80 protein-coding genes, 1 tRNA gene and 1 pseudogene (2 of these 82 running past the window's edge) are annotated in these 115,343 nt (G+C 72.3%); 41 read left to right on the forward strand and 41 right to left on the reverse strand.

What is annotated here, in order from left to right; translation table 11 throughout:
• Nucleotides 1-858, forward strand: the 3' portion of a protein-coding gene (locus CLV68_RS08425) for a serine/threonine-protein kinase (protein WP_246009726.1). It extends 591 nt beyond the left edge of the window; 858 of the gene's 1,449 nt are visible here — the last part of the coding sequence; the start codon falls outside the window, past its left edge; the stop codon is at nucleotides 856-858.
• A 92-nt stretch (nucleotides 859-950) separates the two neighbouring features.
• On the forward strand, nucleotides 951-2,291 hold the full coding sequence (locus CLV68_RS08430; protein WP_121389888.1) for a WS/DGAT/MGAT family O-acyltransferase: 1,341 nt from the start codon (nucleotides 951-953) through the stop codon (nucleotides 2,289-2,291).
• A 37-nt stretch (nucleotides 2,292-2,328) separates the two neighbouring features.
• Here the strand turns inward: CLV68_RS08430 and CLV68_RS08435 are convergent, their stop codons facing one another.
• Nucleotides 2,329-2,526, reverse strand: coding sequence for a DUF5302 domain-containing protein (locus CLV68_RS08435; protein WP_092775976.1), 198 nt, complete (start codon nucleotides 2,524-2,526; stop codon nucleotides 2,329-2,331).
• An 83-nt stretch (nucleotides 2,527-2,609) separates the two neighbouring features.
• Nucleotides 2,610-3,032, reverse strand: a complete 423-nt coding sequence (locus CLV68_RS08440; protein ID WP_121389889.1) for an SRPBCC family protein — start codon at nucleotides 3,030-3,032, stop codon at nucleotides 2,610-2,612.
• Nucleotides 3,033-3,115: 83 nt separating this feature from the next.
• On the opposite strand from CLV68_RS08440, the gene CLV68_RS08445 reads away from it, so the two are divergent.
• From CLV68_RS08445 to CLV68_RS08460, 4 genes are all read left to right on the forward strand, one after another.
• On the forward strand, nucleotides 3,116-3,625 hold the full coding sequence (locus CLV68_RS08445; protein WP_121389890.1) for a hypothetical protein: 510 nt from the start codon (nucleotides 3,116-3,118) through the stop codon (nucleotides 3,623-3,625).
• 77 nt (nucleotides 3,626-3,702) lie between these two features.
• A complete protein-coding gene (locus tag CLV68_RS08450; RefSeq protein ID WP_121389891.1) occupies nucleotides 3,703-4,176 on the forward strand; it encodes a cupin domain-containing protein in 474 nt (157 codons plus the stop codon).
• Between the two features lie 57 nt (nucleotides 4,177-4,233).
• Complete coding sequence (locus CLV68_RS08455) at nucleotides 4,234-4,584, forward strand: hypothetical protein (protein ID WP_121389892.1); 351 nt, start codon at nucleotides 4,234-4,236, stop codon at nucleotides 4,582-4,584.
• Nucleotides 4,585-4,866: 282 nt separating this feature from the next.
• Complete coding sequence (locus CLV68_RS08460; RefSeq protein WP_170224156.1) at nucleotides 4,867-5,832, forward strand: LysR family transcriptional regulator; 966 nt, start codon at nucleotides 4,867-4,869, stop codon at nucleotides 5,830-5,832.
• 1,279 nt (nucleotides 5,833-7,111) lie between these two features.
• Here CLV68_RS08460 and CLV68_RS08465 read toward each other — a convergent pair.
• The 5 genes from CLV68_RS08465 to CLV68_RS08485 form a co-directional block, all read right to left on the reverse strand.
• Nucleotides 7,112-8,086 (reverse strand): hypothetical protein, encoded by a 975-nt coding sequence (locus tag CLV68_RS08465; protein ID WP_147459918.1) that lies wholly within the window; start codon nucleotides 8,084-8,086, stop codon nucleotides 7,112-7,114.
• 103 nt (nucleotides 8,087-8,189) lie between these two features.
• Nucleotides 8,190-9,161, reverse strand: a complete 972-nt coding sequence (locus CLV68_RS08470; protein WP_121389895.1) for an SMP-30/gluconolactonase/LRE family protein — start codon at nucleotides 9,159-9,161, stop codon at nucleotides 8,190-8,192.
• A gap of 152 nt (nucleotides 9,162-9,313) precedes the next feature.
• Nucleotides 9,314-10,261, reverse strand: a complete 948-nt coding sequence (locus CLV68_RS08475; RefSeq protein WP_147459919.1) for a M78 family metallopeptidase domain-containing protein — start codon at nucleotides 10,259-10,261, stop codon at nucleotides 9,314-9,316.
• 89 nt (nucleotides 10,262-10,350) lie between these two features.
• Nucleotides 10,351-10,980: a hypothetical protein gene (locus CLV68_RS08480; protein WP_121389897.1), complete on the reverse strand. Its 630-nt coding sequence runs from the start codon at nucleotides 10,978-10,980 to the stop codon at nucleotides 10,351-10,353.
• 23 nt (nucleotides 10,981-11,003) lie between these two features.
• On the reverse strand, nucleotides 11,004-11,432 hold the full coding sequence (locus CLV68_RS08485) for an HIT family protein (RefSeq protein ID WP_121389898.1): 429 nt from the start codon (nucleotides 11,430-11,432) through the stop codon (nucleotides 11,004-11,006).
• Nucleotides 11,433-11,484: 52 nt separating this feature from the next.
• Between CLV68_RS08485 and CLV68_RS08490 the strand changes: the two genes are divergently transcribed.
• The 3 genes from CLV68_RS08490 to CLV68_RS08500 all read left to right on the forward strand — a co-directional run bounded on the left by CLV68_RS08490 (nucleotide 11,485) and on the right by CLV68_RS08500 (nucleotide 14,575).
• A complete protein-coding gene (locus CLV68_RS08490; RefSeq protein WP_170224157.1) occupies nucleotides 11,485-12,111 on the forward strand; it encodes a TetR/AcrR family transcriptional regulator in 627 nt (208 codons plus the stop codon).
• 794 nt (nucleotides 12,112-12,905) lie between these two features.
• Nucleotides 12,906-14,054, forward strand: a complete 1,149-nt coding sequence (locus CLV68_RS08495) for a trans-sulfuration enzyme family protein (RefSeq protein WP_121389900.1) — start codon at nucleotides 12,906-12,908, stop codon at nucleotides 14,052-14,054.
• 47 nt (nucleotides 14,055-14,101) lie between these two features.
• Nucleotides 14,102-14,575, forward strand: coding sequence for an Lrp/AsnC family transcriptional regulator (locus tag CLV68_RS08500; RefSeq protein WP_121389901.1), 474 nt, complete (start codon nucleotides 14,102-14,104; stop codon nucleotides 14,573-14,575).
• A gap of 52 nt (nucleotides 14,576-14,627) precedes the next feature.
• Here the strand turns inward: CLV68_RS08500 and CLV68_RS08505 are convergent, their stop codons facing one another.
• Nucleotides 14,628-15,269: an LPXTG cell wall anchor domain-containing protein gene (locus tag CLV68_RS08505; protein WP_121389902.1), complete on the reverse strand. Its 642-nt coding sequence runs from the start codon at nucleotides 15,267-15,269 to the stop codon at nucleotides 14,628-14,630.
• A 332-nt stretch (nucleotides 15,270-15,601) separates the two neighbouring features.
• Here CLV68_RS08505 and CLV68_RS08510 point away from each other — a divergent pair, with 332 nt between their 5' ends.
• The gene (locus tag CLV68_RS08510) at nucleotides 15,602-16,063 is read left to right on the forward strand and encodes a hypothetical protein (RefSeq protein WP_147459920.1); all 462 of its coding nucleotides are present in this window, start codon (nucleotides 15,602-15,604) and stop codon (nucleotides 16,061-16,063) included.
• A gap of 74 nt (nucleotides 16,064-16,137) precedes the next feature.
• A complete protein-coding gene (locus CLV68_RS08515) occupies nucleotides 16,138-17,214 on the forward strand; it encodes an MBL fold metallo-hydrolase (protein ID WP_121389904.1) in 1,077 nt (358 codons plus the stop codon).
• Here CLV68_RS08515 and CLV68_RS08520 read toward each other — a convergent pair.
• Complete coding sequence (locus tag CLV68_RS08520) at nucleotides 17,211-18,218, reverse strand: hypothetical protein (RefSeq protein WP_121389905.1); 1,008 nt, start codon at nucleotides 18,216-18,218, stop codon at nucleotides 17,211-17,213. The genes CLV68_RS08515 and CLV68_RS08520 overlap by 4 nt on opposite strands.
• 43 nt (nucleotides 18,219-18,261) lie before the next feature.
• Between CLV68_RS08520 and CLV68_RS08525 the strand changes: the two genes are divergently transcribed.
• The 4 genes from CLV68_RS08525 (at nucleotide 18,262) to CLV68_RS08540 (ending at nucleotide 21,934) form a co-directional block, all read left to right on the forward strand.
• Complete coding sequence (locus CLV68_RS08525) at nucleotides 18,262-18,783, forward strand: GNAT family N-acetyltransferase (protein WP_121389906.1); 522 nt, start codon at nucleotides 18,262-18,264, stop codon at nucleotides 18,781-18,783.
• A 134-nt stretch (nucleotides 18,784-18,917) separates the two neighbouring features.
• Entirely contained in the window at nucleotides 18,918-20,402 is a 1,485-nt protein-coding gene (locus CLV68_RS08530) for a hypothetical protein (RefSeq protein ID WP_121389907.1), read from the forward strand.
• 588 nt (nucleotides 20,403-20,990) lie between these two features.
• Nucleotides 20,991-21,434, forward strand: a complete 444-nt coding sequence (locus CLV68_RS08535; RefSeq protein ID WP_121389908.1) for an SRPBCC family protein — start codon at nucleotides 20,991-20,993, stop codon at nucleotides 21,432-21,434.
• 41 nt (nucleotides 21,435-21,475) lie between these two features.
• Nucleotides 21,476-21,934: a hypothetical protein gene (locus tag CLV68_RS08540; protein ID WP_147459921.1), complete on the forward strand. Its 459-nt coding sequence runs from the start codon at nucleotides 21,476-21,478 to the stop codon at nucleotides 21,932-21,934.
• Between the two features lie 226 nt (nucleotides 21,935-22,160).
• Here the strand turns inward: CLV68_RS08540 and treZ are convergent, their stop codons facing one another.
• The 4 genes from treZ to CLV68_RS08560 form a co-directional block, all read right to left on the reverse strand.
• Nucleotides 22,161-23,876 (reverse strand): malto-oligosyltrehalose trehalohydrolase, encoded by a 1,716-nt coding sequence (gene treZ, locus CLV68_RS08545; RefSeq protein WP_121389910.1) that lies wholly within the window; start codon nucleotides 23,874-23,876, stop codon nucleotides 22,161-22,163.
• Nucleotides 23,876-26,113: a malto-oligosyltrehalose synthase gene (gene treY / locus CLV68_RS08550; RefSeq protein ID WP_121389911.1), complete on the reverse strand. Its 2,238-nt coding sequence runs from the start codon at nucleotides 26,111-26,113 to the stop codon at nucleotides 23,876-23,878. The genes treZ and treY overlap by 1 nt, the downstream gene beginning before the upstream one ends.
• Complete coding sequence (gene glgX / locus CLV68_RS08555; protein ID WP_121389912.1) at nucleotides 26,113-28,233, reverse strand: glycogen debranching protein GlgX; 2,121 nt, start codon at nucleotides 28,231-28,233, stop codon at nucleotides 26,113-26,115. Before glgX ends, treY begins: the two co-directional genes overlap by 1 nt.
• Before the next feature lie 173 nt (nucleotides 28,234-28,406).
• Nucleotides 28,407-29,600 (reverse strand): serine/threonine-protein kinase, encoded by a 1,194-nt coding sequence (locus CLV68_RS08560; protein ID WP_170224160.1) that lies wholly within the window; start codon nucleotides 29,598-29,600, stop codon nucleotides 28,407-28,409.
• Nucleotides 29,601-29,757: 157 nt separating this feature from the next.
• On the opposite strand from CLV68_RS08560, the gene CLV68_RS08565 reads away from it, so the two are divergent.
• The 3 genes from CLV68_RS08565 to CLV68_RS08575 are packed head-to-tail and all read left to right on the forward strand — an operon-like array spanning nucleotide 29,758 to nucleotide 32,172.
• Entirely contained in the window at nucleotides 29,758-30,051 is a 294-nt protein-coding gene (locus CLV68_RS08565; RefSeq protein ID WP_121391056.1) for a BatC protein, read from the forward strand.
• Nucleotides 30,048-31,301, forward strand: coding sequence for a cupin domain-containing protein (locus CLV68_RS08570; RefSeq protein ID WP_121389914.1), 1,254 nt, complete (start codon nucleotides 30,048-30,050; stop codon nucleotides 31,299-31,301). Before CLV68_RS08565 ends, CLV68_RS08570 begins: the two co-directional genes overlap by 4 nt.
• Nucleotides 31,291-32,172, forward strand: a complete 882-nt coding sequence (locus tag CLV68_RS08575; protein WP_170224162.1) for a ferredoxin family protein — start codon at nucleotides 31,291-31,293, stop codon at nucleotides 32,170-32,172. The genes CLV68_RS08570 and CLV68_RS08575 overlap by 11 nt, the downstream gene beginning before the upstream one ends.
• A gap of 749 nt (nucleotides 32,173-32,921) precedes the next feature.
• Here CLV68_RS08575 and CLV68_RS08580 read toward each other — a convergent pair.
• The 5 genes from CLV68_RS08580 to CLV68_RS08600 all read right to left on the reverse strand — a co-directional run bounded on the left by CLV68_RS08580 (nucleotide 32,922) and on the right by CLV68_RS08600 (nucleotide 38,854).
• Nucleotides 32,922-34,301: a DUF2867 domain-containing protein gene (locus CLV68_RS08580; protein ID WP_121389916.1), complete on the reverse strand. Its 1,380-nt coding sequence runs from the start codon at nucleotides 34,299-34,301 to the stop codon at nucleotides 32,922-32,924.
• Nucleotides 34,298-34,627, reverse strand: coding sequence for a hypothetical protein (locus CLV68_RS08585; protein WP_121389917.1), 330 nt, complete (start codon nucleotides 34,625-34,627; stop codon nucleotides 34,298-34,300). Before CLV68_RS08585 ends, CLV68_RS08580 begins: the two co-directional genes overlap by 4 nt.
• Before the next feature lie 63 nt (nucleotides 34,628-34,690).
• Nucleotides 34,691-35,719, reverse strand: coding sequence for a hypothetical protein (locus tag CLV68_RS08590; RefSeq protein ID WP_121389918.1), 1,029 nt, complete (start codon nucleotides 35,717-35,719; stop codon nucleotides 34,691-34,693).
• Nucleotides 35,720-35,726: 7 nt separating this feature from the next.
• Nucleotides 35,727-37,415, reverse strand: a complete 1,689-nt coding sequence (locus CLV68_RS08595; RefSeq protein ID WP_121389919.1) for a GTPase — start codon at nucleotides 37,413-37,415, stop codon at nucleotides 35,727-35,729.
• 89 nt (nucleotides 37,416-37,504) lie between these two features.
• Complete coding sequence (locus CLV68_RS08600; protein ID WP_121389920.1) at nucleotides 37,505-38,854, reverse strand: IniB N-terminal domain-containing protein; 1,350 nt, start codon at nucleotides 38,852-38,854, stop codon at nucleotides 37,505-37,507.
• Nucleotides 38,855-39,131: 277 nt separating this feature from the next.
• Here CLV68_RS08600 and CLV68_RS08605 point away from each other — a divergent pair, with 277 nt between their 5' ends.
• Both CLV68_RS08605 and CLV68_RS08610 read left to right on the forward strand, forming a co-directional pair.
• Nucleotides 39,132-40,394, forward strand: a complete 1,263-nt coding sequence (locus tag CLV68_RS08605; protein ID WP_121389921.1) for an Hsp70 family protein — start codon at nucleotides 39,132-39,134, stop codon at nucleotides 40,392-40,394.
• A gap of 28 nt (nucleotides 40,395-40,422) precedes the next feature.
• Nucleotides 40,423-42,780, forward strand: coding sequence for a helix-turn-helix domain-containing protein (locus tag CLV68_RS08610; protein WP_121389922.1), 2,358 nt, complete (start codon nucleotides 40,423-40,425; stop codon nucleotides 42,778-42,780).
• A gap of 118 nt (nucleotides 42,781-42,898) precedes the next feature.
• On the opposite strand, the gene CLV68_RS08615 is transcribed toward CLV68_RS08610, so the two are convergent.
• From CLV68_RS08615 to CLV68_RS08625, 3 genes are all read right to left on the reverse strand, one after another.
• Nucleotides 42,899-43,297 (reverse strand): DUF1707 SHOCT-like domain-containing protein, encoded by a 399-nt coding sequence (locus tag CLV68_RS08615; protein ID WP_121389923.1) that lies wholly within the window; start codon nucleotides 43,295-43,297, stop codon nucleotides 42,899-42,901.
• Between the two features lie 20 nt (nucleotides 43,298-43,317).
• A complete protein-coding gene (locus CLV68_RS08620; RefSeq protein WP_121389924.1) occupies nucleotides 43,318-43,878 on the reverse strand; it encodes a YceI family protein in 561 nt (186 codons plus the stop codon).
• Between the two features lie 50 nt (nucleotides 43,879-43,928).
• Nucleotides 43,929-44,000 (reverse strand) — tRNA-Cys (locus CLV68_RS08625).
• Between the two features lie 116 nt (nucleotides 44,001-44,116).
• Here CLV68_RS08625 and CLV68_RS08630 point away from each other — a divergent pair.
• Nucleotides 44,117-45,328, forward strand: a complete 1,212-nt coding sequence (locus CLV68_RS08630) for a cysteine desulfurase-like protein (RefSeq protein ID WP_121389925.1) — start codon at nucleotides 44,117-44,119, stop codon at nucleotides 45,326-45,328.
• Nucleotides 45,329-45,389: 61 nt separating this feature from the next.
• Here CLV68_RS08630 and CLV68_RS08635 read toward each other — a convergent pair whose 3' ends face one another.
• A complete protein-coding gene (locus CLV68_RS08635; RefSeq protein ID WP_121389926.1) occupies nucleotides 45,390-46,520 on the reverse strand; it encodes a S1 family peptidase in 1,131 nt (376 codons plus the stop codon).
• Between the two features lie 277 nt (nucleotides 46,521-46,797).
• Between CLV68_RS08635 and CLV68_RS08640 the strand changes: the two genes are divergently transcribed.
• Genes CLV68_RS08640 through CLV68_RS08650 form a run of 3 tightly spaced genes read left to right on the forward strand, consistent with a single transcriptional unit; the run spans nucleotide 46,798 to nucleotide 49,605 of the window.
• Nucleotides 46,798-47,058 (forward strand): hypothetical protein, encoded by a 261-nt coding sequence (locus CLV68_RS08640; RefSeq protein WP_121389927.1) that lies wholly within the window; start codon nucleotides 46,798-46,800, stop codon nucleotides 47,056-47,058.
• Nucleotides 47,059-47,083: 25 nt separating this feature from the next.
• Nucleotides 47,084-47,977 (forward strand): alpha/beta hydrolase, encoded by an 894-nt coding sequence (locus CLV68_RS08645; RefSeq protein ID WP_170224164.1) that lies wholly within the window; start codon nucleotides 47,084-47,086, stop codon nucleotides 47,975-47,977.
• Nucleotides 47,974-49,605 (forward strand): ABC-F family ATP-binding cassette domain-containing protein, encoded by a 1,632-nt coding sequence (locus tag CLV68_RS08650; RefSeq protein WP_121389929.1) that lies wholly within the window; start codon nucleotides 47,974-47,976, stop codon nucleotides 49,603-49,605. Before CLV68_RS08645 ends, CLV68_RS08650 begins: the two co-directional genes overlap by 4 nt.
• A 49-nt stretch (nucleotides 49,606-49,654) precedes the next feature.
• Here CLV68_RS08650 and CLV68_RS08655 read toward each other — a convergent pair whose 3' ends face one another.
• Nucleotides 49,655-49,852: an antitoxin gene (locus CLV68_RS08655; RefSeq protein WP_121389930.1), complete on the reverse strand. Its 198-nt coding sequence runs from the start codon at nucleotides 49,850-49,852 to the stop codon at nucleotides 49,655-49,657.
• 101 nt (nucleotides 49,853-49,953) lie between these two features.
• On the opposite strand from CLV68_RS08655, the gene CLV68_RS08660 reads away from it, so the two are divergent.
• Entirely contained in the window at nucleotides 49,954-50,679 is a 726-nt protein-coding gene (locus CLV68_RS08660) for a TetR/AcrR family transcriptional regulator (RefSeq protein ID WP_170224166.1), read from the forward strand.
• On the opposite strand, the gene CLV68_RS08665 is transcribed toward CLV68_RS08660, so the two are convergent.
• A complete protein-coding gene (locus CLV68_RS08665; protein ID WP_121389932.1) occupies nucleotides 50,619-51,446 on the reverse strand; it encodes an isocitrate lyase/PEP mutase family protein in 828 nt (275 codons plus the stop codon). The two genes, CLV68_RS08660 and CLV68_RS08665, sit on opposite strands and share 61 nt — an antisense overlap.
• Nucleotides 51,447-51,566: 120 nt before the next feature.
• On the opposite strand from CLV68_RS08665, the gene CLV68_RS08670 reads away from it, so the two are divergent.
• Nucleotides 51,567-53,015 carry an AlkA N-terminal domain-containing protein gene (locus tag CLV68_RS08670; RefSeq protein ID WP_121389933.1) on the forward strand — a complete coding sequence of 483 codons (1,449 nt, stop codon included), beginning with the start codon at nucleotides 51,567-51,569 and terminating at the stop codon, nucleotides 53,013-53,015.
• Between the two features lie 559 nt (nucleotides 53,016-53,574).
• Here CLV68_RS08670 and CLV68_RS08675 read toward each other — a convergent pair.
• Both CLV68_RS08675 and CLV68_RS08680 read right to left on the reverse strand, forming a co-directional pair.
• Entirely contained in the window at nucleotides 53,575-54,111 is a 537-nt protein-coding gene (locus CLV68_RS08675; RefSeq protein WP_121389934.1) for an EF-hand domain-containing protein, read from the reverse strand.
• Nucleotides 54,112-54,279: 168 nt separating this feature from the next.
• On the reverse strand, nucleotides 54,280-55,062 hold the full coding sequence (locus CLV68_RS08680; protein ID WP_121389935.1) for a DUF3050 domain-containing protein: 783 nt from the start codon (nucleotides 55,060-55,062) through the stop codon (nucleotides 54,280-54,282).
• A gap of 124 nt (nucleotides 55,063-55,186) precedes the next feature.
• Here CLV68_RS08680 and CLV68_RS08685 point away from each other — a divergent pair, with 124 nt between their 5' ends.
• On the forward strand, nucleotides 55,187-55,564 hold the full coding sequence (locus CLV68_RS08685; protein WP_246009727.1) for a hypothetical protein: 378 nt from the start codon (nucleotides 55,187-55,189) through the stop codon (nucleotides 55,562-55,564).
• Between the two features lie 36 nt (nucleotides 55,565-55,600).
• Nucleotides 55,601-56,845, forward strand: a complete 1,245-nt coding sequence (locus tag CLV68_RS08690; RefSeq protein ID WP_121389936.1) for a nucleotide sugar dehydrogenase — start codon at nucleotides 55,601-55,603, stop codon at nucleotides 56,843-56,845.
• A 53-nt stretch (nucleotides 56,846-56,898) separates the two neighbouring features.
• Here the strand turns inward: CLV68_RS08690 and CLV68_RS35580 are convergent, their stop codons facing one another.
• Genes CLV68_RS35580 through CLV68_RS08725 form a run of 7 tightly spaced genes read right to left on the reverse strand, consistent with a single transcriptional unit; the run spans nucleotide 56,899 to nucleotide 63,758 of the window.
• Entirely contained in the window at nucleotides 56,899-58,185 is a 1,287-nt protein-coding gene (locus tag CLV68_RS35580; protein ID WP_121389937.1) for an FAD-dependent oxidoreductase, read from the reverse strand.
• On the reverse strand, nucleotides 58,182-58,580 hold the full coding sequence (locus CLV68_RS08700) for a DUF6917 domain-containing protein (protein ID WP_121389938.1): 399 nt from the start codon (nucleotides 58,578-58,580) through the stop codon (nucleotides 58,182-58,184). The genes CLV68_RS35580 and CLV68_RS08700 overlap by 4 nt, the downstream gene beginning before the upstream one ends.
• Nucleotides 58,577-59,503 carry a Gfo/Idh/MocA family protein gene (locus tag CLV68_RS08705; protein ID WP_121391058.1) on the reverse strand — a complete coding sequence of 309 codons (927 nt, stop codon included), beginning with the start codon at nucleotides 59,501-59,503 and terminating at the stop codon, nucleotides 58,577-58,579. The genes CLV68_RS08700 and CLV68_RS08705 overlap by 4 nt, the downstream gene beginning before the upstream one ends.
• The gene (locus CLV68_RS08710) at nucleotides 59,503-60,630 is read right to left on the reverse strand and encodes an Ldh family oxidoreductase (protein WP_342772761.1); all 1,128 of its coding nucleotides are present in this window, start codon (nucleotides 60,628-60,630) and stop codon (nucleotides 59,503-59,505) included. The genes CLV68_RS08705 and CLV68_RS08710 overlap by 1 nt, the downstream gene beginning before the upstream one ends.
• Nucleotides 60,621-61,922: a M20/M25/M40 family metallo-hydrolase gene (locus CLV68_RS08715; protein ID WP_246009728.1), complete on the reverse strand. Its 1,302-nt coding sequence runs from the start codon at nucleotides 61,920-61,922 to the stop codon at nucleotides 60,621-60,623. Before CLV68_RS08715 ends, CLV68_RS08710 begins: the two co-directional genes overlap by 10 nt.
• 1 nt (nucleotide 61,923) lies before the next feature.
• The gene (locus CLV68_RS08720; RefSeq protein ID WP_121389939.1) at nucleotides 61,924-62,754 is read right to left on the reverse strand and encodes a sugar phosphate isomerase/epimerase family protein; all 831 of its coding nucleotides are present in this window, start codon (nucleotides 62,752-62,754) and stop codon (nucleotides 61,924-61,926) included.
• On the reverse strand, nucleotides 62,751-63,758 hold the full coding sequence (locus CLV68_RS08725; RefSeq protein ID WP_121389940.1) for a Gfo/Idh/MocA family oxidoreductase: 1,008 nt from the start codon (nucleotides 63,756-63,758) through the stop codon (nucleotides 62,751-62,753). Before CLV68_RS08725 ends, CLV68_RS08720 begins: the two co-directional genes overlap by 4 nt.
• A 229-nt stretch (nucleotides 63,759-63,987) precedes the next feature.
• Between CLV68_RS08725 and CLV68_RS08730 the strand changes: the two genes are divergently transcribed.
• From CLV68_RS08730 to CLV68_RS08760, 7 genes are read left to right on the forward strand one after another with little or no spacing between them, the layout of a single operon-like run.
• A complete protein-coding gene (locus CLV68_RS08730) occupies nucleotides 63,988-65,181 on the forward strand; it encodes a DegT/DnrJ/EryC1/StrS family aminotransferase (RefSeq protein ID WP_121389941.1) in 1,194 nt (397 codons plus the stop codon).
• On the forward strand, nucleotides 65,178-66,302 hold the full coding sequence (locus CLV68_RS08735; protein ID WP_121389942.1) for a DegT/DnrJ/EryC1/StrS family aminotransferase: 1,125 nt from the start codon (nucleotides 65,178-65,180) through the stop codon (nucleotides 66,300-66,302). Before CLV68_RS08730 ends, CLV68_RS08735 begins: the two co-directional genes overlap by 4 nt.
• Nucleotides 66,299-67,255 (forward strand): UbiA family prenyltransferase, encoded by a 957-nt coding sequence (locus CLV68_RS08740; RefSeq protein ID WP_121389943.1) that lies wholly within the window; start codon nucleotides 66,299-66,301, stop codon nucleotides 67,253-67,255. The genes CLV68_RS08735 and CLV68_RS08740 overlap by 4 nt, the downstream gene beginning before the upstream one ends.
• Nucleotides 67,252-68,562, forward strand: a complete 1,311-nt coding sequence (locus CLV68_RS08745) for a protoporphyrinogen/coproporphyrinogen oxidase (protein WP_121389944.1) — start codon at nucleotides 67,252-67,254, stop codon at nucleotides 68,560-68,562. The genes CLV68_RS08740 and CLV68_RS08745 overlap by 4 nt, the downstream gene beginning before the upstream one ends.
• A complete protein-coding gene (locus tag CLV68_RS08750; protein WP_121389945.1) occupies nucleotides 68,555-69,352 on the forward strand; it encodes a class I SAM-dependent methyltransferase in 798 nt (265 codons plus the stop codon). The genes CLV68_RS08745 and CLV68_RS08750 overlap by 8 nt, the downstream gene beginning before the upstream one ends.
• Nucleotides 69,336-70,925 (forward strand): class I adenylate-forming enzyme family protein, encoded by a 1,590-nt coding sequence (locus CLV68_RS08755; RefSeq protein ID WP_121389946.1) that lies wholly within the window; start codon nucleotides 69,336-69,338, stop codon nucleotides 70,923-70,925. The genes CLV68_RS08750 and CLV68_RS08755 overlap by 17 nt, the downstream gene beginning before the upstream one ends.
• A 21-nt stretch (nucleotides 70,926-70,946) precedes the next feature.
• Nucleotides 70,947-71,606, forward strand: coding sequence for a DUF1990 family protein (locus CLV68_RS08760; RefSeq protein ID WP_170224168.1), 660 nt, complete (start codon nucleotides 70,947-70,949; stop codon nucleotides 71,604-71,606).
• Between the two features lie 1,234 nt (nucleotides 71,607-72,840).
• Here CLV68_RS08760 and CLV68_RS08770 read toward each other — a convergent pair.
• From CLV68_RS08770 to CLV68_RS08780, 3 genes are all read right to left on the reverse strand, one after another.
• Nucleotides 72,841-73,833 carry a family 2 encapsulin nanocompartment cargo protein polyprenyl transferase gene (locus CLV68_RS08770; protein ID WP_425454843.1) on the reverse strand — a complete coding sequence of 331 codons (993 nt, stop codon included), beginning with the start codon at nucleotides 73,831-73,833 and terminating at the stop codon, nucleotides 72,841-72,843.
• 205 nt (nucleotides 73,834-74,038) lie between these two features.
• Entirely contained in the window at nucleotides 74,039-75,448 is a 1,410-nt protein-coding gene (locus CLV68_RS08775) for a family 2B encapsulin nanocompartment shell protein (protein WP_121389948.1), read from the reverse strand.
• A 64-nt stretch (nucleotides 75,449-75,512) separates the two neighbouring features.
• Nucleotides 75,513-76,940 carry a family 2B encapsulin nanocompartment shell protein gene (locus CLV68_RS08780; protein ID WP_121389949.1) on the reverse strand — a complete coding sequence of 476 codons (1,428 nt, stop codon included), beginning with the start codon at nucleotides 76,938-76,940 and terminating at the stop codon, nucleotides 75,513-75,515.
• Nucleotides 76,941-77,354: 414 nt separating this feature from the next.
• Between CLV68_RS08780 and dprE2 the strand changes: the two genes are divergently transcribed.
• A complete protein-coding gene (dprE2, locus tag CLV68_RS08785) occupies nucleotides 77,355-78,110 on the forward strand; it encodes a decaprenylphospho-beta-D-erythro-pentofuranosid-2-ulose 2-reductase (RefSeq protein ID WP_121389950.1) in 756 nt (251 codons plus the stop codon).
• A 1-nt stretch (nucleotide 78,111) separates the two neighbouring features.
• Here dprE2 and CLV68_RS08790 read toward each other — a convergent pair whose 3' ends face one another.
• The 4 genes from CLV68_RS08790 to CLV68_RS08805 all read right to left on the reverse strand — a co-directional run bounded on the left by CLV68_RS08790 (nucleotide 78,112) and on the right by CLV68_RS08805 (nucleotide 83,176).
• Entirely contained in the window at nucleotides 78,112-80,976 is a 2,865-nt protein-coding gene (locus CLV68_RS08790; protein WP_121389951.1) for a helix-turn-helix transcriptional regulator, read from the reverse strand.
• 551 nt (nucleotides 80,977-81,527) lie between these two features.
• Entirely contained in the window at nucleotides 81,528-81,926 is a 399-nt protein-coding gene (locus CLV68_RS08795; RefSeq protein ID WP_121389952.1) for a hypothetical protein, read from the reverse strand.
• Complete coding sequence (locus CLV68_RS08800) at nucleotides 81,919-82,296, reverse strand: hypothetical protein (protein ID WP_121389953.1); 378 nt, start codon at nucleotides 82,294-82,296, stop codon at nucleotides 81,919-81,921. The genes CLV68_RS08795 and CLV68_RS08800 overlap by 8 nt, the downstream gene beginning before the upstream one ends.
• A gap of 130 nt (nucleotides 82,297-82,426) precedes the next feature.
• Complete coding sequence (locus CLV68_RS08805; protein ID WP_121389954.1) at nucleotides 82,427-83,176, reverse strand: thioesterase II family protein; 750 nt, start codon at nucleotides 83,174-83,176, stop codon at nucleotides 82,427-82,429.
• 432 nt (nucleotides 83,177-83,608) lie between these two features.
• On the opposite strand from CLV68_RS08805, the gene CLV68_RS08810 reads away from it, so the two are divergent.
• The gene (locus tag CLV68_RS08810) at nucleotides 83,609-86,086 is read left to right on the forward strand and encodes a LuxR C-terminal-related transcriptional regulator (RefSeq protein WP_121389955.1); all 2,478 of its coding nucleotides are present in this window, start codon (nucleotides 83,609-83,611) and stop codon (nucleotides 86,084-86,086) included.
• 21 nt (nucleotides 86,087-86,107) lie between these two features.
• Here CLV68_RS08810 and CLV68_RS08815 read toward each other — a convergent pair whose 3' ends face one another.
• On the reverse strand, nucleotides 86,108-86,815 hold the full coding sequence (locus CLV68_RS08815) for a thioesterase II family protein (RefSeq protein ID WP_121389956.1): 708 nt from the start codon (nucleotides 86,813-86,815) through the stop codon (nucleotides 86,108-86,110).
• Between the two features lie 199 nt (nucleotides 86,816-87,014).
• On the opposite strand from CLV68_RS08815, the gene CLV68_RS08820 reads away from it, so the two are divergent.
• From CLV68_RS08820 to CLV68_RS34975, 4 genes and pseudogenes are all read left to right on the forward strand, one after another.
• On the forward strand, nucleotides 87,015-88,256 hold the full coding sequence (locus CLV68_RS08820) for a cytochrome P450 (protein ID WP_121389957.1): 1,242 nt from the start codon (nucleotides 87,015-87,017) through the stop codon (nucleotides 88,254-88,256).
• A 133-nt stretch (nucleotides 88,257-88,389) separates the two neighbouring features.
• Entirely contained in the window at nucleotides 88,390-103,584 is a 15,195-nt protein-coding gene (locus CLV68_RS34495; protein WP_211346447.1) for a type I polyketide synthase, read from the forward strand.
• A 19-nt stretch (nucleotides 103,585-103,603) separates the two neighbouring features.
• Nucleotides 103,604-107,824 (forward strand): annotated as a pseudogene (locus CLV68_RS08895) (type I polyketide synthase); the annotation flags it as partial.
• Between the two features lie 35 nt (nucleotides 107,825-107,859).
• On the forward strand, nucleotides 107,860-115,343 hold the 5' portion of the coding sequence (locus CLV68_RS34975) for a type I polyketide synthase (protein ID WP_425454844.1). 2,713 nt of this gene lie beyond the right edge of the window; the window shows 7,484 of its 10,197 coding nt (coding positions 1-7,484); its start codon is at nucleotides 107,860-107,862; its stop codon lies beyond the right edge, outside the window.

Below are 115,343 nucleotides of genomic sequence, written 5' to 3' on the forward strand. Positions count from 1 at the left end.
ACGCTCTACCACGCCGTGGAGGGCGGCCCCCCGTTCGGCCTGAACCCCAACCCGCTGGCGCTGCTGCACGCGGTGGCCTCCGGCGAGGTCACCCCGCCGCGCGGCGCTGGCGCCTTCACCCCGACCCTGATGACGCTGCTGCGAGCCGACCCGACCGACCGGCCGACCATGGAGGAGGCGGCGACCATGTTGGCGCTGCCGACCGCGCCCCTGCAGGTCCCCGCCTTCGAGCAGCGCACCGTGCCCGCGGGCCCCAACCCGATGCGCGCCCAGCCCCGCCAGGCCCCGCCGCCCAGGCGCCTGCCGCCGGTCGAGCACGGGCAGCAGCACCAGCCCGCGCAGCAGGGACCCAAGCGGGGCGTGCTGATCGCGCTGCTGCTCGGGGTCGTCGTGCTCGCCGCCGCGGTCACCCTGGTGCTCACCAGCACCAAGGAGCCCCTGGGCACCAACACCGTCACCACCACCATCGTCACGGTCAGCCAGGACCCGCCGAGCACCCAGGCACCGACCACCTCCGCCCAGCCGGTGCAGTCGCAGAAGATCGGCGACTACCCGGCGGCCGGGCGCGCGGTGATCGCCTACTACGGCAGCGACAGCGCGCCCCAGCAGCGCTGGGAGATGCTCGGCCCCAACGGCAAGGCCGTCTTCGGCGACTACGCCGGGTTCGAGCGGTACTGGGGCCAGTTCCAGTACATCGCCTCCCGCAACGCCAACGGCGTCACGTCCAACCAGGACGGTTCGGTGAACGTGCCGGTCGACGTCACGGTCAAGGGCGCGGCGGGGGAGGTCGCAGGCAAGAAGACGGTCAAGGTCGTCCTGCTCGACGGCCGCTACCTCATCGACTCCGATTCGCGGTAGCCGATCGCGGGTACCTGCGGGGTTTGCGCGACGATGACCGCGGTGGCAGCGTTCGCCGGGTCCGCGCCCACCGAGTGCGAAGGAGGCCGACCGTGCCGCTGATGCCCGTCACGGAGTCGATGTTCCTGCTCGGTGAGTCCCGCGAGCACCCGCTGCACGTCGGCGGTCTGCAGCTGTTCGAACTGCCCGACGGCGCCGGACCGGACTACGTCGGCGAACTGCACCGCGCCCTGCTCGACACCGACGACATCCACCCGCTGCTGCGGCGCAGGCCCCGCGACCCGGTCGGCAGCCTCGGGCAGTGGATGTGGACCGACGACGACCGGCTCGACCTGGAGTACCACGTCCGGCTCTCCGCGCTGCCCACCCCCGGCCGGGTCCGCGAACTGCTCGAACTGGTCTCCCGGCTGCACGGCTCGCTGCTCGACCGGCACCGCCCGCTGTGGGAGGCGCACCTGGTGGAAGGTCTGCGGGACAACCGGTTCGCGCTCTACACCAAGGTCCACCACGCCCTGCTCGACGGCGTCTCCGCGCTGCGGCTGCTGCAACGCTCGCTGACCACCGACCCGACCGTGCGCGACACCCGACCGCCGTGGGCGGCCCGCGAGGACGAGCCGCGCGGCCCCAGGTCCCGCACCGGGGTCGGCGCGGTGCTGCGCGACATCGCCGGGCTCGGTCCCGCCCTCGCCAAGTACGCCAACGAGGTCTTCCGGGCGCAGACCGCCACGCTGCCCTTCGCCGCGCCCCGCTCGATCCTCAACGTGCCGATCACCGGTGCCCGCCGGTTCGCCGCCCAGGGCTGGCCGCTGGCGCGGGTCCGCGCGGTCGGCGACGCGGCGGGGGCGACGGTCAACGACGTCATGCTGGCGATGTGCGCGGGCGCCCTGCGGCGGTACCTGCTGGAGCTCGACGCGCTGCCGGAGAAGCCACTGGTCGCCGCGGTCCCCATGTCGCTGCGCACCGGCGACGACAGCGCGGGCGGCAACGCGCTCGGCATGATCCTGTGCACCCTGGCCACCGACCGGCCGGACCCCGCCGACCGGCTCGCCGCCATCACCGAGTCCACCCGCAGCGACAAGGACGTCTACCGCGGCATGTCGCAGCTGCAGGTGACCGCGCTCAGCGCCATCCCGTTCGCCCCGCTCGCGCTCGGCCTGCTGCCCGGTGCCGTCCGGCTCACCCCGCCCGGCTTCAACCTGATGATCAGCAACGTTCCCGGGCCCACCGAACCGCTGTACTGGAACGGCGCCAGGATGCTCGGGGTGTACCCGGTGTCCATCCCGTACGAGGGCCAGGCCCTCAACATCACGGTGACCAGCTACAACGGCTCACTGGAGTTCGGCCTCACCGGCTGCCGCCGCACCGTGCCGCACCTGCAGCGGCTGCTCACCCACCTGGACACGGAACTGGCCGACCTCGAGCGCGCGATCTGAGCGCTCGGGCAGGCCAGTTTCTCGGTGCGTGCTGGGATCAGCCGCTCTTGCGGCGGAACTGGCGCTTGGCGCCCGCGCGACCGTGCGCGTCGTGCACCTTGGACGCCGAGTCGGCGTGGCCCTGGCCGTTCTTGGACTGGGCCTGCTTGCGGGCCAGCGCCTCGCGGAAGCGGGCCTTCACGTCCTCGGTGTCCGTGCCAGGGGTTTCCTCGGTCTGGCCGGGCTGTTCGGACATGGTGGCGACCTCCAGGCGAGACGGGTGGTGGTCCCAGCCTCGCACGTGCGCGCGCTGAGGTCGAACCGATTTCGCCGAGGGCGTCACCGCGAACCCTCGGACCGCGCTTTCACCCCCTCCGCCTCCAGCGCGAGGTACCGGTCGGTGAGCCCCGCGGTGAGCTTGGCGACGAGCACCCCGAGCGGGCCGGTCATCTCCAGCGACAGTGCCGCCCGCGCGCCGTCGCCGAGCGGCTCGACGGTGTGCGTGGCAACCGTTCGCGCACCGGGGCCGCCCGCGACCCACGTCCACGACCGGCCGTCGTCGAACTCGGTAATGGTCCAGACCGTGGTGGGCAGCCTGGGCTGGCGGATCCGGGCCCTGGTCCCGATCCGCAGCGGGCCGTCGTCGAGCACGGTGATCGAGGTCACCGACGCCGTCCACTCCGGCCACCGCTGGACATCGCGGTAGACCGCCCACACGTGTGCCGCCGGTGCGGCGATGTCAACCCGGGTACCGAACCGCATCGGCCAAGGGTAGCGCCGATGATCAGCGGCGCGCGGCACCCGACTATCCTCGGCGGTGGATCTTTCTCGGCGGAGGACGACTGGTGAACCTGCTGGACCACATCGCGGCGGTGGCGGAACTGGCGGAGTGCACCGGGTGCGACCACCGCGCCCTCGGCGCCGACCCGGCGCGCAGGCTCGCCTGGTACCGCGCCGCCGACCCCGCCGACGAGGCCGAGTTCCTCGCCGCCGTGCTGCGCGACCCGGACCCCGCCACCGGCAACGCCGCCGCCATCGCCCGCATCGACGACCGGGCCCAGCGCGGCCCCGGGTTCGGCAGGTGGGCGGCCAGGGTGCGACCCGCTGTGGCCGCCGCGGAACCGGTCGCCGCGCGGCTGGCCGAGTGGTGCCTGCTGCACGACGCCTTCGCTGGCAAGCCGGTCTCGCCCGGTGCCGTGCTCGCCGCGTCCGACTGGGCGCAGCGCAGGCTCGCCGCCGCGGTCGACGGTGAACTGCTCGCGTTCCTGGCCGTGCACGGGCGAACCCGCCGGGTCCGGGCGCTCACCAGGGTTCCCCGCCCGGTCCGTTCCCGGCGCCTCGCTTGTGATGACTAGCGCCTTCTAGTCCTCTCTGGAGGGTGCGGGGTGCCCGCGGTTGGTGCAAGAGTGGACTACCTGGCGAGAGGAGAACCATGTCGTACCTGGGGACCACCGGTGAGCACAGCGCCCGCTTCCGGCCGGTGGACGAGATCACGGTGCTCGACCGGCCGACCACCTCGGCGCACTTCGTCGCGCCGGGAACGGCCACCAACGGCCAATTCGGGCTTTTCCGGTGGGACATGGCGCCGCACGCCGGTGGGCCCAAGCCGCATTTCCACCGCAAGATCTCCGAATCGTTCTACATCGTCGAAGGCGCCGTCCGGCTGTTCGACGGACAGCGCTGGGTCACCGCGACACCGGGCGATTTCCTCTACGTCCCCGAAGGCGGTGTGCACGCGTTCACCAACGAGTCCGACGAGCCCGCGTCGATGCTGATCCTGTTCTCGCCTGGGGAGCCGCGGGAGGACTACTTCGTCGAACTCGCCGAGATCGCCGAATCGGGCCGCGAGCTCACCGAGGCGGAGTGGACCGAGTTCTACGCCCGCCACGACCAGTTCCCCGTCTGATGGGCCAGCCGGGTGAGGGCCTGTAGCGGGCCCGCGCCCGGTGTCGATGCGCAACACATGGTGCGCAGATCGCTGCTGCGGTGCGGCGCGGTCGCCTCGGCGCTCGTGGTGGGCGCCGGGGTCGCCGCGTGCGGGTCGGAGGACGAGACCTGGCGGTGCGCGGCCGCCCGGTGCGAGCTGACCGTCTCCGGGGCGCCGACGCTGGAGGTGTTCGACGCCCGGCTCAAGGCCGACGTGGGCCAGGACCGGGTGCGCGTGGCCGGTGGCGGGGTCGACATCACGCTCAACCCGGGGGACGCCGCCGTGGTCGACGGGCTGGTGGTCGAGCTGCGCGGGGTCGACGCGGGTGTCGCGCGCCTCGTGCTGTCCCCGGTCGATGACCGTTTCGCCCGGCTCGACGGCGGGTAAACCACAAGCGGGAGCACCCCCACAGACCCGACCGCCGGACGCGCCCACCGCCCTCCCCCCGGGCACGGGCAGCGCGGCGGTCGGCCGGGCAGGCCCCGGCACACCCCCCCAAGCCGGGGCCTGCCGCTCCCCCCTCGCCGAACTCCACCCCGGCGAAACCGCAGGGTGCGCGTCCGGGACCGATCCCGTGGACGAGCACCGCGATGGGCCAGTGGTGTGGTGCTGGTTCTCACGCCCGTTCCCCATGTCGGCCGCATAATCCGGGGCCATAACATGTCGACCATGGAACTGGAGTTCCGACACCTGCGGATTGTCATCGCGGTGGCCGACGAGGGCAGTATCACCAAGGCCGCCGCGGCTCTCGGATTGTCCCAACCTTCGTTGACTTCTCAACTTCAACGGATTGAACGGGCCATGGGCGCGCCCCTGTTCGAACGGGCCAGAACCGGCGTGGTGCCCACGTCCTTCGGCCGCACGGTGCTGGCCAGGGCCAGGTCGGTGGTCAACGAGATGGCCGACCTGCGCGGCGAGTCCAACTCCCTGTCCACCCCGCGCGGCCCGGTCGAACTCAAGATCGGCGGCAGGCCCAGCCCGCTGCTGTCCGTCGTCGTCCCCCGGCTCGGCGCCGCCTACGCCGCCCTGCACGGCCCCGACGCGCCCCCGCTGTCCGTCCAGGTGCACACCGACCCCTCCGCGGCCGCCCTGCAGGGCCGGGTCCGCGCCGGGCGGCTGGACGCCGCGGTGCTGTGCGACGTCATCGGCTTCGAGATCGGCACGGCCGAGGGGGTGCGGCGCGAACTGGTGCTGGCGCGCGAGCCGGAGTTCGTCGCGCTCTCCGAGCGCCACCCGCTCGCCCACCACGACGTCATCGACCTGGCCGACCTCGCCGGGGAGAACTGGATGATCGACCCGCAGGAGGACCACGGCGGCATCGGCCCGCTGCGCGCCGCCTGCCGGGCAGCCGGGTTCGAACCCAGGATCACCCACGAGATCAGCGACTCGAACTCCGCCCGCGAGTTCAACAGCGGCCAGTGCGTCAGCCTCGCCCAGCCCACCTCCAGCGAGGGCCGCGGCATCGTCGTGCGCCCGCTGATCGGCGACCCGATCTGCAACCGGCTCGACCTCGCCTGGAAGGACCTCGGTCCGCTCGACCCCGCGCTGCTGCACCAGGCGGTCACCGAGGCGTACGAGAGCCTCGTCGACCGCAACCCCAGCTACCCCAGGTGGCGCGCCGAGCACCACCGGTGACCGCCGGATGGTCGGGGCACGGTGACGTCGCCCGATCGGGCCTTAACGCAGCAAAGGCTTGTTTGTGGGATGCGCGACTGCCCTGACCGCCCGCAGTGCCCCGGTTGCGCCCGGTACGTCCGGTTCGACCGCGCCGGGTGGCTCCCCCGCTGAGCCAAAAGAGTGTAGTCGATCGCTCGCACCCGGTGAGTTAAGAATTTTGATGACCGCTAAGTGATGGACGTCGTTGCCGCGAACCCCAGAACCGGGGACCATTGCCGTCGGAACGGTGGACCGCGCCGTGCAGGGTCGGCAGCGGATCACCGTCCGTCCGCATCGCCTCTGCGGTCGCCGCGGCCGGGACACCGCGCACCGCGCCCTCGCGCGATGGGGACGGCGGGCCCCGGAGGTCGGGTGGAGCCGACACCGGGGCCTGTCACGCATCTCGGCCCTCTTCGGGCCCGGACCGGACAGGCCACTTGGCCGCGCCCCTCTTCTCCGCCCCCGGCCGTTCGGGCCCTCCACGCAACGTCTCAAGCCCGCGTTGGCCCCTTGCTCTGAATTGGCCTCCACCCCGTCACTGGCCTCGATGCTGGCTGCTCACCCTGACGCTGGCTGCTCACCCTGCCACTGGCCTCGACGCTGGCTGCTCACCCCGACGCTGGTCTTGCCCCGCCGCTGCCCGCTCACCTCGCTGCCGGCCTCTGACCCCACACGCCAGCCTCTACCCAACACGCCAGCCTCTACCCCGACACCGGCCTCTTGCCTCAACGCGGGCTGTATGCCTCGCCGCTGACCGCATGCCCTGCCACTGGCCCTTACCCCGCCACTGACATCTGGCCTGACCGCACGCCGACGTCGCCGCCACTGGCCTCGTGCCCGCCACTGGCGCCCATCTAGCCGCCAGCTTCTTGCCCGCGTTGGCCGCTGAGCCCGCCGCGGGCCTCCTGCCTCACCACTGGCCGCTCACCTCGACGCCAGCCTCTACACCGACGCCAGCCTCTGACCCCGCACGAGCCTCTTGCCCCGCCGCTGGCCTCTTACCCCACCCCAGCCGCCTCGCGCGCACGCGGTCCCGACCCTGCCCAGCCCCCACCCACACCGGGGGGCGTCCCAGTGCCAGTCTATCGGCACCCACCGACAAAAGATCTTCACACAAGCCGCCCAAGATCCAGATGTGGATAACTTCTGTCGCTGAACCGGGTGAATATCCTGGCCGCGAAACCCCAAGATCCCCAGCTCAAGCGCACAACCCCCCACAGCCCGACCCGCCGCACACCCAAGTCGGCCAAAGCCAAGATCACCGAGCCGAAGAGCTGCTGCTCCCGCCGTCCTCCGGCTCGTCGAAATCGCCGTGGTCGCGGCTCCCGCGCGGCCAGAGCGGCTGTTCCGGCGCGTCCGACACCGGGAGCGCTCGTCTGTCCTCTTCGGACGTGCCGCTCAGGCGGGGCCAGCCGACGGCGCTCAGGGTGGGGCGTTCGTCGAGGCGTTCGGCGTACTGGGGGGCGATTTCGGTCTTGGTGACGGCCGCGGTGATCTTGGCGAAGGTGGGGATGAGGTCGGCGGCTTCCTTGACCTGTTCCGGGTGGCGGGCCAGCCACCAGACGACGGCGGTGCCGGGGTCGGTGAGGATCTCGTCGGCCAGGTACGCGCGGGTGCGCTGCTCGAGTTCCTGCTCGTGGTGGCGGACCTGCTTCTCCTTGCGCAGTTCCGCCAGCCGGTCCAGCCGCCGCGCGTCCTCCTCCGGCACGGCGAGTCCGACGTTCTCCGCCCACGCGATGATCTGGCCCGACCGGTCCGGCGCCATCGCCCCCAACTCCGCCGCCAGCCGGGTCTGGACCACCTCGGTCTCGGTCGGCGACCCGGTCACCGTGACCGACCGCGCGCGCTCCAGGATCGAGTGCACCGCCAGGCCGCGCAGGTTCCCGTGCTGGGGCAGGCTCGCGTTCGGCTGCCAGCACACCGTGCACGTGAGGACGAACCGGTAGTACGGCTCCGCGCTGTCCACCGGGATCGCGGGCACGTGGTGCTCGGCGTGCGGTGTCGGCTCCGGCGCGGGCTTGACGCGTTCCCTGACCGCCGCCGCGCGCAGTTCGCGTTGCTCCCGGTAGAACAGCACCTGCTTGACGACCAGTCCGGCGATGCCGAGCGCGACCAGCATGACCGGCACCGTCACCCAGTTCGCCCAGCCGAGCACGAGACCTGCCGCGAGGGGAGCGAGCGCGGCCACCCCGAGGATGATGGCGGGCGCGCGCCAACGCGCTGCAGTGTCCACACCTAGGTGGGTACCTGTTGGCGCCGTCGAGTTGTAGACCGATCAAGCGGATTCGCTCGAACATACGAACCGGCCGCAGCGGTCGGTGATCACCCTGGTCTGGTCAGGGGAACGCGGGCGCGTCCGTCCTGCCCCGTCCGGGCAGGCCCATCCAGCGCACCGAGGGCGCCCCGGTCGTGCCCGGTGCGCAGGCGTGCACGGTGCCGTCCGCCGTGGTGATCAACAGGGTCGACCCGGCGAAGCAGCAGCCGACCGCCACCGCGTCCGTCAGCCGGACGATCGTGTACGCGACACCGGTGTGGTCCACCCGGCGCACGGTGTTCCCGCCCGCCACCCAGGCGAACCCGTCGACATCGGTGGTGACCCCGCGCGCGGACGACACCAGCCGCCGCGCCGCACCGGTCGTGCCGTTGGCGAGGTCGAACTCGTGGGCGACCAACCCGCCGTCGCACACCCGGTACAGGGTGCGGGTGTCGGGGCTCCAGGCCAGCGCGTCGGTCGGGCCGTCGAGCACGGTGCACACCCGGCCGCCGAGGTCGACCCTGGCCAGCGCGTGCCCGGTGTCGAGCCACAGCCGCCCGGCCGGGTCGCACCAGATCCCGTCGCAGCTCGGCAGGTCCAGCGGGACGACCCGGCCATCGCGGCGCAGGAACGCGGGGTCACCGCCGACCACCCAACCGCCCTCGGCCGGTACGGCACCGGTGACGCGGCCGTCGAGCACCAGGGTCGCCACGTGCCGGGGGCCGAGCGGGGTCATCCGGCCCAGTTGCACGCTGCCGCCCAGTTGCGCACCACTACCCATTCGCGTGCCGCTACCCGGCCGCGCGCTGCCATCTGGTTGCATGCCGCCGCCTGGTTGCGCGCTGCCATCTGGCTGCACGCCGCCGCCTGGGTGCGTGTTCCCGCCCAGTTGTCCGCCGCTCCCCGGTTGTGCGCTGTCGCCCGGGTGTCCCGCGGCGGCTCGGGTGTCCACCCAGGACAGTTGGCGACCGGTCCAGTGCGGTCCGGCGACGCGTCTGCCGAGCAGCCCGACGCACATCCCGGCGGTCAGCTCGGTCGGCCTGATCATCGCCATCTCGCCCCCTGGTGGTCTGAACCATTAAGTGGTCTGAACCAATGTGTCCGGTGCGGGGGCGGAAAGCAAGTACCCGGACGTCCGCATTTCCAGCACCGCCCCCCACGGAAGGTAGCCGAGCGGGAACGGTGCGTGCCGGTCTTCGCGGCGAATTAGCGCACGGCGGTGAGGTGGCGTCCCACCGTCGCTGGGACAACGCCGAGCAATCCGGCGATCGCCCGGGGTCGCACGCGCAACGCGGCCGCCAACTCGGGCACCGGGTCGGTGAAGGCCATCCGCGTTGCCTCAAGGAGTGCTGAGGGCGCATCGGCAGTGCCATCGTCCGCAACGCCACTGTCCCCAGCAACGCCCCCATCGCCCGCAACGGTGCGCAGCCGTATCCCCAGTGCCCGCGCACGCCTGGTCAGGCGGTCAACGGGCACGCCGAACCGGGCCGCCACCTCAACGGGATCACGACCAGCGCAAGCCAACGCGTCGGCGGGCATCAAGAGCTCCGCGGCGAACGCCGTTGCCGACGCATGGCCCGTGCCCGACAACAGGTGCCCGAACTGCTCTGCGACTGCCCACCGCCGCTCCACCAGCGACATCGTTGCGACCACGCCGATCACGGTGTTGCCGGGCAGTTCCGCGGCGCACGGGGTGCGCGGGACCAGGGCGACCAGCACGCCCTGGTCCTCCAGGTGACCGATGAGGTTCGGCAGCGGCCCGGTGTCCACGCCCCACGCCGCCCGGACCCGGCGCGCCAGCGCGGTCGGGAACGTCGGCGGCCCGAACCGGGCGACCGGCAGGTCGACGTGCTGCCGGACCTCGCACAGCACCTCCCACAACAACTCCACCGCCGCGGCCGCCTGCTCGGCGCCGCGCGGCAAGGAGGTGCGGGCGAGGTCGAGGTGCAGCCGCGGCCTGCCCGGCTGGAAGAACGCCACCGGCACGTCGAGCGCCCTGGCCAACTCCCGCTGGACGTCGGCACCGGGGTGCGCCTGTCCGAGTTCGAACGCCTCGACATCGGCCCCGACCCGCTCGGACAGCTCGCCGACCCCGGCACCGGCCAGCCGCCGCGCCATGGTCAACCGGGGCGGGTCGAAAGGCTCACGCGGCACCGACCGGACTCCCACCTACGACGACAGCGACCGCGCCATCCTCGCCTACCGCCCGCGATCGCGCCCCCGCAGGCCGTGGGTGCGGCGGGTCAGGCCAGGTCGCGGCGGGCGTGCGGTTTCGGGCGGCGCGGTGCGGTGGGGAACAGGGTGGCCTGGCCCTCGCCCGCGGTCAGGTCCAGTTCGACCAGCCAGTCCCAGTTGACCCGGGTGCCGTCGCCCTTGCGGGTGACGCCCATGCCCGCCCAGAGACCCACCAGGCCGGCGTCCTCGTTGCCCTGCCAGGGGAGCAGGACCAGGTCGCGGCCGTCCACCCACAGCTCGCGCCTGCTCAGCAGGGCCAGTTCCTGCGGCTCGCCCTCGCCGAGCAGCTCCCGGCGCAGGTCGCTCGCGGTGCCCATCGGGCCATGCGGTCCGGACGGGGCGCTGAGCGGGTAGAGCGCCGCGTGCGGGAGCTTGAGCAGCAGCGACTGGAAGCCGCGGTCGGGCTCGATGCCGTCGACCTCGGTGCGCAGCGAGTCGGCCGTGTTCACCAGGTACTGGTAGCGGTCGGTGCCGTAGCTGACCGGGTTCGCCCAGGTGCCGCGCTCGTCGTCCTCGCGCAGGTGCTGCAGGTCGGCGGCGGCCTGGTGGCCGTCCCAGAGCCAGCGGGCGAGCACCTCGGTCAGGCGCGGGACCGGGACGGGCGAGATGAGGTGGGTGAGCCGCTCGGCCGGGTCCATCGCCGCTCCCTGGGGTCGACGCGCTACTGACCGTTATACCCCAGGTGATCGCGGATCCTGGCCGCGTACGCCTCGGCCGGGTGCTCGGCGTCGTAGGGGTGGCGCGGGCCGAGCCAGAACCGCAGGCCGTCCTTGCGGTGCCGCGGGATCACGTGCAGGTGCAGGTGCGGCACCGATTGGCTGACGATGTTGTTGATCAGCACCAGCGACCCGTCCGCGCCCAGGCCGTCCTCGACCGCCCGCTCCAGCCGCTGCGCCACGCCGAAGAACGGCACGAGCTGCTCGGCGGGCAGGTCGCTCAGGACGGTCACGTGCGTGCGCGGGACGAGCAGGACGTGCCCGCGGAAGAGCGGCCGGTGGTCGAGGAAGGCGACGACGTCAGTGTCCTCGTAGACCATGACGGCCTCGAGTTCGCCCGCGATGATTCGGCAGAACACGCATGTTTCCGACAAGGATTCCTCCACCTGGGCCGAACGTCCGAATCCATCTGGGCACAATGGCCGCGTGACCGTTCCAGACTCCCCCTACCGGGTCCGGCGCACGCCCACCCAGTATCGGGCCAGCCGCCAGATCGAGCGGATCCTCGACGCCGCGGCCAGGGTCGTCGCGGGCAAGGGTTACGCCGCCACCACCACAGCGGACATCGCCAAGGCCGCCACCGTCTCGATCGGATCCGTCTACCGCTACTTCCCCGACAAGACCGCCGTCATGCGCGCGGTCGTCGACCGCAACACCCGCCGCTTCCGCGACCGCGTCCTCGCCGACCCCACGCCCGTCCGCACGTGGCGCGCCGCGCTGGACCGGGCCTACGCGGTCTATGTGGACATGTGCCGCACCGAGGAAGGCTTCCGCGCCATCAGCGGCGCGGGCCTGGCCGCAGGCGAACTCGAACCCGCCGACGACACCAGGGACCCCCTGTCCGAAGCCTTCGCCACCCTCCTGATCCGCCACTTCGCCTTCCCCGACACCCCCGCCCTCCGCACCACCCTCCTCCAATGCACCACGCTCGCCGACGTCCTCACCCGCCTCGCGTTCCGCCTCTCGCACACCGGACACCAGGACACCCTCGACCAAACGCGAACAATCATCGAAAACCTGGTAGCCACCCACGAGCCCCCACGACCGTCCTAACCAGAACCCCCTTCACCACCCCACTCCACCCCTAGGCGCCGCCCACCCAGTGCCGCCCCACACGCCCCGGCCCTGTTGCGTCCCCTCTCGACCGCTCGTCTCAGGCCGACCAGCTGCCCTACGCCAGCCCGCCCCCAACGCCCACTCGACGCGGCTCCGCCCCGCACACCCTCGACCTGCGCACTGGCCACCCACGCTTGTCCCTTACGCCAACGCCAGCTTCCGGCCCGAAGTCGGCTGACGCTGGCCACGCGCCCCGACCGGGCCTAAGCCCTGCCCTGCCCGCTAGCCCCGTGTCTTGACTGTCGCCTCAGGCCCGCTCTTGCCCCGTGCGAGCGAGCCTCGCGCCCCGACTGTGGCTTCAGCCCCACGCTGGCCGCTAGCCCCGTGCAAGCCTCTTACCCCGCCGCCAGCCTCTTACCCCGCCCAGCCGCCTCGCGCGCACGCGGTCCCGACCCTGCCCAGCCCCCACCCACACCGGGGGGCGTCCCAGTGCCAGTCTATCGGCACCCCCCGACAAAAGATCTTCACACAAGCCGCCCAAGATCCACATGTGGATAACTTCTGTCGCTGAACCGGGTGAAGTTCGGAAGGTCAGCGAGCGGCAGGAATCGGCGGATCGGCAGGTCGGGGGATCGGGGGCAGGCGAATCGGATTCGGTTTGGGTGGGGTGGGGGGAGTGGGTGCCGAACCGGGGGGAGGGGTGGGGGCGGGAATCGGGGGTGGGGTTCGGCGGGTGGGTCGGAAGGGGTGGGGGACGGCTCATTCTGGGTGGGAGCTGAGGAGAGTGCGGGATGAACAGTCTGGCCACCATGGCGGTGCACGCGGGGCGCGAAGACCTCGCGAAGCTCGGCGTGCATGTCCCCCCGATAGACCTGTCGACCACCAACCCGATCCCCGACATCGACTCCGGTGGCGCTGCCTACGAGGCCCTCGCTACCGGCGGCCTACCGCCTGCCGAGGGTGGGCTGGTCTACCAGCGGCTGTGGAACCCCACCGTCGCGCGGTTTGAGGCGGCGTTAGCGCAGTTAGAGGGGGCCGAGCAGGCCGTAGCGTTCGGTTCCGGGATGGCGGCGTTGACTGCGTGTCTTACTGCCACCGTCGCCGCAGGGAAGCCTCATGTTGTGGCGGTGAGGCCGCTCTATGGCGGTTCGGACCACGTGCTCGCTAGCGGACTTCTAGGCACAACAGTCACCTGGACGACCGCTGACGGCATCGCGGCTGCGTTGCGTAAGGACACCGGGCTCGTCCTGGTCGAAACTCCGGCCAACCCCACCCTCGACCTGGTTGACCTAACTGCCGTGACAGCGCAAGCCAACGGCGTTCCCGTCATCGTGGACAACACCTTCGCCACGCCGGTCTTGCAGCGTCCAATCGAGCACGGCGCCACGATGGTCCTGCACTCGGCGACCAAGTACCTCGGTGGACACGGTGACGTCATCGGTGGCGTTGTCGCTACCTCCGCCGAGTGGGCCACCAAGCTGCGGCAGGTACGAGCGGTCACCGGCGGCCTGATGCACCCGCTCGCCGCTTACCTGCTCCACCGTGGATTGCAGACCCTCCCGATCCGGGTCCTAACGCAGCAGGACAACGCCAAGAGGCTGGCCGCCTGGTTGTCCGACCACGAGTACGTGCAGCGGGTCTACTTCCCATCAGGCCCTCTTGTCGGCACCCAGATGTCCGGCCCCGGCGCGATGATCGCCTTCGGCGTCGCCGGCCTGGACGAGGCCGCGCGGACGGTGTCCGCCGTCCGGCTGATCACGCACGCCGTGTCCCTCGGCGGCGTCGACACCCTCATCCAGCACCCCGCGTCGCTCACCCACCGCCCGGTCGAGGCGTCGGCCAAACCGCACGCGGCCGTGGTGCGAATGTCGGTTGGGCTTGAGCACGTCGATGACATCCAGGCCGACCTGGACTACGCGCTCAAGGAAGCCCACCGCTGACCTAAGTTCGGGGAGACCGATCCGAAGCAGAGGGACGCAGGACACGCATGGGCCAGCCAGCCGACATCGACGCAACCGACCTCGCCATCCTGCGCGAGCTGCAACGCGACGCCCGCTTGCAGAACAAGGAACTCGCCTCGATAGTCGGCGTGGCCCCGTCGACAGCGCTGGAGCGGGTGCGTTCGCTACGGCGACGGGGTGTGCTCACCGGCTTCCACGCGACGGTAAGCCTCGCCGCGCTCGGTAGACCTATCAGCGCGTTGTTGTCGGTGCGGGTAAGACCTCACAGACAGCGCGTGGTCGAAGAGTTCAAGGCTTTCGTGTTGGAGCAGCCGGAGACAGTCTCGCTGCTGCACGTCGCGGGTCCTGACGACTACCTCATCCAGGTAGCCGTACCGGACACCAGTCACCTGCAGCAGCTGCTGATCGCCAGGTTGCTCAACCGCACCGAGGTGGTCTCGGTCAACACGATGCTCGTGTTCGAGGCCATCACGAATCCGGTTCAGACTCCGACCCCTTGAAACGTGAAACGGCCGGGCCTACAGCAGGCCCGGCCGTTCCGCGTTCACGTGCTTAGTTGCTGCCGCGCTTCGCCCGGCGCGCGGCGAACAGGGCGCCACCGCCACCCAGGACCAGCAGGCCGCCGATGGCCAGCGGGAGGCCGACGTTCGAGCCGGTGTCCGGCAGGTCGTTCGGGTTGGTGGTCGTGGTCGGCGCGATCACGGTGCTGGCCGTGGTCGGCGCGGACGACGACGGCGTCGTCGAGACGGTCGTGGTCGAGGTCGGCTTCGTCGTCTCGGACGGTTTCGAGGTCGTGGTGGTGTCGATCTTGCACGCCTTCACGTTCGCGACCTCGTGCAGCTCCCACTCGGGCTTGTTCGGGTCCGGCGTGATGTCGATGTCGAACGTGATCTTGTGGTCGACGGAGCCGTCCAGCGTCCACGACTTGCGCGCGAACCCGGCCTTGAAGGTCTCGCTGACGAGCGTCTTGTCGCCGTCCTTGACCACGACCGTGTTCTTCACGTTGTCAGAGGGGTCGTACGCGGAAGCCTCGACCCAGGCGGTCGTGACGCCGGTCTCCCGGTCGCACTGGGCGCCGTAAGACGGCGTGTGCGCGCTGGCGGTGCCCGCGAACAGCGGCAGGGACAGGCCCGCGACAGCGGAGATGACGGCGACTCGGCCCGCGGCACGGAGCCAGTCGCGGGAGAAGGACATGCGCAAGGGAACTCCATCCTCAGCAGGGCGTCCGTGGCCCCCGACACGAACGAGTCACAGTCGAGCCACCGACGGTGGTGCGCCGTGAGAGTAGTCACCCCTTTGGGTGGAACTTTCGTCGGGTGGGTACCTAACGTGCAGCGTTTACCCGGTCGATACCTGGGCGCCCATCACCCGCAGGTGTGGGAGCATCGATATGTGTCTTCTTTGTGTCATTGACATCACTCCACCCCCATGGGTCATTCGGGTGAGGTAGACAGACAGTACGAACACACCGTGTCATCACCACCGGTCTCAACCCGGTGAGGACACCGGCCAATCGGGTGATCACGATGAGCCAGCCCTGCCAGCAGTCACCACCGTCCGACCTCAGCGAGATCGACGACCTGCTCCGGTCGGTCGTCTCGGACGGCTTCACCGTCTACCTGTGCGGGGGCGCCGACCGGCCTGAGGCCATCGTCGCCACCTACGCCTGGGAGACCCACGTCGACTACGTGGTGATCAAGGACGCGCACGACGTGACCGCGGCGAGATCGCGGCTGGTGCGGGACTGGGACGTGTTCACCACCGAGTCCGTGGTCTGGTCGTACCAGGGCCACGCCCGCTGGGCGCTGCGCGCGATCCTCGACCTGCTGCCGCCGGAGCACCCCAACGCCCCGCACGAGGACTACCCGGCGCCCGCCAGCCTGCGCGTTGACCCTGCCTTCCTGAGCTCCGTGTCAGTGCGCTCACCTCGTCTAGGGCTCGTCGCCCGGCGTGCCATGCGACTGCGTCTAGCCGCTAGAGAGCGCTAGTCAGGCGCCCCCTGTGATCGGGATCGCGGCTCCACTGAGAGCGATCACAGGCGGTCGCGAGGACCATCAACGGAATGAGACGAGTCCTGACCGCGCTAGCGGTAATCGCTGCCGCCGTCGCTTGGGTCGCCTGGGACGTGCCGGTAGCGCTAGGAAGGCGACCGCGCGGGAACAGGGTCACCAAGTCACCCCAGTACCGAGATGGTGCGTTCCGGAACCAGGCCCCACCGACACCGGTGGAACCGGACGCCATGCGCAACACCCTGCGCGCGCTGAGGCAGAACAAGGGCCTGCGCAAACCCTCCGGGCCCATCCCCGTCGTCGAGCCTCTAGCTCCCGTCGACACCGGCCTGCACATCACGTGGCACGGTCACGCGACCAGCTTGGTAGAGCTAGACGGCTCGCGAGTGCTGCTGGATCCGGTGTGGAGTGACCGAGTCTCCCCATCGCGGCTCGTTGGTCCGCGACGGCTGCACAAGCCCCCGCAGCGCATAGAGGCCCTCCCGAAGCTGGACGCCGTAGTCATCTCCCATGACCACTACGACCACCTCGACCTCGCCGCGATCCGTGCGCTGGTACGCACCCAGGACGCGCCGTTCGTCGTCCCGCTGGGTATCGGTGAGCACCTAGAGCGCTGGCGAGTCCCAGCCGACCGGATCATCGAACTCGACTGGCACGAGTCGATCGAGATCGGCGGGGTAACCCTGACTGCGACCCCCGCCCAGCACTTCTCGGGTAGGGCGTTCAAGCGCGATGGCACCCTCTGGGCGTCCTGGGTCGTGGCCGGTCCTAGGAACAAGGTCTTCTACACCGGGGACTCCGGCTACTTCGCGGGCTACAAGGAGATCGGCGAGCAGTACGGCCCGTTCGACGCGACCCTCGTGCAGATCGGCGCCTACGCGCCGGGCTGGCCGGACATCCACATGACACCCGAGGAGGGCCTCGACGCCCACGTCGACGTGCGCGGCGAGCTGCTGATCCCGGTGCACTGGGCGACGTTCTCGCTCGCGCCGCACCCGTGGGCGGACCCGGTCGACCGGCTGCTCGTCGAGGCCGAGAAGCGCGGCGTCACCGTGGCCATCCCCAAGCCGGGCGAACACGTCGACGTCGCCCTGCCGCCCAAGCTCGACTACTGGTGGAAGGACTGCTAGATCGTCACGCCCAACCGCACCAGGGCCCGGGCGAAGGCGTGCTCGCCGCTGTAGGACCACGGTAGAGCCGACGGTCGGTTACCCACTCGCTCCAGGTGCCAACGGGCACGGTCTGGCTCACCGGACTCCAACATGGCCCACCCGAACAGGTTGTGGACGTCTTTCGCGTAGACGCCGGAGGCGGACCCCTTGGAGTCCGCCTCCCGCAACTCGGCGCGTAACTCGGGGGTGAAGTAGCGCGCGTTGAGCTTCACGTACGCCCACGCACTACCTTCGGCGATGAACCTGTCGCCCTCGTTGAGCAGGTACTCGGCGTGCGCCGTAGGCAACATCGCGACCAGGGGACTACCGGGCGCGGCCTTGGCCACTGTGTCCCGCGCGAACGAGAACATCTCCTCGTGCGACCCGCCCCACTTCAACGCGAGAGTCTGCAACCGCCCGGCGTGCGCGGGATAAGAGGTCGGACAGCGCTGCATCGCCTCTAGCCATACGAAGTCCCGCTGCGGCTGGTCTAACCGCATCCCGCGCGCGTACCGCTGCAACTCCACCCACGGCGTCGCGTCGTCCGGAGCCAGCCGGGCCGCGGCCATCAACGGGTCGCGGGCCTCGCGCAGTCGAGACGAGAACAGCTTCAACCGCTCCTCCCCGACCCCACGCGCCGTCCCGCCGCCGCGGATCTTCCACGCCTCCGAGATCAGCGTGCTCCCCAGCCACAGCAGCACATCCGCGGCCGTCGCCTGGTCCACCTCGTCGGCGGTGAGCAGCTCGCGGATGTCGGTGGACTGCCCGATGGCCGCGTCCGCCAGCGCCCGGACGCGTTGCGTGCGCGTCTCGTGCTCCGCGCGGCTCTCCCGCAACAGGGCCAGCGCCGCCTTGCGGTGCCCGTCGACCACGGCGTCCACCCCGACGTCGAGGGCGAAGTCGTCCCAGCACCGGTCCAGCACCAGGTGCTCGGCGAGCGCGGCGGCCTCCGCCTTGGCCTTCCTGCGACCGAACAGTCCCATGCGGGCAGCGTAGTCACCGCCCGTCGCGGGTTAGGCTCGGTTCGTGCTCACCTTCCGCCGCGCCACGATCGCCGACGTGGACACCCTGGTACCACTGGTCGAGTCCGCCTACCGGGGCGAGGCGAGCCGGGTCGGCTGGACGACCGAGGCCGACCTGCTCGACGGCCAGCGCACCGACCCCGACGGCGTCGCCGAGGTCATCACCGCGCCCAAGAGCGCCGTGGTCATCGCCGAACAGGACGGTGCCGTCGTCGCCTGCTGCCACGTCGCCGAGGTCGACGGCGCCGGGTACTTCGGCATGTTCGCCGTGGACCCCACCAGGCAGGCGGGCGGCATCGGGCGGCTGACCCTGGCCGAGGCCGAGCGCGTCGTCAGCCAGGACTGGGGGCTGCCGGAGCTGCGGATGAAGGTGCTGACCGCGCGCGAGGACCTCGTCGCCTGGTACGTCCGGCGCGGGTACGAGCGGACCGGGCTGCTCATCCCGTTCCCGTACGGCGACGACCGCTTCGGCCAACCGCGGCGCACGGACCTCGCCTTCGAGCTGCTCACCAAGCGCCTGCCCTGACCGCCTCGGTGGCCGCGCTGATCACGCCAGTGGTGAGTTGGTCGCGGTCAGTGTCGGATGCACGCGACTCCGCCGATCGCGCCAGTGGTGAGTTGGTCGCAGGCAGTGTCGGATGCACGCGCGACAATGGGTCCGTGCCCTCGATCCACGACCACATCGCCGGACACCTCGATCCCCGCGGCCGCGGCCTGCTCCCCGGTGGGGACGAGCTGCCGGACGCCCAGATCGACCACCGGCGGGGCGGTGGCCTGGTCCCCTGGTCGGACGGCACCGCGCTGACCTACCACCCGGCCGACGTCACCACCGACCTGCCTGCGCTGGTCGCCGCCGCCATCACCGGTGGTGACCACGGCCCGCTCTACACCGCGCTGTGCGAGCGGGAGGTGCTCGCCGAACTCGACGAGGTCCTGGCCGGAGTGCGCGCACTCGGCGAGCCGGAGGCGGTGCGCGAGCTGGGCAGGCGGCTGGCGACCGAGTCGGAGCACCGCGCGCCGGTCAAGTTCGGCATCGCCCTGCTCGGGCTCGGCGCGGGGCCCGGCGACCTGGACGTGCTGCTGCTGTTGGGCAAGCACGAGGAGTTCACCCCGTTCGCCTTCACCGCCGTCGAGGCGACGCAGCCCGATCCGGAACCCGCGCTGCTCACCCTGGCCGACGGGGTCGAGGGCTGGGGGCGGATCGGCGTGGTCGAGCGGTTCGGCGACGGCACCGGGCCCCGGCTGCGGGAGTGGCTGCTGCGCGGCGGTTTCCGCAACACGGTGCTCGACGGGTACCTCGCGCACCGGGCCGCCACCGTCGGTGGGCTCGTGCCCGCGCTGTCCGCACCCGATGTCGACGACGAGCTGCTCGACGCCGCCGCCGACATCCTGTGCGCGCTGATCGAGGGCGGACCGGCCGAGGACATCGACGACTACAACGATGCGCCGATCGCCCTGTCGTTGCTCATCGGGCACCTCGCCCGGCGCGCGGACCGGCTGCGCCACTTCGTCACGACCGCCCGGGTCGAGGAGTTCCTGTCCGGCCCCGGCTGGGAGCAGCGCTACACGACCGGCTGGGACCTGGCCCGCCACGACACCCTCGTGCGCGGCTGCCGCGACCTCATGGCCGAGCCCCGCTGGCGCGACCTCACCCACACCGACCTCGACGCCACCGACGACCGCGCCTTCCACGACGCCTGTTACGCGGCCACCGCCCTCGGCATCGACCGCTTCCCCGCCAGCCTCCGCCGCGCCCGCACCCCGGCCGACTGGACCGGCCTGCTCGCCCAGGCCACCTCGGAACGCCTCCCGCGCATCCTCTCCCTCGCCTCGGACGTGCTCCCGCTGGCCGAACTCGGCACCGGCCCGGACGACATCCCCGGCATCGGTGCCCGCTGGACCGACCACGCCGTCCTCGATGTCGTGGTCACCGCATTGCGCGACTTCCCCGGCCAGGGCGTCGAGTTCGTCCTGACATCGCTACGGTGCCCGGTCGTCCGCAACCGTGTGATGGCGGTGCGAACGTTGACGGGCTGGGGGCCGGAGTCGTGGCAGCCGGAGGTCCAGTCAGCCCTGCGCACAGCGGTGGCGGCGGAGCCGGACCCGACGGTGCGGGAGAGCATGGCGCAGCTCCTGACCCACTGAGCCTTGCGCCGCCCCCCGTCTTGGGCGACTTGCGGCTGGCGGGCCTCGACCGCGGGGTCGGATCTGCGTTACCCCTGCTCAGGGCGCAGTCGCCTGCTCGTCAATTCACCCGGTTCAGCGACAGAAGTTATCCACATCTGGATCTTCGGCGGCCTGTTTCAAGATCTTTTGTCGGGGGGTGCCGATAGACTGGCACTGGGACGCCCCCCGGTGTGGGTGGGGGCTGGGCCGGGTCGGGACCGCGTGCGCGCGAGGCGGCTGGGGTGGGGTAAGCGGGCGGGGTGGGCTAAGGCTTGGCGTGGGGCGCAGGGGTGGCGCGTGGGGGTAAGAGGTGGGATCGGGGGCCGTGGCGTCGTTGGGCTGGATCCCGAGGGCGGTTGAGTGAATGGGTTGGTTCGGGGGTCGAGTTGGGTCGGGGCCGCTCTACTTCGAGGGCTGGGGCTGCGGGCGGGGCGTGGAGTCGTTCGGGGAGTGGGGCCGCTTCGGGCGTTGAGTCCGGGGGTGGGTGGGTGCGGAGGCTCCGGCAAGGCGGTGGGGGTGGAGATGGGCTGTCACCCGGATGCGCGTACCGGCGGGTAACATGTGGGTATGGCGAAGCGGCAGGTCAGTGCGACTCGGGTGGTGGGGGTGGGGGCCGGTGAGTTGTTCGAGATGTTGGCGGACCCGGCTCAGCACCCGGTGATCGATGGGTCGGGGACGGTGGTCGGGTCGCGGAGCGCGGGGCCGCGGCGGTTGGGGTTGGGGGATCGGTTCGGGATGGAGATGCGGATCGGGGTGCCGTACAAGATCTTGAACACGGTGGTGGAGTTCGAGGAGGGCACGAGGATCGCGTGGCGGCACTTCTTCGGGCACCGGTGGCGCTGGGAGCTGCGCGACCTGGGTGACGGGCGCACCGAGGTGACCGAGACGTTCGACTGGTCCACGGCCAGGGCGGGGTTCCTGCTGGAGTGGGTCCGGTTCCCGGCCAAGAACCTGCACGGCATCCGGGCCACCCTGGACCGGCTCGCGGAGCGCTACCCGGCCCGCGGCTGAGTTGTCAAGCAGGGGTCACCCGGTGGTGTCACCATGGACGCATGACAGTTCCGCAAGAGCCTGACCCGCGGCGGACCCAAGCCCTTCCGGTTGACCGGGACGACCAGTACGTCCGTCCCGCCGCCCAGGAGGAAGTGGTCAGCGAGCGGGTCGAGGACAGCTACGCCAGCAGGCTGCGCACCGTGCGCATGGTGTGCTCGGCGATCACGTTCGTGGTCGGTCTGTTCGCGGTCGTCCTGGTCGCGCAGATCATCCTGGTCCTCGCCGAGGCCAACCCCCGCAACGGGTTCGCCTCGTTCGTCGACGGGTTCTCCTCCGGGGTGTCGCTCGGCTTCGACGGCCTCTTCACCCCGAGCTCGGAGAAGGCGGCCGTGCTGTTCAACTACGGCACCGCCGCCATCGTGTGGCTCCTCATCGGCGCCGCCCTCACCTACCTCATCCGCAAGTTCGCGCTGCCCGGCCCCCGACGGGAGGTCCGGTACCGGCGCACCGTGGAGTGATCGACCGCGGTGCCGCAGGTCTTGGCCGTGTCCCGCACGACACGGCCAAGACCTTTGCGCGCACCAGGTTCACAAGATCGAACCGCGCTGAGCAGCCCCCGATACACAGCCTACCGGGACGCGCCGACGGGAACGGTCGGTTGATGGTGGGCCTGTGGACAACCTTGGCGGGACCACGAGATCTTGTGCACAACTGGCTGTGGAGAACTCCGGTAGTTGTGGATAACTAGATCCCGACCACCGCGAAGGTGTCCGGTGGGAGGGTCAGGGACTCCGGGGAGCTGGAAACCCCTTCTGCGGCAAGCAGGACCGACGTGACTCGCAGCGCGACGGTCACTGGTGAGGTGCTCAGGTTGACCGCCACTCGCAGCGGGCCTCGGTGCAGCAACAGGAAACCGTCGCGGTCCTCGACGGTGAAGCGGTCGAGGCGTGGGTCGGCTAGTTCGGGGTGCTTGCGGCGCAACGAGATCAGTGCTCGGTAGGTCTCCAGCACCGCTCGGTGATCGGCTGACGCGAGCTCGGACCAGTCCAGAGTGGACGCTGTGACCGTACTGGGGGACATCGGGTCCGGGACTTCCGACTCGCCCCAGCCGTGGTCGGCGAACTCTCGGCGGCGGCCTGTTCGCACTGCCTCGGCCAGGTCCGGGTCGGGGAAGGAGGCGAAGAACTGCCACGGGGTGCCTGCCGCCCACTCCTCGCCCATGAAGAGCATCGGGGTGTACGGGGAGCAGAAGACCAGCGCCGCGCCGCACAGGACGCGGGCGGGGGACACCGTTGCGGTCAGGCGGTCGCCGGTCGCGCGGTTGCCGATCTGGTCGTGGTTCTGCAGGTAGGCCAGGAATCGGTGCCCGGGCGTCGTGCGGACGTCAACGGGGCGGCCGTGCGTGCGTCGGCGGAACGACGACCACGTGCCCGCGTGGAAGAACGCCGAGCGCAACGTTGTGGGCAGTTGCCTGTCGAAGTCCTTGTAGTAGCCGGAAGTGTCACCGGTGAGTGCGACATGCAGAGCGTGGTGGATATCGTCGCACCATTGCGCGTCCAGGCCGAGGCCGCCCGCCGCGCGCGGGGTCACCAGCCGGGGGTCGTTCAGGTCCGACTCCGCGATCAGCGACAGCGGCCGCCCCAGTCCGGTCGCCAGCGCCTCGACCTCGACCGCCAGTTCCTCCAGCAGATGTGTCGCGCGAGTGTCCACAAGGGCGTGTACGGCGTCGAGCCGCAGCCCGTCGACGTGGAAGTCGCGCAGCCAGCCGAGGGCGTTGTCGATGACGTACCGGCGGACCTCGTCGGAGTCCGGCCCGTCCAGGTTGATCGTCGGACCCCAGATGTTCTTGCCCGCGAAGTACGGCCCGAACCGGTCCAGGTACGCGCCGGACGGACCGAGGTGGTTGTAGACGACGTCCAGGACCACCCCGAGCCCGCGCGTGTGGCAGGCGTCGACGAACCGCTTGAACCCGTCCGGCCCGCCGTAGGGCTCGTGCGCCGCGCCCCACAGCACGCCGTCGTACCCCCACCCGGCCACCCCGTCGAAAGCGTTGACCGGCAACACTTCCACGAAGTCGACGCCGAGCGACACCAGGTGGTCCAGCTTCTCGACCGCCCCGTCGAACGTCCCCGCCGTGGTGAACGTCCCGATGTGCAGCTCGTAGATGACCCGCCCGGCAACGGGACGCCCCGTCCACGCCGAGTCCGTCCACTCGTACGCCCGGTGCTCGTACCGCCGCGACGGCCCGTGCACACCATTCGGCTGCCACAGCGACCGCGGGTCCGGCAGTGGCGTGTCGTCATCGTCCACAAGGAACGCGTAGTCCGTGCCCGGCCCGGCGCCGGGAACCTCGGCGTGCCACCAACCCCGGTCGTCGCGGGCCATCTCATGCCACGCACCGCCGACGTCGAGCCGCACCCGCGACCGCTGGGGTGCCCACACGCTGAACGGCTCGGCCATCACGCCCCCCGCACCAGGAGCGCCACCGGGTAGTCGGCGAGCGTGTCCGCCAACCGCCCGTCCGTCGCCCGTCCTGTCAGCTGGTCCACCCACTCGCCCGCGGGCAGGTCCAGCACCGTGTCCGCCCACCCCGGCAACGTCGCGGGCAGCCGGGTCGCCACCGCGATGAGGCCCGTCCGCTCGAACGCGACCACGTGCCGCGCGGCGGAACCGTTGGCGTACAAGGGCGTGTACCCGGTGAACAGCGACGGCCGCTCCCGGCGCAACCGCAGCACGGTGCGCACCAGGTGCAGCTTCACCGCCCCTGTCTCGTCGATCGGCGGTGGCCACCCCGAGGCCAGCTTGGCCAACAGCTCCGCTCGGTCGGCGAAGTCCACCGGCCGCCGGTTGTCCGGGTCCACAAGGGACAGGTCCCACAACTCCGTGCCCTGGTACACGTCCGGCACGCCCGGCCCGGCCAGCTGCACCAGCTTCTGCCCCAGCGAGTTCGACCACCCGTGCGGCGCGATCCGCGACGCGAACGCCTTCACCTCGGCCAGCAGGCCCGGGTCGCCGAGCACCGCGCGCGGCCAGGCCCGCACGGTCTCCTCGAACTCCTCGTCGTGCTCGGTCCACGACGTGCGGATCTTGGCCTCCTTCGCGGCCTTGTCCAGGTACGCCGAGAGCCGGTCCGGGTTGATCGGCCAGGCCCCCAGCAACGTCTGCCACGCCAACAGGTTCAGCGACGGCTCGGGGATGCCGCGCCGCGCGGTCCACCCCCGCACCGCCTCGGCGAACTCGTCCGGGATCTCGGACAGCACCGCCATCCGCGCCCGCACGTCCTCCGACCGCTTGGTGTCGTGGGTGGACAGCGCGGTCATCGCCAGCGGGTGCGTCGCCTCCCGGTGCGCCTGCGCCGCGTGGAACTCGTCGACGCTCACGCCGAAGTGCGACGGGTCGCCGCCGACCTCGTTGAGGGCGGCGAACCGGGTGTACCGGTAGAACGTGGTGTCCTCGGTCCCCTTGGCCACCACCATCCCCGACGTCTGCTGCAGCCGGGTCGCCAGCTCACCCCCGGCCCGCATCTGGGTGTCGATGGCGTCCAAGGCCGCCCCCAGGTCCGGCCGCCGCGATCGCGCCCTGGCCAGGGCCGCGGTCAGGTACTCGACCCCCTCCGGCAGGTACGACCGGTACACCGGGAACGACACCATCAACTCGGCCACGGCGGACCGGGCGAGCTCACCGTCCACACCGGTCACATGCGAGGCGATGCGCCGCACCTCGGCCGCCAGCGACTGGGAGGTGATCAACCGGCGGGACTCGTCCACCACCGCCGAGTAGTCCGTCGGCACCCCCAGCGAGTCCGCGAGTTCGGTGAACGCCCCCTCGGCGCTCTGGTCGACGAACACGCCGCACACCTCGCGCAGCGCGTCGTACCCCGTCGTCCCCGCCACCGGCCACGACGAGGGCAGTTCCTCGCCGGGTTCCAGGATCTTCTCCACGACGATCCAGCACCTGGCCCGCTCGGCCAACCGCCGCACGTACCCGCCGGGATCGGCGAGACCGTCCGGGTGGTCGACCCGCAACCCCTGGACGTCACCCTCGCTGACCCACCGCAGCACCTCGCCGTGGGTCGCGTCGAACACCTCCTCGTCCTCGACGCGCACGCCCGCGAGCGTTGTCACGTCGAAGAACCGCCGGTAGTTCAGCTCCTGCCCTGCCCGGCGCCAGTCGATCAGCCGGTAGTGCTGCCGGTCGTGCACCTCGGCAGGAGTGCCCTCGCCCGTTCCAGGCGCGATCGGGAAGGTGTGGTCGTAGTACCGGAGCACGTCGCCGTCGACGCTCAGCGCGGAAACGTCCTCATCAGACCCGAGCACCGGCAGCAGAACCGGGAACGACTCGATGTCGAAGTACCGCGCGTACCGCGAGGCCGGACCGTGCGACAGCACGTCCCACCACCACTTGTTCGTCGACGGCACCTCCACCGCCATGTGGTTCGGCACGATGTCGACGACGAGGTCCAACCCGGCCCCGCGCAAGCGCTCCACCAGCGCTCGCCGCCCGGTTTCCCCACCCAGCTCCGGATTCGCCTGCGACGGGTCCACCACGTCGTACCCGTGCGTGGACCCCGGCGTCGGCGTCAGGATGGGCGAGGTGTAGAGCGCCCCCACGCCCAGATCGGCCAGGTAGTCGACGATCACGGCGGCCTCGGCGAACCCGAAACCCGGCCGCAGCTGAACGCGATAGGTCGACCGCATCACTCGCTCCCGGTGCGTCGCAACACGATGAGGGACCTCGACGGCAGGAGCAGCTCGCTCTTGCCCGAGAACGTGCGGGGCAGCGGGGGCGAGACCTCGCCGGTCGCGGTGTCGAGCACCACTTCCCACTCCGCGCCGTAGTCGCCATCCGGGACGATGGCGGCGATGTCCTCGTGGTGGGCGTTGAAGCACAGCAGGAACGAGTCGTCGGTGACCCGCTCCCCGCGCGTGTCCAGGTCGGGGATTCCCTCGCCGTTGAGGAACGTCACGACACACCGGCCGAACCCGGATTCCCAGTCCTCGTGCGACATCTCCTGCCCGGAGGGGGTGAACCAGGCGATGTCGCGCAGCTCGTCGCCGCGCCGGATCGGCCTGCCCGCGAAGAAGCGGCGCCGCCGGAAGACCGGGTGCCGCGCGCGCAGCGCCACCACCCCGGCGGTGAAGTCGATCAGGTCGGAGTGGGTCTCGGCCAGCGACCAGTCCACCCAGGACAGTTCGCTGTCCTGGCAGTAGCCGTTGTTGTTGCCGTCCTGGGTGCGGGCCATCTCGTCGCCGTGCAGCAGCATCGGCACGCCCTGCGACAGCATCGTGGTGGCGATCATGTTGCGCCGCTGCCGCGCCCGCAGGTCGTTGACCTCGGCGTCGTCGGTCGGCCCCTCGGCGCCGCAGTTCCACGACCGGTTGTCGTCGGCCCCGTCGCGGTTGTCCTCGCCGTTGGCCCCGTTGTGCTTCTCGTTGTAGGAGACCAGGTCGTTGAGGGTGAACCCGTCGTGCGCGGTGACGAAGTTGATCGACGCGAACGGCTTGCGGCCGTCCTCCTGGTAGAGGTCGGACGAGCCGGTGATGCGGGAGGCGAACTCGCCGAGCGTCGCGGGCTCGCCGCGCCAGAAGTCGCGCACCGTGTCGCGGTACTTGCCGTTCCACTCCGTCCACAGTGGAGGGAAGTTGCCGACCTGGTAGCCACCGGGCCCGACGTCCCACGGCTCGGCGATCAGCTTGACCTGGCTGATCACCGGGTCCTGCTGGACGATGTCGAAGAACGCCGAGAGCCGGTCCACGTCGTAGAACTCGCGGGCCAGGGTCGCGGCCAGGTCGAAGCGGAACCCGTCGACGCGCATCTCGGTGACCCAGTACCGCAGCGAGTCCATGATGAGCTGCAACGTGTGCGGGTTGCGCACGTTCATCGAGTTCCCGGTGCCGGTGTAGTCCATGTAGTAGCGCTGGTCGTCCTCGACGAGCCGGTAGTACGCCTCGTTGTCGATGCCGCGCATGGACAGCGTCGGCCCGAGGTGGTTGCCCTCGGCGGTGTGGTTGTAGACCACGTCGAGGATCACCTCGATGTTCGCCTCGTGCAGCGTCCGCACCATCGCCTTGAACTCCGCCACCTGCGCGCCCTGGGCGGTCTGCGCGGCGTAGTCGGCGTGCGGGGCGAAGAACGCGATCGTGTTGTAGCCCCAGTAGTTGCGCAGCCCGCGCTCCTGCAACCCGTGGTCGTGCAGGAACTGGTGCACCGGCATCAGCTCGATCGCGGTCACCCCGAGCCGCTGCAGGTGCTCGATCACCGCCGGGTGCGACAGCCCGGCGTAGGTGCCGCGCAACTCCTCTGGCACACCGGGGTGCCGCATGGTCAGCCCGCGTACGTGCGCCTCGTAGATGACGGTCTCGTTGTAGGGCGTCTTCGGCGGCCGGTCGTTGGCCCAGTCGAAGAACGGGTTCACCACCACGCCCTTGACGGTGTGCGCCGCGGAGTCCTCGTCGTTGCGCTGCTCCGGCTCGCCGAAGGTGTAGCCGAACACCGACTGGTCCCAGTCGACCTCGCCGCCGACGGCCTTGGCGTACGGGTCGAGCAGCAGCTTGGTCGGGTTGCACCGCTGGCCGGACGACGGGTCGTGCGGGCCGGTGACCCGGTAGCCGTAGTACTGGCCGGGCAGCACCCCCGGCAGGTAGCAGTGCCAGACGAACCCGTCGACCTCCGGCATCCGCACCCGGTGCTCGGTGCCGTCGGCGTCGAACAGGCACAGGTCGACCCGGCTGGCCGCCTCGGAGAACACGGCGAAGTTGGTGCCCGCCCCGTCGTAGGTGGCGCCGAGCGGGTAGGGGGTTCCAGGCCAGGGCCGCACACGGTCTCCTCGTTCTTGCCCGGCCGCGGGGTACGGCGCGAGGCGGTCACATCTCGGGGTCGCGCGGTGCCAAGCCTATGGGGACCAGGGGTCGGGCCGCAGGATGGCGAACGGGCGCGGACCGCAGGTCGAGCCGTTGATCAGGGCCGCTGTGGGCGGTGTCACCGATCGGGTCAGCCGCCGTAGCCCCAGTCGCCCCAGCCACCCGGGTACGGGGGCCAGGTGAACCGCGGCCGCTCCTCGCGGGTGATCGTGACCACCTTGGTCTGCACGGTGGGCACCTCGATCACCCCCGTTGCGACGCCCATCGGCATCGGTGCCATGCCCTGGGTGGTCGTCGGCACCGTTGTCATGGTGACCGCCGCCGGGGTCGGGCTCGGGTCGGCGGTGGACGACCCGGTCGAGAGCAGCACGGCGGCCCCGCCGATCAGCACCGCCCCGGCCATCAGGCTCGCGTGCACCAGCCGCGACGGGGTGCGCCGCGCGTGCGGTTCGTCGACGAAGTCCATCGGCGCCTGGGCGGTCACGTCCCGCCGGACGGGCCGTGGTGCGGGCGAGGGCGCCTGCACGGGGTCCGAGCCCGCCGCGGTGGCCAGCAGCCGGACGCACTCGGCGGCGTCCGGCCGGTCGTCCGGCTCGCGCCGGGTCATCGCGGTGATCACCTCGGCCCACGCGGTCGGCAGCCAGTCCGGGATCTCGGGATCGCGGGTCAACCGGGCGATCGCCGCCTCGATGTCGGACCCCTCGTACGCGGTCGCGCCGGTGAGGCACTCCAGCAGCACGAGCCCGAGGGAGTAGATGTCGCCCGCCGGACCGGTCAACTGCCCGCGGACCTGCTCGGGCGCGAGGTAGGCGGCGGTGCCGACGCAGTGCCCGGTCGAGGTCAGCCTGGCCCCGCCGAGAGCACGCGCGATGCCGAAGTCGGCCAGGTAGCAGGCACCCTCGTCGTCGATCAGCACGTTGGACGGTTTGACGTCGCGGTGCACGATCCCGTTCGAGTGCACGTAGCCGAGGATGTCGGCCAGCCGCGCCCCGAACGCCGCCACGTCGGCGGCGGGCAGAGACCCCCGGTCCAGCCGGTCGCGCAGCGTGCCGCCCTCGACCAGGTGCATCACCAGGTACGGGTGCTCGTTGTCCACCGCGACGTCGAACACGCGGACCACACCCGGGTGCGACAACCCGGCGAGCAACCTGGCCTCCGTGTCGAGCCTGGCGACGGTCCCGCCGTCCGCCTTCGGGTGGAAGAGCTTGACCGCCACCGGACGACCCAACCGGGTGTCCACCGCGCGGTGCACGTCCGCCATGCCCCCCGAACCGATGAGCTCGCCGACCAGATAACGGTCGTCGAGCAACGTCGGCGTCCCCATCGCACCTCCCGCGCGTTTCGCCCCGTCCGGAGTTACCCGACCCCCACTCGGCGCAAACGTCGTGCCCAATGGGTGGATCCCGCGCATGGCTTGACCCGATCGGGGGTACCAGGGCGGGGACTCATCTGGATGGGTCGCCCACCACGAGGAGGTAGCCATGTCTCTCGAAGACGACGACATCCGCAGCGGCCACACCGCGGGAGCCGACGGTGGCGCTGGTTCAGACCACGGCGCCAAGGACGGCGGCGCGGGCGGCGACGGCGGTGCCGACGGTGGTGCTGACGGCGGCGCGGGTGTCGCCGACCACGGCGCGTCCGGTGCGCCGGGTGGCCACGACGGCGGTGCGGACGGTGGCGCTGACGGTGGTGCCGGATCGGACCACGGTGCCGCGGACGGCGGTGCGGGCGGCGACGGCGGCGCGGATGGCGGTGCCGACGGCAGCGCCCGATGACAGCCAGTCCCCTGCCCCCGGTCGGGTGGTCCAGCACGGACCGCCCGGCCGTCCGGCGCTGCGTGGGGGTCGAGCCCGATGAGTTCGCCGCCGCGTTCTGGGGCGCCCGGCCGCTGCTGACCCCGGCAGGCTGGCTGCCCAAGGGGTTCGACGACCTGCTGACCCTCGCCGACGTGGACGAACTGCTGTCCCGGCGCGGCCTGCGGACCCCGTTCCTGCGGGTCGCCAAGGACGGCGCGGTGCTGTCGTCGAACCAGTTCACCTCGGGTGGCGGGGTCGGCGCGGAGATCGGCGACCAGGTCGCCGACGACAAGGTGGCGCGGCTGTTCGACACCGGCGCCACCGTGGTGCTGCAGGGGTTGCACCGGCTGTGGCCGCCGCTGATCGACTTCGCCGGGCAGTTCGGTGTCGACCTGGGGCACCCGGTGCAGATCAACGCCTACATCACGCCACCGTCGTCGCAGGGGTTCGCGGCGCACTACGACGTGCACGACGTGTTCGTGCTCCAGGTCGCTGGCCAGAAGCGGTGGCGGGTCCACGCGCCCGTGCACCACGATCCGCTGCGCGGCCAGCCGTGGGACCAGCACGCCGGCGCGGTCGCCGCTCGCGCGCTCGAGGACCCGCTCATCGAGGAAATCCTCAACCCCGGCGACGCCCTGTACCTGCCTCGCGGCTACCTGCATTCCGCCACGGCTTTGGGTGAGGTGTCCGCGCACCTCACGGTCGGGGTGCATGTTCTGACCCGGTACACGCTGGTCGAGGCGCTGCTGGGGTTGGCGGGACGCGACGACGACTTGCGCGCGACCCTTCCCCTCGGCATCGATGTCGCTGATCCGGACCAGGTGGCGCCGCACCTCGACGCGACGGTTGAGGCATTGGCGCGCGTGTTGCGGGAAACGCCGGTGGACGAGGTCGTCCGCCGGGTCAGGGACCGGGTGTGGCACGGAACACGGCCGGAGCCGATGGGGCCGTTGGCACAGGCTGCTGCCGCGCAAAATGCGGGCACGGGGTCGTGGGTGCGATTGCGGGCGGGGCTGCGGTACCGGTTGCGCGAAGACGGTGATCAGGTCGTTGTCGAGGTCCCCGGTGACGAGTTGACCTTGCCGTCGAGCACCGGTGCGGCTGTGCGCGCACTGTTGTCCGGCGAACCGTGCGTCGTGGGCGAATTGCCCGACCTGCCGGTGGCCGACCAGGCAGTCCTCGTGCGCAGACTCCTGCGAGAGGGAATCCTCGTCCCCTGTGACCGCTGACCAGACCGTGGAGCGCTGCGCCGACGGCTGCCTCCGCCGAGGCGACCCCCTCGGCGCCAGCGCTCCGCCGGTCCGGCACTGGGTCCTGGTCGAACAACCGGGTCCGTGGGGCCCGCACCCGTGGCGGGACTCGTCGTTGCCGGACGAGGTCGTGTCCGCCATTGCCGCGCAGGCTGAGGCGGTGCACGCGCGGGTGCTGTTGATTCGCCGCCCAGGTCGCGCGCGGGAAGGTCTACGGCGGTGGGCGTTCGTCGAGTCGACGCCCGGGCGGGAACGCACGTGGTGGAGTTCTTACAGCGATCCCCTTGAGTTGGCGGACCTCGGATTGACCGAGCCGCGCGGTGAACTCTCGTTGGCGCCGATCTACCTGGTGTGCGCACATGGCCGCCACGATGCTTGTTGCGCGATCCGTGGCCGACCTCTTGCCGCGGCTCTGGCTTCGGTGCGCCCGGAGGAGACGTGGGAGTGCACACACGTCGGCGGGGATCGGTTCGCGGGCAACATGGTCGTACTGCCACACGGCCTCTACTACGGCCAGGTCCCCCCTGGGTCGGCGGAGCGGATCGTCCACCAGCACGAGGCCGGATTCCTCGACCTGGCCCACTTCCGCGGCCGAACAACGTACGCGGCCCCGGTCCAGGCCGCCCAAGACCTGGCCCGCGCGGAATCCGGCGACACCCGCCTCGACTCCTTCCCACCCCAGTCGGTCCGCCACACCGGCCACGAACAATGGGAAGTAACCCTCGACGGCGCCACCCTGGAAGTCCGAGCCACCTTCCACCGCAGCGACACCCCACTGACCTGCTCGGCAACGGTCCCCGCAGCAGTGAGAAGCTTCGAACTGGTGCGCTGGCTGTCGAAGCCTCAGTGACCCTGCTGCGCCAGTGCGTGCGCCCGGGTGACCTGCTTGCGCGCCATCACCCGCCATACGACCAAGTTGGATCGGAGGACACCGCTCGCCGGTAGTACTCAGTCCAACAGCTCCCCGGGACCGCAATGCCCCACCTCGCGCAGCGTTGTCCCACTGACCTGAAGTGCGTCCAAACCCGCCGCCGAACTCTCTCGGCACAGCAGGAGAACACGGTCACCGGAGTCCGTGCGAGTGCCTCGGTCCGCCGATCTCTTGATCCTCTGGCAATCCTCGGGTGCCCCGGTTGTCGGCTGCCAATTCGCTGGGCCGTTCGTTTCAGCATGGCGCGATTGGGTGAGAAGCTTCGAACTGGTGCGCTGGCTGTCGAAGCCTCAGTGACCCTGCTGCGCCAGTGCGTGCGCCCGGGTGACCTGCTTGCGCGCCATCACCCGCCATACGACCAAGTTGGATCGGAGGACACCGCTCGCCGGTAGTACTCAGTCCAACAGCTCCCCGGGACCGCAATGCCCCACCTCGCGCAGCGTTGTCCCACTGACCTGAAGTGCGTCCAAACCCGCCGCCGAACTCTCTCGGCACAGCAGGAGAACACGGTCACCGGAGTCCGTGCGAGTGCCTCGGTCCGCCGATCTCTTGATCCTCTGGCAATCCTCGGGTGCCCCGGTTGTCGGCTGCCAATTCGCTGGGCCGTTCGTTTCAGCATGGCGCGATTGGGTGAGAAGCTTCGAACTGGTGCGCTGGCTGTCGAAGCCTCAGTGACCCTGCTGTGCCAGCGCGTGCGCCCGGGTGACCTGCTTGCGCGCCATCACCCGGAACACCACCAGGTGGATCGGGTACACCGCCCGCCAGTAGATCCAGCCCAGCAGCCCCCGGGACCGCAAAGCCCCCACCTGGCGCAGCTTCGTCCCGCTGATTCGATATCCCAGCCAAGCCTCGCCGCAGAACCACTTCTCGGTGCGGAGCACGATGTACTGGTCGCCGAACTCCGCGACCGTCCACCAGTCCACTGTGGCGCCCTTGGTCACCTTCGTCGGGCGGTGCAAGGAGAGGCGTTCGCCGAACAGGCGGCCCAGGAGCATGCGGAGCCACCAGGCCCAGGCCCAGCCGTACCAGCGCAGGGAGCCGCCGCAGCGGCGGAGGTCGAGGCGGGCCGCTGGGGTGTCGGAGTGGGGGATGTCGACGTCGGTGGCGAGGGTGAAGACGCCGTCGAGGACGCCGTTGGTGAAGTCGAAAGCCCTGGCGGCCACGCGGTCCTTCTGGGCGTCCAATGTGGACCGGATGGCCTCGGCGACGGGGGTCGGCTCGGTGGTGAAGGCCGGGCTGGGGGTGGTGACCACGACGTCGGTGGTGAGGCTGTCGATGAGGGAGCGGCTGACCGACCGGTCGACCGGGGTGACCAGGTTGACCCAGTGCGCCGAGAGCCCCGGGGTCAGCAGCGGCACCTGCACGATCCGGCGCCGGGGCAACCCGCGCACGGAAGCGTAAGCCTGCATGAGGTCGAGGTACGTCACCACCTCCGGGCCGCCGATCTCGTGGACGCCCGCGGGCACCTCCCGATCGGCCGCGCGCACCAGGTGCGCCACCAGGTCCGCCTCCGCGATCGGCTGCACGCGCGTCCCCACCCACCGCGGGCAGATCATCACCGGCAGCCGTTCGGTGAGGTAGCGCAACATCTCGAACGAGATGCTGCCCGAGCCGATGATCACCGCGGCGCGCAGTTCCACCACCGGCACACCGGCTTTCGCCAGGACCCGCCCGACCTCCTGCCTGCTGGCCAGGTGCGCGGACAACCGGCCCTGGCCCAGTCCACCCAGGTAGACGATCCGCCCGACGCCCGCCTGCTTGGCCGCCGCCGCGAAAGACGCCGCCGTCGCCCGGTCGCGCTCGGCGAAGTCGCCGCCCGCCGCCATGCCGTGGACGAGGTAGTACGCCGTCTCCACACCGCGCAGAACCTCGGTCAACGCCCCGGTGTCGGTGACGTCGACGGCCACCTTGCGCACGTTCTCACCGTCCGGCAACGCCTCGACCCGTCGACCGAGTGCCAGAACCGGCCCGTCGAGCGCGCGGACGAGCTTGCGGCCGACGTACCCACCCGCGCCCGCGATCGCGATCGTGCCAGGACGGGCGGTCATGCCAAGACGGGCAGGTGCCGGGTGAACCGCCGGACCGCGCCCACCTTGGCGTGCGGGTCGGCGCCCCCGCGGGGTACCAGGTCGAGCCACGCGGCGAACCGCACGGCGGCCTGGACGGTGTCGGGATCGGCGTGCGGGGTCAGCGCCGTGACCAGCCGGTCGACCACCCGGTCGCGGTCGGCGTCGTCGTCCAGGTCGGGCCGTTCGTGCAGGGAGGCGACCACCTCGACGGTCAGATCGCTGACCAACCGCTGGTCAGCGACGCAGCAGCCGATACAGCGGTAGACGAACGCGAGCAGCCGGTCGTGTCCAGAACCCCACAGCACGCTGGCAACTCCTCATCCACCACGGGTGACCGGGACGACGGTATCCCGGGGTGGGACCAGCCGCTATTCGACGGTTCCCACCGCGACCAGCGCCTCGCAACTCCTGGCGACCGTCGCCGCCGCCCGTTGTTCGGCGTGGGTGTGGTCTGGGGACTCGGTGAGCGCCTGCCAGCGCAGGTGTGCCCGGAAGGGGTCGCCGCTAACCGCGAGCCTGGCGGCGGGGGACGTGCCGCGCGCGCCGAGCAGGTGCCTCGCCTCCTCGTCGCGGTCGCCGAAGCTGACCCGGCCCGCGTCGATCGCCGCGAGCAGCCGCAGCTCACGGGGTTCGTGGGCGCTGGCGAGGACCCGTTCCACCTCGGCGGAGAGCGGGTGGCCGCGCAACGCCGGGCTGATCGCGAGCAACGCCGCCCGCGCCCGCAACACCCCGGCCCTGGCCAGGAAGTGGGTGTCGATCGCGTCCAGCAGGTCCTGCACACCGCTGTGGTGCACCAGCCCGGACGGCACGGCGACCCCCTGCCTGACCAGCTCGACCGCCACCCGCACGCCGAAGATCCCCAGCTTCGCGGGCAACGCGTCGCCCACCCCGGCCCGCAGCCGGTCCACGGACAGCAACGTGTCCGGCTCACCGGCCAACGTTGCGAGAGCGGCGGCGTCATCCCTGGTCAACCGCAGTCCGCCCACCGCGGGCAACGCCGCGACCGCTACTGCCGTCTGGCATTGTTCCCCCAGGTCGCCCTGGACGTGGCGGGCCGCGACCCGAGCGGCGGCCGCGACAGCGTCGACCCGGCCGCCGCCCAGTTCGTCCGCCCGTGCCAGCACCACGATGGTGGACACGGCGTCGGTTGCGACCGGCTCGTCCGGCCGTCGCACCAGGTGCAGCCGTACCGCATCGTCGCCCTCGACGACCTCGAACCGAGTACCGGCCAACGCTTGCGCCACCGTCGAACGGCCCACGCCCGGGGCGCCGGTGATCCCCACGCGCACCGGTCCTGCCAAGCGCCCCAGCCAGTCGTCGGCGATGTGCGCCGCGGGGGGTGCCTCGCGGACGGCTCGTTCGAGCAGGCCCCAGGTGATCGTGGGCAGGTCGGTCACGGCGTTCTCACCGAGCGGCCTCGATGCGCGTGCGCAACGCCAGCAGGCGTTCGAGGTCCCGCCGGACCTGGGTGAGCCGGGCGGTGTTGCGGGCCGACTCGGCCTCCAGCTCTGTCTTGATCACCCGCGCCGACTCCGCCGCCGCCTCGCGCAGGGAGTGCGCGACCTCGGTGCAGCGGTCCCGCAGCGCGCGGTGCACCGTGCGGGTCGCGTCCTTGGCCTCCTTGCCGTAGCGGAGGAAGAAGTCGTCGACGTGCCGTTGCGCCGCGGTCTTGGCCACCGCCTGGCGCCGCTTGAGCCGGGCGCCGCGCTCCTCGAAGACACTGCGCGCGCCGAACGCCGCGCCCGCGCCGAGCGAGATCGGGTTGATCAGCGGCAGACCCGCCAGCGTCGTCGCCAACCCGGACATCAGCAGACCGCTGTACGAGCCGCGCAAGCCGACGAACACCTTCTGCGCCGGGGAGAACCGCTCGATGTTGGGCTTGCGCAGGTCGTCGTGCCAGCTCCCGCCCAACGCGCGCAACAACTCACCCGGGACGACATCGTTGCCGGGCAACGCCTTCCGGGTCACCCTGGTCGCGATCCACTCGAACCGCTCCACCAGCCACCCCGAGTTGACCTCGGCCACCGCCGTCAGCGAGTCGTGCATCCAGTCGCCGAACTCCTCCCACACGGTGCCTGGGTCGGCCGCGTCGAAGTAGTCGTCGACCTCGCGCAGGATCCGCCTGGTGCGCTCGCGCAGGTCGAAGTCCAGGTCCGCCAACAGGTCCCCGACGTCGTCGGCCAGTTGGGTCTGCCAGCGCGCGCTCTCGCGTTGCAGCCGTTCCACCCGCCGCCCGGCCGACTGCCACTCGGCCAGCGCCCGGGTGTCGGTGGGCGCGATCCCGGCGTCGAACTCCGCGCGCAACGGGGTGATCAGCTGCTCCAGCGCCATCCCGCTGGTCGCCGCCGCGGCCCGCGCGGCCACCCGCGCCGGGTCGGCCAGCACGTCGCGGCGCAGGCAGCCGATCAGCTCGGCGAACCCGGACTCCTTGTTCAGCTCGGCGTCCTCGGTCCGCACCGCGGCCGCGCGCAGCACCGACGACACCGGCACCAGCGGCGCGGCCACCCCGGCCTCGGCCAGTCTGCCGCGGTCGACCTCGGCGACCCGGCGCCACCCGGGCACCAGGTCGATCTTGGTGAGCGCCACCAGCACGGTCGGGCACAGCCTGCTGACGTGCGTGAGCAGCTCCAACTCCAGTGCGCTGAGCTCGCTGGTCGCGTCGGTCACCACCAGCACCGCGTCGGCGTCGGCCAGCACCGCCAGCGCCCGCGCGGTCCGCGGGCAGCCCGGCGCGCCGAAGCCGGGGGAGTCGACCAGCACCAGCCCGGCGCCGAGCAACGCGCGCGGCAGCCCGACGTCGCGCGGCGAGTGGCCGGACGGCGCCAGCAGCGGCGTGGGTCGGTCCGAGTGCCGGATGAAGGTCGGGGCGAGCGTGGTCAGGTCATCGCCCACCGGGCACACCTCGGCCCCGACCAGCGCGTTCACCAGGTGGCTCTTGCCCTTGCCCGGGTAGCCGGCGACCACCACGCGGCGACCCGGCTCCAGCAGGCCCGCGCGCCGGTCGAGCAGCCGGTCGACCAGGTCGTGGCGCTCGTGGGTCGCGCAGGCGCGGATCGTGTCGTCCAACAGGTCCACCCAGGGGGGCACGGTCATCACCCTTGTGAGGATGCCCTGTTCCCCCGGATAGGTGAAGAAGGCGGGGCCCGTCGCTGGGACAGACCCCGCCCTCACCGCGGGTCGGCTCAGTGGCCGAGGTCCAGGTCACCGGTGAGACCGCCGACGTCGGGCAGGTGGTGGCCGCCGAGCACGCCGTCGGTCAGGCCGCCCACTCCGTGGGACACGTGGCTGGCCACGTCCGGCAGCGGGTTGGCCACCGGCAGGTCCGGGACCTCCACCGGGAGCTGCGGCAGGTGCGGCAGGTCGACGGGGAGGTGCGGGAGCTGGGGGAGGTCGGTCGGCAGGTGCGGGAGACCGCCGGGCAGCTGCGGCAGGTGGTCGCCGGGCAGCGCGGGCAGGTGACCGGGCAGCTCCGGGAGCTCGGGCAGCGCACCGGTGTCGACCGGGAGGTGCTGCGCGGGCTCCGGTGCGGGGACCGGCTGCGGCAGGGTCGCCCGCAGGTGCTCGCTGATCTCCTCGACCTCGGTCAACGGTGAGGCGCCGGTGAGGAAACCGCCGAAGTCGGTCGGCGAGCCGGGCAGCAGTTCGCCGCCGGAGCTGACGAAGTCGGCAACGGTGCCCGCGGTGAGGTCGGTGCCGCGCAACGAATCGGTGTCCAGCGCACCGGTGGGATCGATGCCGGGCAGGTCGAACCGGTCGACCAGGCCCGCGGTGATCAGCGAGCCGGTGCCCGCGGCGCTCACCTCGACGGTGGGCAGGGCGACGGCGTCGAGCGCGGCGGTCGGGTCCGAGTGGTCCAGGTAGTCCACAGAGGACACATCGAGGTCGGCGCCGAAGGCGAACCCGGCCGCGTCCACCCCGGCAGCGGCACCGGCGGTGTTGGCCGCGGCGGTGACCGAGCCGAAGTCGGAACCGGCGGCGGCCGCCGCGAAGCCGTCCTCGGACACCGCGACCTGGCCGGAACCGTTGACCTGCTCGGATTCCAGCGCGAAGGCCCCGACCAGCGCGTCGTCGGCGGTGAGGTCGACGGCGTAGCCGAGGTCCTCGGTGGCGCCCGCGGTGACCGCGTGCAGGCCGTCGTTGTGGTCGAGCGCGCTGGCGCTGGAGAACCAGTCGGAGCCCAGGTCCAGGTGACCGGCTGCGGCGCCCGGGTCGATGTCGCCGGTGACCGTGGTCGCCGAGGTCAGGACCTGGGACACCGCGTGCAGGTCGGCGGCGGGGGCGTAGTCGGCGACGTAGGGCAGCGCGTCCTGCAGGTCCTGCACGGAGACGGCGCCGAGGCCCGCGCCGGACAGGGCGCCGGTGGGGTCGGCGGCGAACGCGGTGCGGGCGGCGTCGTCGGAGATCAGGCCGAGCACGAACTCGTGCAGGGTCTGGCCGGACTCGACGGGCAGGTCGGTGGGGGCCGCGACCGGCTCGGACGGCGCGACGGGCTGGGCGGCCTGGGTGGGCTGGCCGGAGCCGGAGCTGGACAACGCTTCTCCTCGGGGGGTGGGGACTGGGTGGGTTCGGATGCCTGCTCCGCGAGGGGACCGGGGCATCGACCCTGGCGGATGATCACCAACGGTAGGCCGGATGCCGGACGCTGCCATCGGGGATCACTCCCCGTCTCAATCCCCCACTGATGGGTCGGTGACTATTCACCTATTAGGGGGTTAGGGAGTGTTGTGCCTACCACTCGGGGTTGCTGACCGGGGATGGTCGCCTGGTACCAACTAGGGCACCCGTGACCGCCGAGGAGGACCGACCGCCATGCCCGGTTCCCCGTCGTACGTGCTCGGCGTCGACATCGGCCGCACCCGGTGCGCCGCCGCGGTGCGCAGGCGGGTCGGACCCGGGTTCGGGCCGGTCGACGTGGTCGCGCTCGACGGCTCCGCGCGCTGGCTGCCCTCGGCCGTCTTCCTGGGACCGCAAGGGGAAGTGCTGGTCGGCGCGGCCGCGGAGCGGGCGGGGGCCGAGCAGCCGGACCGGATCGCCCGCGCGGTGCTCGACCGGGTCGGCGACGACGTCCCGGTGCTGGTCGCGGGCGAGCTCTACCCGGCGGAGAACCTGGTCGCCGCGCTCGTCGGGTGGGTCGTCGACGTGGTCGCCGATGCCGAGGGCGGGCCGCCGAGTCGGCTGGCTGTCACCCACCCACCTGAGTGGGGGTCATACCGACGGGGGCTGCTGGCCGACGCGCTCACCGACGCCGGGCTGCCCGGGGTCGTCCTGCTGCCGACCGTGACCGCGGCCGCCGAGGCGCACCACGCCGAGGCCCCCGTGCGGGCGGGAACGTCGCTGGTGGTGTCCCTGCTCGGCGGGCACCGGGCCGACCACGCGCTACTCGTGCGTAACCCGGTGGCCTTCGACGTCGTTGCCCATGGTGTGACCCCTCGCGCAGGCGCCGCGGTCGACGACGCGCTCTACCGCCACGTCGTCACCTCCGCGACCCCACCGGCGGCGATCACCGGCGGCACCGACCCCGAGACGACGGCCGTGCTGACCCGGCAGCCCGACCCGGCCCTGCTCACCGCCTTCCGCGCCGCCTGCGCCACCGCCAAGGAACGCCTCTCCGCCGCGACCGAGGTCCGCGTCCCCGTGCCCCACCTGCGCACGGACGTCACCGTCACCCGCGCCGAACTCGTCGACCTGGCCGCCCCGGTGCTGCTGCCCGCCCTGGCGGCCACCCGCGCCATGCTCGGCCAAGCCCCCACCGCGGTCGTCGCGGGCGGCACCGCCAAGATCCCCCTCGTCGCCGCCCTGGCCCCCGGCCCGGTGCTCGACGACCCGGCCACCGCGGCCGCGAGGGGCGCGGCGTTGGCCCTGGCCCCCGTCCTGCCGCACCCCGAACTCCCCGCCGCCGCGGTGAAACCCCTGCCAGACCCGGAGAGCGAGCCCGCGCTGTTCCCGGTCCTGGACTCCACTGTGGACGGACTAGACGTGACAGACGACCCCCCGCCGCGCCCGCCGATCGAGGTCATCCCCCTCGAACCCCCACCCCGCCGCTTCCGCCTCGGCCGCCGGGGTGACCGGTGATCGCGGGTCCGCGCGGCCGGGGTGGCCGGTGATCCCCGGGCACGCCGGGCCCGACGAGCTGGTGCTGGACGAGCCGACGCGCAGGTTGTGCGGGGCCATCACCGGTGGTGAGCTCGCGCCGGTCCGGCTCGCTGTCATCGCACCCGGTGGGTACGGCAAGAGCGCGTTGCTCGACCTGCTTGCCAAGGCGGATGGGGCGCATCGCTACCGGCGTGGTGCGTCGGGTGGGCTCTTGCTCGTCGATGACGCGCATCTGTTGTGTGACAAGGACTTTGCCGCGCTGGAGGATCATCTGGCGGACGAGTCCGCTGGGTTGGTCGTCGCCGCGCGGCCCCGGCCGCGACCTGCTGGGCTCACGGCGTTGTTGGGGCGGTTGCGGGGACAGGTCGTCCTGCGGGCGTTTGATGTCGGTCGGACTGCTGCTTGTCTTGCGGCCCTTGGGGTCGACCCGGGTCGGGCCGCGTTCGTGCATGCCAGCACCGGTGGTGTCCCCGGGCTGGTGCACCGGCTCGCGCCGCACCTGGGTGCCGGGCAGGACACCGTTCCGGCCGCTGCCGTCGACGAGTTCCGGCTCGACCTGGACCAGTTGACCGGCAACCAGATCCGCGCACTGCTGGCCGCCGAGGTCAACGCCGACGCAACGTTGCTCGCTGGACTGCTTGGCGTGCCGACGACCGAGGCCGCTGCCCTCGTCGATGAGGCCCGGGCGACCGGGTTGCTCGCCGCTGATGGGTCATTGCTGCCGTTGGCCGCCGCCGTGCTGCGTGCGCTGGTGCCCGCTGACCAGCGCACCGCCGTGCTCGGCGGGCTGGCGGAGTTGCGCCTGACCCGCACCGGGCCGACCGGGGAGTTCGCGGCGGCGCTCCTGGCCGCGTCCGCGTCCGGTCCGGCGGCGGGGGCTGTTTATGCGGCTGCCGCTGCCGAGGCGGAGCCTGGGTTCGCGGTGCGGCTGCACCAGGCCGCGGCGAACGCGGGTCACCCCGTTGACGAGGTCGGTCGGGCTGAGGCCGAGGCTCGTGCGGGTGACCTGGATGCCGCGTTGCGCCGGGCGGACACGCTTCTGGCCGCTGGTGAGCCCCGTGCGGCTCTTGTCGCTGCCGCCGCGCTGGCGCACCGGGGTCAGGCGACGCGCAGCGCGGAGTTGTACCGGTGGGCGGGCTCGGGTGCGTTCGCTGCCATCGGCCTCGCCGCGACGGGCAGGCTCGCCGAGGCCAGGTCGGCCATGCCGGTCGAGGGCACCGCGCCGCCGACGTTGTTCAACACGGCGATCTCGTTGGCCGCCAAGGGGATCGTCGACTCGATCACCGGTGACGCCACCGCACTGTCCACTGTGGTCAGGGCGGCGGAGGTCATGGAGCCGGTCGGGCGGGACGTGCTGGTGCCCGACAGCCCGGCCGCGTTGGGCGCCATCCTCGCCATGCACACCGGCGCGACCGGCATCGCCGAGCCGCTGCTCGCCCGGGCCTGCACCGGCGGGGAGTTGCTGCGCACCAGGCACGCGCTGCTGGCCGCCTGGGCCGCACTGCTGCGCGGCGAGTCGGTGCCGGTGCCGGAGCCCGCGCGAACTCCTCGCGACCACCTGTTCGTTGTCGGCCTGGCCGTCGGCACCGCACGCCGAGCCGGTGACCTCGCAACATTGCGCCGGGGGTGGGACCAGGCCAACGAGGCCGTCGTCCGCCACGACATCGACCTGTTCACCCTGCTGCCCCTCGGCGAGTTCGCCATCGCCGCCGCCCGCCTCGGCGACCTCGACCGCCTCACCCCCCACCTCGACCGCGCCTGGACCCTGCTCGACGCGCTAGGCAACCCGCCCGCCTGGTCCGCTTTCCCGCGCTGGCAAGCATTCCACGCCGAGATCACCGCGTCCCGCGTCCCGCAGGCCCGCGCCCACGTCGAGTTCCTGAGCGCCTACACCGACCAGTTCCCGACGGCCCTGACCGAGGCCGCCCGCTGCTGGCTCGACATCCTCACCGGCACCATCAACGCCCCCCGGGTCGAATCAGCCGCCCGCGCCCTGCACACGGCGGGCCTGCACTGGGACGCCGCCCGCCTGGCGGGCCAGGCCGCCACCCGCACCCCCGACCGCAAACGCATGCTCGCCCTCCTCGACTGCGCCAGAACCCTCCAACCCACCCCCACCCGCGACGACCCCCCGGAATCGCCGCTCAGCGGCCGCGAACTCCAGGTAGCCGAACTCGTCCTCTCCGGCCTCACCTACAAACAAGTCGGCGACCGCCTCTTCATCTCCTCGAAGACAGTCGAACACCACATGGCCCGCATGCGCTCCCGCCTGGGCGCCACCAGCCGCCCCGACCTCCTGTCCCAACTCCGAGACCTGGTCGCCAGCCCCCAACCCCCACCCGCCGCAGAACCCGTGGTTCCGTAGCCAGACAGGCACGAACAACGCCCGCGGCCATCGAAGTCGGTCGGCATCTTCGAAACGCTCTGCCTCGACTGATCTCTCAGGGTGTCGGTCGGAAGCAGTCCCCGTGGACAACCGCCCCCTACGACGCGAACACCAAGATCAACGCCACCACGGCCAACGGCGCCAACGCCCACCACGTCGCCGTCACCGCGACCACCACCAGCGTGCTCACCGCCGCCACCCCAAGGAAAACGGCCAGCCCCCGGTTGTTGCGCCGGGGAGCAGGCCGTTCCACTAGCGGGTCATCAGCCCGCGGCACCACAGCCACAGCCGCGGCGACGAACGGACCGGGCTCGGGCAGGTCGTCGAACAGGGCCAGCAGGTCGGCCCGGGTGCGGGCGGCGGCGGCCTCGGTGACGCGTTGTTCGTACTCCGCCAGGTCGAGGCGTCCGTTGGCGAGGTGGTCGGCCAGTGCGGCCACGGCCTGCTCGCGTTCGGAGGTGCCGACCCTGATGTTGGCCTCCCGACCCGTCCCCATGGGGCCAGTTTACGCCGGGGTCACCGCTCCTTGCGCAGGACAGCCTCGATTTCCACCAGGACGCGCACCTCGTCGCTGATCACGAAGTTGCCGTTGGCGAGGGTGGACTGGTAGGTCAGGCCGAACTCGGCGCGGCTGATGGTGGTCGCGGCGGAGAACGCGGTCTTCTTGGCGCCGTCGATGCCGACGCCGAAGCCGAGGGCCTCGACGTCGAGGGTGATGGGGCGGGTGGTGCCCAGCAGGGTCAGGTCGACGTCGAGTTGGTAGTCCTCGCCGTGCTGGCGCAGGCCGGTGGACACCAGGGTGGCCGTCGGGTGCGTCTCGACGTCGAGGAAGTCGGAGCCGAGCAGGTGCCGGTTGAACACGTCGAGGCCGGTGTCGAACGACGCGGTGTCGATCTCGGCGGTCACCGTGGAGGCGAACGGGTCGTCGGCGGTGACGATGACGCCGCTGAAGCGCTCGAAGCTGCGCCGGTAGCGGGCCAGGCCCAGGTGGCGCACCACGAATGACACGTCCGAGTGAATGGGGTCGATGTCCCAGGTGCCTGCCAGGTACCCGGGGATGTGGATGGCGGTGGTCACTGCCCGTGCTCCTTGTGCTGGTCGAGCTCGTCGTGCGGGGGTCACGACAGAGGCGAGGACGGGATTCGAACCCGCGTGCACGGCTTTGCAGGCCGCTACCTGAGCCACTCGGTCACCTCGCCAGTAAGTGCCTTGCGCCACCGTGACACCCCCGGATGGCCGCGTCAAAGGGCCTGGTCACTCTTCCCGCACTGCGGAACGCCCGGCACCTACGCTCGGGGGTGTGCTCAGTCATGGGATGACTTACGACGTGGCGGCGGTGCGGGCGAGGTTCCCCGCGCTGGCCGAGGGTGCGGCGCACTTCGACGGGCCGGGCGGCTCGCAGGTGCCCGTGGACGTGGCGGAGGCGGTGGCCGCGGTCATGCTCGCCGCCGTCGCGAACCGGGGGCGGGTGACGGCGGCCGAGCGGCGGGCCGACCTCGTCGTCACCGACGCCAGGCTCGCGGTGGCCGACCTGCTCGGCGCCCAGCCGCAGGGGGTGGTGTTCGGGCGCAGCATGACCCAGTTGACCTACGACCTCGCCCGCGCCCTGGCCAAGGACTGGGGGCCGGGTGACGAGGTCGTGGTGACCAGGCTCGACCACGATGCCAACATCCGGCCCTGGGTGCAGGTGGCGGGCGCGGTCGGCGCCACGGTCCGGTGGGCCGATTTCGACCGCGAGACCGGGGTGTTGCCGGTCGAGGCGATAGCCGACCTGCTCACCCCCAAGACCCGGCTGGTCGCGGTCACCGCCGCGTCGAACCTGCTCGGCACCCAGCCCGACATCCCGGCCATCACCGCCGCCGCCCGCGCCGCGGGTGCGCTGACCTACGTCGACGGCGTGCACCACACCCCGCACGCGCTGGTCGACGTCAAGGCGCTCGGCGCGGACTTCTACGCCTGCTCCCAGTACAAGTTCCTCGGCCCGCACATGGGCACCGTCGTCGCCGATCCCGCGCTGCTGGAGACGATCCGGCCCGACAAGCTGCTGCCGTCCTCCGACGCCGTCCCGGAGCGGTTCGAGCTGGGCACCCTGCCCTACGAGCTGCTGGCGGGCAGCACCGCGGCGATCGAGTTCATGGCCAACCTCGTGCCCGGCGACGGCACCCGCCGCGAACGGCTGACCCGCTCGTTGGCCGCGCTGCACGAACACGAGACCGCCCTGCTCGACCGGCTGGAGACGGGCCTGCGCGCCCTGCCCAACGTCCTGGTCTACGGCGATCCCCGGCGCCCCAGGACGGCCACCGTCCTGTTCACTGTGGACGGAGTCGCCCCCGCCGCCGTCTACGAGCGGCTCGCCCTGGCAGGCGTCAACGCTCCCGCCAGCCACTTCTACGCCATCGAGTGCGCTCGCTGGCTCGGCATCGAGGCCACGGGCGCGGTCAGGGCCGGGATCGCCCCGTACACCGACGTGTCCGATGTGGACCGGCTGCTCACCGCGCTGGTCGACATCGCGCAAGACATCACGTAAGGCGCGGCGAGACCCTGCCTGGCGCACCCCAGGCAGGGTCCCGGTCCAGCCGCCGATCGGCTCAGCCGGTGACGAGCGAGAGCCCGTACACCGAGAGGATCTCGTTGACCGGCTGGAAGTACGTCGTCCCGCCGGAGGAGCAGTCGCCGGACCCGCCCGAGGTCACGCCCTGGGCCTGGTCGCCGCTGACCCACGAGCCGCCCGAGTCACCCGGCTCGGCGCACGCGTTCGTCTTGGTCAACCCGGTGACGGTGCCCTGCGGGTAGTTCACCGTGGAGTTGGTCGCCTGGATGGTGCCGCAGTGCCAGCCGGTGGTCGAGCCGGACCGGCACACGCTCTGGCCGACACCCGCCTCGGACGAGCCGCCCACGGTCACGTTCCCGTTGCCATAGCCGTTGACGGTCGGCGACGGCGTCCAGGAGGAGTTCGCCTCGACCCACGCGTAGTCGTTGCCCGGGAAGGAAGAACCCGCGAACGTCCCCAGTGGACTCTGGTCCGAGCCGGTCGTGGAAGAGCCCTGGGTGCCGCAGTGGCCCGCTGTCACGAACCCGCCCTCGACCGAGAACCCGACCGAGCAGCGGCTGGAACCGTTGATGTAGTAGGCGTTCCCGCCGACGATCGACCCGGCGAACAGCCGCGGCGTCTCGGTGGTCTCGGCGACGCGGACCGGACCGGCCGCCTTCGCCTTGTCCACGAAGGACGTCACGTCGGCGCCGGTCGCGCCGCGCCGGACGGTGAGCACGACCGAGTTGGACGGCACGTCCACGTACCACCCCGCGACCCCGGTCGGCGCCCCCGTGCCCGCCTGCCGGTCGATGGCGGCCTTGGTCGCGTCCAGGTCCGTGGCGCTGTTGGTCACCACGGTGGGCCGGGCGCCGGTCGAGCGGACCGCGTCCGCCCGGTTCGCGTCGGTCACGCCGATCACCAGCGCGCCCTGGTCGAGCCACGACCCGCCGAACGCCTCACCCGCGGCGGTGCGCGCGGTGGGGAGCAAGGCCCTCGCCGAGGTCTCGGCGGTGATCCGCTGGTGCACCTGCTCGGTGCTGAGCCCGAGGTCGCGCTGGAGCGCCGGGACGAGCGCCGCCGGGGCCGCGGTGGCCGACGGGGTGAGCGCCACGGCCGCGCCCGCGGCCAGTCCGACGGCGCCGATCGCCACTAACGCCTGTTTTCTTCTGGTGGTGCTGCTGCGCATGGGGATGGTCCTCTTCCTTGCTCGCAGGGGTCCCGGGGTGCCCGGGGTGAGCAACCACTCCGGCCTGGCCCGGATCAGTGACCGCCGATCGAGGGAGTTCGGTCGACGTGATGGGGTGACGCTAGAGCGGGTCACCGCAGGTAGGGCACCCTACGAAAGTCGGTTTAGTAAACTCTTCACCCAATGAGCGGCAAATCAGTTACCAACCGTGAGCGACGGTAGAGTCTCCAACGTCTCAGTTGGTTACATCAAACGAGTGAAAAGCGATGCGGGTGTCGTGACGATTTCGGGGGACCTCGGGGAGGCCGCGCTCGACTGGCCGCCGCCGGGCTGGGTGATCACCTTCGACATGTTCGACCTGGACCTCGGCCGGGCCAGGTTCGTCGGCATCGGTGTCGTGGCGGGCCACCCCGAGCCCGATCCGCACCTGGACCGCTACCGGCTGCCGGTGCGCCCGCTGAGCCCCGACCACAGGCCCGTCCCGGATTGGGTGGGCCGGTCGGACATCATTGACGCGGTGCCGCCGCCGGGGTGGTGACCGCAGTCGTTTCCGGAGGTGTGTCGTGCTGCACCCGCAGGTGCTCGCCGTGGCCAAGGCCGGTGGCGTCCCGCCGCCGCTGACCGTCGAGACCCTGCCCGCGGCGCGGGCGGGCTTCGCGGCCACCACGCTCACCGAGGCGGGACCGGGCACACCGCTGGCCGCGGTGTCCGACGGGTCCGCGGGCGGCGTCCCGATCCGGATCTACCTCCCGCCGTCGGAGACCCCGCTGCCGATCGCGGTCTACCTGCACGGCGGCGGCTGGGCCATGGGCGGCCTCGACACCCACGACCCGCTGTGCCGCTACCTGGCCGCGCTCTCCGGTGCCGCGATCGTCGCCATCGACTACCGCCTGGCCCCCGAGCACCCGTTCCCGGCCGCCATCGACGACGTCGACACCGCGGTCGACTGGCTGCGCCACGCGGGCGGTGAACTGGGCCTGGACGTCAGCCGCATCGCGATCGCGGGCGACTCGGCAGGCGCGCACCTGGCCACCGTCGCCGCCCGCCGCGCGCGGGACCGGGGCCAGCCCTTCGCCGCGCAGGTGCTGGTCTGCCCGATCACCGACCACACCGCCGAACTGTCCGATGTGGACAGCCCGGGGCTGCTGCCGCAGGGCCTCGAGTTCTGCTGGGACGCCTACGCCCCCGCCGGGGTCGACCGCGACCAGCCCGACCTCGCGCCGGGCACCGCCGAGCTGGCCGGGCTGCCGCCGACGCTGGTGATCACCGCCGAGCACGACATCCTGCGCGGCCCCGGCGAGGCGTACGCGCGGGCGCTGGCCGAGGCTGGCGTGCCCGCGGTCAGCGTCCGCTACCAGGGCATGATCCACGGCTTCTTCCGCCGCCTGGCCAGGTTCGACGCCGCGCGGCAGGCGGTCGCCCAGGTCGCGGCGACCCTGCGGGCGGAGCTGTCGTGAGCGCGACCCTGGTGGCCAAGGGACTCGCGTCCGGGCACGGCGACCGCGTGCTGTTCACCGACCTCGACCTGGTCGTCGCCCCCGGCGACGTCATCGGGCTGGTCGGTGTCAACGGCGCGGGCAAGTCGACGCTGCTGCGGACGCTGGCCGGGTTGCTGCCCGCCGAGGAGGGCGAGGTCCGGCTGAACCCGCCGACCGCGACCGTCGGCTACCTGCCGCAGGAACCGGAGCGCAGGCCGGGGGAGACCGTCGGCGAGTTCCTGGCCAGGCGCACCGGGGTCGCCGAGGCGCAGCGGATCATGGACGCCGCGGCCGAGGCGCTCGCCACGGGCGCCGACGGCGACGACTACACCGTCGCGCTGGAGCGCTGGCTCGCCCTCGGCGGCGCCGACTTCGACGAGCGCGCGGCCATCGCGGTGGCCGAGATCGGCCTCGGCGTGGGGCTGGACCAGGAGATGGTGTCGCTCTCCGGCGGGCAGGCCGCCCGCGCGGGCCTCGCCTCGCTGCTGCTGAGCCGCTACGACATCTTCCTGCTCGACGAGCCGACCAACGACCTCGACCTCGACGGCCTGGCCAGGCTGGAGGCGTTCGTCGCCGGGCTGCGCACCGGCACGGTGGTGGTCAGCCACGACCGCGAGTTCCTCACCAGGACCGTCACCAGCGTCCTCGAACTCGACCTGCACCAGCAGGAGATCCGCGAGTACGGCGGCGGGTACGAGGCGTACCTGGAGGAACGCGAGTGGGCGCGCAAGCACGCCCGCGAGGCGTTCGAGGACTACGCCGACACCAAGGCGTCCCTGGAGGCCAGGGCCCGGTTGCAGCGCAACTGGATGGAGAAGGGCGTGCGCAACGCCCGGCGCAAGTCCACCGACAACGACAAGATCGGCCGCAAGCTGCGCGCCGAGTCGACCGAGAAGCAGGCGGCCAAGGCGCGGCAGACCGAGCGCATGATCGAACGGCTCGACGTCGTCGAGGAGCCGCGCAAGGAGTGGGAGCTGCGGATGGAGATCGCCGCCGCCCCGCGCACCGGCGCGGTCGTCGCGGCGCTGACCGACGCGGTGGTCACCCGCGGCGGGTTCACCCTCGGCCCGGTCACCCTGGAGATCGGCTGGGCCGACAAGGTCGCCATCACCGGTGCCAACGGAGCGGGCAAGTCGACGCTGCTGGCCGCCCTGCTCGGCCGCGCCGAACTCACCTCGGGTTCGGCCTACCTGGGGCCCGGGGTGGTCGTCGGCGAGGTCGACCAGGCGCGCGGCCTGTTCCTCGGCGGCGAGGAGCTGTTCGACGCCTTCAGCCGCCAGATCCCGGACTGGCCGACCGCGGACGTGCGCACCCTGCTGGCCAAGTTCGGCCTGCGAGCGGCGCACGTGCTGCGGCCCGCCGCCACCCTGTCGCCCGGTGAGCGCACCCGTGCGGCCCTGGCCCTGCTCCAGGCCCGCGGGGTGAACCTGCTCGTGCTCGACGAGCCGACCAACCACCTCGACCTCCCGGCGATCGAGCAGCTCGAGGCCGCGCTCGCCGAGTACCCGGGAACCCTGCTGCTGGTCACCCACGACCGCAAGATGCTGGACGCGGTGTCCACCACGCGCGACCTCAAGGTTGACGCCGGTCGGGTGTCCGAGCTGTAGCAATCCCCTGGTCGGTGGGCCGCCGGGACGCGGCGGCCCACCGGCTCGGTCAGCGGGGTTTGGTCGCCGTGTGCACGCGGCGGACCGCGCCATCGATCTGGCGACTGTACTTCCCCCGGGTCTTCTGGTTCACGAAATGACCCGCCTTGGCGGCCATCCGGTTGACCTTCTCCGGGTTCTTCTTCGCGTACTTGGTCGCCGCGGCAGCGGCCCCCGCCAACGCGGTGAGCCTCTTCAGCAGTGGCATGCTCGGCTCCTTCCTGCTCCAGGTGCTCTGCCTTCTCAACGGACCAGGTACCCCGAATGGTTCCTGGCCACGCGTGGTGGGACACCCATTACTGTGCACGTATGGCCACGTATGCATCAGTGAGCGGCAAACGGCAGACCGCCGTCACCCCCGCGCGGATCGTGGCCGCCGCGCTCGGCCTGACCGCGCGGCACGGCCTGGAGGACTGGACGCTGCGCCAGCTCTCGGCCGAGATCGGCGCCTACCCGGCGGTCGTCTACCACCACGTCGGCGACCGGGAGTCCGTCGTCGCCGCGGTGCTGGAGCGGGTCGTCGCCGAGTTACCGCTGCCTGCCGACGACCTGCCGTGGCGCGCGTGGTTCGAGCGGCTGCTCACCGACGCGCGCCCGGTGCTGCGCCGTCACCCCGGCACCGCGCGCCGCCTCGCCGTGCGCGGTGAGCGGGTGCCCGCCCTGCGCGAGCTGATCGACCGCGGCCTCGCCGTCCTGCGCCGCGCGGGCTTCGGCGACGAGGCGGTCGCGGTCAACACCCTGCTGCTCACCCACGCCTGGCAGAGCATCGCGACCGAGGACGACCGCGACCGCGAGGCGGCCCAGTCCACTGTCCCCAGTGGTACTGACGTTCCCCAAGGCACTGACGGGCTTGGGGATCATGGGACCTCCGCGGCCGATTCCGTTGCCCCCGTTGACGTCTACCGGTACGGGCTGGCGCGGATCCTGGACGGCCTCGCGTCCCAACCGGACGGTCAGCGGACGCAGGCGGGCGGTCAGCGGGCAAGCAGCGCGTTCAACTCCCCCCAGGACAGCGACTCCGCCACCGACTCGTAGGTCCCGGTCGTCAGCAGCTCCCCGGTCGCCCGCCGCACCAACGCGTAAGCGGACTGCGCGATCGCGGCCCCCAGGCTGATCCTGGCCACCCCGGTCGGCACCAGCTCGGCCACCGTCGGCGCGCCCGGGTACACCATCGCGTTGACCGGCGCCGGGATCTCGCGCACCAGCCTGGCCAGCACGTCCAGGTCGGTCAGGCCCGGCACGAACACACCGGAGGCCCCCGCGTCGAGGTAGGCGCCTGCCCGCTTCACCGCGATGGCGAACCGCTCCGCCTCGTCGGCACCCGAACCGCGCAGGTAGGCGTCGGTCCTGGCGTTGATGTACAAGGCGATCCCGGCGGAATCGGCCGCCGACCTGGCCGCCGCGAGCCGGTCCGCCTGCTCGTCGACCGAGCGCAACCCACCGTCGTGGGTGTCCTCGATGTTCACCCCCACCGCGCCCGCGGCCAGCACGCCGCGCACCGTCTCGGCCACCCCGTCGGCCGTCGCGCCGAAGCCGGACTCGATGTCCGCGGTCACCGGCACGTCCACCGCGGACACCACGCGGGCGATCAGGTCCACGGCCGCCGCGCGCGACAACGCGTCACCGTCGGGGGCGCCCAGCCCCCACGCCACCCCCGCGCTCGTGGTCGCCACCGCGCGGATCCCGGCCGCCGCCGAGACCACCGCGCTGGCCACGTCCCAGGCGTTGGCCAGCAACAACGGGGTTCCACTGGTGTGCAGCGCGGTGAGGGCGGCCGCTCGGTCCTGTTGGGAAGTCGTCATGCGGGCATACAAGCAGCCGGCACCGACATCGGCTGGCTGGAAACCGACGCCACTGCTTTCTGGACTGTCAAGTCGTTTTACCGCCAATGACGCTGTACGGCCGACCACCATCCTGTTCGGGTGCATGAGGATTTCGACCGCTGCGTGCGCGCGGTGCGGTCCAGGGACGCGCGTTTCGACGGCTGGTTCTACACCGCCGTCAGGACCACCCGCATCTACTGCAGGCCGAGTTGTCCCGGGATGCCGCCCAAGGCGGAGAACATGACCTTCTTCCCGAGCGCTGCCGCAGCGCAGCAGGCCGGGTACCGGGCCTGCAAGCGCTGCCGCCCGGACGCCAGCCCCGGCTCGCCGCAGTGGAACGAGCGCGCGGACCTCGCCGCCCGCGCCATGCGGCTGATCGCCGACGGCGTCGTCGACCGCGCCGGGGTGCCCGGTCTCGCCGCCCGGCTCGGCTACAGCGTCCGCCAGGTCGAGCGCCAGCTGCTCGCCGAGTTCGGCGCCGGACCGCTCGCGCTGGCCAGGGCGCAGCGCGCGCAGACCGCCCGGCTGCTGATCGAGACCACCGCGCTGCCGATGAGCGAGGTCGCCGCCGCCGCCGGGTTCGGCAGCATCCGCACCTTCAACGACACCGTGCGCGAGGTGTTCGCGCTGCCGCCGACCGAGCTGCGGCTGCGCGCGGGCAGACAGGTCGCCAGCCCCGGGGTGATCTCGCTGCGGCTGCCGTTCCGCCAACCGCTGTGCCCGGACAACCTGTTCGGCCACCTCGCCGCCACCGCCATCCCCGGCGTCGAGGAGTGGCGCGACGGGGCGTACCGGCGCACGTTACGACTGCCGCACGGCACCGGCATCGCGACCCTGCGGCCCACCGCCGACCACATCGCCTGCCAGCTCGCGCTGACCGACCTGCGCGACCTGGCCCGCGCGATCAGCCGCTGCCGCAGGCTGCTCGACCTCGACGCCGACCCGATCGCGGTCGACGACCTGCTCGCCGCCGACCCGGTGCTCGCCCCGCACGTGCGCCGCGACCCCGGCCGCCGGGTGGCCCGCACCGTCGACGGCGGCGAACTCGCCATCCGCGCCGTGCTCGGCCAGCAGGTGTCCATCGCCGCCGCCAAGTCCCACCTGGCCCGGCTGGTGCACGACCACGGCGACCAGGTCCACGACCCGGGCGGCGCGCTCACCCACCTGTTCCCCACCGCCGCCACCCTCGCCGAACTCGACCCGGACCGCTTCGCGCTGCCCCGCGCCCGCCGCGACACCATCGCCGCCCTGGTCGCCGCGCTGGCCGCCAACGCCATCGACCTGGGAGTCGGCGCCGACCGGGAACGCGCCCGCGCCCGACTGGCCGCACTGCCCGGCTTCGGCCCGTGGACCGTGGAGACCATCGCCATGCGCGCCCTCGGCGACCCCGACGCCTTCCTCCCCGGCGACCTGACCGTCCGCGCCGCCTCCCGCGCCCTCGGCCTACCGCACACCCCGTCCGCCCTCACCGCCCACGCCTCAGCCTGGCGCCCCTGGCGCGCCTACGCCGTCCAATACCTCTGGGCCATCGCCGACCCCCGCGCCTGACCCTCCACACAGGACACCCCGGCCGTCCACGACCACCCCCCGCGCCCCGCCTGCCCCGCCCCCCGTCCGTGGGCGGCAGCCCAACACCGCAATGTCACTTCACGGTTCTGCCGCCCCCGCCCACGACCGACAGTCCATCGTCCCCCGAACCCCACCACGCTGGTACCGCCGCCCATCGCCCCGTGGGCAACAGTCCGTTGTCCCGCAACCCCACGTGGTCACACACCCCAACGCAATGACCGAAGGTCGAGCAAACCGCGCAACCCCACCACGCTGGTTCCGCCACCCACCGCACCGTCGGCGACAAACCAATCGCTCACATACTCGACGCGAGGGCCGAAGGCCCGAGCGAGCCCACGCTGGATCAGGCGCCCACCGCACCGTGGGCGACAACCCCGTTGGTTACACACCTTGATGCGACGGCCGAAGGCCAAGCGAACCCCGCTGGTTCCGCCACCCACCGCACCGTGGGGGTCCGGGGGGTCGCCCCCCGGGTAGATACAACGAAAGACCCCTGTTCGCGCTCTCCGCGAACAGGGGTCTCCTAGGGTCTGAAGCTTCAGTTCCCGAGCAGCGAGATGTCGTGCTTGCCCTGGTGGTAGTCGCGGACCGCGTCGACGAGTTCCTCGACGGACAGGGTGCCGCTGTGGTTGGCGTCGAGCTGCTTGAAGGACTGCTCGGCCTGGCGCTCGTCGACGCCCGCGGCGCGCATCCAGCGCTTGAACTCCGCGGAGCTGACCTCGCCGTCGCCGTCGGTGTCGGCGATGTCCACGATGGCCTCGATGGACGGGCGCAGGTTGCGGTCGAAGCCCGCGTCCCCGGCCTGGACGATCTCGCGCTCGGTGATCTGGATGAACTGCTCCAGGGTGACCTGGCCCTGCGGGCCGCTGCCCGCCTTGTCGGCGAGGGACTCCCACATGGTCGTGTACGCGGAGAGCAGCGCGCGGCCCTTGGGGGAGTTCTCCTGCTCGCCGAAGCCCTGCAGGATCCGCCTGGCCTCGCTCTCGTAGTCGGACCGGTCGATGGCCCCGTCCCCGTTGTTGTCCCAGAGTTCGAACCGGCGCTTGAGCCTGCTGTCCTGGACGCTAGCGGTCACGACCTTGCTCCTTCATGTGCTTGGCTGTGTGAACGCGGGAGCCGAAGCCACAACGTTTCGCAATCTGGCCCCGCAAAACCGACACTAGCAACGCTGGGCGCCACCGGGACTGGCTCGGGTGTAACCAAATCGGGGGTATCTGCCATCATCCCAACGGGACACAGGTAGTCATGCCGTGGCCAGTTCGCGGTCCACGGCCTCGACAATGCCGTCCCACAGCCCGATCCTGGCCCGCAGGACGGCCACGACGGTCGTGACGCACTCGGCCCACTTGTCCTCGTCCGGTCCACAGAGGTCGGCCACCATCTGCATCGCCATCGGCGTGTGCTGCCCGGTGTCGATCTCCAGGTGGCGACGGACGTAGTGGCGCAGCAGCGGCAGCGACCCGACCTCGCGCGGCGCCACTGTGGACAACAGGTCGTCGCGGCCGAAGGCGAACGCCGCCGCCTTGCAGTGCACCGGCGCCGTGCTCACCGCCGCGGTCGTCGCGCTCACGAAGTCGGCGACGGGGCCGGGCACGGCCGCGGCGGCGAGCGCGTCGGGGACCGCGTACCCGGCGCGCAGCAGGTCGAGGAACGCGTCGATGGCGCGGGTGTCGGCGCACGCCTCGGTCATCGCGTGCCGGTAGAGCTCGAAGTGGCTGACGAAACCCTCGCCGAACGCGTCGCTCTCCTCGACCAGCACGATGTCGTTGACCAGCCTGCGGCTGATCGGCGCCCCGGTCGGCACCCACGGCACCCGCACGCAGGTCAGCTCGTTCTGCAACCGCTTGAGCACCGACATCTGGTCCCACACCGCGAACACGTGGTGGCTCATCAGCACCGCGACCTCGGCCGGGGTGGTGATCCGCTGGTGGACCGGGTGATCGGCCGCCTCGGCGACGACCGGCGCGACGCCCGCGACGACGCTGTCGATACCGGGGTGTGATCGCGCCCAGTCGTAGCGGGTCATCTCCACCTTGCCTCTCGCCGGTCATGCGTGACCTAGCGGACGGTAGGGATACCGGCGGTCACGCGCCACTTATCGAAGAGGTGAAAACCCGTACCCGACTCAGCGACTGCGAGTGGGTGTGGAAATGACCAGCATGGTCAGCACGCACCCGATCACCAGGAAGGACCCCGTCATGCGGTTCGCCCGCAAGATCTCGGCCGCGTTCGCCGCGGCGGCACTGGTCCCGCTCGCCACGGCCACCTCGGCCGGTGCCGAGCTGCCCCCGCCGCCGCAGCCGGACCAGGTCGTGGTCTTCCAGATGGAGTTCACCCCGGTCACCGTCTACAAGGAACCCAGCGGCTGCTACAGCCTGCCGTTCGCCTCGCACGTGCTGGTCAACCAGACCGACCGGGTGGTGACCATCTACTTCGACCCGAAGTGCACCTTCCCGATCTTCCCGGTGCAGTACCTCAAGCCGGGCAACGGCACGCACGTCAGCCCGCTCGGCAGCTTCAGCATCTGAGGCCGGGCCCCACCGCCAGGAAGGACTATCGATCCCGTGTCAGCGGACCTCGTGGTGGTCGGACTCGGTTACGTCGGACTGCCGCTGGCCAGGCGTGCGGTGGCGGCGGGGCTCACGGTGGCCGGTGTGGACACCGACGCCGCCGTGGTCGCCGGGCTCACCGGGGGGCGCTCGCACGTGCAGGACATCGGCGCCGATGCCGTCACCGCGATGCGCGCCGGTGGGTTCACCGCCAGCGCCGCGTTCGACGCGGTGTCCACAGCGGACACGGTGGTGATCTGCGTGCCGACCGGGCTCGTCGACGGTGAGCCGGACCTGCGGGCGGTGCTGGCCGCCGGTCGCGCGGTGGCGGCTCGGCTGCGGCCGGGCAGCCTGGTGGTGCTGGAGTCCACCAGCTACCCGGGTACCACCGAGGAGGTGCTGCTGCCGGTGCTGGAGTCGACCGGGCTGGTGGCGGGCGTGGACTTCAACCTCGGCTACTCCCCGGAGCGCATCGACCCGGGCAACGGCGAGTACGTCCTGGAGAACACGCCCAAGGTGGTGGCCGGGCTGACCCCGGTGTGCGCCAAGCGGTGCGCGGCGTTCTACGAGCTGCTCGTCGATTCGGTGGTGGTGGCCGCCGGGCTGCGCGAGGCGGAGACGGCCAAGCTGCTGGAGAACAGCTACCGGCTGGTGAACATCGCGCTGGTCAACGAGTTGGCGGTGTTCTGCGACCGGCTCGGCATCGACGTGTGGGACGTGCTGCGCTGCTCGGCGACCAAACCCTTCGGCTTCCAGCCGTTCTCGCCGGGCCCCGGCGTCGGCGGCCACTGCATCCCGGTCGACCCGCGCTACCTGGCCAACCGCGCCCGCGCCGAGGGCCTGCCGTGCTCGATGGTCACCACCGCGCAGGAGGTCAACTCCGGCATGCCCGGCTACGTCGTGCGCCGCGCCAGGGACATCCTGGTCCGCGACGGCGGCCGCGTCTTCGGCGCCCGCGTGGTCCTGCTCGGCGTCACCTACAAGGCGGACGTCGCCGACCTCCGCCAATCCCCGGCCACCGGCGTCGTCCGCCAACTCCGCGCCCTCGGCGCCCACGTCTCCTACCATGACCCGCACGCCCCCCGCTTCACCGTCGACGACGACCCCGTCCCCTCATCCCCCGAGGTGGACCCCGACGCCGACCTGGTCATCCTCCTGCAAGCCCACCGCTGCTACGACCTCCCGCACATCGCCAACACCGCCAGATCCATCCTCGACACCCGAGGCCACCTCGACGGCGACAACGTCGAACGCCTCTAGCCGTTCCAGGTCGGCGGCAGGCAGGCGGTGGCTCGCGGCTTTCCCCTGTGCGCCTAGCTCTTGCGGAGGGTGGCCAGCAGGGTGCGGCCGAGGACCGCCGGGGTGAGCAGGTCGGTGGGGCGGATGCGCATGTTGACGACCTCGACGAAGCGTTGGGCGACCAGGGGGTCGGTCATGGCGGCGTGGTCGATGGCGGTGGAGATGGCGCGTTGCAGCGGGTAGGTGAGGGGGCGGGTGGCGGTGACGTGGGGGAGGCGGAGGTCCTCGGTGGTGCTGGTCTGCCAGGCGGTGTCGACGATGACCTTGAGGCGGCGGAAGTAGCCGGTGACCGGGTCGCCGGTGGGCAGCCAGGCGGCCAGGGCGGAGGCGTGCAGGGCGGCGGAGGGGACGCCCTGGCCGTAGATCGGGTTGAAGGAGGCCACCGCGTCGCCGATCGGGACCAGGCCGGTGGGGAAGGCGGGCACGGCGTGGAAGTCGCGGCGGAGGCTGTGCGGGAAGCGGTGGGTGATCACCGGGCCCGCCGGGGTGCCGGTCCTGGCCAGGGTGGCGAACGCGTCGGCGGGTTCGAGCAGGCAGCGTGCGGTGAACTCGTCGGGGTCGCGGGTCGGGCGGTCGTCGCCGTAGCCGGAGATGGTGCACATCCAGCGGTCCGGCCCGATCGGTGCCACACAGCTCACCCCGGGCCGCGACGACGTGGGCGACCGCAGGGAGTGCACCGCCAGTAGGTCGTCCAGGCGCTCCCCCGGGGACCGGTGGAACAACACCGTCGCGTACCCCAGGTCCAGGCCGACCCGGTGCCGCGGCGGGGCGGGAAAGCCCAGCTCGGCCAACCAGGCACCCAACCGGCTACCCCGCCCGGTCGCGTCGACCACCAGGTCCGCACCGTCCACAACGGACCCGGAGGCGAGCCGCACCCCGTGCACCTCGGCGCCACCCACCAGGCCCACCACCCGGTCGGCCACCAGCCGCACCGACGGCAGCACGGCCTCGCGGATGTGCCACTCCAGCAGCGGCCGGTAGAACGGCACCAGGACGTCACCGGGCACCACCGGCCGCGGCCGCCCGTCGACGAACATCCGCCCGTCCTGCCCCGGCGTGCACACCACCACCCCGTCGGCGACCAGGTCGGCCAGCAGGTCCGGGAACCAGTGCCCGAGCAGTTCCTGCGCCAGCCCCAGCAGCACGTGGAACTGCTCCCCGTGCGCGGTCCCCGGCCGGTTGGTCGGACCGGCGGGCAACGGGTCCGGCTCGACCACCACGACCTCGTCCGCCCAGTCCCGCAGCACCCTGGCCGCGAGCAGACCGGCGACGCTGCCGCCCGCGACGACCGCCCGCCTCACGGCGCGCTCTGCACGAACTGCACAGCCGACTCCGGTGACAGCGCGATCTGCCCGCCGGTCACCGGCGACTCGCGGCTGATCAGGATGTTGTAGTGGTTGGGGAAGTGGCAGGCGTCGAAGCCGAGCACGGTGCCGACGACCTGGCCGCCGATGCGCACCTCGTCGCCGCGGTCGATCACCCCGCCGTGCCGGATCTCGGCGAAGCCGAGGAACCCGACGCGGTCGATGCTGTCGTCGCCGACCACGTGGTCGGTGGTCACCAGCTCGTGCACCTCGCCCTGGCGCACGCACCGGCTGGCGAACTCCTCCAGCCGCATGCCCCGGTCGTCGCGCCGGTGCACCAGGACCTTCACCAGCACCCCGGACACCGTGCGCTTGCTGCCGTCCTCGATCATGTCGTCTCCCCGATCAGCGCGGGCCGCGACCACTGCTCGGCGCGGTAGACGGCGTCGACCGCGGCGAGGGCGGCCAGCCCGTCGCGGTCGACGCCACCGGTGTGGACGGCCTGGGTGAAGGCGCGCAGCACCCCGGCGTACTCGTGCCACAGCGACTGCTTGAACCCGGCGAACCCGGCCAGCATGTCGGCCACCCTCGTCGTGCCGTCGGCCAGCCGGACCTCGACGTCCTTGGTCTCGCCGGGGTGGTCCCAGTCCAGCTCGACGGTGGCCCGCGCGCCGGACTCGGCGACCAGGTCGACCACCGCGCGCCGGTCGACGCCGAGGGAGTCCCGCGTGATGTCCACACCGGACACCTGGGTGGTGCCGACCAGGTGGCGCACCAGGTCGAAGGCGTTGGGCCCGTTGTCCGCGACGCAGCCGCCGCCGCAGCGGGCCGGGTCGAGGTACCAGCCGTCCTCGCCGACGTGGTCCTCGATGCGTTCCAGGTACCGCACCCGCACCGACTCCACCGGCACCCCGGCTGGCAGCGACTCCAGCAGCGCGCCGACCCTGGCGTTGTACCGGCGGTGGAACGAGGTGAACAGCACCGCGCCCCTGGTCGCCGCCAGCTCGGCCAGGGCGAGCCCGTCGCGCAGCCTGGTCGCCAGCGGCTTCTCCACGCACACCGGCAGTCCGGCGTCGAGCAGGTCGCGGCACACCGGCGCGTGCTGGTCGTTGGGCACGGTCACCACGACCCCGTCCAGGCCACCCGCGGCGATCATGTCGCGGTGGTCGCGCCAGCACGGGACCTCGTCGCGGTAGGGCGCCAGGGCCTCCGGCCGCACGTCGCACACCGCGGCCAGCCGCACCGGCCCGCCCTCGCCCAACGCGGCCAGGTAGTACCGGGAGATGACGCCGAGGCCGATCACGCCGACGCGCATCAGCACACCTCCGGCAGCGCCACACCCAGCCGCTCGGCCAGGTCTGCCAGTTCGGTGAACAGGGCGCCGTCGAGCGGTACCCCGTCGCGGCGGGCGAGTTCGGCGTGCCTCGCCTCGGGCACACCGGGGTAGGACACCTCCGCGCCGCCCTGGACCGGCGGGCACGCCAGCAGGGCGCCGAACAGCGCGCCCGCTTCCCGTTGGTAGGTACCGGGTTGGCGCAGCGCGGCCGGGGCGATGGCCAGCACCAGGTAGCCGATGTCGTCGTCCGGCGTCCGGTCGACCGACAGCGCTGCCTGCGACGGCCCCAGGCCGGCGCCGGGCACCAGCGCGGCCAGCACCTCGACCATCAGCCCGAGCCCGAAACCCTTGTACTGCCCGGAACCCGGGCCGCCGAGCCAGGTCAGGTGCGCGTCACCGGTGTCGAACAGGCCGGGGTCGGTCACCGGCTCGCCCGCGTCGTCGGCCAGCCAGCCAGCGGGGATGTCCGTGCCCGCCCGCGCCGCCGCCCTGACCTTGCCGGTCGGGACGGTGGTGGTGCTCATGTCCAGCAGGAACGGCGGGTTCGTCCCGGCAGGCGCGGCCACGCTGATCGGGTTGGTGCCCAGCATCGGCACCCGCCCGCCCGGCGGCCGTGCGATCCGCTGGTGCCCGCAGTTGGCCGCGACGACGCCGATCATGTCGTGCGCCACCGCCCGCAGCGCGTGCGGTCCGGCGCAACCGAAGTGCGTACCGCCGCGCACCGACACCAGGCCGATGCCGTACTCGGCCGCCCGCCGCGCGGCCAGGTCCATCGCCTCGCCTGCCAGCCACAACCCGAGCGCGCCCTGGCCGTCGAGCAGCACGGTGGCTCCCCGGTCGGCCAGCACCCTCGGCTCGGCGTCGGCGCGCGCCCGGCCGGAAGCCAGCAGCGGCAGGTAGATCCGGGTCAGGTTCACCAGCCCGTGCGAGGTGGTGCCGGTGATGTCGCCGTGGCACAACGCGGTCGCGGCGGCCATCGAGCGGTGCGGGGGGATGCCGTGCGCGGTGAACACCTCGGCGGTGAACCGCAGCAGGTCGTCGTGGGTGACGCGCACGGTCACGGGGGACGAGTCGGTGGGGGGAGGAGCGAGGTCGGTCATCGCCATGCCGTTTCGGTAGAGGGAACCGTGCTCATCGGGGGAGTCGACCAGCGGGGGTGCGGGATGTGGCGGGGCGTGCTCGCGAAGGTCCGCAGCACGCGCGAGACCTGGTCGGCGAACCCGGCCAGGTCGGCGACGGCGACGAACTCGCCCTCGGCGTGGGCGTTGTTGGCGGCGAGGTCGCCTGGGCCGAGCACCGCCGTCGCGGCACCGGCCACCCCGGCCATCCAGATCGCGTCGCAGGTGAACGCGGGCTCGTTCGCCTGCCACGCGGGCACATCGGCCTCGGCCATCAGCGCGTCCAACCACGGGTTGGTGACCGACAGCGCAGGCAGCCCGCGCTTGATCCAGTCCACTGTGGTCACCCGGTGCGCGTCGGCCGCGGTGCGGGCCAGTTCGGGGACCCCGGCGAACAGTTGCCCGAACCGGGCGACGCCGTCGGCGACGGCCTGGTCGAGCGCGGTGGTGAGCGTGTCGCCGTTGTCGGCGTAGGCGAGGTTGACCAGCAGGTCGCCGCCGCCGTAGACGCGGTTGTGCCTGGTCCCGGTGTGCAGGCCCGCGATGCACGCCTTCGTGCCTGAGAGCCGGGCGGCCAGGTGCTGGGCGAGGAAACCCAGCAGCACGGTGGCGTTGTGGCCGTCGCCCGGCCGGTCGTCGATCGACCCGGTGCCCGCGACCCGGACCCGCGCGGTCGCCGACGCGGTGGCCCTGGTCAGGTACCGCAGCCCGGTCGGTTCGCAGAACACGTTGAGCGCCCCGTAGTACCCGGCGTTGACCAGCGGCCGGGTCCCGAAGGTCCCCATCGCGCCGCCCTCCTCGCCCGCCACCGCCTGGATGAGCACCGACACCTCGGTGCCCACCCTGGGGTCCCGGCGCACCGCGTCCCGCACCCCGGCCAGCAGCGCCACCGCGGGCCCCTTGGCGTCGACCGCGCCCCTGCCGTGGATCACGCAGCCGTCGTAGCGGCCGCGCTCGTGCCCGGCGACGGTGTCCAGGTGCACGTTGAACATCACCGTCGGCGCGTCCACCGGCCCCAGCCGCAGCACCAGGTTCGGTTGGTTGGCCAGGAAAGTCGGGTCCTGCGCGGCCGCGCGCACCGCGGCGGGCACCCCGGGCAGGTCCATCGCGGACCGGTCGGCAGGCGCGTGGTGCACGACGGAGAACCCGCTCGCCGCGTCGGCGTAGAGGTACTGCGCCTCCCACAGCAGCGCGGGTTCGACGCCCTCCATCGGGCCCGCGGTGGGCAGGTTGATCAACCGGAGCAGCAGGGCCGCGTCGGTGTCGGTGAACTCGGCCACGTCACCGGCCCGCTGGGGCGAGCAACGCCTCGAGCGCGCGACCGGCCTCGATGAAGCCGTCCGCGGTGCCGGTGCCGCCCTCGGACTCGTGCGGGCGCAGCGTCAGGTGCGGTTCGATGGACAGCGCGCCCTGGTAGCCGTTCTCGGTCAGCAGCGCCAGGCAGCCCGCGACATCGGCCTCGCCGTGGCCCGGCAGTGTCCACTCCGGACCTTCCGGACCGACGAAGCCGTCCTTGACGTGCACGTGCGCGATGTGCGGCACCAGCGGCCGCAGGTAGTCCGCTGCGCGGTAGCCGTAGGCGATGCCGTTGCCGGTGTCGAACAGCAGCCGCAACGCCGGGCTGTCGGCCTCCTCCAGCATCCGCGCCGCCCGAGCCGCGTCCGCACCGGCCCAGCCCGCGCAGTTCTCGTGCAGCAGCACCAGGTCCGCCTGCTCGGCGCGCGCGGCCAGCTCCCGCATCCGGCGCAGCGCCCGGTGTTCCCACTCGTCGTCGTGCAGGCCGTCGTTCGGGTACGACATCACCCGCACGTACCGGGTGCCCAGCCGCCCGCACCGCTCGGCCAGCACCCGCAGCTCCTCCAGGTCGCGCCCGAAGTCACCGGTGATGGAGGTCGACCAGTCGCCGATGCGCGAGTCGACGCACACCGTGCGCAGCCCCAGCTCCGCCAGCGTCCCGGCCACCGCGTCGAACGCGGCCGCGTCCAGCTCGGCGAACGGCACCCCGTCCACCGACCGCAGCTCGATCGCCGACCAGCCCAGCGCGGCGATCGCGGCGACCTGCTCGGCCAGCCCCGGCCCGGCCTCGTCGCCGATCCCGGCCAGCACCGTCACCTCGGGACCTCGACCGGCGCGCGCAGCCCCGCCACCCGCTTCGCCTCGGCCAGCAGCGACACGACGGTGGCGCCGGTGGCGGGCTCGTCGGTGATCGGCTCGGTGCCCTCGAAGTGCCGGTAGGCGCGGGCGATGAACGCGCCGAGTGAGTCGTCGCGGAACACCGACTCGACCTTGCCGCCCTTGGTGCGCACCGACAGTTGCGCGTACTCGTCGGCCGCGCCGATCGGGTAGTGCCCGACCAGCGTGCCGCCCTCCAGCTCGACGGTCACCCGCCGCTCCCGCACCGGGGCGGTCAGGTCGGTGCGGATCTCGGTGAGCACCCCGTCGGCGTGCCGCAGCCGCAGCCACGCGCCGCCGAGCGACGGGAACACCGCGTCGCCGAGAAGCATGTCCGTGCACCCCGCCGCGACGACCTCGCCGCGGCCCGCGACCAGCAGCGCGACGGTGAGCGAGTGCGGGACCTCCACGTCGAACGCCGTGGGGTGGTCGTCGCCAGCCAGTGTCCGCGCGAACCGCGGCTTGGACTGGGCGAACCGCACCGACCGCAACCGGCCGAGCCGCCCGCCGGCCAGCACGCCGAGGATCCGCGCGGTCAGCTCGCTGCTGCGCCACTGCGCCACCGGCAGCAGGTCCAGCCGACCGTGCTCGCGCAGCCGCAGCACCTCGCGCAGCTCGACCTCGTCGCCTGCCAGCGGCTTCTCCACCAGGAACCGGCGGAACCCCAGGTCCGCCAGCTCGGTCAGCGGCCGCAACCGCGCGCTCGGACCGGTGCACAGGTGCACCACCGTCCGATCGGGATCGACCAGGGTCGCGGCGTGCGCTGGCGAGTGCGCCACCGCGACGTCGCCGAGGTCGGCGTCGCCCAGCCTGCGCCTCGGGTCGTACACGGTGATCGGCGGCCGCCCGAACGGCCTGCCGCCGCCGTGCCCGAGCCTGCGCAGCACCGGCAGGTGCAGGCCAGCGCCTGCCCGACCGAGCCCGACCACGAGCGTGCCCAGCATGGGTGGCGTGCCTCCTCCTGGCGACCTCGGGACGCGCCAAACCCTGGTCGCCGCGGCCGCGGGTGTCAACGTGGACCCGGCACCGCCACACGTCCGTGTGATCTTTTGTTTGCGTTGCCGCGCAACGGATGCCCACCGCCTAGTTTGGACCGCGCGCCGGGTGCGGCGTGGCAGCGCGGCAAGCGGTGCCGGTCGCGGTACTGGTCTTCGAGGACGGGCAAGGACAGGCATGGAGCACGCCGCGGTAGTCGCGGACCGGGGGACCGCGGCCGCGCCCGCGGTGCCCTTCTTCACCCAGGCGGCGTCGTTCGCCGCGCTGTGGCCCTCGGTCAAGGCCAACCTGGACGCGGTGGTCGACCGCGGCAAGTACTCGCACGGCCCGCTGGTCGGCCGGTTCGAGCGCGCCCTCGCCGACTACCTCGGCGCCCGGCACGTGGTCGGGGTCAACTCCGGCACCGACGCGCTGGTGCTGCTGCTGCGCGCCGCGGGCCTGCAACCGGGCGACGAGGTGGTCGTGCCCGCGTTCAGCTTCGTCGCCTCGGCCTCGTCGGTGGTGCTCGCAGGCGGGCGGCCCGCGTTCGCCGACATCGACCCGGTCGGCTACGGCATCGACGTGTCCACGGTGGCGGTCACCGCCGCCACCAGGATGGTCATGCCGGTGCACCTGTTCTGCCAGCTCGCCGACCTCGGCGCGGTCACCGCGTTCGCCCAGCGGCACGCGCTCACCGTCGTCGAGGACAGCGCCGAGGCGATCGGCATGCGCTGGGACGGCCTGCACGCGGGCCTGCACGGCGCGGGCGGGGTGCTCTCCTTCTTCCCCACCAAGACCCTCGGCGCTCTCGGCGACGCGGGCGCGGTGATCACCGACGACGACCGGATCGCCGAGACCGCCGCCGCGCTGCGCCACCACGGCCGCTTCGGGAACACACTGGACAACTTCCCCGGCATCTCGAACGAGACGGTCCTGCCCGGCTGCAACAGCAAGATGGACGACGTGCAGGCCGCGGTGCTGCTGGCCAAGCTCGCCACCCTCGACGCCGACATCGCCCGCCGCGCCACCCTCGCCGCGCACTACACCCAGGCGCTGCGCGGTTGCCCCGGCATCCGCCGCCTGCCCACCGTGCAGCACCGGGACGCGGACACGAACCCGGTGTTCTACGTCTACCTGGTCGAGGTCGACCACCGCGACGCCCTCGCCGCGTACCTGTCCGCGCACTCGGTCGGCACCGAGACCTACTACCCGGTCCCGCTGCACCTGCAACCCTGCTTCGCGCACCTCGGGTACCGGCGCGGCCAGTTCCCGCACGCCGAGGCCGCCTGCGCCAACGCCGTCGCCCTCCCGCTCTACCCCGACCTCACCGAGGCCCAGGTCGACCGGGTCTGCTCGCTCATCCGCGCCTTCTACGGCGGGGGCGGCGCGTGACGCTCCCGTTCTTCCCCCCGGACCTGTTCGACCGCGACCGCGACGCCCTGCTGGAGACGGTGTTGCGCATCGGCACCGCGCCCGCGCAGAAGTTCATCCTCGGCGAGCGCACCGCCGCCTTCGAGGACGCGCTGCGGCGCGAACTCGGCGCCGCCGACGTGGTCGCCTGCGGCAGCGGCACGACGGCGCTGACCCTGGTGCTGCGCGCGATGGGCGTCGGCGCGGGCGACGAGGTGGTGGTGCCCGCGTTCGGCTGCGCCCCGCTCGCGTCGTCGGTGATCTCCGTGGGCGCGACGCCGGTGTTCGCCGACGTGCACCCGTGGACGATGGTCATCGAGCCCTACGAGGTCGAGGCCGCGATCTCCGGCCGGACCGCGGCGATCATGCCCGCGCACATGTTCTCGGTGATGGCCGACATGCCCACGATGCGCGAACTGGCCACCCGGCACGGCGTCCGGCTGGTGGAGGACTCCGCGGTCGCCCAGGGCGGCGTGCTCGGCGGGGTGCCCGCAGGCCGCTGGGGCGACGCGGGGGTGTTCTCGTTCGTCCAGGTCAAGACGTTCGGCTCGATCGGCGAGGGCGGCGCGGTGGTCACCGACGACCCCGAACTGGGTCGGATGGCGCGGATGCTGCGCAACCACGGCCAGGACGGGCAGACCCGGTTCGTGCACCACGTGGTCGGCCACAACAGCCGCTTCGACGAGGTGATGGCCGACTTCCAGCTCCAGCGGCTGCCCGGCCTCGCCGCCAGGCTGCGCCGCCGCGCCGAGATCGCCGACTACTACACCGCCCGGTTCGCCCCGCTGGTCGAGCGCGGCGTCCAACCCCCGCCGCTCGGCCGCGACGGCCGCTGCTTCTACGTCTACTCCCTGCTAGCCGACCGCCGCGACGACCTCAAGCGGCACCTGGCGTCCCGGGGCGTCGACAGCCACGTCTACTACCCAGCGCCGCTGCCTGCCCAGCCCGCGTTCGCCCCGTACGCCCGGCAGGGGCAGTACTGGCCGCACGCGGAACTGGCCAGCGCCCGCACCCTCGCCCTGCCCATCTACCCGCACCTGACCGACGCCCAGGTCGAGCACATCGCCGACGCGGTCTGCGACTTCCCGGGGAGCCCCCGATGACCATGCCGCTGTCCCAGGGCCCGCTGGCCGCGCCCGACACCCGCGGCAGGCTCGGCGCCTACGCCAGGCTCGCCAAGCTCGACGTCTGGGACTACTACCTCGCGTTCCCGCTGGCCTGGGCGCTGGCCGGGTTCAGCCCGTCGGCGCTGGTCGTGCTGCTGGTGTTCGGGCTGGGCACGGTGTGCGTGGTGGCCGGGTCGGTGGCCTTCGACGACGTTACCGGCTACCGCGACGGCAGCGACGCGGCCAACTACGGCCCGGACGCGCCCGCGCGCAGGCTGGCCCGCAAGCCCCTGCTCACCGGGGAGTTGAGCGAGGCCGAGGCCATCCGCTTCGGTTGGGCGGCCGCGGGTGCCGGTGCGGCGCTGTGGCTGCTGGCGGTCTTGATCGCCCCGTTCGCTCCACTGTGGACCGTGCTGCTCGCCGCGCTGTGCCTGGCGTCCTCCGTGCAGTACTCCTGGGGGCTCAAGATCAGCTACCGCGGCTGGCAGGAGGTGTTCCTCGCCGGGTTCGGCACCGGGCTCGTGCTGGTCGGGGTCGGCCTGTCCACCGGGGGTCTCACCGGGTTCGGCGCCGTGCAGGCCGTCCTGTTCGGACTCGGACCGCTGCTGTTCGGGGTGTACTCCAACACCCGCGACGCCGAGGGGGACGCCGCCGTCGGCCGCCCCACGGTCGCCGCGATCGTGAGCGCCCAGGCCAACCGCGGGTTCATCGCCGGGCTCACCGCCGCCGAGATCGCCCTGGTGGTCACCGCGGCCGGGCTCGGGCCCGCGCCGTGGTGGTTCGCGCTGGCGATGCTGCCCGCCATGGGGGTCCGGGTCGCGCAACTGCGCCGCGGCGTCGGCCTCGGCGACCTGCTCGCCGCCCGGCTGCTCGGCCTGCGCGCCCACCGCGTCACCACCGCGACGCTGGTCGCGGTCAACCTGATCCTCGTCGTTGGAGCCGGTTCGTGAGCCCAGATCTGGATGTCGCCGTCGTCGGAGCCGGGATCGCGGGGCTGGCCGCCGCCTACCGGCTGCGCGCCCAAGGCCGGTCCGTGCACGTCTTCGAGTCCGGCGAGCACATCGGCGGCCGGATGCGCACCGAGCGCCGCGACGGCTACCTCGCCGACACCGGCGCCGAGATGATCGGCAGCACCGGCTACCCGGCCACCTGGCGGCTGATCGAGGACCTGCGGCTCACCGACGCCGAGGTGCCGCTGATCGGCGCCGACCTCGCGGTCTGGCGCGACGGCAAGGCCCGCGGCCACGTCGGCGACCCGATCGGCCTGCTCACCGGCGCGGGCCTCGGCGTCCCGGCCCGGCTGACCCTGCTCGGCCTGCTCGGCGGCGCCGCGGCCAGGCGCCGCGCCTACGACGTCGACACCCCGGAGGCCACCCCGCTCGGCGACCGCACCATCGCCGAGATCTCCCGCGGCGACCTGCACGACTACCTGTTCCAGCCGCTGGCTGGCGGCTACTTCGGCTGGGACACCGCCCAGGCGTGCGCCGGTCCGTTCCTGAGCCACACCCTCGCCGTCGGCGCCACCAAGACCTTCCGCACCTTCCGCGACGGCATGGACACCCTGGCGCTGCGGCTGGCCGACCAGGTGGAGGTCAGCACCGGCGTCCCGGTCCGCGAGGTCGTCACCACCGACACCGGCGCCCGGCTGGTCGCCGACCGCACCCCGCTGACGGCCCGCACCATCGTCATGGCCGTGCCCGCCCCGCTCGCGGTCACCCTGCACGGCGGCGCGCCCGAGTACGTGCGGCGCTGCGAGTACCGGCCGATGGTCAAGGTCGTGTGCCTGCTGTCCCGCCCGCTCGACGGCCTGGGCCGCTCGTTCGCCCTCGCCGTCCCGGAGGTGGAGAACCAGGTCCTCGCGGGCCTGGTCGTCGACGACCGCAAGCACCTGGGCCGGGTGCCCGTCGACCGGGGCATGGTCAGCCTGGTCGCCACCCCCGCGGCGGTGCCCGGGTTGCTGGAGCAGACCGACGACGAGATCAGCCGCACGCTGGTCGCCCACGCCGAGAAGTACCTGCCGGGCATCGCGCTCGCCCTGCGCGACACCATCGTCACCCGCTTCGAGCACGGGCTGCCGATGCCCACCCCCGCCGCGCTCAACGCCCGCGCGGAGTTCGCGGGCAGGCCGCCTGCCGCGGTCGAGTACGTGGGCGACTGGTACGCGATGCGGCCCAGCAGCGAGGCCGCGGTGCGCTCGGCGGAACTGGTGGCCGAGCGGCTGTCCGTCGTGGACTCCCCGGCGGTGGCCCGTGGCTGAGCCCGCGACGATCAGCTACGTCTTCGCGACCTCCTTCGCGCGGGAGGAGGAGCGGCTCTCGCTCGGCGAGCACCTCTGGGACCCGGGCACCACCAGCCGCCTCGCCGCGCTGGGGGTCGGCAGGGGCAGCCGGTGCCTGGAGATCGGCGCCGGGCACGGGTCGATCGCGGCGTGGCTGGCCGAGTGCGGCGCCGCGGTGACAGCGGTCGACATCGACACCTCCCGGCTGGGGTGGCTGCGGGGCTGCGGCGTCTCGGTCCACCGGGGCGACATCAGCCGCGACCCGGTGCCCGGCGGCAACTACGACCTGGTGCACGCGCGGCTCGTGGTGCAGCACCTCGCGGACCGGGCGGCGGCGGTGCGCAGGATGGTCTCCGCGCTGCGCCCCGGCGGGCACCTCGTGCTGGAGGACACCGACACCGCGACCACGCTGGCCACCGCCGACGGCGTGCTGCGGCCCAGGGTCCGCGACGCGGCGTACGCGGTGATGGCCGAGTCCGGGTACCACCCGCGCTGCGGGCTGCTCGACGTCGACCTCGCGCACGGCGCCGGGCTGCGCGACGTGCGCGCCGACGGCCGGGCCGAGGTGATCACCGGCGGCACCCCGCACGGCCGCTGGTTCGCGCTCTGGTTGGAGCACCTGAAGCCCGCCATGGTCGGGCGCGGGCTGGTGACGGTGGCCGAGGTGGACGCCGCGCTGGCCGACCTCGCCGACCCGGGGGTCCGGTGGCTGTCCCAGGTGATGATCACCGTCGTCGGTCGGAAGGGTGCCGATGAGCAAGCCGCATGACCTGGGCACCCTGTTCGACGACCTGGTCGCCCGCCGGGTCGGCACCAGGGTCGTGCTGTCCCGCCCGCTCGACATCGCGCCGGACTTCGGCACCAGCTACGACATGCCCGCTGTCGCCGCGCTGGTCCGCAACGTCGCGGGGTGGCTGCACGCCGCGGGGGTGAAGCCGGGCGACCGGGTGGCCGTGGTCAAGCCGAACCACTGGGACTACGTGCTCATCGCGTGCGCCGCGGTGCGCGTCGGTGCCGTCCCGGCGCTGCTGTCGGACCAGTTGGCCCCACACGCGCTGGAGGTCCTGCTCGAACGCCTCGAACCCGCGCTGCTCATCACCACCCGCACCGTCCTGGACACCGCCCGCGCGCACGGCATCACGCTCATCGCCCGCGCTGGAGCCACCGTGACCCTGGAAGGCCGCTACCCGGACACCATCAACCTCGAACGCCTCTGGGGTCACGAGCCGCCGCCACCGTCCACTCGCGACGATGACGACCCGCTGCTGGTCGTGCACACCTCCGGGACCACCGGGGTGCCGAAGCTGGTCGTGCACACCAACCGCACCCTGGTGCTCGGCCTGGCGGGCGCGGAGTCGACCCGGCTGCCGATCGTCTCCTCCCGCAGACGCGACACGGTCTGCTCGGCGATCTCCTACAGCCACGGCCGCGCGGTGCCGTGGACGGCGAGCGTGCTGTGGCTGGCGCCGCGCGAGGTCGTGATCATCGACTCGGCGGACGCGGCGGAGACCGTCCTGCGCGAGCACCCGCCGACCACGCTGGAGGCGCTGCCGTCGACCTTCGTCCGGTGGCGGCCGATGCTGGAGAAACCGGACCACCCGCTGCGCGGGGTCCGGCTGTTCATCAGCACCTTCGACGCGGTGCACCCGCCGACGGTGCGTGCTTTCCTTGCGGCCACCCGAAGGCGGCCGCTGTGGGTGCAGGTCTGGGGGCAGACCGAGACCGGTCCGCTGACCTTCCGGTTCCTCACCCGCCGCTCGCTCGCCGCCCGTGACGCGCGGCACCCGACGACGCGCAACCTCGGCAGGCCGGCCCCAGGTCGCACCCGGCTGCGCGTGGTCGACCCGCGCACGTTCGAACCCGTCCCGCGCGGCATCCCGGGCCTGGTCCTGGCCAAGACCCCGACGCGGTGCGTCGACTACGTCGGTGAGCACGACCGCTGGCTGGCCAAGACCGACGGCGAGTGGTGGAACACCGGCGACATGGGCCTGCGCACCCGCTGGGGCTCGTACCTGATGCTGGACCGGGAGGTCGACGTCCTGCCGGGGCAGAGCTGCGTGGAACTCGAGGACGTCCTGGAGGAACGCGTCACCAACGTCGTCGAGTGCGTGGTGTTGGCCACTCCCGGCCGCCTGCCGCAGCCGGTCGTGGTGACTCGCGACGGCCACCTCGACCCCGCACAGTGGCGGCACGCGCTGCGCGACCTGCCCGCGCTGGCCGACCCGGTGCTGCTGACCTGGGAACAGATCCCGCGCACCGGCACCGGCAAGGTCCGCAGGATGGAACTGCGCGCCGTCCTGCGCGCGGGCCAGGACACCTTCGGGACGGGCCGCTGGACCTGATCCGATGGCATGCTGGGCGGCATGCGCGTCGTGCGATCCCGGCGGGACCAGCCGGAACACCTGCTGGCCGACCTGGCGGACCGCCCGATCAACTACGACCCCACCACCGTCGGCCCCGGCTGGCTGACCGACGACCACCGGCGCGTCCTGGGCTACGAACAGCCGGGACCGCCCGGTGAGCTGTGGTGCCGGGCCCGCGCCCTCGTCGAGCGCTACGAGTTCGCCCCACCGGAACTGATCCGGGCCCACTACCGCGCGGACGCGCCCCTTCTGGGCAGGCACATGGTCCTGGAGGGCCACTTCCTCTTCGCCCACTTCCTCATGGGCGTCCGCGTCACCGCGGTGGTCGACGAGTCCACCCCCACCCGGAGTCACTGGGGCTGGTCCTACGAAACCCTCACCGGCCACCTCGAACGCGGCAAGGTCGACTTCCACCTGCACAAGAACCACACCACCGGCGCGGTCCTCTTCCGCGCCACCTCGTACTCCAACCCCAGCCGCACCGCCCACCCCCTGATCCGCCTCGGCTGGCGCCTCTTCGGCCGCCGAACCCAACTGCGCTTCTACCGCCGCATCGGCGAACAGATGGTCGCCCTGACCGCCTCCGACGCCGTGGTAACCGCCCCCACGGTCCGCACAGCCCCACGCCGCTCCGGAGTGACGATCATCGACGCGGGCTGACCGAACTGCCACCGACTGCGGATCGACCCGACATGGCAGACGACCACCGGTGCAAGGGCGGCCGAGCAGCGACGAAGGCCGCCGCCCAGTCGCGAGCAGTGGCCGTCACGTGCGGCATCCGTAGCCCACCGATGGCCCGTGCTCCGCAGGCCAACGCACCGCGGAGTAGCCCAGACAGCCGCCCACCCGAGCTTGCACGGTCGCGATCCAGCCGCACCCGCCCATCCGTGATCCGCCTCGGCTGGCGGCTGTTCGGCCGCCGTACCCAACCGCGCTTCTACCGCCGAATCGGCGAGCAGATGGTCGTCCTCACCCCCTCCGGTGCCGTGGTGACCGCGCCCCACCGTCCGCGCAGCCTCACGCCGCACGGGGCTGACGATCATCGACGCGGGCTGACCGAACTGCCACCGACTGCGGATCGACCCGACATGGCAGACGACCACCGGTGCAGGCAAAGGGGCGGCAGAGCAACGACGGAGGCCGCCGCCCGGTCGCGATCCAGCCGCACCCGCCCACCCCGTGATCCGCTCTGACTGGCGCCTCTTCGGCCGCCGTACCCAACTGCGCTTCTACCGCCGGATCAGTGAACAGGTGGTCGCCCTGACCGCCTCCGGTGCCGTGGTGACCGCCCCCCACGGTCCGCGCAGCACTACGCCGCACGGGGCTGACGATCAGCGATGCGGGCTAGCCGAACTGCCACCGACTGCCGATCGACCCGACATGGCGGATGACCACCGGTGCAAGCAGGGGGCGGCAGAGCAACGACGAAGACCGACGATCATCGACGCAGACTGACCGAACTGCCACCGACTGCCGATCGACCCGACATCGCAGATGACCACCGGTGCAAGGGCGGCAGTGCAGCGACGGAGGCCGTCGCCCAGTCGCGAGCAGTGGCTGTCGCGTGCGGGATCTGGACCTCGCTGGTGGTCTGTGCTCGCAGTGGGCTTCCGTCGCGCCTGGTTCGCGCGGGCCTGTGACGGGCAGGATCCGCGCCCAATCCTGCCCGCCGGGTCGGCGAGCAGATGGTCGTCCTGACGTGCCAGGCACTGGGTCGCTGCTTCCACGGTCCACACAGGCCCACGCCGCACGGCTCGGCGATCATCGGCGCGGGCTAGCCGAACCGCTGCTGACCCAGGCTGCACAATCCGACCCGGCGCTGGCGTGGCAGGCGATCGACGCGGGCTAGGGCTCGTCACCGGGGTCGAGCGGGATGGCCTGCCGTGCGAGGGGCTCAGTGGTCGCGGCGGATGATCATGTCGGCGAGGGCCATCAGTTCGCCTTCGGCTCGGGTGGTGGGGAGGGCGGCGGCGAGGTGGTCGGCGGCGTCGGCCAGGAGGTCGTCGGCTCGGGTTCTGGCCCAGTTGCGGCCGCCTGCGGATTCGACCAGGTCGGCTGCGCGGACGAGTTCGGCGGCGGTCAGGGCGTCGTCGCGGTGGTAGAGGGCGCGCAGTTCCCTGGCGGCGGCGGTGTCGGTGGTCAGGGCGGCGACGACCGGGAGGGACTTCTTGCGGTTCTCCAGGTCCGAGTACACCGGCTTGCCCGTGGTGGCCGGGTTGCCCCAGATCCCGAGCAGGTCGTCGACCAGTTGGAACGCCAGGCCGAGTCGCTCGCCGAAGGAGCGCAGGTGGTCGACCTGGCTGGGGGAGGCGCCGCCCAGCAGTGCGCCGAGGGAGGTGGCGCCGCCGAGCAGGGCGCCGGTCTTGCCCTCGGCCATCCGCAGGCACTCCGCGGGGGTGACGTCGGCGCGGCGTTCGAAGGCGAGGTCGGTGGCCTGGCCCTCCTGCACGGCCAGCACCGCGGCGGACAGCACCCTGGCGGCTGGCTGGGCCCGGGGGTGGTCGCTGGCGGCCAGCACGTCGAAGGCCAGCGTCAGCAGCGCGTCGCCAGCCAGGATCGCCGGGCCGAGGCCGAACACGCTCCACGCGGTGGGTCGGTGGCGCCGAGTGCGGTCGCCGTCCATGACGTCGTCGTGCAGCAGCGTGAAGTTGTGCACCAGTTCCACGGCGACCGCGGCCTGCAGCGCCTCGGCAGGCGAGCCCCCCACGGCCTCGGCGGCGGTCAGCACCAGCGCGGGCCGGATGGCCTTGCCCGCGTCCGCCTCGGTCGGCCCACCCTGCTCGTCCCACCAGCCGAAGTGGTAGCCCGAGATGTGCCGCATGGCCTCGGGCAGGGTGTCGACGGCGGCGCGCAGCGCCGGGGTGAGCAGGGTCCGGCTGTGCGCCAGGACGTCCCGGGCACCGCGGTGGGCGACGGTGCCGCCCTCGTCGGCGCGCCGGGCGCCGGGGACGTGGACGGTGGGGTTGGTGGACACGGGGCCGGTCCCTCGATTCGGGTTGGACGGGCGGACGGGGCCCGGCTAGAAGGGCGGGAAAGCAGGGGCGGAGGGAGGAACCGGTGGCCCGCGGGGGAATGCGGGCCACCGGCGGGTGTCACAGTCCGATTTGGACGTTTTCCAGCACGCCGAGCGCGTCGGGCACCAGTACCGCGGCGCTGTAGTAGGTGCTCACCAGGTACGACATGATCGCCTTGTCGTTGATCCCGGTGAACCGCACCGACAGGCCCGGCTCGTACTCGTCCGGGATCCCGGTCTGGTGCAGGCCGATCACGCCCTGGTCGGACTCCCCGGTGCGCAGCACCAGGATCGACGTGGTGCCGGTGTCGGTGATCGGGATCTTGTCGCTGGGCAGCAGCGGCACCCCGCGCCAGGACCGCACCTGCTTGCCGCCCAGGTCCACCGTCGGCGGGTACAGCCCGCGCTTGGTGCACTCGCGGCCGAACGCGGCGATCGCCCTGGGGTGGGCCAGGAAGAAGTTCGACCGGCGCCGCCGCGCGAGCAGCTCGTCGAGGTCGTCCGGGGTGGGGGCGCCCTCGCGGGTGTGCAGCCGCTGGCGCAGGTCGGCGTTGTGCAGGAAGCCGAAGTCGCGGTTGTTGACCAGCTCGTGCTCCTGGCGCTCGCGCAACGCGTGGATGGTCAGCCGCAGCTGCTGCTCGACCTGGTCCATCGGCTGGTTGTAGAGGTCGGCGACCCTGGTGTGCACCTTGAGCAGGGTCTGCGCCACGGACAGCTCGTACTCGCGCGGGCTGCCCTCGTAGTCGACGAACGTGCTCGGCAGTTCGTGCTCGCCGGAGTGCCCGGAGGCCATCGCGATCTCGGCCTCGCCGTGCTTGTTCGCCCTGGCTGGCGGGGTGGCCCGGAAGGCGTCGACGTGCTGGCGCAGCGCGGTCGAGCGCTCCTGCAGCGACAGGAACTCCGAGCGGGACAACGACATCACGATGCACGCCGTGCTGGCCTTGGCGGTGAAGTCCCAGGTGGCGTCGGCGTCGATGAGCCCGCGGTCGCCGAAGAACTCGCCGTCGGCGAGGACCGTCAGCACGGCCTCGTCGCCGAAGTGGCCCTCGGTGTAGGTGGTGACCTTGCCGTGCGCGATCAGGTGCACCGCGTCGGCGGCCCGACCGCGCTCGACGATCACCTCACCGGCGCGGAACTCGCGCTGGGTGAACCGGTTCGCCAGCTCGGCCAGCGCGCTGTCGTCGGTGAGCCCGCGCAGCAGCGCCAGCTCGCGCAGCTCGGTGGGCACGATGTCGACGTCGGCGCCGGTGTTGGTGAAGGTGACGCGGCCGTCGCCCAGGGTGTAGCTGAGCCTGCGGTTGACCCGGTACACCGCGCCCTGGGCCTCGACCCACGGCAGCATCCGCAGCAGCCAGCGCGGGCTGATCTCCTGCATCTGCGGGACGGACTTGGTGGTGGTCGCGAGATTGCGCGCGGCCCTGGTGCTCAGGCTCTGCTGGTGCTGCTCGGACTCGGAGTCGAGAAGACCGGTCACGCGGGGAACCCCCATCGGGAAGGTGGTGAGTGTGCGGACTGCGCGGGTCCCGCGCCGGGCACGGGACCCGCGGCTGTGCTTAGAGACCGATCTGGACGTCGTCGAGCACGGCCAGCGCGTCCGGCACCAGCACGGCGGCCGAGTAGTACGCGGTGACCAGGTAGGACAGGATCGCCTTGTCGTTGATGCCCATGAACCGCACCGACAGGCCGGGCTCGTACTCGTCGGGCAGGCCGGTCTGGTGCAGGCCGACCACGCCCTGGTTGTCCTCGCCGGTGCGCATCGCGATGACCGAGGTGGTGCGGGAGTCGCTGATCGGGATCTTGGCGCACGGCAGCACCGGGATGCCGCGCCAGGACGGCACCTGGTGGCCGCCGATGTCGACGTTGGCCGGGTAGATGCCGCGCTTGCTGCACTCGCGGCCGAACGCGGCGATCGCCTTGGGGTGGGCCAGGATGACCGACGGGTCCTTCCAGACCTTGCTCAGCAGCTCGTCGAAGTCGTCCGGGGTGGGCGCGCCGGTGCGGGCGTGCACCCGCTGGCGCGGGTCGGCGTTGTGCAGCAGGCCGAACTCGCGGTTGTTGACCAGCTCGTGCTCCTGGCGCTCGCGCAGCGCCTCGATGGTCAGCCGCAGCTGCTGCTCGACCTGGTCCATCGGCTGGTTGTAGAGGTCGGCGACCCTGGTGTGCACCTTGAGGACCGTCTGCGCCACCGACAGCTCGTACTCGCGCGGCGAGACCTCGTAGTCCACAAAGGTCTCCGGCAGCTCGACCTCGCCGGAGTGGCCAGCGGCCAGGTTGATCGGGACCTCGCCGTCCTGCTCGTGCTCGCCGCTGGCCAGGAACGACTCGACGTGCGCGCGCAGCGAGGGCGCCCGCTCCAGCAGCTCCTGGAAGTCGGCGCGGCGCAGCGAGAGCACCGTCACCGCGGTGGCGGCCTTGGCGGTGAAGTCCCAGATGCGCTCCTGCAGCAGGCCCCACTGGTCGAAGTACTCGCCGTCGGTGACGACGCCGACCACGGTCTCGTCGCCGTAGTGGCCCTCGGCGAACTGCTCGACCCGGCCGTGCGCGATGACCAGGAAGCGGTCCTCGGCGTGGCCCCACTCGACCAGGGTGTCGCCCGCGGCGTAGTCCTCCTGGCGGAACAGCCCGGCGAGCGCGGTGAGCGCCTCCTCGTCGTCGAAGTCGCGCAGGAAGGACAGCTCGCGCAGGTCGCCTGCGACCACGCGGGGCTGGGCGTCGCCGCGGTCGACGGCGATCCTGCCGTCGCCGACCACGTAGTCGATGGCGATGCGGCCGTCCCCGACGACGTAGCTGCGCCGCTGGTTGACCCGGTAGGTGCCGCCCCCGACGTGGGTCCACGGCAGGACCCTGAGCAGCCAGCGGGAGGTGATCTCCTGCATCTGCGGGACGGACTTGGTGGTGGTCGCGAGGTTGCGCGCCGCCTCGGTCGTGAGGCTCTGCTGCGCAGCAGCCTCGCCGCCGACAGGGCGCAGGGTCTCGGTCACGGTGCTACCGCCAATCGCTTGTCCATGCTGGTGGTGAAAGGGTCGCGGGTGCTGAAAAAGGTGAGGTCCTGATGGGACGTCGCTGGGGACAATGCCGGGGCGCCGATTACCGGGATCCGGTCAGGACCGGCGGAACGCGTCTCACCTTCATGTTGTCGCTGGTAAGGGCCGCGGCCTCCGCCTCGGTCGGCGCGTCGCCATTGTCGACGCGCACGAAGCTAGCACCGCGAATTCGTGACACAACAGTCCCCGAATCGGCTGGTGATAACCCGGGAGAACAGACCGGATCTCGCGATCAGGCAGACCGCCAGTAGTCATGTGGTCCTCCCATCACTCGATCTTGCGCCCGATTGGGCCATGCGTGACGGAGGGATACCTCTAATGGACGCAGCGTGAGCGCGACACACTGTCGGCATGAGTGCTGCGAGCGGTGCGGTGGTCGTCCTCGGCGGGCGGAGCGAGATCGGTCTGGAGCTGGCGCGGTTGCTGGCCCCGGGGCGGGTGGTGGTGCTCGCCGCGCGACGGGCCGGTGACCTTGATCACGAGCGCGTGTCGCTACTGGACAGCGGCGCGACCGAGGTGCACGCGGTGGAGTTCGACGCCGACGATCTCACCGCGCAGGCGGCCGTGCTCGACGGGATCACCGCCGCGCACGGTCCGATCGGCACCGTCGTCGTCTCCTTCGGCATCCTCGGCGACCAGCCGACCGCCGAGGCCGACGCGGACCACGCGGTCTCGATCGTCCACACCGACTACGTCGCCCACGTGGCCGTCTTGACACACCTGGCGAACCGGCTCCGCCGACAGGGCAGCGGCGAGCTCGTCGTGTTCTCGTCGGTCGCCGGTGTGCGGGTGCGGCGCGCCAACTACGTCTACGGGTCGGCCAAGGCCGGGTTGGACGGTTTCGCCAGCGGGCTCGCCGACGCACTCGCGGGCTCCGGCGTGCGCCTGCTGCTGGTGCGCCCGGGGTTCGTGATCGGGCGGATGACCGAGGGCATGTCCCCCGCGCCGTTCTCCAGCACGCCCGCTCAGGTCGCGAACGCCACCGCCCGCGCCTTGCGGCGCGGGCGGGGCGGTTCCGGGGAGGTGTGGGTCCCCGGCGTGCTGCGACCGGTGTTCTTCGCGATGCGGCTGCTGCCCAGGGCGATCTGGCGTCGACTGCCCAGGTGAGCTAGCGGTCCTCCGCCGTGGCGAGCAGTTGCCGGGGCAGGCCCGCGGGCAGGTCGGTGCGGCGGCTCACGTTGAGCTTGCGGTAGACGCGGGTCAGGTGCTGCTCGACCGTGCTCACCGTGATGTAGAGCTTCCCGCCGATCTCCCGGTTGGTGTGCCCGAGCGCGGCCAGCACCGCGACCCTGCGCTCGGCCTCGCTCAGCGCGTCCATGCCGGTCGGCTCCTGGTGTCGTCCGGTCTGCTCCGGCACCTCCGGCTCGCGGCCGGGCAGCAGTTCCCGGCTCAGCGGCTCGGCCTGGCAGCCCTTGGCCATCTGCAACGCGCGCCTGGCCACCGTGCGCGCCTTCTCGCACTCACCGGCGGCGCTGTGCGCGTGGCTGAGGTCGAGCAGCGCGCGGGCCAACTCGAACCGGTCGCCGCCGGTGTGCAGCAGGTCCACCGCCTCGGTGAGCAGCGGGACCCGGCGCTCGGCGGTGGTCGCCGCGGCCAGGATGCGCAGGGTCGCGCCGCGGGTGCGGGCGCCCTCGCAGCCGGGCCGGGTGAGCTGGTCGGTCATCAGCGCGCGGGCGTTCTCCCGGTTGCCCAGCGCCAACTGCGCCTGCGCGGCACCGGACCGCCACGGCACCAGCGCGGGCAGGTCGACGTCCCAACCGGACATCAGCTCGCCGCACCGCTGGAAGTCCGCGAGTGCGGCATGTGGACGGTCGGTGGCCAGGTAGTGGGAACCGCGCGCGTACAGGTACTGCAAGCCGAACTGGGTCTGGTACATCGAATCGGGCACCGGCACGCGCAGCAGCGCCGCAGCTTCCTCGTGCCTGCCCATCGCGGTGGCCGCGGCGACCCTGGTCGACAGCGGCACCCCGATCGCGACACCCCAGCCCTGCGGCGAGAGCTTGTCGAACGCGGCGGTCGCCAACTCGGCCGCCGCGGGCAGATCTCCTTGGCGCAGCGCGACTTCCGCGCGCATGGCACCGATCACGGCCTGCCAGGTGAGCGCCCCGCGCGCGGTGGCGTCGGAGAGCAGCGAGTCGCACCAGTGCGCGGCGCGGTCGTTGCGGTCGGCGTGCACCAGCGCCGCCAGCGCGGACAGCTGCGAGCCCAGCGTCTGCTCCCCGAGCCTGCAGCTCTGCAGGATGTGCTCGGCGGCGACCACGATCTCCTCGCGCGGGCCGCCGAAGCGCACCCGGTCGAGCATCGCCGACGCGCGGGTCCACGGGTTGGCCAGCAGCGGCTGCGGTTGCCCGGCCTCCGGCGCGGGCATCCCGGCCACCACCGGCGGGTACAGGAACGCCAGCCAGTGGAAGACCAGGCTCAGCTGGCCCGCCATCGGCGCCGCGCGGTCGGCCGCGGCGGCGGCCAGGCCGGACAGGGTGCCGGAGAGCTCCTCGGTGTGGCCGTACCAGAGCAGGAACTTGGCCAGGTGGACCGCGTTGCGGTCCGACAGCCTGCCCTGCGCCCGCGCCGCGCGCAGCGACGGCAGGTGCCGCGCCGCGGCGGAGGGGTTGCGGCGCCACTCGACCCGCAGCAGCTGGGTGGTGATGTCGGCGCGCTCGTCGACGTCGCCGCTGGTGCGCGCGGCCAGTTCCAGCCTGCGCACCGCCAGGTCCATCCGGTCGGCGACCAGGTCCTCCTGCGCGGCGTGCCGCAGCACCTCGACCGCCCAGGTCTGCTCGCCCGGCTCCTCGGCGCCGTCGGCGGCGGTCAGGTGGCGGGCGACCTCGTCGGCAGGGGCACCGTCGCGGTAGAGCAGTCGGGCGGCCCGCGCGTGCAGGGCGCGCCGGTCGGCCGGGGCGATGCTGTCGAGCACCGCCGCCTTGGCCACCGGGTGCCGGAACCGGCCGCCGTCGAGCAGACCGGCCAGCTCCAGCACGTCGAGCACCTGGGCGGCGGCATCGGAGGTGATGTCGAGCAGGCTGCCGAGCAGCACCGGCGACCCGGCGTCGCCCAGCAGCGCCAAGCCGCGGGCCACCTGCAGCATCGCCGGTTCCCAGCGGTGCAGGCAGGCCAGCACGGCGGTGCCGAACTCCTGGCCGACCACGACGGCCCCGTCGCCGGGGCGCAGCCCGGACCGCACCGCGGCCCGGTGGTCGTTGACCAGCGCGGTGACCAGCAGCGGGTTGCCGCCGCTGACCGCGTGGTGCACCGGGGCGAGCGCCACCGCGGTGGCCGGGTCGAGCCTGCCAGCGAGCAGCTCGGCCACCCCGGCCAGGCTCAGCGGCGCCAACCGCAGGTGGGTCGTGTTGGGCTGGCGGGTGACCTCGGCGCGGAACACCGCCTGGGTCGGCCGCGGCAGCGCCCACTCGGTGAGCAGCACCAGCACCCTGGCGAAGCGCATCCTGCGGCGCAGGTACAGCAGTGCCTGCAGGGACTCGCCGTCGGCGAACTGGACGTCGTCGACCGCGATCACCACGGTCCGCTCGGCCGCCAGCTCCAGCAGGGCCGCGCAGACCTCGTCGAGCACCCGCGCGCCCGTCCGGCCGATAGCCGTCGGGTCCGTGGCAGCCGGGTCCGCGGCCGTCGGGTCGGTGGGCGCCTGCGGCACCGCGCCGGTGTCCGGCTGGGACTCGCCCCCGCCGACCTCGCCGATCAGCTCGGCGATGCCCGCCGCCGCAGCCCCGGACAACGCCGGACCGGCGAACAGCTGCCGCAGCACCCCGAACGGCAGGGTGCGCTCCGCGCGCGACCCCGTCGCCGTGAGCAGGGCCGCGCCGTCGGCGGCCACCCGGTCGGCGAAGGCGTGCAGCAACTCGGTCTTGCCGCTGGCGACACCACCGCTGATCAACGCGACCTGTCCCCGACCCCGACCGCTCTCGGCGTACAACCGCCCGAGCGCGGCAAGTTCCTCTCCTCGTTCGACCAGCGCCATGCGCCCGCCCCTTCCCCTCCGGCCCCTCGGCTCCGCATCCGGCCCCACCCCGCCCGAAGTCACGCTCGGTGATCGGTGTTTTCCCCGTTGCCCCACGCTCTGCGGTGAATCTAACGGCAATCACCGCTGTTGTGGAAGGTTTGCCAATTGGCTGGATGAACACTGCGTGATGTTGATGCGTTTTCGCTTTTCGAATGGACCAAGTGGAGCATCCGGTTGCGGCGCTGGCCGTACCGCGGTCCGGTTGGGTTTGGTTCGCATTCAACGACTTGACTCACCGGTAGTCCTGTGACCGGCCGTCACAGCAAATACGGCGAGTCAGCCCAGAACGGTTGGTGAATCGCCCACTGCAAACATCAAGAGCGCCTTAAGTTGCCGCAGGTTAGGGGTGGAACCGGGGTTGCGTGGGCCTGGCCAGGGGGTGTGGACCGGGTGGCCGAGGCGGGCCGAGACGCCCGATGACCCTATCCTGACAACTACGGCCAGTGACAGACCTCGTCCACCAATGGCCTAGTCCGATACGCGGGTGCCCGGTTGGCCGCAATGGGTGTTCACCGTGCGGTACGGCGAATCCAGAGCAATCCGAGAACCGGGAGGACGAGCGGCACGAAACCGTATCCCCTACCGAATACCGACCAGACGGTCGCGTCCGGAAATGCGTCGGGCAGGACCAGGCTGAACGTTCCGATTAGCAGCACGCCGACGAGTTCGACCACACAAGAGACCACCGCGACCCGGCGGGACGTCCTCGTCCCTCTAGCGAGGCACACGGTCGCCACGACGTAGACGACGGCCGCGAACGCCGAGAGCAGGTAGGCCAGCGGCGCGCGGGAGAAGTGGGTGCTGATCTGGCTGGCCGACCGCGCGCACGCGGCCAGCGCGAAGATGGCGTAGACCGCGATCAGCAGCCTGCCCGGCCCGGAGCGGGTGGGGTTCGGTGCCTCAGCCATGGGCCCACACCTGACCCATCCGCACGATCATCACCGGGATCACCAGGGTGCCGACGACCAGCACCGCCGTGCCCCAGCGGGTGCGCTCGGCCAGTGACCAGTACAACGCGACAGGCAGGATCAACAGCGAGCCGAGCAGGTAACCGCCGTAAGACAGGCCGGGCACGTCGTGGTCGGCCCCAGCGAGCTTGATGAACCCGAGCACGGCTTGTGTGAGCAGGCCGAGCTCGATCAGCGCCAACAGCGCGAGGTATGCCTTGCCGTCGACGCGCTCGATCGGCAGCGGCCGGTTCAGCAGCACGAGCACCAACGCCCACACCGCCGCCCCGACCGAGACCCAGGTCAGGGCGGGGGACAACACGTCGATCATCGCTGCGGCTCCCAGGCTCCGTCGTGACCTGGTGAGCCTCGCACGCCCCGCGCCGCCGACACCGCGCGGGGCGGTCAGCGCACCACAGGTACTGCGCCGTCCCGGATGCGCCGGTCGACCGGTCCGCGGACTAGTCCACTGTGGAGAGCGAGCCGACGTGCGCGCGGATCCGGTCGAGCACCGCGGGGACGTGGCTGTTGAGGTAGAAGTGCCCGCCGGGGTAGACCTCGCGCTCGTAGCCGCCGTCGGTGTGGTCGGCCCACTTGTCCACCTCGGCCAGCGTGGCCTTGGGGTCGCTGTCCCCGGTCAGCGCCAGCACCCTGGCCTTGAGGCGGGGGCCGTCGACGCGCCGGTAGGTCTCGGCCGCCTTGTAGTCCGCGCGGATCGAGGGCAGCACCATGCGCAGGATCTCGTCGTCGTCGAGCAGCTGGGACTCGGTGCCGTCGAGCCGCTTGATCTCGCGGATCAGGCCGTCGTCGTCGAGTTCGTGGTTGCGCTCGTCGCGCAGCGCGGACGGGGCGCGGCGGCCGGACACGACCAGGCCGTGCACCGCGGTCCCGCGCTCCTGCAGCCGCAGCGCCAGCTCGAAGCCCACCGAGGCGCCCATGCTGTGCCCGAAGACGGTCAGCGGCTTGTCGAGGTACGGGGGGAGCACGTCGGCGATCTGGTCGGCCAGCTCGGCGATGGTCTCGACGCACGGTTCGAGGCGCCGGTCCTGCCGCCCCGGGTACTGCACGGCCACGACCTCGATCCGAGGGCTCAGCGCGCGCGACACCGGGAAGAAGTAGCTGGCAGAGCCACCTGCGTGCGGTAGGCACAACAGCCGCGTGGCCGCTTGCGGTGCCGGGTGGAACCGACGCAGCCACAGATCCGTGCTCATCCCTCTAGTCCTCTCTCCCCGCGAGTCCCTACCTGGCGATGGTGCCACGGTGCCGCTCTTGGCGGTGCCCGCCGCAATGTCCGCGCTGGTGCGGAATCGCTGGGGAATGCTCGACGGCTGTTTCTCCTGCCGCCGAAATCCGACGATCCCAGGGCCTGCCGCCGCCGGACAACCCCCTATCCGACCGGTGGAACCCGCCCACCACCCCGGTACCGGCATCAATCGCTCCTGACCTGCGGGTAGGTCGAGCAGGGGAGTCGGGTGTCCACCCCTGTCCACCCCTATTCGACCCCGGTCCGGCATAAGGCGGGCAGGCCCGTGGCGTTAACGGGAAAATGTCTTCCCGGCAATGGTCGTCACTTCTCCGATACCCGCCGAGCGGAGTAGATTGCCGGGTCGGACGCCGCTCGCCGGGTGTGGAGGGAAGGCCGGATGGCACTGGTCGAACGCGGCAGCGCGGTCGAGGCGTTGGTCGGCCACCTGGCCGAGTGCGCGTTGGGCGGTGCCAGGGTGGTCGCGGTGGCAGGCGGGCCTGCCAGCGGCAAGTCGAGCCTGCTCGACCTGTTCGCCGACCGGGTCGCCGACTCCGGGGCGCTGCTGCTGTCGGCGTCCGGGTCGCGCGGGGAGCGGGACATCCCGCTTGGCGCGGTCCGCCAGCTGGAGTCCGGGCTGCCCGCGGCGGAGGGCGAGTTCGTCGACCGGGTCCTCGGTGTGGCGCGGGAGCGGTCCGTGGTGCTCGCGGTAGACGACGTCCAGCACGTGGACGCCGCGTCGCTCGGGCTGCTGGCGCGCCTGCGCACCAGGGCCGTCGGCCTGCCGGTGCTGCTGGTGGTGACCGACTGGGAGCTGCTGTCCGGGCCGTTGACCACGCACGCCGACCACCGGCTGCGGCTGGGGCTGCTGACCGAGTCCGGGGTCGCCGAACTGCTGCGCGCCGAACTCGGCGACGACACCGCCGCCGTCGCCTACCACCGCGTCACCGGCGGGAACCCGCTGCTGCTGCACGCGCTGATCGCCGACAACCGGTCCGACCCGACCGCCGCCGAGCCGGGGTTCGCCTTCCGCCAGGCCGTCGTCGCCTGCCTGCACCGCTGGGAGCCGCGGCTGCTCGCCGTCGCCAGGGCGCTGGCGGTGCTGGAGACCTGGTCGTCGCCTGGCGCGCTGGCCGAGCTGACCGACCAGACCGAGGCGGTGGCCGCGCGGCTGACCGGCGTGCTCACCTCGGCCGGGGTGCTGGTGGGCTGGCGGCTGCGGCACGAGGCGATCCGCACCGCCGTGCTCGGTGGTCTCACGCCTGCCGAGTCCGCCCGATTACACCTGCGCGCGGCGCGGGTCCTGCACCGGCGTCGCGCGCGACCGATGGACGTCGCCCGGCTGGTGGTCGCCTCCGGCGAGGTGGACGAGCAGGTCGTGGACGAGTGGGTGGTCGAGGTGCTGCGGGCGGCCGCGCTCGACGCCATCGCCACCGACCGCGGCGAGTTCGCGGTCCGCTGCCTCGAACTCGTCCTGCCGATGACCTCCGGTCGGGTCCGGGAGCAGACCGCCGCCGACCTGGCAGGCGCGCTCTGGCGGCACAACCCGGCCGACGCGCACTTCCTGTCCGAAGTGGACCCTGTGACCGCGCTGAGGTTCACGTTGTGGCACAGCGAACCGGAGAGCTCCACAGAGGACATCGGACTGGCCTTCGCCAACCAGTGGATCCGCGGCACCCGGCTGTCGGTGTCGGCGTTCACCCCGTGGGAGCGGGCCGCGGCCGCGTTGCTCCCCGGGCTCACCGGCGGGGCGTTGACCGATGTGGTGGCCAACGCCGAGCAGGTGCTGCACGCGTGCCCGCTCGGGGACCGCACGGTCGAGGTGCTGGCGGGCGCGGTGACCGCGCTGGTGCTGGCGGACCGGGTCGACCTGGCCGAGCGGTGGTGCCTCAAGCTGATCGGTGAGGCTGAGCAGCGCAGGGCGACGACCTGGTTGGCCCTGCTCGGGGCGGTGAGCGCGGAGGTCGAACTGCGCCAGGGCGCGGTCCGGTCGGCGTGCGAGACGGCCCAGCGCAGCCTGGAACTGCTGCCCGCGCGGTCGTGGGGCGTGCTGATCGGGCTGCCGCTGGCGACGATGATCGCCGCGGACACGGCCATGGGGATCACCGACAGCCCCGCGCTGCGCGAGGTCGTGCCGGACGACATGGGCGACACCCTGATCGGCGCCAGGTACCTGCGCGCCCGCGGCCACCACTACCTCGCCTCGGACCGGGTCCTCGCCGCCATCGCCGACTTCCAGGCGTGCGGCCGCGTCGTCACCGCCGCGGGCGTCGACCTGCCCGGTCTCGTCCCCTGGCGCACCGACCTCGCCGAGGCCCACCTGCGCTTCGGCAGGCGCCGCGCCGCGACCCACCTGGCCCGCGCCCAGGCCGACCTGCCCGCCGCGGCCGCCCACCACACCCGCGCCAGGACGGTCCGCGTCTTCGCCCTCGCGGGCCACCAACCCGTTCGCCTGCTCCAAGAAGCGGCCGATTCCTTCCGCGCCACCGGCGACCGCTACTCCGCCGCCGTCACCACCGCCGAGTTGTCCGCCGCCATCGCCGCCCGCGGCGACACCACCCGGGCCCGCCGGGTGGCGAAGAACGCCGCGGACGAAGCCTCGGCCTGCGGCGTCGGCGCCCTGCTCACCCGCCTGCCCGCCCGCCGCGACACCCACGACCACACCACCCTCAGCGACGCCGAACACCGCGTCGCCACCCTCGCGGCGCTGGGGCACACGAACCGGGAGATCGCGCACAAGCTGTTCATCACGATCAGCACGGTGGAACAGCACCTGACGAAGATCTACCGCAAACTGGGCGTCCGCAAGCGCGCCGACCTGCACGCCGGACTGTCCGTCCACAGGGGAGCGTCCGGTCTCCTCGGCGGAGCGCGGTAGCTCGGCTGGCTGCCGGGTTGGTCAGCCGGTGCAGAGGGCGGTGATGCGTTCGGAGACGGTGTTGGCCACTGTGGACACGAAGGACGTCAGGTACCCGTGGCCGCCTGCGAAGAGTTGGAGTTCGAACCAGCCGGTGGTGACCTCGCGCCAAGCGGGGGCGTGCGGTGCGGCGGGGTCGGTGTCGCCGATCATGGTGAGGATGTGGCAGGAGACCTGGTTGCCGGGGTGCCAGCGGTAGGTCTCGCTGGCGCGCAAGTCGTCGCGCAGGGTGCTCAGCGGGGTGGGCGCGGGGAACCGGGTCGGTTGGGTGAACTCACCGGTGTCCAGGTAGGCCGGGGCGCCCAGGCGCGACGGGCTGGGTGCGCCCGAGGCGAACAGCGCGATGGGGCGGTGGCCCGCGCGTTCGACGCGGACCGCGGTCTCGAAGGCGACGGCCGAGCCGAGGCCGTGGCCGAACAGCGCGATCGGCAGGTCGGTCCGGCGGGTGAGCTCGGCGCTGACCAGGTCGGCCAGTTCGGTGACGGAGGCGACCGGTTGCTCGTGCCTGCGGTCGCGGCGGCCGGGGTACTGCACGCCGAGCACCTCGACCGGCCGCGCGATGGACTGGGCCAGCTGCAAGAAGAACGTCGCCGACGCGCCCTCCGGTGGGAAGCAGACCAGGCGGCAGCCCGGCTGCGACGCCGCGCGCAGCCGGTGCACCCACGAGTCACCCACGCCGTGCGCGCCCATGGCCTCCGGGTCCTCTCCGCGCGCGGGCGTTGGGGACTTTCCGGCGCCTGGGGGCCAAAGTGCCGGCAGCCGGTGACGACGGGCAACCCCTAGCAGCGGCGCCGGATGGTGTCCAGGGTGCCCACGACCGGAACGGCGCAATGGCCCTAGGGGTTGAGGTTAGGGGGGACGCGCGGTCTAGCGTGGCGCGGGAGGGACCATGACCGACCTCGCGGACCGCCAGGCGCGGGCGCAGATGGCGCTGTGGCAAGACCACTTGCGGGCCGTCAGCGACCGCGGCGACCCGTACGCGCAGTTGCTGCGCGCGCCGGAGGACCCGTACCCGCTCTACGAGCACGTGCGCGCCCGCGGCCCGTTGCACCGCAGCGGCTTGGGTGTGTGGGTGACCGCGAGCCACAAGCTGGCCAACAAGGTGTTGCGGGACAAGCGGTTCGGCGTTCGCCGCGCGGACGGCACGAAGGCGCCGGAGTTCATGCCGTTCGACAACTCCATGCTCGGCCTCGACCCGCCGGAGCACACCAGGCTGCGCAAGCTGTCGGTGCCCTCGCTCAACCCGCGCAGGCTCCAGCGGTGGACCCCGGTCGCCGAGCAGGTGTCCGACGAGCTGATCGACCGGATCCTGGCCGGGCGCGCGGAGTTCAACCTGATGAGCGCCTTCGCCCAGCAGTTGCCGCTGCGGGTGATCGGCGACCTCGTCGGCATCCCGGAGCGGCACCGGCGGTCGTTCTTCCAGCTCAGCAGGCGGATGGCGTACCTGCTCGACGGCGTCGCCTCGGTCGAGGTGGCCAGGGACGTGCGGGCCGCGATCGCCGAGATGACGGTCATGTTCACCGACATCATCGCCGAGCGCCGGGCCGACCCGGCCGACGACCTGATCAGCGACCTGCTGCCCGCCGTCGACGACGGCCGCCTGGCGATGGACGAGCTGGTGCCGCTGTGCATGTTCCTCCCGTTGGCGGGCACCGAGACCACGGTCAACCTCATCGGCAACGCGGTGCGCGCGCTGTTGCGGCACCCGGAGCAGTGGGAGATGTTCAAGGCCGACCCCTCGCTCGCCCCCGCGGTGGTGCAGGAGACGTTGCGCTACGACACCCCGGTCCAGCAGTACCGCCGCATCGCGCACACCGATGTCGAGCTCGACGGCCACCTGGTCGCGGCAGGCGCGGAACTGGCGATCTGCGCGGGCGCGGCCAACCGCGACCCGGAGGTCTATTCCGCGCCGGAGCGTTTCGACATCACCCGGGAATCGGGTCCGGACACGTTGTCCTTTTCCGCCGGAATCCATTTCTGCCTCGGCGCCGCGCTGGCCAGGATCGAGGCCGAGATCGCGTTGGTCGCGCTCGCCGCGCGGCTGCCGGACCTGCGCCGGGTCGGCCAGGTGCGGCGCCGGGATTCCTTTATTATCAGGGGGATGCTCCAGTTCCCGGTGGCCGTGCGGTAGTAGGGGCCTGCTAGGGGTTGTCCGGTCGGGACCGCCGTCTTTATGGTTGGCGCGCGGAAGAGGTGCCAATTGCGCGCGGTGCGGTTTCCGCGCGCCCGCAGCCGGTCGTGCGCCGCCCGAGAGGTCCTGGTAGATGGCAGACAAAGAGACCCTCCGCGACTACCTGAAACTGGTGACGGCGGACCTGCGCCAGACCAAGGCCCGGCTCCGCGAGGTCGAGGCCGGTGCGCGCGAGCCGATCGCCGTGGTCGGCATGGCCTGCCACTACCCCGGCGGCGTCGGCTCCCCGGACGACCTGTGGCGGCTGGTCGCGACCGGCGGCGACGGCATCACCGGGTTCCCGGACGACCGCGGCTGGGACGTCCGCATCGCCGACGACCCCGACACCCCGGGCACCAGTTATGTCAGCGCGGGCGGGTTCGTCGCCGACGCCGCGGAGTTCGACCCGGCGTTCTTCGGCATCTCCCCGCGCGAGGCGCTGGCCATGGACCCGCAGCAACGGCTGCTGCTGCGCGCGTCGTGGGAAGCGCTGGAACGAGCGGGTATCGACCCGGAGTCGTTGCGCGGCAGTCGAACCGGCGTGTTCGCGGGCACCAACGACCAGAGCTACCTGTCGCTGCTGGTCGGCGACCCGCAGGGCACTGAGGGCTATCTCCTGACCGGCGGCGCGACAGCGGTGACCTCGGGTCGCGTCGCGTACGTGCTCGGGCTGGAGGGGCCCGCGGTCACGGTCGACACGGCGTGCTCGTCGTCGCTGGTGGCCATGCACCTGGCCGCGCAGTCCCTGCGCACCGGTGAGAGCACCCTCGCCCTGGCGGGCGGCGTGACGGTCATGGCGACGGCCGGTGTCTTCACCGAGTTCAGCCGCCAGCGCGGTCTTGCCGCCGACGGCCGCTGCAAGTCCTTCGCCGACGCGGCCGACGGCACCGGGTGGTCCGAGGGCGTTGGCGTCCTCGTGCTGGAGCGCCTGTCGGACGCCCAGCGCAACGGCCACCGGGTCCTCGCACTCCTGCGCGGCTCCGCGGTGAACTCCGATGGCGCCTCCAACGGCCTGACCGCGCCCAACGGCCCGTCCCAGCAGCGCGTGATCCTCTCCGCGCTCGCCTCCGCCGATCTCGCTCCGTCCGATGTGGACGCTGTGGAGGGGCACGGCACGGGGACGGTCCTCGGCGACCCGATCGAGGCCCAGGCCCTGCTGGCCACCTACGGCCACGGTCGGGAGGCACCGCTGCGGCTCGGGTCGATCAAGTCGAACATCGGCCACACCCAGGCGGCGGCCGGCGTCGCGGGCGTGATCAAGGTGATCGAGTCCCTGCGCCACGAGACCCTCCCGGCCACCCTGCACGTCGACACCCCGTCCCACCAGGTCGACTGGTCCGCGGGCGCGGTGTCGCTGCTGACCTCGGCCGAGCCGTGGCCGCGCGGGGAGCGGGTGCGCCGCGCGGGTGTGTCGGCGTTCGGGGTGAGTGGCACCAACGCGCACGTGATCATCGAGGAAGCCCCGGATCCGACCAGCCCGTCGACCGCCGTCTCGGCGGACGATCGCTTGGCCGGTCGATCCGGTGGTGCGCCGTTGGTGGTGTCGGCCCGTTCTGACGCGGCGTTGTGCGAGCTGGGTGCACGGCTCCAGGACGTGGAAGCGGACCTGGGTGATGTCGCGTGGTCCTTGGCGACGACGCGGACGGGCCTGGACCGGCGTGCGGTCGCGTTCGGGGCCGAGGGCTTGCGGGTGCTGGCGGCGGGCGTCGACTCGCCCGCGGTGGTGCGCGGTGAGGTGACGCCGGGGAAGCTGGCGTTCCTCTTCACCGGGCAGGGGTCTCAGCGGCTGGGCATGGGTGAGGGGCTGCGGGTCTTCCCGGCGTTCGCTGCCGCGTACGACGAGGTCTTGGCGTTGTTGCCCGGGTTCACGCTGGACTCGGCGGAGGCCCTGGAGCAGACGGCCAACGCGCAGGTGGGCCTGTTCGCCCTTGAGGTCGCCCTGTTCCGGTTGCTGGAGTCCTGGGGCGTTCGCCCCGATGTGCTGATCGGCCACTCCATCGGCGAGGTAGCGGCCGCCCACGTCGCGGGCATCCTCTCCCTCTCCGACGCCTGCGCCCTGGTCGCCGCCCGATCCCGCTTCATGCAGGCCCTGCCACCCGGCGGCGCCATGCTGGCCATCGAGATCTCCGAACCCGACCTGTCCCTCGAGTTCCCCGACGGCCTCCCCGAAGGCGTCGACCTCGCCGCGGTGAACTCCGATCGTTCACTTGTAGTATCGGGGGATCGTAGGATTGTTGAACTGTTGGATCATAGGTTTGGTGAACAATCCCGCCGGGTGAAGCGGCTGCAGGTCTCGCACGCCTTCCACTCGCACCTGATGGACCCGATGCTGGGCGAGTTCGAGCGGGTCGTGGCGGGGCTGTCGTTCGCCAGCCCGACGATCCCGCTGGTCAGTACCGCGACGGGCGACCCGAGCACGCCGGAGTACTGGGTCGGGCAGGTCCGGGAGACCGTCCGGTTCGCGGGCGCGGTCGAGCGTGCCGGGGCCACGCACCACCTGGAGATCGGGCCGGACGGCGTCCTGTCCGCGATGGTCGACGGCACCGCCACCCTGCGCGCGGGACGGGACGAACCCGAAACCCTCCTTCGCGCTGTGGCGGCTCTGCACGTCACCGGGGTCTCCGTCGACTGGCGGGCCGTGCTCGGCGGCGGCACCGTCGTGGAACTCCCCACCTACCCCTTTGCCCGCGAGCGCTACTGGCCGCGCCCCGGCATCTCCACCGCGCTCGGCGCCACCGGCCACCCCCTGCTCACCGGCTCCGTCGACGGCCCGGACGGCCACCTCTTCACCGCCCGCCTCGACGCGTCCACCCACCCCTGGCTCGCCGACCACGTCATCAACGGCCAGATCGTCCTGCCGGGCACCGCGTACGTCGAGATGGCCCTGCACGCGGGTGTCCGCCTCGGCACCCCCGCGCTCACCGAGCTCGTCCTGGAGAGCCCGCTGGTCCTTCCAGCGGCAGGCCAGATCGACCTCCAGCTGACCACCACCCCCACCGGCACCGGCCACGCGCTGACAGTCCACTCCAGACAGGACAACACCTGGACCCGGCACGCCACCGGCACCCTCGCTCCGGCCGGTGTCCGCGACCACGACCTCACCCCATGGCCTCCCGCGGACGCTGAACCGGTCGACCCCGCGCACGTCTACGACCGCTTGGCCGCGGCCGGTTTGGTCTACGGCCCCACGTTCCAGGCCATTCGCGAGGTCTGGACGAGCGGCGACGACGTCTACGTCGACCTGGCCACCGACGAACGCGGCTACCTGGTCCACCCCGCGCTGCTCGACGGCGCACTCCAGGCCGTCGCCGCGCGCGGTGGTAGCCAGGAAGCGGGCATCCCCTTCACCTGGGCCGGGGTCACCCTCGGTACGCCCGGCGCGTCCGAACTCCGGGCCAGGGTGTCCCCGACACCGGGCGGCGGGATCAGCGTCGTGGCCATCAACCCGGCGGGCGAGGTGGTCGTCGAGGTCGAGCGCGTCATCACCCGACCCCAGCGCGCCAACACCGCCGACCTCTACAGCGTCACCTGGTCCCCGGCCGCCACGGACAAGCCGGTTCCGCCGCACACCGTGCTCGAACCCTCCACTGTGGATGACCTGCTTCCCCGGCTGCACAAGGCGCTGGCAGGCAGTGATCTCATCGTCATCCGCACCGACCACGCGGTACGAGCGATCCCGGGCGATGACGTGGACCCGACCAAGGCCGCCATCTGGGGCTTGGTCCGCTCCGCCCAGTCCGAGCACCCCGGCCGCATCGTCCTGGTCGACGGTGACGACACCGACAAGGCGCTCGCCACCGGCGAACACCAGGTCGCCATCCGCGCCGACGCCCTGGTACCCCGATTGTCCCCTGTGGACACCGGGCTAGCCGCCCCTGGCCGGTCCTGGCGTCTCGACATCACCGAACGCGGCACCCTCGACAACCTCACCCTCGCCCCGGTGACTCCCCGCGAACTCGGCGATCGTGAGGTCAGAGTCGAGGTCCGCGCCGCAGGGCTCAACTTCCGCGACGTCCTCAACGCCCTGGGCATGTACCCGGGCCAGGTCGACCTCGGCGGCGAGACCGCGGGCGTGGTCACCGAGGTCGGCCCGCGGGTGACCGGTTTCCGGGCGGGTGACCGGGTTCTGGGTCTGGTCACCGGCGCCATCGGCACCGAGGCGATCACCGATGAGCGCCTGCTCGCTCCCATCCCCGCGGGCTGGTCTTTCGTCACCGCCGCCGCGATCCCGGTCGTCTACGCCACCGCCTACTACGGCCTGGTCGACCTCGCGGACCTCCAGCCAGGCGAGTCCGTCCTGATCCACGCCGCCGCCGGTGGTGTCGGAACGGCCGCCGTCCAACTCGCCCGCCACCTCGGCGCCGACGTCTACGGGACCGCCAGCCCCGCCAAGTGGCCCGCCACCGGACTCGCCGACGACCACCTCTCGTCCTCGCGGGATCTCGCTTTCGCCACGAAGTTCCCGCAGGTCGACGTGGTCCTCAACGCCCTGGCAGGCGAGTTCGTCGACGCCTCGCTCGGCCTGCTGCGCCCCGGTGGCCGGTTCATCGAGATGGGCAAGACCGACGTCCGCACCGGCATCCCCGGCTACCGCGCGTTCGACCTCGGCGAAGCCGGAACGGACCGCATCGGCGAGATCCTCACCCGGATCATGGCCCTGTTCGCCGAGGGCGCGCTCACCCCACCGCCGATCCGGACCTGGGACGTGCGGCGCGCGGCCGAGGCGTTCCGGTTCGTCGGCCAGGGCGGCCACACCGGCAAGGTCGTCCTCACCCTGCCCCGCGCGCTCGACCCGGACGGCACCGTCCTGATCACCGGCGGCACCGGTGCCCTCGGCCAGGCGCTCGCCCGCCACCTGCTGGACACCGGCGTCCGCGATGTGGTCCTGGTCAGCCGGTCCGGCCGCGCGGTGGTCGACGGCGCGAGGTCGATGGCTTGCGACATCGCCGATCGCGCCGCGCTCAGCGGCCTCATCGCCGACCTACCCGGGCTGACCGGCGTGTTCCACCTGGCAGGCGTGCTGGACGACGGTCTGGTCGAGTCCCTCACACCGGACCGGCTCGCCGCCGTCCTGGCACCGAAAGCGCTTGCGGCCCAGTACCTCCACGAGCTGACCGACCCGGACGTCTTCGTCCTCTTCTCCTCGATCGCGGGCACCCTGGGCAGCCCCGGCCAGGCCAACTACGCCGCCGCCAACGCCTACCTCGACGCCCTCGCCACCGCCCGCCAGTCCGCCGGTCTGCCCGGCCTGTCGCTGGCCTGGGGCGCGTGGGCGACCGAGGGCGGCATGCTGGGGTCGCTCGGCGAGGCCGAGATCGCCAGGATCGCCCGCTCCGGCTACCCACCGCTGACCGTCCATCATGGCCTGTCGCTTCTGGACAGTGCGCTGACCCTCGCCGGACCGGTGGTCGTCGCGCTCGCCCTGGACCGCCCGACCCTGGCCACCAAGCCGGTCCCGCCGCTGCTGACCTCGCTGATCCGGCCCGCCGCGACCGCCGAGGTCGACACCTCGCGCCTCGACGACCTGGTCTGCGCCCAGACCGCCGCCGTGCTCGGCTTCCCGTCCGCCGCGTCGATCGACCCGCGCCGCCCGTTCAAGGACCTGGGCTTCGACTCGCTCACCGCCGTCGAACTCCGCAACTCCCTCGCGCTCAAGATCGGCAAACCGCTTCCGGCCAGCCTGGTGTTCGACCACCCGACCCCCGCCGCTGTCGCCGATCACCTGCGGCAACTCCTCGCTGCCGCCCCGGTTGCCAAGCGCACGGCCACGAAGCGGGTCACCGACGACCCCATCGCGATCGTCGGCATGGCCTGCCGGTTCCCCGGCGGCGCGAACACCCCTGAGGCGTTGTGGCAGCTCCTGGTCGACGAGGTCGACACCATCGGCGCCGTCCCGAGCGACCGGGGTTGGACCGATCACGGCTTCGTCGGCGGCTTCCTGCACGAGGCCCCCGACTTCGACGCGGCGTTCTTCTCGATCTCCCCGCGCGAGGCCCTGGCGATGGACCCGCAGCAACGTCTCCTGCTGGAGACGTCGTGGGAGGCCGCCGAACGCGCGGGCATCGACCCGACCCAGCTCAAGGGCAGCCGCACCGGCGTCTTCATCGGCACCGCGACCTCCGGCTACGGCATCGGCCACTTCGACATCCCCGACGGCTCCCGCCCGCACATGCTCACCGGCGCCGCGACCAGCGTGATCTCCGGCAGGCTCGCCTACGCGCTCGGCCTGGAGGGCCCGGCCCTCACCGTCGACACCGCGTGCTCCAGCAGCCTCGTCGCGCTGCACCTGGCCATCCAGGCGATGCGCAACGGCGAGTGCGACATGGCCCTCGCCGGTGGGGTCACGGTCATGACCACCCCCGGCATGTTCATCGACGCCGCCCAGGGTGGCGCGCTCGCGGCGGACGGCCGGTGCAAGGTGTTCGCCAAGTCCGCTGACGGCACCGGCTGGGGCGAGGGCGTCGGCATGCTGCTCGTCGAGCGGCTTTCCGAGGCGGTCAAGCACAACCACTCGGTCCTGGCGCTGGTCAGGGGATCGGCGGTCAACTCCGACGGGGCGTCCAACGGTCTCACCGCCCCCAACGGCCCGGCCCAGCAGAAGGTCATCGAACAGGCACTCTCCGGCGCGGGACTTGGAGCGTCCGATGTGGACGTCCTGGAGGCGCACGGGACCGGAACCGAGCTGGGCGACCCGATCGAGGCCCAGGCCGTCATCGCCACCTACGGCGGTGACCGCCCGCACCCGCTGCTGCTGGGCTCGGTGAAGACCAACATCGGCCACACCCAGTCCGCCGCCGGGGTCGCGGGCGTCATCAAGATGGTCCTGGCGCTGCGCCACGGCGTCCTCCCGCGTTCGCTGCACATCGACGAACCCACCCCGCACGTGCCGTGGGACCAGGGCGTCCGGCTGCTCACCGAGCGGCGCGACTGGCCGGAGACCGGCCGTCCCCGCCGCGCGGCCGTGTCGTCTTTCGGGATGAGCGGCACCAACGCCCACACTATCCTGGAGCAGGCACCCGAGCCTGACCGCGCGGAGGTCCGGCGCGAGTCGGGGCCGTGGTTGCTGTCCGCCCGCTCCGCCGCAGGTCTGCGTGCCCAGGCCGCCCAGCTCCAGGACCTCGATGCCGACCCGGCCGATGTCGCGTTCTCCCTGGCCGCGCGGTCGCGGTTCGAGCACCGTGCTGTCCTTTTAGGACCTGACTACGCCGACCAACTCACGGCCCTCGCCGACGACCGGTCGGTGCCGGGGCTCGTGCGTGGCGTGTCGGGCCGCACTGGCCGGACTGTGTTCGTCTTCCCCGGTCAGGGTTCCCAGTGGCCCGGCATGGCGGACGCGCTCATGGCGGAGTCAGAGGTCTTCCGCCAGTCGGTGCGCGAGTGCGCCACCGCGCTGGAGCAGCACGTCGACTTCTCCATCGAGGCCGCCCTGCTCGACCAGCCCGGTGCGGCGCCACTGGACCGGTTGGACGTCGTGCAGCCCGTGCTGTTCGCGATGATGGTGTCCCTGGCGACCCTGTGGCGGGACCGGGGAATCGAGCCGGACGCGGTGGTCGGCCACTCCCAGGGCGAGATCGCCGCCGCGCACGTCGCGGGCGCGTTGAGCCTGGCGGATGCCGCGTTGATCGTCGCCGAGCGCAGCAAGCTGTTGGCGCGCTTCGTCGGCCAGGGTGCGATGGCGGCCGTGTCGCTGCCGCCGGACGAGGTCAACGCCCGCCTGGAGCGCTTCGGTGGCGACCTGACCATCGCCGCCGTCAACGGGGCCCGCTCCGCCGCCGTGGCCGGATCCCATGCGGCGCTGGACGAACTGGTCGCGGAGCTGGAAGCCGAGCAGGTCCGTGTCCGCCGGGTCCGGATCAACGGCGCCGGACACTCCCCGGTCGTCGACGCCGTGCGCGCCGAGGCGCTGGCTGTGCTCGCACCCGTGTCCCCGCGCCCGTCCGACATCCCGTTCTACTCGACGGTGACCGGCGGCCTGCTCGACACCTCCGGCCTCGACGCGCACTACTGGTTCACCAACATGCGCCGCCCGGTCCAGTTCGCCGCCGCGACCCGCGCCCTGCTCGACGACGGCCACGGCGCGTTCGTCGAGTGCAGCCCGCACCCGGTGCTGGCGAGCGGCATCGGTGAGACCGCGGACGACGCCGGGGTGGCCGACCCGATCGTGCTCGCCACACTGCGCCGCGACGAGGGCGGCCTGGAGCGGTTCACCGTCTCGCTCGCCGAGGCCCACGTGCGGGGGATCGACCCGACCTGGCACCACAGCGGCCACCGGGTCGACCTGCCCACCTACCCGTTCCAGCGCGACCGGTACTGGCTGGAAACCTTGGCAGACGCGGATTCCACTGCCGAGGATGTCCGCTTCTGGACCGCGGTCGACCGTGGCGACGCCGACACCCTGGGGATCGACCCGTCTGCCCTGCCCGCCTTGGCCGCGTGGCGGGCGAAGGCTCGCGAAGAGTCCACAGTGGCCGAGTGGTCGTACCAGGTCGTGTGGCGGCAGTTGACTGTGCCGAAGTCGCCTGGGCTGTCCGGCGCTTGGGCCGTCATCGCAGGCGAGCAGGACGAGTTGGCCGCTCGGTTCGCCGCCGCGATCGCCGCCGCAGGCGGTGAGCCGCAGGTTGTTGCCGAGGTGCCCGCTGGGGGCACGTTCGCCGGTGTGGTGTCCTTGCTGGGCTTGGGCACCGCACCGGACCAGGTGTTGGCGGCCGTCAGGTCCGATGGGCCGCTGTGGTTGGTCACCCGGGGCGCGGTGTCCGTCGGCAGGACCGACCCGCTGCGCGATCCGGCCCAGGCCCAGGTCTGGGGACTCGGCCTCGTCGCCACCCTGGAACGGCCGTCGCAGGTCAGCGGCGTTCTCGACCTGCCCGCGGAGGTCGACGACCGGGCCATCGCCCGCGCTGTGGCCGCGTTCGCGGGGGACGAGGACCAGGTCGCAATCAGGCCGTGGGGTGTGTTCGGCCGCCGCATGGTCCGGGCGGGTGAACTCCCCGCCGCGCGGTCGTGGCGTCCACAAGGGACCGTCCTGGTCACCGGCGGCACGGGCGCGCTGGGTGCCAGGGTCGCCAGGTGGCTCGCCGACAACGGGGCCGAGAAGATCATCCTGACCAGCCGCCGGGGCGTGGTCGCCCCGGGTGCGCGGGAACTCGTCGACGAGCTGGGCGTTGTCGTTGTCGCCTGCGATGTCGCCGACCGGGACGCCGTCGCCGCACTGCTGGCCGAGCACCCCGTCAACGCGATCGTCCACGCCGCGGGAGTCGCGCAGTCCACGCCCGTCGCGGACATCACGGCAGAGGAGTTGGCACAGGTCACTGCCGCCAAGGTCGCGGGCGCCGCGCACCTCGACGAGCTCGCGGGCGACTTGGACGCGTTCATCCTGTTCTCCTCCGGTGCCGCGACCTGGGGTGGAGCCGGGCAAGGGGCCTACGCGGCAGGCAACGCCTACCTCGACGCACTCGCCCAACACCGCCGAGCCCATAGCCGTCCGGCGACCTCGATCGCCTGGGGTGGCTGGGCTGACGGGGGTATGGCCGATGCCGCCGCCGTCGCCGCACTGGGCCGTCGCGGTCTGCGGCCGATGGCTCCCGACGCCGCCATCGCCGCACTCCAGCGCGCCATGGACGCCGATGTCACCTGCCTGACCGTCGCCGACATCGACTGGCCGCGCTTCGCCCCCGGCTACACCGCCGCCCGCAGGCGCCCGTTGATCGCCGAGATCCCCGAGGCCGTCGTCGAGGACACCGCGACCGAGAGCGACGACCTGCGCGACCGGGTCGTCGCCCTGCCCGAGGCCGACCGTGCCGGGTACCTGCTCGACCTCGTCCGCACCCAGGCCGCCGCCGCGCTCGGGTACGCCGACGCCACCACCGTCGAGCCGGACCGGGCGTTCCGCGACCTCGGGTTCGACTCGCTCACGGCTGTAGACGTACGCAACCGGCTCGCTTCTGCTACCGGCAGGCGCCTTCCGGCGACCCTGGTGTTCGACTACCCCACTCCGCGCGCTCTCGCCGGTCACCTGCTGGCGGACGTGCTCGGGCTGGAGACCGTCACCCAGGTCGAGGCGGTGGCGTCCGACGAGCCCATCGCGATCATCGGCATGAGCTGCCGCTACCCCGGCGGCGTCGACTCGCCGGAAGACCTGTGGCGGCTGGTGATGGCGGGCACCGACGCCATCACGCCGTTCCCGGACGACCGCGGCTGGGACCTCGACGCGCTCTACCACCCCGACCCCGACCACCCCGGCACCTCGTACGTGCGGGAAGGCGGGTTCGTCCACGACGCGGGGCACTTCGACGCCGAGTTCTTCGGCATCAGCCCGCGCGAGGCGACCGCGACGGACCCGCAGCAGCGGATGCTGCTGGAAGCCACCTGGGAAGCCTTCGAGCGGGCGGGAATCGACCCGGCGACCCGGCGCGGCAGCCGGGCGGGCGTGTTCGTCGGCACCTCGTTCGTCGGGTACGGCATCGGCGCGCTCGCACCGGGGAGCGACGCCGAGGGCTTCTTCCTCTCCGGCACCGGCACCGCCGCCGCGTCCGGGCGCGTGTCGTACACGTTCGGCCTGGAAGGTCCGGCGGTCACGGTTGACACGGCGTGTTCGTCCTCCCTGGTCGCGATTCACCTTGCTGTGCAGGCATTGCGGCGTGGCGAGTGTGACCTCGCGGTCGCGGGCGGCGTGGCTGTGCTGCCGTCGCCGACCTCGTTCACCGAGTTCAGCAGGCAGCGCGGGCTCGCCACTGACGGCCGGTGCAAGCCGTTCTCCGCAGCCGCCGATGGAACCGGGTGGGGCGAGGGCGTCGGCGTGATCCTTGTGCAGCGGCTGTCCGACGCTGTGCGGGACGGGCACCGGGTGCTGGCGGTGGTGCGGGGCAGCGCGATCAACCAGGACGGCGCCTCCAACGGTCTGACGGCACCGAACGGGCCCTCGCAGCAGCGGGTGATCCGGGCGGCGCTCGCGGACGCGGGCTTGACCCCGTCCGATGTGGACGTTGTCGAGGCGCACGGAACCGGTACCACCCTGGGCGACCCGATCGAGGCCCAGGCGGTGATCGCGACCTACGGGCAGGGGCGTGGGGTTCCGCTGCTGCTCGGGTCGGTGAAGTCGAACATCGGGCACACGCAGTCCGCGTCCGGTGTGGCAGGCGTGATCAAGACGGTGCTGGCACTGCGGCACGGGGTGGTGCCCAAGACGCTGCACATCGACGAGCCGACCCCGCACGTCGACTGGACCGCTGGCGCGGTGGAACTCGCCGCCGAGACGGTGCCCTGGCCCGTTGTCGACCGGGTTCGGCGGGCTGGTGTGTCGTCGTTCGGCGGCAGCGGGACGAACGCGCACCTGGTGCTGGAGCAGTACGTGGCTGAAGAGCCGGAGCCCGCGGATGTCGCCGCGCCGGTGCCGTGGGTGCTCTCCGGGCGGACGCCTGCCGCAGTCCGGGATCAGGCGGCCAAGCTGCGGGAGTACCTGGTTCAGGGACAGCCGTCCGCCGCCGACGTGGCGTACTCGCTCGCGACCGCTCGCGCTCAGTTCGACCACCGGGCCGCGTTCGTCGCCGCGGATCTCGATGCCGCGGTGTCCGCGTTGGACAATCTGGACACGGCTGTCCAGGGAGAGCGGCAAGACGGCAAGGTCGCGTTCGTCTTCCCCGGTCAGGGTTCCCAGTGGGTCGGCATGGCGGCCACGCTGGCCAAGTCGAGCGACGTGTTCGCCGCGGAGCTGCACGCCTGCGCCGACGCCATTGCCGCGCACGTCGACTGGAACCCGTTGGAGGTCTTGACCAGCGGCGACGGACTGGACCGGGTCGACGTGGTCCAGCCGGTGCTGTTCGCGGTGATGGCGTCACTCGCGGCGCTGTGGCGGTCGCGCGGCGTGGAGCCGGATGCCGTCGTCGGACACTCCCAGGGCGAGATCGCCGCCGCTTACGTCGCTGGAGCGCTGAGCCTGGAAGACGCGGCACTCGTGGTGACGCGCCGCAGCCAGGCCATCGTCGCGTTGAGCGGGCACGGCGCGATGGTGTCGGTCTCGCTCCCGGCCGATGAGGTCCGCTCGCGGCTGACCCGCTACGACGGACGCGTGTCGGTGGCCGCGGTGAACGGGCCCGGCACGGTCGTGGTCGCGGGCGAGGTCGAGCAGTTCTTGGCGGACTGCGAGGCGGACGGTGTTCGGGCCAAGCGGATCCCGGTCGACTACGCCTCCCACTCGCCCCAGGTCGAGCGGATCGCCGACGAACTCCGCCGCGTGCTCGCGGGTATCACGCCGAGGGCCGCTCGGGTGCCGTTCCGGTCGACGGTGACCGGGGAGTGGCTGGACACGACCACCCTGGACGCCGAGTACTGGTACCGGAACCTGCGCCACACCGTCGAGTTCGAGTCCGCCACCCGCGCGTTGGCCGATGCCGGGTACCGGTTCTTCGTCGAGGTCAGCCCGCACCCGGTGCTCACCCCGGCGATCAGCGAGACGGTGGACGACGTCGTCGCGGTGGGCACCCTGCGGCGGGACGAGGGCGACCTGGCCCGATTCCTGCTGTCGGCCGCCGAACTGCACGTCCACGGTGGACCGGTCGACCTGACCACGGTGTTCGCCGACCTCCCGGTGCGGCCGGTCGAACTGCCGACCTACGCGTTCCAGCGCCGGCGGTACTGGCTGGAGCTGGTGTCGGGCGGGCTCGGCGACGTCGCTGCCGCCGGTCTCACCGCCGCTGATCACCCGCTGCTGGGCGCCGCCATCCCGCTGGCAGGCGGCGACGGCCTGGTGCTGACCGGCCGGATCTCGCCCCGCACGCACCCCTGGCTGGCCGAGCACACCGTCCTGGGGACGATCCTGTTGCCGGGCACTGCGTTCGTCGAGCTAGCCGCCCACGCTGGCGCCCGGCTCGACACACCGGACGTCGTCGAGTTGACCCTCGGGACGCCGCTGGTGCTCAGCGAGCAGGACGCCGTGTCATTGCAGGTCGCGGTGGGTTCCCTCGATGACGAAGGCCGCCGCTCGGTGTCGATCCACTCCAGTGTGGACGGTATCGAGTGGACCAAGCACGCGTCGGGTCTGCTCGGTGTGGCGGACCCGGTGGAGTTCTCGTGGTCCTCGTCGCGCGAACCCGTTGACCTGGCGGGCTTCTACGAGTCGATCGCCGACCTCGGGTACGGCTACGGTCCGGCGTTCCAGGGGCTGACCGCCGCGTGGCGGGGCGACGGGGCGCTGTTCGCCGAGGTCAGGCTGCCGGAGGACGTGCCGTCGGCCGGGTTCGCGATCCACCCGGCCTTGCTCGATGCCGCACTGCACGGCATCGGCCTGCTCCGCGAAGGCACGGACCGGCCCGCCGAACTGCCGTTCTCGTGGTCCGGGGTCACCCTGCGGCCGACCTCGGCCAAGACGGTGCTTGCCCGGATCAGTGAAAGCGCCGACGGGATCGAACTGCAGGTCACGGACCCGGCTGGCGGCCTGGTCGCGCACGTGCGCTCCCTGGTGGCCCGGCCGATCGGCGCGGAGCTGTCCACCGCCCGCCGGTCCATTTCGGACGCACTGTTCCGGCTGGACTGGTCCACCCCGATCACCCTCGCCAACCCCGGGACATCACGCTGGGCCCTGCTGGGGTCCGACGACCTCGCGCTGGGTGCGGAGCTGATCGAGGCGGGCAACGAGGTGAGCGCGCACGCGGACCTCGACCACCTGCTGGCGAACGTCGACTCGGACGTCGTGGTCGCCCAGTTCATCGGAGCCGGTGACCTCGCCGATGGCGCCGAGGCCGCCACGGTCCGGGCGTTGGAACTGGTGCGGGCCTGGATCTCCGACGAGCGGGTCGCCGCAGTGCCGCTGGTCGTCGCCACTCGTGGCGCGGTCGCGGCGGAGTCGCCGGACCTCGTGGCGGCCCCGGTGTGGGGGTTGTTGCGGTCGGCGCAGTCCGAGCACCCGGACCGGTTCCTGCTCGTCGACGTGGATGGTCCCGGGTTGCTCGCGGCGGCGGTGTCGTCGGGGGAGCCGCAGGTCGCGGTGCGCGGCGGGCAAGCCTTCGTGCCCCGACTGGTCCGGCAGCCGATCACCCCGGGTGAGACCGGCCTCGCCGGGACGGTGCTGGTCACCGGCGCGACGGGCACGTTGGGTGCCGCACTGGCCCGACACCTCGTGGTCGCGCACGGGGTCCGCGACTTGCTCCTGACGAGCCGGTCCGGTCCACAAGCGACTGGAGCGGACGACCTCGTCGCCGACCTGACCGCGCTCGGTGCGCGCGTCACGCTGGTCGCCTGCGACGTGGCCGACCGCGACGCCGTGGTCGCGCTGCTCGCCGAACACCGGGTGGACGCGGTCGTGCACACGGCGGCGGTGCTCGACGACGGTGTCTTGACCGCGCTCACCCCGGAGCGGGTCGCGAAGGTCATGGCGCCGAAGGTCCGGGGCGCGGTCAACCTGCACGAACTGACCTCCGACCTGACCGCGTTCGTGCTCTTCTCCTCGGCGGCCGGTGTCTTCGGCGGCGCGGGGCAGGCCAACTACGCCGCCGCGAACGTCTTCCTCGACGCGCTGGCCCAGCACCGCCGTGCGCAGGGCTTGCCCGGCGTGTCGCTGGCGTGGGGGCCGTGGGCGCAGCGCACCGGCATGACCGGGGAACTGACCGACGCCGACGTCCGGCGGGTCATGCGGTCCGGACTGGGTCAACTGTCCACTGAGGACGGCATGGCGCTGTTCTCCGCCGCGTCCGGGATGGCCGAGTCGGCGTTGGTGCCGATGGTGTTCAGCCCGGGTGCGCTGCGCGGCCGCGGTTCGGTTCCTTCGGTCTTGCGGGCCCTGGTGCGGTCGGACAACCGGGCCGTGACGGATGTGCGCGCCCGGTTGGACGCGGCGCCGGAGGCGGAGCGCGGTCGGATCCTGCTCGAACTGGTGCGCGGTCAGGTCGCCGCCGTGCTGGGCTACCCGGACTCCGCCGCCGTCGCGCCGGATCGGGGGTTCCTCGACCTCGGGCTCGACTCGCTCACCGGCGTCGAACTGCGCAACCGCCTCGCCGCCGCGACGGCGCTGCGACTGCCCGCGACGCTGGTGTTCGACCACCCCTCGGCCGGGGCGGTCGCGGAGTTCCTGCGCGGTGAACTGGCGCCCGCGTCGGCCACCGACGAGGTGCTCGCGGAGCTGACCAGGCTGGAACTGACCCTCGGCGGGGTCGCGCAGACCTCCGACCGGGAGCGGGTCGCCGCCCGGCTGCGCGCGCTCGCCGCCAGGTGGGACGCCAAGGCCGAGACGGCCGACCTGGCGGCCGCGTCGGCCGAGGAGATCTTCGACCTGCTCGACAGCGAGTTCGAGAAGTCCTGAGAGGACGGTCATGGCGCAGGCCGACGAGGAGAAGCTGCTCGCCTACCTCAAGCGGGCCACCGGTGAGCTGCGCGCGGCGCGCGAGCAGGTGCGCGAGCTGGAGGACCGGGCGGTCGAGCCGATCGCGATCGTCGGCATGGGCTGCCGCTACCCGGGCGGGGTTGAGACACCGGAGGACCTGTGGGACCTCGTCGCGGGCGGCGTCGACGCGCTGGGTCCGCTGCCGGTCGACCGGGGCTGGGACCTCGCCGCGCTGCCCACCGGGGCCGAGGGCGGGTTCCTGGCGGACGCGGGGGGGTTCGACGCGGGGTTCTTCGGGATCTCGCCGCGTGAGGCGCTCGCGATGGACCCGCAGCAGCGGCTGCTGCTGCACACCAGCTGGGAAGCCGTGGAGCGGGCGGGTATCGACCCGCTTTCGTTGCGTGGCAGCCGGACCGGCGTCTTCGCAGGTGTGATGTACAACGACTACGCGACCTCGGTGCCCCCGGAGGTGCTGGACGGATACCTGGGCACCAGCAACGCGGGGAGTGTCCTCTCCGGACGAATCGCCTATTGCCTGGGTTTGCAGGGGCCCGCGGTCACGGTCGACACGGCGTGTTCGTCGTCACTGGTGGCGCTGCACCTGGCGTCGCAGGCGCTGCGGTCGGGTGAGTGCGCGCTGGCCCTCGCGGGCGGGGTGACGGTGATGGCCGGACCGATGATGTTCGCGGGCTTCGGCTTCGACGAGGGAACAGCCGCCGACGGCCGCTGCAAGTCCTTCTCCGCCGCCGCCGACGGCACCGGCTGGGGCGAGGGCGTGGGGGTCCTGCTCCTGGAGCGCCTGTCCGACGCCCGCCGCAACGGACACCCGGTCCTGGCCACCATCCGCGGTTCCGCCGTGAACTCGGACGGCGCCTCCAGTGGCCTCACCGCCCCCAACGGCCCATCCCAGCAGCGCGTGATCGAGCAGGCGCTGGCCGCCGCCCGCCTGCTCCCGTCCGATGTGGACGTCGTCGAGGCCCACGGAACCGGCACCACCCTCGGTGATCCCATCGAAGCCGCCGCCCTCGTGGCGACCTACGGCCAAGCCCGCTCGTCGCCGCTGTGGCTCGGCTCGATCAAGTCCAACATCGGCCACACCCAGGCCGCCGCGGGCGTGGCAGGCGTCATCAAGATGGTCCAGGCCCTCCGCCACGGCACCCTCCCCGCCACCCTGCACGTGGACGCCCCCACCCCCCACGTCCCCTGGGGCGAGGTCCAACTCCTCACCACCTCCCGCTCATGGCCCGAGCACGACCGGCCCCGTCGAGCCGCCACCTCCTCTTTCGGCGTCAGCGGCACCAACGCCCACGTCATCCTCGAACAAGGCGATTCCCCGCAACCCGCTGACTCGTCCGGCGGTGCTGGGGTGTTGCCGTTCCTGGTGTCCGGTCGATCGGCCAGCGCACTGCGGGCGCAGGCAGGCCGATTGCTGGAGGTGACAGCTGAACCGGTGGATCTGGCGAGGTCGCTGGCTTTGGGGCGGGCTTCGTTGGAGTACCGGGCGGTGGTGGTCGCGAGTGATCCGGAGGAGGGGTTGCGGGCACTGGCCGAGGGGCGTGAATCGGCCGATGTCGTGGTGGGGGTGCCGGGGAGCGGGGCGGTGGCGTTCCTGTTCACCGGTCAGGGTTCCCAGCGGGCCGGGATGGGGCTCGCGTTGCGGGTGTTCCCGGTCTTCGCGCGGGCGTTGGACGAGGTGTGCGCGGAGTTGGGCCTCGACCTCGCGGTGTTCGAGTCCGACCTCGACCACACGGCCATCGCCCAGCCCGCCCTGTTCGCGCTGGAGGTCGCGCTCTACCGGCTGCTGGAGAGCTGGGGCACCCGCCCCGACTTCGTCATCGGCCACTCCATCGGCGAGCTGGCCGCCGCCCACGTCGCGGGCATCCTCACCCTCCCCGACGCCTGCACCCTGGTCGCCGCCCGCGCTCGCCAGATGGGCGCCCTGCCCACCGGCGGCGCGATGCTCGCCGTCGAGATCTCCGAGGCCGACCTCGCCCACGAGTTCCCCGACGGCCTGCCTGCGGGGGTCGATCTCGCCGCCGTCAACTCGGATCGTTCACTTGTAGTATCGGGGGATCGTAGGATTGTTGAACAGTTGAATCGTAGTTTTGTTGAACAATCCCGCCGGGTGAAGGCCCTCGCGGTGTCGCACGCCTTCCACAGCCACCTGATGGGCCCGATGCTGGCCGAGTTCGAGCAGGTGGCACGCGGTCTCGCGTTCGCCACCCCGGCGATCCCGCTCCTGGGCAGCGCCACGGGTGACCCGAGCACCCCGGAGTACTGGGTGCGGCAGGTCCGCGAAACGGTCAGGTTCGCCGACGCGGTCACCGAGGCGCGCGCACAGGGCGTGACCCGCTTCATCGAACTGGGCCCGGACGGCGTCCTGTCCGCGCTAGTCGACGGCATCCCGACCCAGCGCACCGGCCGCGACGACGTCACGACCCTCATCCGCGCCGTCGCCACCGCCCACACCCAGGGCATCCCCGTCGACTGGCGAGCCTTCTTCGGCCAGGGTCGGATCATCGACCTGCCCACGTACGCCTTCCAGGTCGAGCGCTACTGGCCCACCCGTCAAGCCGACACCACCCTCTGGCGCTACCAAGCCGAATGGACCTCCGTCCACACGCGACCGGTTACGCCAACCCTGGTGGGTACCTGGCTCGTCCTCGATGCCCCCGACTCCGTCGCTCACGCCCTGAGGTCCCACGGCGCCACCGTCGTCCGCGACGACCCCGGCACCCCCCTGGCAGGTGTCGTCACCTCCCAAGACCTCCCGGCCACCCTGCGCACCGTGCAAACGTTTGCGCCCCGGTCCACCCAGGTCTGGTCGATCACCACCGGCGACCACCCGGCCACCGGGGCCATCTGGGGCTTCGGCCGTTCAGCCGCCCTCGAGTACCCCGCGACCTGGGGTGGTCTCATCCAGCTCCCCGAGGCCGACTTCGACCCGGGCCTGCTCATCGCCGCCCTCACCGGCACCGAGGACCAGGTCCGCGTCACCACCACCCTCGAAGCCCGTCGACTCCGCCGTGCCCCGGCACCGCAGGGCACCTGGCGTCCCAAGGGGACTGTCCTGGTCACCGGCGGCACCGGCGCGCTCGGTCGACACGTCGCCAAGTGGGCAGCGGCGTCCGCGGACCAGGTCGTGCTGGTGAGCAGGAGCGCCCCGCAGGTCGACTTCCCCGCCACGGTCGTCGCCTGCGATGTGTCCAATCGGGACGCTGTGGCCGCGCTGGTGGCCGAGTACCGACCCGATGTCGTCATCCACGCTGCCGGTGTCGGTGGGCTCGGGCGCATCCACGACCTCGACGAGGCCGCGCTCGAGCACGTCTTCGCGGGCAAGGTCGACGGTGCGCGCAACCTCGCCGAACTGTGCCCGGACGCCGAACTGGTCCTCTTCTCCTCCGCCGCCGCGACCTGGGGCGGCGCCAACCAGGCCGCCTACGCCGCCGCCAACGCCTACCTCGACGGCATCGCCGCGGTCAGACCGCGCACCACGTCCATCGCGTGGGGGCCGTGGGCAGGTGATGGAATGGCCGCCGGGGCCGACCTGTCGCGCCAGGGTCTTGTCCCACTCGCCCCCGACCAAGCGCTCACCGCCATGGCCGAGGCCGTCGCGGGTGACAGCCGGGCGATCACCGTCGCAGGCGTCGACTGGGCCAGGTTCGTCCCCGTCTTCACCGCCGCCCGGCCGAGCCCGCTGCTGTCGGAACTGGTGCAGACCCAGGCCGATCCGGAAGACAGCGGCTGGTTCCGCGACCGCGTGATCGAGACGCCCGCGCACGAACGCGCCGATCTCGTGTCCCACCTCGTGCTCGCGGAAGCCGCCACCGTCCTCGGGCACGGCGACCTCGGCGCGATCGACACCACGCGCCCGTTCCGCGACCTGGGGTTCGACTCCCTCACCGCGGTGGAGATGCGCAACCGGCTCGCCGCGGCCACAGGGCTTTCCCTGCCCGCGACGGTCGTCTTCGACTACCCGACCCCGGCGGACCTCGCCGAACACCTGCTCACCGAACTGACCGGTGGCGAGGACGCGGACGTGCGGGCGGCGATCGCGGCCATCCCGTTGTCCCGCTTGGCGCAAGCGGGACTGCTCACCCAACTGCTGCGCCTGGCGGGCCTGGAGACCGAAGTGGACGCTCAAGACCTGGCCGCCGACCTGGACGGCATGGCGGGCGAGGACCTATTGCGGCTGGTGGCCGCCGGGGATGGGGAATAGCGATGGGCGCGTCCGTCGAGCAGTACGTCGAGGCGCTGCGGACCTCGCTCAAGGAGAACGAGCGGCTCAAGGCCCGCAACCGCGACCTGACCGCCGCCGCGCACGAGCCGGTCGCGATCGTCGGGATGTCCTGCAGGCTCCCCGGCGGCGTCGACTCGGCCGACGACCTGTGGGACCTGGTCGCCCGCGGTGGTGACGGCATCTCCGGCTTCCCGACCGACCGGGGCTGGGACCTCGACCGGCTCTACGACCCGGAGTCCAGCCGCGCGGGGACCTCGTACTCGCGCGAGGGCGGGTTCGTGCACTCGGCCGGGCTCTTCGACCCGGCGTTCTTCGGGATCTCCCCGCGCGAGGCCGCGGCGATGGACCCGCAGCAACGTCTCCTGCTGGAGACGTCGTGGGAGGTGTTCGAGCACGCCGGGATCGACCCGACCGCCGCGCGCGGCAGCAGGACCGGGGTGTTCGTCGGTGCCGCGACATCGGGCTACGGCTACGCGATCCCGGACGAGGGCTACGGCCTGACCGGGTCGGCGACCAGTGTCCTCAGTGGACGAGTCGCGTACGTGTTCGGCCTGGAGGGTCCGGCGGTCACGGTAGACACGGCGTGTTCGAGCGGGCTGGTCGCCCTGCACTTGGCCGTGCGGGCACTGCGGGCGGGCGAGTGCGACCTGGCCATCGCCGGTGGTGTGACGGTCATGGTCAACCCGTCGGCGTTCGTGGAGTTCAGCAGGCAGCGGGGGCTGGCCGCGGATGGTCGGTGCAAGGCGTTCGCGGCGGGTGCCGACGGGACCGGCTGGTCCGAGGGCGCGGCCGTCCTGCTGGTCGAGCGGCTCAGCGACGCGGTCCGCCTGGGACACCGGGTGCTGGCGGTCGTGCGCGGCTCGGCGGTCAACGCGGACGGCGCGTCCAACGGGCTCACCGCGCCCAACGGTCAGGCCCAACGCCGGGTGATCCGCGACGCGCTCGCCGACGCCCGGCTCACACCCGGCGACATCGATCTTGTGGAGGCGCACGGCACCGGCACGGTCCTCGGCGACCCGATCGAGGCGTCGGCGCTGCTCGCGACCTACGGGAAGGACCGGGGGGTCCCACTTTTCCTGGGGTCGGTGAAGTCGAACATCGGCCACACGCAAGCCGCGGCGGGTATCGCCGGGGTCATCAAGGTCGTGCAGGCAATGCGCAACGGCGTCCTGCCCGCCACCCTGCACGTGGACGCTCCGTCGCCCCATGTCGACTGGTCGTCCGGGGCGGTCGAGCTGCTCGCCGAGCCGCGCGACTGGTCCACAGTGGAGCGTCCGAGGCGCGCCGCGGTCTCCGCGTTCGGCGTGAGCGGGACCAACGCGCACGCGGTCATCGAAGAGGCTACTCCAGTCGAGCCCGGCTCGCCCGGTGAGGCCGCCCTGCCGTGGCTGATCTCCGCGCGGACGCCGGAAGCCTTGCGGGGACAGGCATCTCGGCTGGCATCGGCGAACGGCGCGCCAGGTGACATCGCGTTCTCCCTGGCCACGACCCGTGCCGCGCTGGAGCACCGAGCGGTCGTCGTGCCCGGCGCCGACCGCGCCGCCGCGCTTGCCGCGCTGGCTGGTGGTTCGCCCCATGAGTCCACAGTGGTCGGTGCGATGACCTCGGGCAAGACCGCTTTCCTGTTCACCGGCCAGGGGTCCCAGTACCGCGGCATGGGGGCGGACCTGCGCCGGTTCCCGGTCTTCGCCGAGACCTTCGACGCGCTGTGCCACCGCCTCGCTGTCGATCCCGCTGCCGACCTCGATCGCACCGAGTCGGCCCAGCCCGCCTTGTTCGCGCTGGAAGTGGCCCTGTTCCGGCTCGTCGAGTCCTGGGGCGTCACGCCCGACTACCTGGTCGGCCACTCCATCGGCGAACTGGCCGCCGCTCACGTCTCCGGCATCCTGTCGCTGGACGACGCGTGCACCCTGGTCGCCGCTCGTGCCCGCCTGATGGGCGCCCTGTCCCCCGGCGGCGCCATGCTGGCCGTGGAGATCTCCGAGTCGGAGCTTGCCGAGCAGTTCCCCGATGGCCTCCCCGCTGGTGTTGATCTCGCGGCGGTCAACTCAGATCGTTCAATTGTCGTATCGGGGGATCGTGGGATTGTTGAGGTGTTGGATCGTAGTTTTGTTGAACAATCGCGTCGGGTGAAGCGGCTGGTGGTGTCGCACGCGTTCCACTCGCACCTGATGGACCCGATGCTGGGCGAGTTCGAGCAGGTGGTGCGGGGGCTGTCGTTCGGCGAGCCCGCGATCCCGATGGTGGCCACCTCTGCCGGTGACCCGAGCACGCCGGAGTACTGGGTCAGGCAGGTCCGGGAAACGGTGCGGTTCGCGGGGGCGGTCACCACACTGGCCGCCAAGGGGGTCGTCCGGTTCGTGGAGATCGGGCCGGACGGCGTGCTGTCGGCGGCCGTGCGCGACCAGGTTCCGGGCGCTGTCGTCATCCCGCTCCAACGCGCGGGCCGCGACGGTGTCGAGACGTGGTGGCGCGGGCTGGCGCAGGCTTTCGTGTCCGGGGCGCCCATCGCCTGGCCCGAGCCGGGCAACCGGGTCGACCTGCCCACTTACGCGTTCCAGCGAACCCACTTCTGGCCCGTCACCACGACCGACCTCCGCTACCGCGTGACCTGGAAGCCGACCCGCGCCACCACGACCACGCTCACCGGCACCTGGTGCGTCATCGCCGACGACCCGGACTCCGCGCAGGCCGCGTGGTGCGCCCAAGCCCTGCGCGGTCACGGCGCCACCCTGACCGACGACCCCGCTCGCGCCGACGCCGTCATCTCCTTGCGCACCAGCACCGAGGACCACCCGGACCACCCCGTCCTCACCCGGGGGCTGGCCGACACCCTCGACCTGCTCCGCGCGGACGGCCCGCCGATCTGGCTGCTCACCCAGGGCGCGGTGGCCGTGGACGAGCCCCTGGCCAACCCGCTCGCCGCACCGCTCTTGGCGCTCGGCCGAGTCGCGGCCCTCGAACACCCCCGCCGCTGGGGCGGTTCGATCGACCTGCCCGCGGCACTCGACGACGCGGCCGCCGGGCGTTTGGCCGCCGGTCTGCGGAGCGGCGAGGACCAGCTCGCGATCCGCGAGTCCGGCCTGTTCGCCCGCCGCCTCACGACGTCACCCGCCGAGGCCGCGCCTCCATGGCGTCCACAAGGGACGGTCCTGGTCACCGGTGGCACCGGCGCGCTCGGGCGGCATGTCGCGCGCTGGCTCGTCGAACGAGGCGCCGAGCACATCGTGCTCGCGAGCCGCCGGGCCGCCGGAGCGGAGGACCTCGCGCGAGAACTCGAAGCCGGTGGAACGCGAATCACGCTCGCGGCGTGCGACGTCTCCGATCCCGTTGCCCTGACGGCACTCCTGGCCGAGCACCCGCCGCGTTCGGTGTTCCACGCGGCCGGGAGCGGCAACCACGCGCCCATCGCCGACGCCGACCTCGCCCACTTCGCCGCGACGCTCGACGCCAAGGTCGCAGGCGCGCGGGTCCTCGCCGCCCTTCCGGACCTCGATCGACTGGTCCTGTTCTCCTCCGTCTCCGCTACCTGGGGTAGCGGCTCACAATCGGCGTACTCCGTGGCCAACGCGGCCCTGGACGCCCTCGCGGAAGCCTCGGGCGGCACCTCGATCGCCTGGGGACCGTGGGCGGGCCCTGGCATGGCAGGTGCCGACAGCACCGCCGACTACCTGCGCAAACGTGGCCTCAACCCGCTTGATCCCGCCGTCGCCATCGCTGCGCTGGCCCAGGCGGTCGACCAACGGGACACCTGCGTGACGGTCGCGGACATCAACTGGGAGCGGTTTGTCCCCTCGTTCACCAGCGCCCGCCCCCAACACCTCTTCGACGACCTCGTCGCGACGCCCACCCCGGCCACCGAGCCGTCCAGCGCGCCGAGGTTCGACCACCTGTCCGAAGAGGACCTCCGGCGAACCCTGCTCGACCTGGTGCGCACCAACGCCGCCGCCGTCCTCGGCCACTCGGACCGCGCCGCCGTGAAGCCCCAGAGCGCGTTCGCCGACCTCGGGTTCGACTCCCTCACCGCCGTCGAACTCCGCGACCGCCTCGTCGCCGCGACCGGCCTGGAGTTGGCCACCACCATCGTCTTCGACCACCCGACCCCCGTCGCCATGGCCGAACACCTGCTCGACCTGGCCCGCCCGAAGGCCAAGGCGGCCCACCGAGTCGTAGCGCCCGCGGACGGCGAACCCATCGCCATCATCGGCATGGCCTGCCGCTACCCCGGCGGCGTGCGGTCCCCGGAAGACCTGTGGCGCTTGGTGTCCGAGGGACGTGACGGCGTCGGCGACTTCCCCACCGACCGCGGCTGGGACCTCGCCGGTGTCTACGACCCGGACGGCGGCGACGGCACCTCCTACGTCCGCGAAGGCGCCTTCATCGACGGCGTCGCCGAGTTCGACCCGGTCTTCTTCGGCATCTCCCCGCGTGAAGCGCTGGCCATGGACCCGCAGCAACGCCTGCTCCTGCAAGCGAGCTGGGAGGCGTTCGAGCGCGCGGGCATCGACCCCGATGCCGTGCGTGGTAGTCGAACCGGCGTGTTCGCGGGCACCAGCGGCCAGGACTACCCGGCGCTGCTCGTCGGCGCGCGGGATGTCAGCGAAGGTCATCAGGGCACGGGCAACGCCGCCGCCGTGTTGTCCGGGCGCGTCGCATACACCTTCGGGCTGGAGGGGCCGACGCTCACCGTCGACACCGCGTGTTCCAGCAGCCTCGTCGCGCTGCACCTGGCGGTTCGGGCTCTGCGGCAAGGGGAATGCGAGCTCGCGCTCGCCGGTGGCGTCACGATCATGTCGACACCGTCGGCTTTCGTGGAGTTCAGCCGCCAGTTGGGCCTCGCCGCGGACGGCCGGTGCAAGTCGTTCTCCGCGGCGGCCGACGGAACCGGTTGGGGTGAAGGCGTCGGCGTTCTCCTCGTCGAACGGCTCTCGGACGCGCTTCGCAACGGGCACAAGGTGTTGGCCGTCGTGCGCGGCACCGCCGTCAACTCCGATGGCGCGTCCAACGGCCTCACCGCGCCGAACGGGCCGTCGCAGCAGCGCGTCATCCGCCAAGCCCTCGCAGACGCCGGGCTCGAACCGTCCGGAGTGGACGCTGTGGAGGCGCACGGCACCGGGACCCGGCTCGGCGACCCGATCGAGGCAGAGGCCCTGCTGGCCACCTACGGGCAGGACCGGGCGACGCCGTTGTGGTTGGGCTCGGTGAAGTCCAACATCGGGCACACCCAGGCCGCGTCCGGGGTGGCAGGCGTGATCAAGATGGTGGCGGCGCTGCGCGCGGGCGTGCTCCCGGCGACGTTGCACGTGGATGAGCCGTCGCCGCAGGTCAACTGGGCCGCGGGCGCGGTGTCCCTGGTGACGGCCGCGCGTCCGTGGCCATCGGGTGACCGGCCTCGCCGGGCTGGTGTGTCGTCGTTCGGGATGAGCGGGACCAACGCGCACGTGGTGCTGGAGGCCGCGCCGCCGCAGTCGGAGGCCGAGCCGGTGGGGGCGCCGCCAGCGGTGGTCGCGGTGCCGGTGTCCGGGCGCACGGAGCACGGCTTGGTGGCGCAGGTCGAGGCGCTACGGGAGAGCGGGCACGACCTGGTCGACCTCGCTCGTTCGCTGGCGACGACGCGGGGCGTGCTGGAGCACCGGGCGGTCCTCTTCGGTGACGTCTCGCTGGACGGCGCGGTGGTCGGGCGTGCCGACGACGGGCTGACCGGGTTCCTGTTCACCGGCCAGGGCTCGCAGCGGCCGGGGATGGGGGCGGGGCTGTACGCGGCTTTCCCGGTCTTCGCCACTGCGTTCGATGAGGTGTGCGTGCGGGTCGACGCCGCGCTCGCTGACGCCCCTGCCGTGGGGGGTGATCCGCTCGGTGCCGTCGACCTCAAGCGGGTCGTCTTCGGCGACTGCTTGGAACTGGACCAGACCCTCTACACGCAGACCGGGTTGTTCGCCCTCCAGGTGGCGTTGTTCCGGTTGCTGGAGTCTTGGGGTGTCCGCCCCGATGTGCTGATCGGGCACTCCATCGGCGAGGTGGCGGCGGCGCACGTCTCCGGCATCCTGTCGCTGGATGACGCGTGCACCCTGGTCGCGGCTCGTGCTCGTCTGATGCAGGCTCTGCCGCCGGGTGGGGCGATGCTGGCCGTGGAGATCTCCGAGGCCGACCTGGCGTTGGAGTTCCCCGATGGGCTGCCTGCCGGTGTTGATCTTGCGGCGGTGAACTCGGATCGTTCGATTGTCGTATCGGGGGATCGTGGGATTGTTGAGTTGTTGGATCGTAGGTTTGTTGAACAATCTCGTCGGGTGAAGCGCCTGGTGGTGTCGCACGCCTTCCACTCGCACCTGATGGACCCGATGCTGGGGGAGTTCGAGCGGGTCGTGGCTGGGCTGTCGTTCGGGAGTCCGACGATCCCGGTGGTGGCCACGGCGACGGGCGACCCCGCGACGCCGGGGTACTGGGTCAGGCAGGTCCGGGACACGGTGCGGTTCGCGGACGCGGTGGCGCGGGCCGAGGACGTCACCCGGTTCCTGGAGCTGGGGCCGGAGGGAGTGCTGAGCGCCGCGGTCGAGCAGGCCGCGGTGCCCGCGTTGCGGTCGGGGCGGGACGAGGTCGAGACCGTCCTGCGGGCCGTCGCCGAGGTGCACGTGCGGGGCGCCAGGGTGGACTGGGCCGCGGTGACCGAGCAGTGGGGTGGGCGCCGGGTCGACCTGCCCACCCGGGCGTTCGCCAGGGAGCACTACTGGCCCACCCCGGCCGCCTGGGCCGGTGACGTCGCCGCGGCGGGTCTCGGGGTGACCGATCACCCGCTGCTCGGCGCCGGTGTCGCCGGTGTGCACGGCGTCCTGTTCACCGCCCGCCTGTCGACCAGCACCCACCCGTGGCTCGCCGACCACCGCGTCCACGGCCGGATCGTCCTGCCCGGCACCGCCTTCGTCGAACTCGCCATCCAGGCCGCCGACGCCACCAGCCTGCCCGTCGTCGACGAACTGATCCTGCACACCCCACTCGTCCTCCCCGACCGGGGTGCCGTCCAACTCCACATCGCCACCACCCCCGCAGGCGACCTCACCATCCACAGCACCCCGGCCGACCCCACCGGCTGGTCCACCCAACCCTGGACCCTCCACGCGACCGGCACCCTCACCGCCACGACCGCTCCTGCCGCGGAGCTTTCCTGGCCGCCGGATGCCGAGGCCGTGGACATCAGCTCCCTCTACAGCGAGCTCCAAGCCGCCGGGTTGGACTACGGCCGTGCTTTCCAGGGTTTGCGCGCGGTGTGGCGGGCAGGTGACGTCGTCTTCGCGGAAGTCGCACTGCCGGACACCGCCGACGCGGGGCGGTTCGGTGTGCACCCGGCGTTGCTGGACTCGGCGTTGCACGCACTCGCGGTGGGGGTGACGGGGACCGGAGCCGCCGGGGTGCCGTTCGCGTGGTCCGGGGTCCGGCTGACCGCGACCGGGGCGACGACCCTGCGCGTACGCCTCACCACCGGGCCCGGGGGCGCTTCCCTCGT

Source organism: Actinokineospora cianjurensis (assembly GCF_003663795.1).
GTDB lineage: Bacteria > Actinomycetota > Actinomycetes > Mycobacteriales > Pseudonocardiaceae > Actinokineospora > Actinokineospora terrae.

What these genes read in the sequence shown, in the direction of transcription:
- CLV68_RS08435 (WP_092775976.1), bottom strand. Translation starts at nt 2,526, where the DNA reads ATGTCCGAACAGCCCGGCCAGACCGAGGAAACCCCTGGCACGGACACC.
- CLV68_RS08570 (WP_121389914.1), top strand. Translation starts at nt 30,048, where the DNA reads ATGACAGCCAGTCCCCTGCCCCCGGTCGGGTGGTCCAGCACGGACCGC.
- CLV68_RS08730 (WP_121389941.1), top strand. Translation starts at nt 63,988, where the DNA reads ATGGAGCACGCCGCGGTAGTCGCGGACCGGGGGACCGCGGCCGCGCCC.
- CLV68_RS08630 (WP_121389925.1), top strand. Translation starts at nt 44,117, where the DNA reads ATGACTTACGACGTGGCGGCGGTGCGGGCGAGGTTCCCCGCGCTGGCC.
- CLV68_RS08455 (WP_121389892.1), top strand. Translation starts at nt 4,234, where the DNA reads ATGGTGCGCAGATCGCTGCTGCGGTGCGGCGCGGTCGCCTCGGCGCTC.
- CLV68_RS08605 (WP_121389921.1), top strand. Translation starts at nt 39,132, where the DNA reads ATGCCCGGTTCCCCGTCGTACGTGCTCGGCGTCGACATCGGCCGCACC.
- CLV68_RS08725 (WP_121389940.1), bottom strand. Translation starts at nt 63,758, where the DNA reads ATGCTGGGCACGCTCGTGGTCGGGCTCGGTCGGGCAGGCGCTGGCCTG.
- CLV68_RS08665 (WP_121389932.1), bottom strand. Translation starts at nt 51,446, where the DNA reads ATGACGACTTCCCAACAGGACCGAGCGGCCGCCCTCACCGCGCTGCAC.
- CLV68_RS08700 (WP_121389938.1), bottom strand. Translation starts at nt 58,580, where the DNA reads ATGATCGAGGACGGCAGCAAGCGCACGGTGTCCGGGGTGCTGGTGAAG.
- CLV68_RS08740 (WP_121389943.1), top strand. Translation starts at nt 66,299, where the DNA reads ATGACCATGCCGCTGTCCCAGGGCCCGCTGGCCGCGCCCGACACCCGC.
- CLV68_RS08680 (WP_121389935.1), bottom strand. Translation starts at nt 55,062, where the DNA reads ATGACCCGCTACGACTGGGCGCGATCACACCCCGGTATCGACAGCGTC.
- CLV68_RS08450 (WP_121389891.1), top strand. Translation starts at nt 3,703, where the DNA reads ATGTCGTACCTGGGGACCACCGGTGAGCACAGCGCCCGCTTCCGGCCG.
- CLV68_RS08775 (WP_121389948.1), bottom strand. Translation starts at nt 75,448, where the DNA reads ATGGGGGTTCCCCGCGTGACCGGTCTTCTCGACTCCGAGTCCGAGCAG.
- CLV68_RS08705 (WP_121391058.1), bottom strand. Translation starts at nt 59,503, where the DNA reads ATGCGCGTCGGCGTGATCGGCCTCGGCGTCATCTCCCGGTACTACCTG.
- CLV68_RS08495 (WP_121389900.1), top strand. Translation starts at nt 12,906, where the DNA reads ATGAACAGTCTGGCCACCATGGCGGTGCACGCGGGGCGCGAAGACCTC.
- treZ (WP_121389910.1), bottom strand. Translation starts at nt 23,876, where the DNA reads ATGGCCGAGCCGTTCAGCGTGTGGGCACCCCAGCGGTCGCGGGTGCGG.
- CLV68_RS08505 (WP_121389902.1), bottom strand. Translation starts at nt 15,269, where the DNA reads ATGTCCTTCTCCCGCGACTGGCTCCGTGCCGCGGGCCGAGTCGCCGTC.
- CLV68_RS08815 (WP_121389956.1), bottom strand. Translation starts at nt 86,815, where the DNA reads ATGGGCGCGCACGGCGTGGGTGACTCGTGGGTGCACCGGCTGCGCGCG.
- CLV68_RS08560 (WP_170224160.1), bottom strand. Translation starts at nt 29,600, where the DNA reads ATGGGGACGCCGACGTTGCTCGACGACCGTTATCTGGTCGGCGAGCTC.
- CLV68_RS08440 (WP_121389889.1), bottom strand. Translation starts at nt 3,032, where the DNA reads ATGCGGTTCGGTACCCGGGTTGACATCGCCGCACCGGCGGCACACGTG.
- CLV68_RS08460 (WP_170224156.1), top strand. Translation starts at nt 4,867, where the DNA reads ATGGAACTGGAGTTCCGACACCTGCGGATTGTCATCGCGGTGGCCGAC.
- CLV68_RS08580 (WP_121389916.1), bottom strand. Translation starts at nt 34,301, where the DNA reads ATGACCGCCCGTCCTGGCACGATCGCGATCGCGGGCGCGGGTGGGTAC.
- CLV68_RS08615 (WP_121389923.1), bottom strand. Translation starts at nt 43,297, where the DNA reads ATGGGGACGGGTCGGGAGGCCAACATCAGGGTCGGCACCTCCGAACGC.
- CLV68_RS34495 (WP_211346447.1), top strand. Translation starts at nt 88,390, where the DNA reads ATGGCAGACAAAGAGACCCTCCGCGACTACCTGAAACTGGTGACGGCG.
- CLV68_RS08565 (WP_121391056.1), top strand. Translation starts at nt 29,758, where the DNA reads ATGTCTCTCGAAGACGACGACATCCGCAGCGGCCACACCGCGGGAGCC.
- CLV68_RS08540 (WP_147459921.1), top strand. Translation starts at nt 21,476, where the DNA reads ATGACAGTTCCGCAAGAGCCTGACCCGCGGCGGACCCAAGCCCTTCCG.
- CLV68_RS08760 (WP_170224168.1), top strand. Translation starts at nt 70,947, where the DNA reads ATGCGCGTCGTGCGATCCCGGCGGGACCAGCCGGAACACCTGCTGGCC.
- CLV68_RS08790 (WP_121389951.1), bottom strand. Translation starts at nt 80,976, where the DNA reads ATGGCGCTGGTCGAACGAGGAGAGGAACTTGCCGCGCTCGGGCGGTTG.
- CLV68_RS08510 (WP_147459920.1), top strand. Translation starts at nt 15,602, where the DNA reads ATGAGCCAGCCCTGCCAGCAGTCACCACCGTCCGACCTCAGCGAGATC.
- CLV68_RS08595 (WP_121389919.1), bottom strand. Translation starts at nt 37,415, where the DNA reads ATGACCGTGCCCCCCTGGGTGGACCTGTTGGACGACACGATCCGCGCC.
- CLV68_RS08655 (WP_121389930.1), bottom strand. Translation starts at nt 49,852, where the DNA reads ATGCCACTGCTGAAGAGGCTCACCGCGTTGGCGGGGGCCGCTGCCGCG.
- CLV68_RS08535 (WP_121389908.1), top strand. Translation starts at nt 20,991, where the DNA reads ATGGCGAAGCGGCAGGTCAGTGCGACTCGGGTGGTGGGGGTGGGGGCC.
- CLV68_RS08470 (WP_121389895.1), bottom strand. Translation starts at nt 9,161, where the DNA reads ATGGCGATGATCAGGCCGACCGAGCTGACCGCCGGGATGTGCGTCGGG.
- dprE2 (WP_121389950.1), top strand. Translation starts at nt 77,355, where the DNA reads ATGAGTGCTGCGAGCGGTGCGGTGGTCGTCCTCGGCGGGCGGAGCGAG.
- CLV68_RS08800 (WP_121389953.1), bottom strand. Translation starts at nt 82,296, where the DNA reads ATGATCGACGTGTTGTCCCCCGCCCTGACCTGGGTCTCGGTCGGGGCG.
- CLV68_RS08520 (WP_121389905.1), bottom strand. Translation starts at nt 18,218, where the DNA reads ATGGGACTGTTCGGTCGCAGGAAGGCCAAGGCGGAGGCCGCCGCGCTC.
- CLV68_RS08810 (WP_121389955.1), top strand. Translation starts at nt 83,609, where the DNA reads ATGGCACTGGTCGAACGCGGCAGCGCGGTCGAGGCGTTGGTCGGCCAC.
- CLV68_RS08795 (WP_121389952.1), bottom strand. Translation starts at nt 81,926, where the DNA reads ATGGCTGAGGCACCGAACCCCACCCGCTCCGGGCCGGGCAGGCTGCTG.
- CLV68_RS08635 (WP_121389926.1), bottom strand. Translation starts at nt 46,520, where the DNA reads ATGCGCAGCAGCACCACCAGAAGAAAACAGGCGTTAGTGGCGATCGGC.
- CLV68_RS08820 (WP_121389957.1), top strand. Translation starts at nt 87,015, where the DNA reads ATGACCGACCTCGCGGACCGCCAGGCGCGGGCGCAGATGGCGCTGTGG.
- CLV68_RS08710 (WP_342772761.1), bottom strand. Translation starts at nt 60,630, where the DNA reads ATGGCGATGACCGACCTCGCTCCTCCCCCCACCGACTCGTCCCCCGTG.
- CLV68_RS08500 (WP_121389901.1), top strand. Translation starts at nt 14,102, where the DNA reads ATGGGCCAGCCAGCCGACATCGACGCAACCGACCTCGCCATCCTGCGC.
- CLV68_RS08480 (WP_121389897.1), bottom strand. Translation starts at nt 10,980, where the DNA reads ATGGACCCGGCCGAGCGGCTCACCCACCTCATCTCGCCCGTCCCGGTC.
- CLV68_RS08660 (WP_170224166.1), top strand. Translation starts at nt 49,954, where the DNA reads ATGGCCACGTATGCATCAGTGAGCGGCAAACGGCAGACCGCCGTCACC.
- CLV68_RS08805 (WP_121389954.1), bottom strand. Translation starts at nt 83,176, where the DNA reads ATGAGCACGGATCTGTGGCTGCGTCGGTTCCACCCGGCACCGCAAGCG.
- CLV68_RS08755 (WP_121389946.1), top strand. Translation starts at nt 69,336, where the DNA reads ATGAGCAAGCCGCATGACCTGGGCACCCTGTTCGACGACCTGGTCGCC.
- CLV68_RS08685 (WP_246009727.1), top strand. Translation starts at nt 55,187, where the DNA reads ATGACCAGCATGGTCAGCACGCACCCGATCACCAGGAAGGACCCCGTC.
- CLV68_RS08515 (WP_121389904.1), top strand. Translation starts at nt 16,138, where the DNA reads ATGAGACGAGTCCTGACCGCGCTAGCGGTAATCGCTGCCGCCGTCGCT.
- treY (WP_121389911.1), bottom strand. Translation starts at nt 26,113, where the DNA reads ATGCGGTCGACCTATCGCGTTCAGCTGCGGCCGGGTTTCGGGTTCGCC.